The 115,343-nt window shown below is 36.2% G+C and carries 125 protein-coding genes and 4 pseudogenes (1 of these 129 running past the window's edge); 50 read left to right on the top strand and 79 right to left on the bottom strand.

Annotation, left to right across the window (positions count from 1 at the left end):
• The 21 genes from DFO72_RS24055 to DFO72_RS23950 all read right to left on the bottom strand — a co-directional run.
• Positions 1 to 403, bottom strand: partial view of a hypothetical protein gene (locus DFO72_RS24055; RefSeq protein ID WP_113885528.1) — the 5' portion only. 362 nt of this gene lie to the left of the window's left edge; the window shows 403 of its 765 coding nt (coding positions 1-403); it begins with the start codon at positions 401 to 403; its stop codon lies off the left edge, out of view.
• Between the two features lie 12 nt (positions 404 to 415).
• Positions 416 to 1,000 (bottom strand): hypothetical protein, encoded by a 585-nt coding sequence (locus DFO72_RS24050; RefSeq protein ID WP_113885527.1) that lies wholly within the window; start codon positions 998 to 1,000, stop codon positions 416 to 418.
• Positions 1,001 to 1,139: 139 nt separating this feature from the next.
• The gene (gene ltrA / locus DFO72_RS24045) at positions 1,140 to 2,945 is read right to left on the bottom strand and encodes a group II intron reverse transcriptase/maturase (protein ID WP_113885526.1); all 1,806 of its coding nucleotides are present in this window, start codon (positions 2,943 to 2,945) and stop codon (positions 1,140 to 1,142) included.
• A 554-nt stretch (positions 2,946 to 3,499) separates the two neighbouring features.
• Positions 3,500 to 6,223 carry a DEAD/DEAH box helicase gene (locus DFO72_RS24040; protein ID WP_243856265.1) on the bottom strand — a complete coding sequence of 908 codons (2,724 nt, stop codon included), beginning with the start codon at positions 6,221 to 6,223 and terminating at the stop codon, positions 3,500 to 3,502.
• Positions 6,224 to 6,316: 93 nt separating this feature from the next.
• Positions 6,317 to 6,502 carry a hypothetical protein gene (locus DFO72_RS24035; protein ID WP_236888100.1) on the bottom strand — a complete coding sequence of 62 codons (186 nt, stop codon included), beginning with the start codon at positions 6,500 to 6,502 and terminating at the stop codon, positions 6,317 to 6,319.
• Positions 6,492 to 6,731, bottom strand: a complete 240-nt coding sequence (locus tag DFO72_RS24030) for a hypothetical protein (protein ID WP_113885524.1) — start codon at positions 6,729 to 6,731, stop codon at positions 6,492 to 6,494. The genes DFO72_RS24035 and DFO72_RS24030 overlap by 11 nt, the downstream gene beginning before the upstream one ends.
• A 29-nt stretch (positions 6,732 to 6,760) precedes the next feature.
• Positions 6,761 to 7,654 carry an ArdC-like ssDNA-binding domain-containing protein gene (locus tag DFO72_RS24025; protein ID WP_113885523.1) on the bottom strand — a complete coding sequence of 298 codons (894 nt, stop codon included), beginning with the start codon at positions 7,652 to 7,654 and terminating at the stop codon, positions 6,761 to 6,763.
• A 606-nt stretch (positions 7,655 to 8,260) separates the two neighbouring features.
• Entirely contained in the window at positions 8,261 to 9,256 is a 996-nt protein-coding gene (locus DFO72_RS24020) for a DnaA N-terminal domain-containing protein (protein ID WP_243856264.1), read from the bottom strand.
• Positions 9,257 to 9,708: 452 nt separating this feature from the next.
• Entirely contained in the window at positions 9,709 to 10,242 is a 534-nt protein-coding gene (locus DFO72_RS24015; RefSeq protein ID WP_113885521.1) for an RsfA family transcriptional regulator, read from the bottom strand.
• Between the two features lie 238 nt (positions 10,243 to 10,480).
• Positions 10,481 to 11,440, bottom strand: a complete 960-nt coding sequence (locus DFO72_RS24010; protein WP_113885520.1) for a HEPN domain-containing protein — start codon at positions 11,438 to 11,440, stop codon at positions 10,481 to 10,483.
• Positions 11,441 to 12,001: 561 nt separating this feature from the next.
• A complete protein-coding gene (locus DFO72_RS24005; RefSeq protein WP_113885518.1) occupies positions 12,002 to 13,420 on the bottom strand; it encodes a DNA cytosine methyltransferase in 1,419 nt (472 codons plus the stop codon).
• 80 nt (positions 13,421 to 13,500) lie between these two features.
• On the bottom strand, positions 13,501 to 13,815 hold the full coding sequence (locus DFO72_RS24000; RefSeq protein ID WP_113885517.1) for a hypothetical protein: 315 nt from the start codon (positions 13,813 to 13,815) through the stop codon (positions 13,501 to 13,503).
• 26 nt (positions 13,816 to 13,841) lie between these two features.
• A complete protein-coding gene (locus DFO72_RS23995; RefSeq protein ID WP_113885516.1) occupies positions 13,842 to 14,042 on the bottom strand; it encodes a hypothetical protein in 201 nt (66 codons plus the stop codon).
• A 69-nt stretch (positions 14,043 to 14,111) separates the two neighbouring features.
• The gene (locus DFO72_RS23990) at positions 14,112 to 15,188 is read right to left on the bottom strand and encodes a DUF6094 domain-containing protein (RefSeq protein ID WP_220182008.1); all 1,077 of its coding nucleotides are present in this window, start codon (positions 15,186 to 15,188) and stop codon (positions 14,112 to 14,114) included.
• A complete protein-coding gene (locus tag DFO72_RS23980; RefSeq protein WP_113885515.1) occupies positions 15,169 to 15,498 on the bottom strand; it encodes a hypothetical protein in 330 nt (109 codons plus the stop codon). The genes DFO72_RS23990 and DFO72_RS23980 overlap by 20 nt, the downstream gene beginning before the upstream one ends.
• A gap of 68 nt (positions 15,499 to 15,566) precedes the next feature.
• Positions 15,567 to 15,842, bottom strand: coding sequence for a hypothetical protein (locus DFO72_RS23975; RefSeq protein ID WP_113885514.1), 276 nt, complete (start codon positions 15,840 to 15,842; stop codon positions 15,567 to 15,569).
• Between the two features lie 77 nt (positions 15,843 to 15,919).
• Complete coding sequence (locus DFO72_RS23970; protein ID WP_113885513.1) at positions 15,920 to 16,333, bottom strand: single-stranded DNA-binding protein; 414 nt, start codon at positions 16,331 to 16,333, stop codon at positions 15,920 to 15,922.
• Entirely contained in the window at positions 16,333 to 16,977 is a 645-nt protein-coding gene (radC, locus tag DFO72_RS23965; protein WP_395858213.1) for a RadC family protein, read from the bottom strand. Before radC ends, DFO72_RS23970 begins: the two co-directional genes overlap by 1 nt.
• A gap of 56 nt (positions 16,978 to 17,033) precedes the next feature.
• Positions 17,034 to 17,384 (bottom strand): DUF6018 family natural product bioysynthesis protein, encoded by a 351-nt coding sequence (locus DFO72_RS23960; RefSeq protein ID WP_113885511.1) that lies wholly within the window; start codon positions 17,382 to 17,384, stop codon positions 17,034 to 17,036.
• 319 nt (positions 17,385 to 17,703) lie between these two features.
• The gene (locus tag DFO72_RS23955) at positions 17,704 to 18,330 is read right to left on the bottom strand and encodes an endonuclease/exonuclease/phosphatase family protein (RefSeq protein ID WP_243856263.1); all 627 of its coding nucleotides are present in this window, start codon (positions 18,328 to 18,330) and stop codon (positions 17,704 to 17,706) included.
• Positions 18,331 to 18,816: 486 nt separating this feature from the next.
• Entirely contained in the window at positions 18,817 to 19,416 is a 600-nt protein-coding gene (locus DFO72_RS23950; RefSeq protein WP_113885510.1) for a hypothetical protein, read from the bottom strand.
• A gap of 190 nt (positions 19,417 to 19,606) precedes the next feature.
• Here DFO72_RS23950 and DFO72_RS23945 point away from each other — a divergent pair, with 190 nt between their 5' ends.
• Positions 19,607 to 20,146 carry a hypothetical protein gene (locus tag DFO72_RS23945; protein ID WP_113885509.1) on the top strand — a complete coding sequence of 180 codons (540 nt, stop codon included), beginning with the start codon at positions 19,607 to 19,609 and terminating at the stop codon, positions 20,144 to 20,146.
• 68 nt (positions 20,147 to 20,214) lie between these two features.
• Here the strand turns inward: DFO72_RS23945 and DFO72_RS23940 are convergent, their stop codons facing one another.
• The 8 genes from DFO72_RS23940 to DFO72_RS23905 all read right to left on the bottom strand — a co-directional run bounded on the left by DFO72_RS23940 (position 20,215) and on the right by DFO72_RS23905 (position 26,861).
• The gene (locus DFO72_RS23940) at positions 20,215 to 22,518 is read right to left on the bottom strand and encodes a glycoside hydrolase domain-containing protein (protein WP_113885508.1); all 2,304 of its coding nucleotides are present in this window, start codon (positions 22,516 to 22,518) and stop codon (positions 20,215 to 20,217) included.
• 161 nt (positions 22,519 to 22,679) lie between these two features.
• Positions 22,680 to 22,931, bottom strand: a complete 252-nt coding sequence (locus DFO72_RS23935; RefSeq protein ID WP_113885507.1) for a helix-turn-helix domain-containing protein — start codon at positions 22,929 to 22,931, stop codon at positions 22,680 to 22,682.
• Positions 22,928 to 23,536, bottom strand: a complete 609-nt coding sequence (locus tag DFO72_RS23930) for a sigma-70 family RNA polymerase sigma factor (RefSeq protein WP_113885546.1) — start codon at positions 23,534 to 23,536, stop codon at positions 22,928 to 22,930. Before DFO72_RS23930 ends, DFO72_RS23935 begins: the two co-directional genes overlap by 4 nt.
• 149 nt (positions 23,537 to 23,685) lie before the next feature.
• Positions 23,686 to 23,841 (bottom strand): YvrJ family protein, encoded by a 156-nt coding sequence (locus DFO72_RS23925; RefSeq protein WP_113885506.1) that lies wholly within the window; start codon positions 23,839 to 23,841, stop codon positions 23,686 to 23,688.
• 1,043 nt (positions 23,842 to 24,884) lie between these two features.
• A complete protein-coding gene (locus DFO72_RS23920) occupies positions 24,885 to 25,265 on the bottom strand; it encodes a hypothetical protein (RefSeq protein ID WP_113885505.1) in 381 nt (126 codons plus the stop codon).
• Positions 25,266 to 25,282: 17 nt separating this feature from the next.
• Positions 25,283 to 25,702 (bottom strand): hypothetical protein, encoded by a 420-nt coding sequence (locus DFO72_RS23915; RefSeq protein ID WP_113885504.1) that lies wholly within the window; start codon positions 25,700 to 25,702, stop codon positions 25,283 to 25,285.
• Positions 25,702 to 26,232 carry a hypothetical protein gene (locus DFO72_RS23910; RefSeq protein WP_113885503.1) on the bottom strand — a complete coding sequence of 177 codons (531 nt, stop codon included), beginning with the start codon at positions 26,230 to 26,232 and terminating at the stop codon, positions 25,702 to 25,704. The genes DFO72_RS23915 and DFO72_RS23910 overlap by 1 nt, the downstream gene beginning before the upstream one ends.
• A 293-nt stretch (positions 26,233 to 26,525) precedes the next feature.
• Positions 26,526 to 26,861, bottom strand: coding sequence for a hypothetical protein (locus DFO72_RS23905; protein ID WP_243856262.1), 336 nt, complete (start codon positions 26,859 to 26,861; stop codon positions 26,526 to 26,528).
• Between the two features lie 537 nt (positions 26,862 to 27,398).
• Between DFO72_RS23905 and DFO72_RS30165 the strand changes: the two genes are divergently transcribed.
• The 3 genes from DFO72_RS30165 to DFO72_RS23895 all read left to right on the top strand — a co-directional run bounded on the left by DFO72_RS30165 (position 27,399) and on the right by DFO72_RS23895 (position 28,228).
• On the top strand, positions 27,399 to 27,599 hold the full coding sequence (locus DFO72_RS30165) for a helix-turn-helix domain-containing protein (RefSeq protein WP_309472980.1): 201 nt from the start codon (positions 27,399 to 27,401) through the stop codon (positions 27,597 to 27,599).
• On the top strand, positions 27,596 to 27,754 hold the full coding sequence (locus tag DFO72_RS30160) for a hypothetical protein (RefSeq protein ID WP_243856261.1): 159 nt from the start codon (positions 27,596 to 27,598) through the stop codon (positions 27,752 to 27,754). The genes DFO72_RS30165 and DFO72_RS30160 overlap by 4 nt, the downstream gene beginning before the upstream one ends.
• 282 nt (positions 27,755 to 28,036) lie before the next feature.
• Complete coding sequence (locus DFO72_RS23895) at positions 28,037 to 28,228, top strand: hypothetical protein (RefSeq protein ID WP_113885164.1); 192 nt, start codon at positions 28,037 to 28,039, stop codon at positions 28,226 to 28,228.
• A 51-nt stretch (positions 28,229 to 28,279) separates the two neighbouring features.
• Here DFO72_RS23895 and DFO72_RS23890 read toward each other — a convergent pair whose 3' ends face one another.
• The 13 genes from DFO72_RS23890 to DFO72_RS23840 form a co-directional block, all read right to left on the bottom strand.
• On the bottom strand, positions 28,280 to 32,041 hold the full coding sequence (locus DFO72_RS23890) for an Ig-like domain-containing protein (RefSeq protein ID WP_113885163.1): 3,762 nt from the start codon (positions 32,039 to 32,041) through the stop codon (positions 28,280 to 28,282).
• A gap of 2 nt (positions 32,042 to 32,043) precedes the next feature.
• Complete coding sequence (locus DFO72_RS23885) at positions 32,044 to 33,081, bottom strand: hypothetical protein (protein ID WP_113885162.1); 1,038 nt, start codon at positions 33,079 to 33,081, stop codon at positions 32,044 to 32,046.
• Between the two features lie 358 nt (positions 33,082 to 33,439).
• The gene (locus DFO72_RS23880) at positions 33,440 to 33,937 is read right to left on the bottom strand and encodes a peptidase M23 (RefSeq protein WP_113885161.1); all 498 of its coding nucleotides are present in this window, start codon (positions 33,935 to 33,937) and stop codon (positions 33,440 to 33,442) included.
• Positions 33,938 to 33,948: 11 nt separating this feature from the next.
• Complete coding sequence (locus tag DFO72_RS23875) at positions 33,949 to 34,332, bottom strand: hypothetical protein (RefSeq protein ID WP_243856260.1); 384 nt, start codon at positions 34,330 to 34,332, stop codon at positions 33,949 to 33,951.
• Between the two features lie 55 nt (positions 34,333 to 34,387).
• A complete protein-coding gene (locus tag DFO72_RS23870) occupies positions 34,388 to 34,567 on the bottom strand; it encodes a hypothetical protein (protein WP_113885160.1) in 180 nt (59 codons plus the stop codon).
• Positions 34,568 to 34,594: 27 nt separating this feature from the next.
• Entirely contained in the window at positions 34,595 to 34,747 is a 153-nt protein-coding gene (locus DFO72_RS29700) for a hypothetical protein (protein ID WP_166672553.1), read from the bottom strand.
• Between the two features lie 11 nt (positions 34,748 to 34,758).
• Complete coding sequence (locus tag DFO72_RS29695; RefSeq protein WP_166672552.1) at positions 34,759 to 34,902, bottom strand: hypothetical protein; 144 nt, start codon at positions 34,900 to 34,902, stop codon at positions 34,759 to 34,761.
• Positions 34,903 to 34,929: 27 nt separating this feature from the next.
• Positions 34,930 to 35,763, bottom strand: coding sequence for a hypothetical protein (locus DFO72_RS23865; RefSeq protein WP_243856259.1), 834 nt, complete (start codon positions 35,761 to 35,763; stop codon positions 34,930 to 34,932).
• 98 nt (positions 35,764 to 35,861) lie between these two features.
• Positions 35,862 to 36,845, bottom strand: a complete 984-nt coding sequence (locus DFO72_RS23860; protein WP_113885159.1) for a hypothetical protein — start codon at positions 36,843 to 36,845, stop codon at positions 35,862 to 35,864.
• On the bottom strand, positions 36,838 to 38,364 hold the full coding sequence (locus DFO72_RS23855; RefSeq protein ID WP_243856258.1) for an ATPase, T2SS/T4P/T4SS family: 1,527 nt from the start codon (positions 38,362 to 38,364) through the stop codon (positions 36,838 to 36,840). The genes DFO72_RS23860 and DFO72_RS23855 overlap by 8 nt, the downstream gene beginning before the upstream one ends.
• 13 nt (positions 38,365 to 38,377) lie before the next feature.
• A complete protein-coding gene (locus DFO72_RS23850) occupies positions 38,378 to 39,535 on the bottom strand; it encodes a ParA family protein (protein WP_113885158.1) in 1,158 nt (385 codons plus the stop codon).
• A gap of 16 nt (positions 39,536 to 39,551) precedes the next feature.
• Entirely contained in the window at positions 39,552 to 40,316 is a 765-nt protein-coding gene (locus DFO72_RS23845) for a hypothetical protein (RefSeq protein WP_113885157.1), read from the bottom strand.
• Positions 40,313 to 41,839, bottom strand: a complete 1,527-nt coding sequence (locus DFO72_RS23840) for a hypothetical protein (protein WP_113885156.1) — start codon at positions 41,837 to 41,839, stop codon at positions 40,313 to 40,315. The genes DFO72_RS23845 and DFO72_RS23840 overlap by 4 nt, the downstream gene beginning before the upstream one ends.
• A 1,432-nt stretch (positions 41,840 to 43,271) precedes the next feature.
• On the opposite strand from DFO72_RS23840, the gene DFO72_RS23830 reads away from it, so the two are divergent.
• The 3 genes from DFO72_RS23830 to DFO72_RS23820 all read left to right on the top strand — a co-directional run bounded on the left by DFO72_RS23830 (position 43,272) and on the right by DFO72_RS23820 (position 45,625).
• A complete protein-coding gene (locus DFO72_RS23830) occupies positions 43,272 to 43,781 on the top strand; it encodes an Ltp family lipoprotein (protein WP_113885154.1) in 510 nt (169 codons plus the stop codon).
• Between the two features lie 86 nt (positions 43,782 to 43,867).
• Positions 43,868 to 44,071, top strand: a complete 204-nt coding sequence (locus tag DFO72_RS23825) for a helix-turn-helix transcriptional regulator (RefSeq protein WP_113885153.1) — start codon at positions 43,868 to 43,870, stop codon at positions 44,069 to 44,071.
• A gap of 246 nt (positions 44,072 to 44,317) precedes the next feature.
• Complete coding sequence (locus DFO72_RS23820; protein WP_113885152.1) at positions 44,318 to 45,625, top strand: hypothetical protein; 1,308 nt, start codon at positions 44,318 to 44,320, stop codon at positions 45,623 to 45,625.
• Between the two features lie 629 nt (positions 45,626 to 46,254).
• On the opposite strand, the gene DFO72_RS23815 is transcribed toward DFO72_RS23820, so the two are convergent.
• The 14 genes from DFO72_RS23815 to DFO72_RS23755 form a co-directional block, all read right to left on the bottom strand.
• Positions 46,255 to 47,259: a DUF3231 family protein gene (locus tag DFO72_RS23815; protein ID WP_113885151.1), complete on the bottom strand. Its 1,005-nt coding sequence runs from the start codon at positions 47,257 to 47,259 to the stop codon at positions 46,255 to 46,257.
• A gap of 145 nt (positions 47,260 to 47,404) precedes the next feature.
• Complete coding sequence (locus DFO72_RS23810) at positions 47,405 to 47,584, bottom strand: hypothetical protein (RefSeq protein ID WP_113885150.1); 180 nt, start codon at positions 47,582 to 47,584, stop codon at positions 47,405 to 47,407.
• Between the two features lie 149 nt (positions 47,585 to 47,733).
• Positions 47,734 to 48,432: an N-acetylmuramoyl-L-alanine amidase gene (locus DFO72_RS23805; RefSeq protein WP_113885149.1), complete on the bottom strand. Its 699-nt coding sequence runs from the start codon at positions 48,430 to 48,432 to the stop codon at positions 47,734 to 47,736.
• Positions 48,433 to 48,552: 120 nt separating this feature from the next.
• Positions 48,553 to 48,804, bottom strand: coding sequence for a hypothetical protein (locus DFO72_RS23800; RefSeq protein WP_113885148.1), 252 nt, complete (start codon positions 48,802 to 48,804; stop codon positions 48,553 to 48,555).
• A gap of 1 nt (position 48,805) precedes the next feature.
• Positions 48,806 to 49,063 (bottom strand): hemolysin XhlA family protein, encoded by a 258-nt coding sequence (locus DFO72_RS23795; RefSeq protein ID WP_113885169.1) that lies wholly within the window; start codon positions 49,061 to 49,063, stop codon positions 48,806 to 48,808.
• Positions 49,064 to 49,490: 427 nt separating this feature from the next.
• Positions 49,491 to 49,919 (bottom strand): hypothetical protein, encoded by a 429-nt coding sequence (locus tag DFO72_RS23790; protein ID WP_113885147.1) that lies wholly within the window; start codon positions 49,917 to 49,919, stop codon positions 49,491 to 49,493.
• A 243-nt stretch (positions 49,920 to 50,162) separates the two neighbouring features.
• Positions 50,163 to 50,363, bottom strand: coding sequence for a hypothetical protein (locus DFO72_RS23785; protein WP_113885146.1), 201 nt, complete (start codon positions 50,361 to 50,363; stop codon positions 50,163 to 50,165).
• Between the two features lie 163 nt (positions 50,364 to 50,526).
• Positions 50,527 to 50,694, bottom strand: coding sequence for a hypothetical protein (locus DFO72_RS29690; RefSeq protein ID WP_166672551.1), 168 nt, complete (start codon positions 50,692 to 50,694; stop codon positions 50,527 to 50,529).
• 23 nt (positions 50,695 to 50,717) lie between these two features.
• Complete coding sequence (locus DFO72_RS23780) at positions 50,718 to 50,927, bottom strand: hypothetical protein (protein WP_113885145.1); 210 nt, start codon at positions 50,925 to 50,927, stop codon at positions 50,718 to 50,720.
• A gap of 11 nt (positions 50,928 to 50,938) precedes the next feature.
• Positions 50,939 to 51,640 carry a hypothetical protein gene (locus DFO72_RS23775; protein WP_113885144.1) on the bottom strand — a complete coding sequence of 234 codons (702 nt, stop codon included), beginning with the start codon at positions 51,638 to 51,640 and terminating at the stop codon, positions 50,939 to 50,941.
• A complete protein-coding gene (locus DFO72_RS30765; RefSeq protein WP_395858206.1) occupies positions 51,597 to 52,085 on the bottom strand; it encodes a hypothetical protein in 489 nt (162 codons plus the stop codon). The genes DFO72_RS23775 and DFO72_RS30765 overlap by 44 nt, the downstream gene beginning before the upstream one ends.
• Before the next feature lie 51 nt (positions 52,086 to 52,136).
• Positions 52,137 to 52,367, bottom strand: a complete 231-nt coding sequence (locus tag DFO72_RS23765) for a hypothetical protein (protein ID WP_113885143.1) — start codon at positions 52,365 to 52,367, stop codon at positions 52,137 to 52,139.
• Positions 52,368 to 52,471: 104 nt separating this feature from the next.
• Complete coding sequence (locus tag DFO72_RS23760; protein WP_243856257.1) at positions 52,472 to 52,957, bottom strand: sigma-70 family RNA polymerase sigma factor; 486 nt, start codon at positions 52,955 to 52,957, stop codon at positions 52,472 to 52,474.
• Positions 52,958 to 53,015: 58 nt separating this feature from the next.
• Positions 53,016 to 53,195, bottom strand: a complete 180-nt coding sequence (locus tag DFO72_RS23755) for a hypothetical protein (RefSeq protein ID WP_113885142.1) — start codon at positions 53,193 to 53,195, stop codon at positions 53,016 to 53,018.
• A 143-nt stretch (positions 53,196 to 53,338) separates the two neighbouring features.
• On the opposite strand from DFO72_RS23755, the gene DFO72_RS23750 reads away from it, so the two are divergent.
• Positions 53,339 to 53,662 carry a hypothetical protein gene (locus DFO72_RS23750; protein ID WP_113885141.1) on the top strand — a complete coding sequence of 108 codons (324 nt, stop codon included), beginning with the start codon at positions 53,339 to 53,341 and terminating at the stop codon, positions 53,660 to 53,662.
• Between the two features lie 690 nt (positions 53,663 to 54,352).
• The gene (locus tag DFO72_RS29685) at positions 54,353 to 54,511 is read left to right on the top strand and encodes a hypothetical protein (protein ID WP_166672550.1); all 159 of its coding nucleotides are present in this window, start codon (positions 54,353 to 54,355) and stop codon (positions 54,509 to 54,511) included.
• 47 nt (positions 54,512 to 54,558) lie between these two features.
• On the opposite strand, the gene DFO72_RS23745 is transcribed toward DFO72_RS29685, so the two are convergent.
• From DFO72_RS23745 to DFO72_RS23730, 4 genes and pseudogenes are all read right to left on the bottom strand, one after another.
• Positions 54,559 to 54,843, bottom strand: a complete 285-nt coding sequence (locus tag DFO72_RS23745) for a hypothetical protein (RefSeq protein WP_113885140.1) — start codon at positions 54,841 to 54,843, stop codon at positions 54,559 to 54,561.
• A gap of 622 nt (positions 54,844 to 55,465) precedes the next feature.
• Positions 55,466 to 55,660: a hypothetical protein gene (locus DFO72_RS23740; RefSeq protein WP_113885139.1), complete on the bottom strand. Its 195-nt coding sequence runs from the start codon at positions 55,658 to 55,660 to the stop codon at positions 55,466 to 55,468.
• 562 nt (positions 55,661 to 56,222) lie between these two features.
• Positions 56,223 to 56,325, bottom strand: a pseudogene (locus DFO72_RS23735) (recombinase RecT); the annotation flags it as partial.
• A 92-nt stretch (positions 56,326 to 56,417) separates the two neighbouring features.
• Positions 56,418 to 56,741 (bottom strand): annotated as a pseudogene (locus tag DFO72_RS23730) (recombinase RecT); the annotation flags it as partial.
• A gap of 170 nt (positions 56,742 to 56,911) precedes the next feature.
• Between DFO72_RS23730 and DFO72_RS23725 the strand changes: the two are divergent.
• The 3 genes and pseudogenes from DFO72_RS23725 to DFO72_RS23715 form a co-directional block, all read left to right on the top strand.
• Positions 56,912 to 57,130: pseudogene (locus DFO72_RS23725) on the top strand (DUF4352 domain-containing protein); the annotation flags it as partial.
• A 70-nt stretch (positions 57,131 to 57,200) separates the two neighbouring features.
• Positions 57,201 to 57,692 carry an ImmA/IrrE family metallo-endopeptidase gene (locus DFO72_RS23720; RefSeq protein ID WP_113885138.1) on the top strand — a complete coding sequence of 164 codons (492 nt, stop codon included), beginning with the start codon at positions 57,201 to 57,203 and terminating at the stop codon, positions 57,690 to 57,692.
• Positions 57,693 to 57,705: 13 nt separating this feature from the next.
• On the top strand, positions 57,706 to 58,818 hold the full coding sequence (locus DFO72_RS23715) for a site-specific integrase (protein WP_113885137.1): 1,113 nt from the start codon (positions 57,706 to 57,708) through the stop codon (positions 58,816 to 58,818).
• A gap of 52 nt (positions 58,819 to 58,870) precedes the next feature.
• On the opposite strand, the gene DFO72_RS23710 is transcribed toward DFO72_RS23715, so the two are convergent.
• The 5 genes from DFO72_RS23710 to DFO72_RS23690 form a co-directional block, all read right to left on the bottom strand.
• Positions 58,871 to 59,377: an HD-GYP domain-containing protein gene (locus DFO72_RS23710; RefSeq protein ID WP_113885136.1), complete on the bottom strand. Its 507-nt coding sequence runs from the start codon at positions 59,375 to 59,377 to the stop codon at positions 58,871 to 58,873.
• On the bottom strand, positions 59,367 to 60,323 hold the full coding sequence (locus DFO72_RS23705; RefSeq protein WP_113885135.1) for a hypothetical protein: 957 nt from the start codon (positions 60,321 to 60,323) through the stop codon (positions 59,367 to 59,369). Before DFO72_RS23705 ends, DFO72_RS23710 begins: the two co-directional genes overlap by 11 nt.
• The gene (locus DFO72_RS23700) at positions 60,323 to 61,228 is read right to left on the bottom strand and encodes a S1 RNA-binding domain-containing protein (protein ID WP_113885134.1); all 906 of its coding nucleotides are present in this window, start codon (positions 61,226 to 61,228) and stop codon (positions 60,323 to 60,325) included. The genes DFO72_RS23705 and DFO72_RS23700 overlap by 1 nt, the downstream gene beginning before the upstream one ends.
• A 205-nt stretch (positions 61,229 to 61,433) precedes the next feature.
• Positions 61,434 to 64,208 carry a type IV secretory system conjugative DNA transfer family protein gene (locus tag DFO72_RS23695; RefSeq protein ID WP_113885133.1) on the bottom strand — a complete coding sequence of 925 codons (2,775 nt, stop codon included), beginning with the start codon at positions 64,206 to 64,208 and terminating at the stop codon, positions 61,434 to 61,436.
• Positions 64,198 to 65,520: a hypothetical protein gene (locus tag DFO72_RS23690; RefSeq protein WP_243856256.1), complete on the bottom strand. Its 1,323-nt coding sequence runs from the start codon at positions 65,518 to 65,520 to the stop codon at positions 64,198 to 64,200. The genes DFO72_RS23695 and DFO72_RS23690 overlap by 11 nt, the downstream gene beginning before the upstream one ends.
• Before the next feature lie 1,093 nt (positions 65,521 to 66,613).
• Here DFO72_RS23690 and DFO72_RS23685 point away from each other — a divergent pair.
• The 7 genes from DFO72_RS23685 (at position 66,614) to DFO72_RS23655 (ending at position 73,558) form a co-directional block, all read left to right on the top strand.
• Positions 66,614 to 66,955 carry a hypothetical protein gene (locus tag DFO72_RS23685; RefSeq protein ID WP_113885131.1) on the top strand — a complete coding sequence of 114 codons (342 nt, stop codon included), beginning with the start codon at positions 66,614 to 66,616 and terminating at the stop codon, positions 66,953 to 66,955.
• The gene (locus DFO72_RS23680) at positions 66,952 to 68,307 is read left to right on the top strand and encodes a cell division protein FtsZ (RefSeq protein ID WP_113885130.1); all 1,356 of its coding nucleotides are present in this window, start codon (positions 66,952 to 66,954) and stop codon (positions 68,305 to 68,307) included. Before DFO72_RS23685 ends, DFO72_RS23680 begins: the two co-directional genes overlap by 4 nt.
• Positions 68,308 to 69,022: 715 nt before the next feature.
• Positions 69,023 to 69,937 (top strand): hypothetical protein, encoded by a 915-nt coding sequence (locus tag DFO72_RS23675; protein WP_113885129.1) that lies wholly within the window; start codon positions 69,023 to 69,025, stop codon positions 69,935 to 69,937.
• Positions 69,938 to 70,455: 518 nt separating this feature from the next.
• Positions 70,456 to 71,328 carry a tyrosine-type recombinase/integrase gene (locus DFO72_RS23670; protein WP_113885128.1) on the top strand — a complete coding sequence of 291 codons (873 nt, stop codon included), beginning with the start codon at positions 70,456 to 70,458 and terminating at the stop codon, positions 71,326 to 71,328.
• A 23-nt stretch (positions 71,329 to 71,351) separates the two neighbouring features.
• A complete protein-coding gene (locus DFO72_RS23665; protein WP_243856255.1) occupies positions 71,352 to 72,038 on the top strand; it encodes a hypothetical protein in 687 nt (228 codons plus the stop codon).
• Positions 72,035 to 72,685 carry a hypothetical protein gene (locus tag DFO72_RS23660; RefSeq protein WP_113885127.1) on the top strand — a complete coding sequence of 217 codons (651 nt, stop codon included), beginning with the start codon at positions 72,035 to 72,037 and terminating at the stop codon, positions 72,683 to 72,685. The genes DFO72_RS23665 and DFO72_RS23660 overlap by 4 nt, the downstream gene beginning before the upstream one ends.
• Before the next feature lie 21 nt (positions 72,686 to 72,706).
• Complete coding sequence (locus DFO72_RS23655; protein ID WP_113885126.1) at positions 72,707 to 73,558, top strand: hypothetical protein; 852 nt, start codon at positions 72,707 to 72,709, stop codon at positions 73,556 to 73,558.
• A gap of 106 nt (positions 73,559 to 73,664) precedes the next feature.
• On the opposite strand, the gene DFO72_RS23650 is transcribed toward DFO72_RS23655, so the two are convergent.
• From DFO72_RS23650 to DFO72_RS23605, 9 genes are all read right to left on the bottom strand, one after another.
• Positions 73,665 to 74,510, bottom strand: a complete 846-nt coding sequence (locus DFO72_RS23650; RefSeq protein ID WP_113885125.1) for a ThiF family adenylyltransferase — start codon at positions 74,508 to 74,510, stop codon at positions 73,665 to 73,667.
• Position 74,511: 1 nt separating this feature from the next.
• Positions 74,512 to 75,474 (bottom strand): hypothetical protein, encoded by a 963-nt coding sequence (locus DFO72_RS23645; RefSeq protein WP_243856254.1) that lies wholly within the window; start codon positions 75,472 to 75,474, stop codon positions 74,512 to 74,514.
• Between the two features lie 36 nt (positions 75,475 to 75,510).
• Positions 75,511 to 76,239: a hypothetical protein gene (locus tag DFO72_RS23640; RefSeq protein ID WP_113885123.1), complete on the bottom strand. Its 729-nt coding sequence runs from the start codon at positions 76,237 to 76,239 to the stop codon at positions 75,511 to 75,513.
• Entirely contained in the window at positions 76,214 to 76,756 is a 543-nt protein-coding gene (locus DFO72_RS23635) for a hypothetical protein (RefSeq protein WP_113885122.1), read from the bottom strand. The genes DFO72_RS23640 and DFO72_RS23635 overlap by 26 nt, the downstream gene beginning before the upstream one ends.
• A gap of 12 nt (positions 76,757 to 76,768) precedes the next feature.
• Positions 76,769 to 77,113, bottom strand: a complete 345-nt coding sequence (locus DFO72_RS23630) for a hypothetical protein (protein WP_009336113.1) — start codon at positions 77,111 to 77,113, stop codon at positions 76,769 to 76,771.
• 44 nt (positions 77,114 to 77,157) lie between these two features.
• Complete coding sequence (gene dnaN / locus DFO72_RS23625) at positions 77,158 to 78,282, bottom strand: DNA polymerase III subunit beta (RefSeq protein ID WP_113885121.1); 1,125 nt, start codon at positions 78,280 to 78,282, stop codon at positions 77,158 to 77,160.
• 85 nt (positions 78,283 to 78,367) lie between these two features.
• Positions 78,368 to 79,054 carry a hypothetical protein gene (locus tag DFO72_RS23620; protein WP_134177294.1) on the bottom strand — a complete coding sequence of 229 codons (687 nt, stop codon included), beginning with the start codon at positions 79,052 to 79,054 and terminating at the stop codon, positions 78,368 to 78,370.
• A 113-nt stretch (positions 79,055 to 79,167) separates the two neighbouring features.
• The gene (gene ltrA / locus DFO72_RS23615; RefSeq protein ID WP_113885167.1) at positions 79,168 to 81,066 is read right to left on the bottom strand and encodes a group II intron reverse transcriptase/maturase; all 1,899 of its coding nucleotides are present in this window, start codon (positions 81,064 to 81,066) and stop codon (positions 79,168 to 79,170) included.
• Between the two features lie 754 nt (positions 81,067 to 81,820).
• Positions 81,821 to 82,162: a Rad52/Rad22 family DNA repair protein gene (locus DFO72_RS23605; RefSeq protein ID WP_243856253.1), complete on the bottom strand. Its 342-nt coding sequence runs from the start codon at positions 82,160 to 82,162 to the stop codon at positions 81,821 to 81,823.
• 450 nt (positions 82,163 to 82,612) lie between these two features.
• Here DFO72_RS23605 and DFO72_RS23600 point away from each other — a divergent pair, with 450 nt between their 5' ends.
• From DFO72_RS23600 to DFO72_RS29780, 6 genes are all read left to right on the top strand, one after another.
• The gene (locus DFO72_RS23600) at positions 82,613 to 82,858 is read left to right on the top strand and encodes a helix-turn-helix domain-containing protein (protein ID WP_009336117.1); all 246 of its coding nucleotides are present in this window, start codon (positions 82,613 to 82,615) and stop codon (positions 82,856 to 82,858) included.
• Positions 82,830 to 84,311, top strand: coding sequence for a hypothetical protein (locus DFO72_RS23595; protein ID WP_113885119.1), 1,482 nt, complete (start codon positions 82,830 to 82,832; stop codon positions 84,309 to 84,311). Before DFO72_RS23600 ends, DFO72_RS23595 begins: the two co-directional genes overlap by 29 nt.
• Positions 84,312 to 84,493: 182 nt before the next feature.
• The gene (locus tag DFO72_RS23590; protein ID WP_113885118.1) at positions 84,494 to 84,787 is read left to right on the top strand and encodes a DUF4258 domain-containing protein; all 294 of its coding nucleotides are present in this window, start codon (positions 84,494 to 84,496) and stop codon (positions 84,785 to 84,787) included.
• 123 nt (positions 84,788 to 84,910) lie between these two features.
• A complete protein-coding gene (locus tag DFO72_RS23585; protein WP_113885117.1) occupies positions 84,911 to 85,636 on the top strand; it encodes a hypothetical protein in 726 nt (241 codons plus the stop codon).
• A 638-nt stretch (positions 85,637 to 86,274) separates the two neighbouring features.
• Positions 86,275 to 88,152: a group II intron reverse transcriptase/maturase gene (ltrA, locus tag DFO72_RS23580; protein WP_181782411.1), complete on the top strand. Its 1,878-nt coding sequence runs from the start codon at positions 86,275 to 86,277 to the stop codon at positions 88,150 to 88,152.
• Between the two features lie 396 nt (positions 88,153 to 88,548).
• Entirely contained in the window at positions 88,549 to 88,836 is a 288-nt protein-coding gene (locus tag DFO72_RS29780; RefSeq protein WP_208326896.1) for a DUF3854 domain-containing protein, read from the top strand.
• A gap of 88 nt (positions 88,837 to 88,924) precedes the next feature.
• On the opposite strand, the gene DFO72_RS23570 is transcribed toward DFO72_RS29780, so the two are convergent.
• Positions 88,925 to 89,149, bottom strand: coding sequence for a hypothetical protein (locus tag DFO72_RS23570; protein ID WP_113885116.1), 225 nt, complete (start codon positions 89,147 to 89,149; stop codon positions 88,925 to 88,927).
• Between the two features lie 107 nt (positions 89,150 to 89,256).
• Here DFO72_RS23570 and DFO72_RS23565 point away from each other — a divergent pair, with 107 nt between their 5' ends.
• Both DFO72_RS23565 and DFO72_RS23560 read left to right on the top strand, forming a co-directional pair.
• Positions 89,257 to 89,586 carry a YolD-like family protein gene (locus tag DFO72_RS23565; RefSeq protein ID WP_113885115.1) on the top strand — a complete coding sequence of 110 codons (330 nt, stop codon included), beginning with the start codon at positions 89,257 to 89,259 and terminating at the stop codon, positions 89,584 to 89,586.
• A gap of 2 nt (positions 89,587 to 89,588) precedes the next feature.
• On the top strand, positions 89,589 to 89,948 hold the full coding sequence (locus DFO72_RS23560) for a hypothetical protein (RefSeq protein WP_113885114.1): 360 nt from the start codon (positions 89,589 to 89,591) through the stop codon (positions 89,946 to 89,948).
• A gap of 44 nt (positions 89,949 to 89,992) precedes the next feature.
• Here DFO72_RS23560 and DFO72_RS23555 read toward each other — a convergent pair whose 3' ends face one another.
• A complete protein-coding gene (locus DFO72_RS23555; RefSeq protein WP_113885113.1) occupies positions 89,993 to 90,271 on the bottom strand; it encodes an HU family DNA-binding protein in 279 nt (92 codons plus the stop codon).
• A gap of 408 nt (positions 90,272 to 90,679) precedes the next feature.
• Between DFO72_RS23555 and DFO72_RS23550 the strand changes: the two genes are divergently transcribed.
• The 10 genes from DFO72_RS23550 to DFO72_RS23505 all read left to right on the top strand — a co-directional run bounded on the left by DFO72_RS23550 (position 90,680) and on the right by DFO72_RS23505 (position 103,106).
• A complete protein-coding gene (locus tag DFO72_RS23550) occupies positions 90,680 to 91,105 on the top strand; it encodes a hypothetical protein (RefSeq protein WP_019380475.1) in 426 nt (141 codons plus the stop codon).
• Entirely contained in the window at positions 91,102 to 91,701 is a 600-nt protein-coding gene (locus tag DFO72_RS23545) for a hypothetical protein (protein ID WP_113885112.1), read from the top strand. Before DFO72_RS23550 ends, DFO72_RS23545 begins: the two co-directional genes overlap by 4 nt.
• A 215-nt stretch (positions 91,702 to 91,916) precedes the next feature.
• Positions 91,917 to 92,288, top strand: coding sequence for a pilin (locus DFO72_RS23540; protein ID WP_113885111.1), 372 nt, complete (start codon positions 91,917 to 91,919; stop codon positions 92,286 to 92,288).
• A gap of 73 nt (positions 92,289 to 92,361) precedes the next feature.
• Complete coding sequence (locus DFO72_RS23535) at positions 92,362 to 92,703, top strand: PrgI family mobile element protein (RefSeq protein WP_113885110.1); 342 nt, start codon at positions 92,362 to 92,364, stop codon at positions 92,701 to 92,703.
• Positions 92,703 to 93,623, top strand: a complete 921-nt coding sequence (locus tag DFO72_RS23530; protein WP_113885109.1) for a hypothetical protein — start codon at positions 92,703 to 92,705, stop codon at positions 93,621 to 93,623. Before DFO72_RS23535 ends, DFO72_RS23530 begins: the two co-directional genes overlap by 1 nt.
• Positions 93,562 to 95,667, top strand: coding sequence for a VirB4 family type IV secretion system protein (locus tag DFO72_RS23525; RefSeq protein ID WP_113885108.1), 2,106 nt, complete (start codon positions 93,562 to 93,564; stop codon positions 95,665 to 95,667). Before DFO72_RS23530 ends, DFO72_RS23525 begins: the two co-directional genes overlap by 62 nt.
• A 16-nt stretch (positions 95,668 to 95,683) precedes the next feature.
• Complete coding sequence (locus tag DFO72_RS23520; protein ID WP_113885107.1) at positions 95,684 to 99,769, top strand: hypothetical protein; 4,086 nt, start codon at positions 95,684 to 95,686, stop codon at positions 99,767 to 99,769.
• Between the two features lie 4 nt (positions 99,770 to 99,773).
• Positions 99,774 to 101,897: a peptidoglycan DD-metalloendopeptidase family protein gene (locus tag DFO72_RS23515; protein ID WP_113885106.1), complete on the top strand. Its 2,124-nt coding sequence runs from the start codon at positions 99,774 to 99,776 to the stop codon at positions 101,895 to 101,897.
• A 43-nt stretch (positions 101,898 to 101,940) separates the two neighbouring features.
• The gene (locus DFO72_RS23510) at positions 101,941 to 102,471 is read left to right on the top strand and encodes a hypothetical protein (RefSeq protein ID WP_019380456.1); all 531 of its coding nucleotides are present in this window, start codon (positions 101,941 to 101,943) and stop codon (positions 102,469 to 102,471) included.
• A gap of 2 nt (positions 102,472 to 102,473) precedes the next feature.
• On the top strand, positions 102,474 to 103,106 hold the full coding sequence (locus DFO72_RS23505) for a hypothetical protein (protein WP_019380457.1): 633 nt from the start codon (positions 102,474 to 102,476) through the stop codon (positions 103,104 to 103,106).
• A 20-nt stretch (positions 103,107 to 103,126) separates the two neighbouring features.
• Here the strand turns inward: DFO72_RS23505 and DFO72_RS23500 are convergent, their stop codons facing one another.
• A complete protein-coding gene (locus DFO72_RS23500) occupies positions 103,127 to 103,837 on the bottom strand; it encodes a hypothetical protein (protein WP_019380458.1) in 711 nt (236 codons plus the stop codon).
• 11 nt (positions 103,838 to 103,848) lie between these two features.
• Positions 103,849 to 104,883: a hypothetical protein gene (locus DFO72_RS23495; protein ID WP_113885105.1), complete on the bottom strand. Its 1,035-nt coding sequence runs from the start codon at positions 104,881 to 104,883 to the stop codon at positions 103,849 to 103,851.
• 215 nt (positions 104,884 to 105,098) lie between these two features.
• On the opposite strand from DFO72_RS23495, the gene DFO72_RS23490 reads away from it, so the two are divergent.
• A complete protein-coding gene (locus DFO72_RS23490; protein WP_113885104.1) occupies positions 105,099 to 105,947 on the top strand; it encodes an RNA ligase family protein in 849 nt (282 codons plus the stop codon).
• A 177-nt stretch (positions 105,948 to 106,124) separates the two neighbouring features.
• Here DFO72_RS23490 and DFO72_RS23485 read toward each other — a convergent pair whose 3' ends face one another.
• Positions 106,125 to 106,622: a hypothetical protein gene (locus DFO72_RS23485; RefSeq protein ID WP_113885103.1), complete on the bottom strand. Its 498-nt coding sequence runs from the start codon at positions 106,620 to 106,622 to the stop codon at positions 106,125 to 106,127.
• 666 nt (positions 106,623 to 107,288) lie between these two features.
• Between DFO72_RS23485 and DFO72_RS23475 the strand changes: the two genes are divergently transcribed.
• The 12 genes and pseudogenes from DFO72_RS23475 to DFO72_RS23420 form a co-directional block, all read left to right on the top strand.
• Positions 107,289 to 107,474 (top strand): hypothetical protein, encoded by a 186-nt coding sequence (locus DFO72_RS23475; RefSeq protein WP_113885102.1) that lies wholly within the window; start codon positions 107,289 to 107,291, stop codon positions 107,472 to 107,474.
• 425 nt (positions 107,475 to 107,899) lie between these two features.
• Entirely contained in the window at positions 107,900 to 108,103 is a 204-nt protein-coding gene (locus tag DFO72_RS23470; RefSeq protein WP_113885100.1) for a hypothetical protein, read from the top strand.
• 484 nt (positions 108,104 to 108,587) lie between these two features.
• Positions 108,588 to 109,034 (top strand): aminoacyl-tRNA deacylase, encoded by a 447-nt coding sequence (locus tag DFO72_RS23465; RefSeq protein WP_113885099.1) that lies wholly within the window; start codon positions 108,588 to 108,590, stop codon positions 109,032 to 109,034.
• 129 nt (positions 109,035 to 109,163) lie between these two features.
• A complete protein-coding gene (locus DFO72_RS23460; protein ID WP_113885098.1) occupies positions 109,164 to 109,571 on the top strand; it encodes an NUDIX hydrolase in 408 nt (135 codons plus the stop codon).
• Positions 109,572 to 109,748: 177 nt separating this feature from the next.
• Entirely contained in the window at positions 109,749 to 110,564 is an 816-nt protein-coding gene (locus DFO72_RS23455) for a lipid II flippase Amj family protein (protein ID WP_113885097.1), read from the top strand.
• Between the two features lie 131 nt (positions 110,565 to 110,695).
• Positions 110,696 to 111,103 carry a DUF5412 domain-containing protein gene (locus DFO72_RS23450; protein WP_113885096.1) on the top strand — a complete coding sequence of 136 codons (408 nt, stop codon included), beginning with the start codon at positions 110,696 to 110,698 and terminating at the stop codon, positions 111,101 to 111,103.
• Positions 111,104 to 111,392: 289 nt separating this feature from the next.
• Complete coding sequence (locus tag DFO72_RS23445; protein WP_113885095.1) at positions 111,393 to 112,100, top strand: class I SAM-dependent methyltransferase; 708 nt, start codon at positions 111,393 to 111,395, stop codon at positions 112,098 to 112,100.
• 130 nt (positions 112,101 to 112,230) lie between these two features.
• Positions 112,231 to 112,647, top strand: a complete 417-nt coding sequence (locus tag DFO72_RS23440; RefSeq protein ID WP_113885094.1) for an NUDIX hydrolase — start codon at positions 112,231 to 112,233, stop codon at positions 112,645 to 112,647.
• 175 nt (positions 112,648 to 112,822) lie between these two features.
• On the top strand, positions 112,823 to 113,365 hold the full coding sequence (locus DFO72_RS23435) for a group-specific protein (protein WP_181782413.1): 543 nt from the start codon (positions 112,823 to 112,825) through the stop codon (positions 113,363 to 113,365).
• 95 nt (positions 113,366 to 113,460) lie between these two features.
• Positions 113,461 to 114,087, top strand: a complete 627-nt coding sequence (locus tag DFO72_RS23430; protein ID WP_113885092.1) for a nucleotidyltransferase domain-containing protein — start codon at positions 113,461 to 113,463, stop codon at positions 114,085 to 114,087.
• A gap of 440 nt (positions 114,088 to 114,527) precedes the next feature.
• Positions 114,528 to 114,719: pseudogene (locus DFO72_RS23425) on the top strand (NADH-quinone oxidoreductase subunit K); the annotation flags it as partial.
• A gap of 243 nt (positions 114,720 to 114,962) precedes the next feature.
• Positions 114,963 to 115,343: IS110 family transposase (locus tag DFO72_RS23420; protein ID WP_166672549.1), on the top strand; the 381-nt coding region annotated here is incomplete at its 3' end.

Here is a 115,343-nt window from a genome sequence, read left to right as displayed (position 1 = left end):
CATCCTGGTCATCATCCTCTATCCATTCAGAAACGAAAATTTCTTCTTGATCCGATTCTTGGCGGAGACCATCTAATAGTAATTCACCAGTTTTATAACTGTGGTGATAAATATCACCTTCTTCAGCAGCTGTTATCTCTTTTTCAATCTGCATAAATAATTCTTCAGATTCCTCATTTAGTGCTGATTTTAAAATTAATGGTTCCTCTTCCGCATTCACTGTATGCTTCGCAGCTCTTATAGGAATAACTTCTGCAAAGTTTGTACAATCCTCGCCAGAATATGAATAGTCATCATCCACGGGGTAATGTAAAACTTTAATTTCCTCTACCCGTACATAAAAATAACTTTCAAGAAACCAATAAAAATAAACAGCCCAATCCCAAGTTATTAAAATTGTCATAACTGTCTCCTCCTAAAAAAGTTCAAACGCGAGTTGCCCGCTTACCGCTGCTGTTGGCTTCTTCTTTGTTTTTGTAGTCGTATCAACTTCAACTTCGAATATCGATATTTGTTCAGCTGTTACTGCAAATTTTGCTCTTTCATATTCCGTTAAGTAAGCCACGATTTCCCCATCTTGAATACAATCGAATCCAAAAGCTTCTACTAAATCTACTTCCAGGATTTGATTGGTAAACATAAACCCATTGACCTTTCCATCTGCAATATGGCTTGTAATGGTTGCCGCTTTCCGGATAAGGACGTTTTTAGAGGAATCCGCGGAAACTTGCTGATTAACCCAGGCAATAAATTGTTCTTTTGGTGAGTTGCCCATTTTCTTTTTCTTTCCGATACTTGCTAAGATTTCTCTTGCACGATCAGAAGCTTCTGCCGTCCATTCCTCGGTAGATCCCTTAAGCACTTTTCCTTTTTTAATGGACTCAATCAGCATGGACTGCAGGTCTCCTTCATCTCCCAACATTGCATTAAGCCCATCTGAACTTACTTCTCCGTTTATGGCACCGGCAGCTTTATTCTTCTGAGCTATCAAGGTAGCCATTTGTTCTTGGAAAGTTTCTTTATAGTAGGGTAAGCATGGAGCGCCTTATTTGCTTTCGCAAGTAGGTTTCTCCGTACTCCCCTCCGAACCGTACGTACACCTCTCAATGTATACGGCTCTCCATTTACACCTGAATTTGTTAGTGTTTGTGGTTGCCGTGATGATATTTAAGATGGCAATCTTCACAAACTGCAACTGTTTTTCTGTTTCTGGCAATCATCAGAAATTCAATTCGAGTGAGATTTTTCCCCTTCAAATCCTTAAGGCGCTTAGTGTGATGCATTTGTAGAGGCTTATTAGTCGCTCCACATGCTTCACAAACTTTCGCTTTAAGCCTGCTACCAAGGCTATTTATACTGTTAAAGTTAAACGTATCGGCTAATCTATCGATGTTCGAGTTTCCAGCAGATACAAGAGACTTGCTCCGCTTGAACCCTTCATCATAGAATGCTCGCTCTTTTGGTCCCTTTTTAGTTTCATAACGAATGATAAGTCTACCATTGTTCTGATATTTTCTATGTTGCTCAGAGACCTTTGAACGATATTTATTAGCCATAGTTTTTAGGAAGCTCCACTTCATGAAGAAGTAGAATTTATGCATTTCGTACCCCACATTTACTGCAAGTTTGTAGTAATTGTAGAGACCACGAATTTCAGCATTATACGTGCTTACTATTTCGATATCTTCAAGGGGTACAAGATATGTCCTGTGAGTTGACTTCCATCTCTTTTGTGTCATATCGATAGCCTGATATTGTTGAAGTTTTTTAACCCAGCTTTCTCTAGGCATTTCTAGTTTTATAAGTCCGCTGTATTTTTTACTATCAGTAGATGGTTGATAGACGGTTATCACATATCCTAAGAATTTTGCTTCTTTGGTGTTATGTGTGATAAGTGTCTTATCTTGTGAAAGTTCAAGTTTTAGCTCGCTATAAAGGTAGTTTGTTATTTCCTGTTTTACAGATTCCGCATCCGCTTTACTACCAATAACTCCGACTATAAAATCATCAGCATATCGAACATACTGAATTCTTCTGAAGTTAGAATCCATCGGATCCATAGCAGGCATAGATCGCCATTCATTTTCGTAGTGTCTGATTTTCTCTTTGATTTGTATCTTTTCATCATCACTCATCAAGTGAGCTTTCTGTCTTAACTTCTTTTTATTTCTAAGGACATTCTGCTGAGCATTCAAGTATGGACGAAACTTTTTCCTCTCGATACCTGTGTTGAATGAGTTAGCAAATCTAATCATAAATTTGTCTAATTCATTGAGGTAGACGTTAGAAAGAATCGGACTAATGATACCCCCTTGAGGTGCACCACTATATGTCTTATTCCATTTCCAATCCGCCACATACCCTGCTCTAAGGAACTTCCAGATTAGGTCGATGAAACGCTCGTCCCTAACCCTTTTCCTCAGAAGATTAACTAAGATGTGATGATCAATATTATCAAAGAACCCCTTTATATCTCCTTCAACAAACCACTTTGTACCAGTGAAGTTTGCTTTTAGATGAGATAGTGCGGTATGGCAACTACGGTTAGGCCTAAATCCATGTGATGTATCAGTAAAGCTTCCTTCATAGATTGCTTCAAGCATCATTCTGACTGCTTCTTGAACTACCTTGTCATCTGCTGACGGCAATCCTAATGGTCTTTTCCCACCATTTTTCTTCGGAATATGAGTACGTCTAACAGGATTAGGCTGATAAGATGAGTTTTTAAGTCTATCTATTAGCTGTTCTAATCTCTCCAGGCTCATTTCACTGACAGTCTTACCGTCAACACCTGGAGTCATAGCTCCTGCATTTCCACTTATATTCTGATAAGCCAAGAGTAAGAGTTCCCTATTGTAAAGGTTCCTGTATAACTGCTGATACTTATAATTCTCATCACTCGAATGTCTCTTCAGGTTGCCCAATAGTACTTCTGGATTTCTCATGGTTCCTCTCGAACCTCCCCATATTCTTATTGGACTGGTAAACTGCCTTCCTTCGCCATGTAATAGGCTTTCCCTATTTCGGACTACTACGAAGGCTCCGTTACCATGCGGGATATTCAGGTCTATAACCAATAGCCGTTTTAAAGGCATTCCCGTTTAGGTAATCCCCATTTAGTTACATTAATGACATGACATGTTGTAATGTCGGATGGAACTTTCGCCTTTTACTCTCTGATTGAGTTTGCCGGAATGTGGAATCCTACATCGCATGAGTTTAGACTAACCTCATGTGTCACATTCCATAGACGCTCCTTGTAATTGTCTTACGCCTATGCCTTCTATAAGGGCTGCTCAGGCTATTCTTCAAGCAGTCTAGCTTTCATCCTCATTTACAACGTTTCACCAAAGCTCAGTCGCATCTTGACAACTAGATGACTTGCTCTTTAATCACATGCTACAGTCCCCTCATTGGTTTCCCAATGAAAGTAAGTGATCGGTGATAGGAAAGTTGGATTCATTCCTACGGGGTGTCATTCCCGATTCATTAACGCACCTTATGGGCGCACGGCTAAGTAATAAAGACGACACTCTTCCGTTTGTCCGATCCGCCATGCTCTTCTAGCAGCTTGATTAATCGTGAATAAGCTCCAACTAAATTGGTAGAAAATGAGGGTAGGTGTACATAATAGGTCAAGACCTACCTGTACAAGCTCCTGTGACACAATACAAACATCGTATCCCTCTTTTTCTATCTTCTTTTTTAGCCATTCACTACGCTTATTTGTGGCCGTGGTAGAAGTGTCTAAGATACAAACCTTTGCTCCAACCTGCTCAAGAATGTGTTGTAAACGCGGCCTTACATCTCTGCCTTCTACACTGGAACCTGTATCTCGAACATAGACAATACTTTTCCTGCCTTCCTCTATCTCACCCTTAATGATTTCCTGGAGCTTCTTTTCCTTGTTAAGTATTCGCTCTTTAGGAAATTCATCTGGGCTCCAAATTAAATCTCGGTCCCCATCTTCTGTTTTGATAGAGAATGGGGGATAGGTGAAAGGGTTATCTGGATATGCGATGCCTGTTTGAGTCAATGGAAGATAAAGCTTATGCCCGTCATCTCGTCCATCGATAGCTGATTCAAATGTAGATACCATGTTGTTATAATGCTTCTTTAAATCCTCGTCTAAATCTACAAGAATTGTAGGAACATTGATCAACTCCACAGGGTCTGGCCATACATCTGTTAAGCGGACAAGCACACTGTTTTGGACAAGAAACTTTGAGAACACAAATGGTGATATACCGGGAAGAACCTTTTCTGTTCTCCTGGTGCCTCCTCGCGATTGCTTGTTGCTGTACTCGCCTTTATCGTCCTGATTGTAAATAGTCGTTTCAATGTTTCCATACTCTTCATTCCACTTCCGAACTTCATTGAATGCGTAACCGTTCTCAACCATAAGGTGTGGGAATAAGCGCCAAAGTGTATAGTAGATATCCTCGGCCTTGCCTCCAAAAAGGGTTCCTGTACCACCTATAAGCTTTTTTGAAGCAGCTGCAAGGCTCCCTAGTGAATTTCCCTGGGCTGACATGCCAGATTTCAGCATATGGATTTCATCACAGATAGTAATATCAAAAAACCATCTCATTTTCCTTCGGATGTATTCAATAGAAGCGATTCTCCTTGGATTCCCGACTTTCTTAGGAATCTCAGGTTGAGAGAGCTGAATTTGTTGGACCAAAGGCTGATTCTGCTTTAAAGCATGTTCAATCTGCCTTTCGTACTTAAACCAGTCTTTTATTGATTGGTATCTAGTAGGTACCTTCTTGGTCCATAAACTTTCACCGCATTCAGAACAAAAAGCATTGGCTGGATTTTTTGAATTATGAAGTCGCCTGCTTGTTCCAAATTCATCTTCATCCATCGTCCGTTTATTCTGAACCTCTTCTTCCTCTCCATCCTCATTGGTTTCCACTGCAGTAGATTCAATAACCTGGTGTGCATTACCGCAGCTTGGACAATAGTATCCAAAGCGATATGGTAAGGAGTTTGACTCACCTTGAAGTACCGTTTTCTTATAATCAAAACGAACTGCAGGAACCATCGCACAATCGCCCCTCATTGTTGTAAAGGAAATGACAAAGAATGTTGGTTTCAATGGCTTAGGCCTTCCTTGACTGGTCCATTTACGATGAAACTCAATGAGTTGCTCTGTCCGTTCAATAACTCTTACATCAGCATGAGGTAAAATTTCTTTTATTTCCTCCGGCCATTTTTTTGTTAGGCTTGGAGGACACATTAGACAAGCAAAATACCCTTTTTTATTTGACAAAGCAGCAACTACATCAGGAATTGCTGTCATCATGGTTGATTTACCCGTGCTCATTTCACCTTGTATTAAAGCTACCTTCTGCTTTTTCAAAACTTTAGCGATCGCGGTAGTAACATGAGATTGGACAGGAAGAAGTTCCCGCTTATAAGTTGAGATTTGCGGGTGTATAGAGTCTGTCATTGGGTCATGGCCTGGAGTAACTCTATTGCTTACCTTTGTGACCATATCATCCATGAAGGTTGTCATATACTGTGTCAAATCTTCTATGGATTCCACTGCTTGACCAGTTCCTGTCTTAGGAAACTTCAGCATCCCACTTGAAATCATTCCAGAAATAATATCATCCGCTTCCTGCTCTCCAGTTTCCTCACTAAAATTCAGTTTATAGATGGAAAATCCATCAGGAAAAAGGGCGGAGTCATAATAAAACTTGAATTCCTCAATACAACCTCTTCTTAAGAACTCATTTAGAATAATATCTTTCCATTCAGGTAGAATATTAAGCCCATACTTTCCGCCACCTAAAATTTGTCTTAGCCCTTCTCCGGGATCTGCATCGAACGAAAGAATATAATCTCCGTTTCCAAGCAGGTCATCATGAACAATTGCGACTGCTTTTCGGTTTTGATTAATGGTAATTGGGAACTTTGAATACTTCCCTTTATCAGAGTACATACGGAATTCTTGGGAAAATTTATAGTCAGTTAAATCTTTCTTCCCTTGCCCAAAGGACAAACCGCCACTCCCGGTATCAACTGCAGCTTTCATAGCCTGTAAAGTAGAATCATTACCAGCAATAATGGTCATGAGTAATTTAGCTCCTTGCCATTCATGCTTGGGTTCTTCTACCGCTAATGCGTAACAAAAAGCACTTTGCCATGCCTGCTCCAGGTAAATTTCAATCATCTTTGGGTTTTCATCTGTCTCAATCACTTTATTTAATTCCATGCTGCTGACTCCCTGCATCAAATTGAATAAGGTATGCCAGCTGGCGATCCCTATCTCAAATGAGGCAGGGATACACCTCCCTATATAGTTTTCTTAATGAACATACTCTTTAAGCTGTTTGTGGATCTTTAAGAGTGCACGATCAATAGCTCCTCCTACTGTATCCTGAAAAGTCGTTTGGATAGATAGAGGGCTCACAAGAGCTTGAAACTTTCCATTGTGGTCACCTTCGTTGATATAGTAGACTTTTATCGAAAAATCTTCATACTCAGTCTCCAATATGAATATCATCCGCATTAATGCTCCCATCTAAAAATTCTTTAAATGCCGTAATAACTTCTTGCCTTGCCTTTTCAATTGAGTCATAACAGCCGGTAGTCAGATTATGAATTACACCATTACTCATATGGATTCTGAACAAGCTTCCAAGAGGCAGGGAATCAACATACTCCACGAAAAACTTCTGGCCGGCGTACTCCTCTAATTGAAAAGAAGAAACCTGGTGCATTGGTTCTGCACTTCCTTTCTCAGAAAAAACTAAGCTGTTTGAGGATTTTTTTCCTCTTTATTCGCTTCCATTAAAGATCTAAACTCATTAATGATTCTCCCTGAAATATCACAAATCATAGATCCGTAATTTAAAAGTGAATCGGGGTCATGTTTGCTCCATGAGTTAACATATCGGAAGGAATAATCTGATGTGTCTAAGCCGAAGAACGAACAAACAATAAAGGCTGTTCCTTCTGCAACAACTTCCTTCTCCGATGTAGAAGACTTAGTATCATATCGATGCACCTTTGAATGCACCAATTCATGTACTAATGTCTTGCATTTATGATTAACACTTAAAGTGTCACTAACGACGATTTCATGGTTTGCTCGGCTATAATAACCATTGGCTCCTTGTGCGTCTCCATAGGTGATTGGACAATTATCTTCTTCAGCAATCTGTTCAGCATATTCAATAATCTCTCTAGCTGCTTCAGAATCGCCTTCAAGCTTTATAATCACCTTATCAATAGGAAGCGAATCGCCTTCCGTCTGTTCAAGCGCGAAAACTGGAACAGTTATGAAACCACTTAGCTGTGTTTCACCGGTTTCATTTCCATGCTCATCTTTCACCTTTATGAATTTCGGCTTGAAGATTCTAATGGCTTTAGAACCCAATTTGATATTGCGGCCTAACTCATTCCAACGTTTGAAGCTCGCTATATAGCTGGCATTTGGAAATTGAGTTTTAGCAACCATAATGTTTTTAAAAGAGTAATTCGGCATCAGTGCTTTCATTTCTAAAAGAGCTTTGAATTCTTCTGGAGAATATTTAAAGTTTCTTACACCTTCATCCAGGACAGAAACAAGTTCTTTTACTCTTTCTTCAACGCCTGGACCTCCTTTGCTCCATCTCTTGCTCTTACCTTGACGATTTGCCATGTACAACAGCCCCTATCTTTTAGTGTGTATATATAAAAAAGAGAATAGGAAACCCATTCTCTTTGAATACGACCATCTTCAATTGCTTTGAAAACACAAAAAAGCCCTTGAAGTTTCTGAAAAAATAGCAATAAAAAGCTATTTATCCATCAACCTCAAAGGCTGCTATTGATTAAAAATACCCGCTAATCCTCATAGGATTGCCATAAAATGAAAAAATGAAATGAATATATTGGTATTATATCCTTTGTTTTCTATTTAGACAAGAATGATAAGTGACTAATCTCAAATTATTCCACAATACTACCCATCAAGGAATGACACCTACCCATCATAAGATGACAGGCGGACCCATCATAAAATGACCCCTACCCGTCAGGAAATGACGGGCGGACTTATCCACAAGAAATCCCTATTTTGTTAATAAATCCGCCTGTCAGGAGATGACACTCTAGCCCGTCATGAAATGATAGGCGGATTTTCCGGGTGTCATTTCATGACCCACCCCCCCATCATAAGATGATGCCGAATAATATAAATCTTTAAAAAGACTTTAATAAATATATTTATATAGAAAAAGAGTAGAGGAAATGATCCCTCTACTCTTCAATAGGAAATAATTTTGATATCTAAGGAATTAATATTTAAATCATTCAACGCCTGTGTAATTAAATCTATATGTCTATCATTAATCCAGCTAGCCGCAAATTTATTTTGTGCATAGAGTGTAATCACGGAATCACGGTTTTTAAATAAAGAATCTTTAAACCAGGTATCGAAAGATGGTTTCGAAATTTTAGCTTGTATGTATTCCAATACCTGCTTTGTAAGATTCAAGTCATCAGTTGTCATTGATTCTTTGATATCTAGTTTATGTTTTTGTGCCGCGGCATTTCTCTTTTTTACCGGCTTATGGAACGTTTCTCCCTGTTCAATAAAGTCCTCATAAATCCCTTCATAATTAACGACATTTCCAAGGTTGTCTGGGCTATAAACAGACATATACTTTTCCATAAAGTCATCATGCCTTCTCTTTAGTTCCTCCGGAAGCTCTTCATACAATTCCTTCGGAAGAAATGGCACCCGTCTTCTCACTTTATAAATTGGAGTTTCATCCATATTTTTTTTCTTCTCATCTGCAGACATGCAGTTAAATCTGAATACAAATCCGTATTTTTCTAAGAGACTTAACCTACTTTTAACAGTATTCACAGAACCAAAAGAACACTGAAGCTGCAGAGTCTTTAATGCTGGCCAGCAATAGTCTTTCTCAATACAATAGCTTTTAAGTGTGATAAACAGTGCCAAACCATCTGCTTTAAGAAAGTGCTGCCAAAAATGAATAAGGTAGTTATGTATGATTGTAAAATTCCGATCTTCGAATTCAATGTTTTGACCATAACCATCTAAGCTAAATTCTTTAACCTTCTCTTCATTAAAAAGGATTTTATTAACTACAGGGTCATGATAAAAAAATTCTTTAAATTGACCTGTTTTGTCTATTAACCACCTAGATTTTTCAATTTTTAGATCTTCTTTGACAGGACGGTAATAGATAAGGGGATAATTTTCCCCCTTTAGATTAGGACGAGCATCTTTCAAAATTAAAACCTCCAAATCATTTTACCCGTAAGGCTCTGAACGGAGATTCCTACTTGAAATAAGTAATTCAAACTGTTAAAATATGAATTAAATTATCAAGTATGAGAAATCCCGCCTATTGAATTTCATTTAATCTTTCAGCGGCCAAACTGGAAGAGATTAAATGAAAGCCTCTGGTGGGTTTTTTTTGCCATTTTATAGTGAATTAACACTATTATGTCTATAGATGCTATATTTTCTATCATAACAAAACTAGACAGGTAATTCTAATATACTTTGGCCTTTTAACCAGATAAATGTCGAATAGACGACAAAAAGCCCCCTACAAAGAAACCGAGGGTATTTCGGCTTGTTTGATAGGGGGCTTCCCTTTTGGATATCCAATTGTTGTACCTAAATTAAAACATGACTAGTGGAAATATTCAACACCTGGGGAAGAAATTGTTAAGTTTCTATTTAAGGCGGGCTCCCGAGGTTAGTAACCTAGTAGAAGATTCTATTATTTCTTTTAGCTTGTTATATTCTTTTTCGAGTTTATTTTTCTCTGCTGATAGTTTTTGGTTTTCCTCTTTCAAAAATAGAACTTGTTTTTTTAGTTTATTAACTTGGTTATGTGGTTCCACTTCTTCAAAAGCTTTCTTATACAATAGTTCAATATTATTGATAAGTACTTGAAGATCAATAATATCTCCAGATGGTGATTGCTCCTTACTACCACTCTGTCCTATTGTCTTTGTATTATCTTCTGCCTGAGTTGGACCCAGCTCTTTTCGTTGTGTTTTTGCTTGTAAAATCTCCTCTTTATACTGCCTTCTAACACAAGCATTCCACCTAAAGCCACAAGCAGAAGCGGTTCTTGATAGTTGTTTACCTACTTCTTCAAATGCCTTTAATTGTGTTCCCCCGGTTCGAATATTAGAAAGTACTACATTTGCTAATAACTTATCCTCTTCCCCTGTCCAAGCATCTTGTCTTATTTTAGACATGGCATTTTCCTCCCAATAATTTTTTTATATAAATATGTCTTATTAAACAAAAGTAGAATGCCTTTAAGAATGGCATTAGCTATATTAGTTGATCATTCTCATTAATTATTACAATTGAAGTTATATATTAAAGTTCCCAAGCCTACTTTTTTAAACTATTGAAAAAAAAATAAAAAGCGTCCCTGATTAGAACGCTTGAGATTCTTAAGCCCTATTTTAATTTCACCAATAAGTTACATTAATTGAAAATTAATTCAATAAAAAATTCGTCTATTTCTGAATCTGACTTGGTGAAGATTTCATGATTACCAGATAGTAATTGCCTAAGTATGCTGTCTAAACGTATTGATACTGGTGCAAGGGTTTCTTCACTTCCTTTTATATTTGATCCATGCACAATAGTTGATCTATAATCATATGCTTTTTTAATGAACTTAAATAAATCTTTTTTATCCTCCTGAGATGTTCCCAACATAGCAGCTACCCTTTCGGCAATCCGATGGTTTATTTCCGTTTTTGCTGTACTAAATAAACACTCAAGAGCTGTACAATATGATACTATTTTCATTGGGATAGCCGAATTATTACGGGCACCTAATGTGAAGTAATGGGCTTTGTGTATTCTTTGTGCATTACTGCTCTTATAAAAATGGTCAAAATTTGTATATTTAAATCCCATATTATCTAAATTGAAGTCGTCAAGAGAAAATGGTTCGAAATTTTGTTTTGCGGCTTCCACTTCTTTTTTTGTAAATACAAACTCTCCATATTCACCTGAAGCGGCTTTAAAGGTTTCTGTTAAAGAAGCTTTAAACGTTGCACCTTCTTCAATTTTGTTTACATATGTAATTAAGAAGCCATCTCTTACATAAATCCCATTGTCTTTTACAAACCAAAGGTCCGTAACAAATCCTTGTGCTTCTCTTAAGAAATAAAATGTATAGGCGGTTCCTTTTTGGTCCATTTCATCTTTTGTTTTTATTTCTGGAAACTCACCGATTTTGTAATAATAAACAGTATTATCAAATTCATCTACAGAATGAACCCCTGCAGTCCACATCATTAAATCTGTCTTAAGAATATTGCTTCTAACGTCTGGTCCATTTGAAATCCTTGTTCCTGGTGCCAGTTCAAATCCTTTATTTAGAATGGCATTTAATTTCATATTGTGTAGGATAGTTATAAAAATGTATTTCAAGACATTTCCCTCCGATTATCAACTTCATTCAAATATTCGACACAAAAATACAAAAACCTTCCTTATTATGGAATGGATAATTTGTTCTTAAATGAAAATTAGCTTTCCAGGAAGGAAAAACTGATGTTCAGAACGAATATCTAGGAAATCTAAAGGAGGTAAACTTGGTGGAATGCTTTAAGTGCGGTGACACAGTAGAGAAACCTAGTAATTCTCGTACCATTCTTAACATTCAAATTGCACGAAAAAAAATCCAGATTATAGACAAAATTGCGCAGGATTTTAAAATTAATGATAGCCAGAGTCATATTTGCGGGGAGTGTATTGGGGAACTCAGTCAACAAACACCCTATAATATTCATTTCGAATTATTAGACTCCGAGTTAAAAAACAAAATTGAATATGATTATAAAAACAAACTACGCAATTTAGTATGATATAACTGAAAAACAAAAAGGGACCTTAGAGTCCCTTTTATATAAAAATATAGATTATTAATCTAATTAATAAAATAGTGTAAAATTATGATCTTATTTAATCATTAGAATAAACCCAAACATATTAGGAGAGCAAAAGTTCAAGCTGACCACAATTACTAACACTGTAGCTCTGAACATGCTTCTTTAATGTTTCAGTAGCAATTGAAGCTTTAGTTTTAACTTTCATAAAAGTATATGCTAGCCGATTCGCGATAGCTTTAATAACCCTTCCATCAACACTTTGACCAAGCATTTCATACTTTCTTATTTTTTGTATATTTTCCGTGAAACTAAAATGGTCCGGAATCCCCATTATTCTCTTTATTTCATTAATTGAAAGAAACCGGAAATTCTCACCATTGTCACTTAAAACATGACTATTTGAAGCACACTGACTTGTATACCGTTTCGGAATGCATTGTATCCTTTCTGCATCCTTACCAACAAAAGTTAGTTCCAAACTTCTATCCTTCCAGGCTTCACGACTGTTAAAAGAATCCATAAATTTTCTTACACTCTTCCATTCATGCTGCACACTTGAGCGATCAAGAAAATCTTTTAGTTTTTTCCTTCTGAGTTTAGGAGCAGCTGGAAAGTCAAAGGATAGGAATCTCTCTTCATTCCTAAAACCGACAGCACACGTCCTTTTCCTTGTGGCAAGAGATCCAAAATCCCATGCCTCCAGTTCTTTTTGACCCCAGAATGGATAATCATCCTTTAATAGGTTTTTTAGCGATTCCCAGGCATTACTTTTATAGTATTGAGGAACATTTTCAAAGAATAAAACTTCAGCTTTTGAGGATTGAATAATCTTTGCAGTTGCAAGGACTAAATCATTCATTACATTACCTTCTTGGAAGCCTAAACTACTATGTTCGCTACATGGCGCTGTAATGAATGCCATATCAACTTCAGCTACATCTTGACAATCCCTTAAATCCCCACAGAAAACCGTCGAATTAGGGAAATTATGAAGTAATACTTCAGCGGAATCATCCTCTAATTCTATCTCCTGAACAGCGGAAAAATATCCTGTATCCTCCAAAACGCTAGTTCCCACACCAGCCCCTGCACAAATAGATAATAATTTGATCCGCTCGTTTCTCGGAGTTGGTATAGTGCTGTTTTCAAATAACTTATATTCAAGAGGACGTATAATTACCTGTCCTTTATTGCCTCGTTTATAAACATTAACTTCTATTTTTTGATTAATATCAAGAAAAGAACAATATTTATCTCCGGCAGTATCAACTAGAGGCCGCTCTTTTCCGCTTATCTTGCTCTTTCTACAAGCCACATGAACAGTATGAACATCTTCTCCATCTTCAAACGGAAAATTTTGCAATACTACCTCTTCAGTTAACTCATTTATTTTAATATACACTTCACCTTTCACCTTAAAACCGGCAGCTTCACATACAAGATGTTGAAGGAAAAGTCGAGGTTTCTCTGGCTTCCCTTTTTTTGATACAGTATATACTTTCTTTAACTTTAAATTCATTTGTTATTCCTCCAGTTTAAATTATCCCTGTAATAAAAAAGCAAGGTTCCAACAAAAGAACCTTGCCTTTCTCCCTGTATTTAGATGATAGAGTCAATATCCTCTTGATAAAAAACTCTACGTTTTTCAGAATAATAACCAGGGTTTAATTTTTCCAATGCATCTCCATATGGTTCAATAACATACAAAGGAGATACCTTAATTTCTGACTTAACTATACTATCCATAGAGTTTATAAATTTCTGTATGGTTTGGGGTATAGGTAAGTTGGCAGCGGCCTCAATAGTTTCATCAATCACTTGAGAGTTATAGATATCTGACCAGTAAATATCTATTAATTCTTTTACAACTTTTTCTGTGTTAAAAGGTAATTGGTTAGCACTATTTTTTAACATAGTTTTTCCCCCTAATTTAAAGATTACTACTTGGAGGCTTTACGATATTCTTCCTCCATGATCGGATCATCAAGTACATAGCCATAAAATATGATTTTTAATGCATCTTTCCTTGAATGATTCCTACTGATTGTCATATCTTTATACACTAATTTTAGTAGTGCATCATTTGCTACGAGCTTCTTCATTTGCTCTTCCATGAATACTATTTCGTTATGGGTATCCATATTCTTTCCTCCAATAAAAAAGGTTGATCTTTAGGTTCAGTCTTTCAGAAGGTTTTTGGTTCAGTGTCTCTAAACAAGCTTCAAAATTTTCCCCTGAGGCGTGATTACCTTAACGCTGACTTCACGTCGCGTACGAATTTTTGTAATCGTCGTTACACTGCCATTATCATGCACTTTCTTTTCCTCACTCGGAATTTTTTTCACAAGCTCCAGTCCCTGTACAAGATGATAATTATCTCCCTCTCCAATTTCTCCATTAACGGCTCCAGAAGCTAACAAGAGAGCCAGTTGGCCAACATTTAAGGGGAGAATAGGGTTACCGCCAATTTCTAGCTGGCGTGGCTTAGAACGATTTTTAAAGGCCTGAAAACCTTTACTGTTTCGGATCCCTTCAACAAAGTCTGATTTATTTGCTAACTTGGTATAGAATGTCCTTAACTTTTCTTCTCCTGCAGGAACACTCCACTTTTTATTAGCAGCTACAAAACGGTCTACCGGTGTAACTTTCTCCATCACAAATTCATCAGATTCCATTTGAATAAGGAAGTCAAACAGCTTTTGATTAAATTCCTTATGCTTTCCTGTCTTTTTATTTCCGATGAATATACATTGACGAAAATCATCATAATCATCATCCGAAAATCTCATCATACCTACATTATAAAAATGAGTGGCCAAAAACCTAGCGATCCGCTTATCGGAATAACGATAAGAAGGAATCACATACATTATGAGACCTTGCTCCTTAAGATATTTGGTGTTTCTGTAAAGCTCAGTCCACTCTTTTCTGTCAGCTGATTCATCATCCATCCCTTTCATTGTGAAATCGTATGGGGGATTTAAGTATAAAAATGATACAGCTTCATTTTGAATGACTATTGATTCAATAGGTGCATTAATTGTATGGTCTAATACAGATTTTGCTTTATCTGCTCTCCCCTTATCCAACTCCACACCATATGTAGTAATCCTACAATCCTCTTTCTGAAAGGCAGCTGACAGTTGTTTAAGGATATCACCTTCACCGCATGTGGGATCTAGCCACACTCCGCTTCCTTCAACGTCTAATAACTGAGTGAAATATTCACCTTGTCGTTCAGGAGTGGCAAAGAAACCAGCCCTAATTTTATTTCCTACATGACTCATTTAATAATCCTCCTAAAATATTATTCTTAGTATCTGTCCAAGTCCGAAATCCAGCCTTTTCATAAAAGTCCTGGTAAGGATCGCGAAAAGTATCTAAGTATTCTATAAGCTCATTGAGTTGCTCCCTTGATATCTCACCTTTTTTGTAATGATTCCTTAGGTGTGTCAAAGCAACCACTTTGAACATTTTATCTTTCTCCGCAAACGCACTTTGAATAGCAAAGTAAGCTAAAAAGGGAATGTACTCCTTTGCCTTTTTAAAAAACGGTTCTGTCACTGTTGAGTCGAGATAACAATCTGGCAGATCCAATAAAATTCCTCCTTCATAATTAAAAAAGAAAGGGAAACATATACCCCTTTCTGCATTTAAGATGTCCTTTAATTTTCAATTTGAAGCTCTAAGATAGAACAAATGGCTCTTAAGGAGTCAGACTCCGTGATATCCATTTCTTCGAGTTTAGTAAGCTCCTGTTCCTCCAAAATTACATAAGTATCAGTATGGAGGTAAATTTCTAAATAACCTTCATCTTCTGATTCTTGAAACATAGGAAGAAATCCAAACTTTTCTCCAAAACTTACTTCTAGGTACTCTCGTATCTCCTCAGCACTAGCAGAAAATATACTAGACTCATCTAGTACACGATATTTTTTCATTCTATTCCTCCAAAATTCTTTTTTAAAAAGGAAAAGCGCTCATTCACAAAGGAACGAACGCTTTATTTTCACCAACCTTAAAATGGCCATTCTTCATCGGTTTCAACGCTACCAGGGAACGGGTCGTCATCATGGGATTGGTTATTTTGATTATGATCTCCATTACTATTTTCATTGATACTTTTCTTTGTATCAAGAAAACGTACATCTTCTGCTACAACTTCCATAGTATAAATCTTCTTAGTGTCTTTCATATAAGATCCAGTACGAATAGAAGCAGTAACACTAACTAAACTACCCTTGTCCAGGTATTTATAACAATTGTTAGCAGTCTTTTTAAACGTTTTTATCTGAATAAAATCAGCTTCACGTTCACCGTTTTGGTTTGTATAATTACGATTAACAGCTAATGTGAATAGGCAAACTTTCTGTTCATCACCTTTAATTATAGGCTTTTTTGTAAGTCGCCCCACTAAGTTTAGACTATTCATTAACAATACCCCTTTTCTTTTAAGGAAGTAAAATTACCTTGATGACCAATAATAATGTGATCTAATAAGTCAATCCCTACTAGCTTCCCTGCCTCAGATAATCTTTTTGTGACTTCGATATCTTCCCTTGAAGGATACGGGTCTCCGCTGGGATGGTTATGACCAGCTATTATTGATGCTGCGCTGAGTTTTACTGCCTCACGAAAGATTTCTCTAGGGTGTACAATACTTGCATTTAAAGAGCCTTTAAATATTGTCTTACGCCCAATAACCACATTTTTTGAGTTAAGAAAAAGTACCTCAAAATGTTCTTGATCTAGTGTAGACATATCAGCCATATATTTAGCAGCGTCTTCTGGACTTCTGACAATATAGCATTCCTCAAACTTAAATTTGTTGAGTAGACCAGCAAGTCCAATACAGGCAATAATTCGATCCGCAGTTGATTCGCCAATACCTTCATATTGGAGTAACTCTTCTTTAGATAAGGAAGAGAGCCTTTTAACTCCTAATGAAGACAACTGGCCGGTTACGACTGGATTTGCTTTCGGTCCAATTAATACTGCTAACAAATTTTGTAGAGAAGTATTTTCAAAACCATAAAAGCCTAACTCCTCTTTCGCAATTGCAAAATGATTTTTCATTGTTTCCAACAACCTTTCTTAAAGTCTCTTAAATGCTCTCATAAATTAATAGCCTCTTACTCTTCGATGTCGAAGAAGTACCTTAGAATAGCTTTTTTAGTGCGCTGAATAAAAGAAGGGCTTACCTCATAATTAGTGCTCATATGATAAGTTTTCTCTCCTTTTAATCTCCACATTACAGTTTCTCCAGTTGCATTCTCGACAGCTGCAATAAACAAAAGTATCTCTTGTGTAGCAGACTTCCTATCAATAGACTTTGCGCGAAAATATCGACGCTCCCCATTTCTAAGAAGTATCTCTGCAGAAATTCGATACCTGTCATTTGAGGGTAAAAGCCTGATTTCCTTTCTACAATCCTCAATAACATCTCCTGGTTTTCCTAATAACTGTGACATTGTAACAGCCATTTTCTTTTCCACCTTTCTGGTATATTTTTTTATTAAAACGCAAAAAAGCGCCCTCCAGAATGACTCTAATAAGCACATAAAAAAATGTGTAAAAGAATCGTTCCAAAGAACGCATACGTTTAATAAACATAGCCCGCTAACCAAAGATTGGTTGCTAAAAAATAATAAAATAATAAGATGTTACAAATTTATTTTACTATTATTTGGATTTATAGGCAATATTTATTTATAGAGCCCATATGAGTCTATTGGCTATTGGATACCGTTAAAATCCGTTAACAAAGGCACCAATTTTCATGTTTCCCTACTTCCATTTTATTTAGCGATGAAGTTTATCTGTAGAAGTAAAAATATAGTCGATATGAAATGGTCTTGCATATTTTTTTCGAAAATAGTGGGTAGGCTGTGACTCATCACCATGCTCTTCTTTATAAAAATGATGGTATGTACTAATTATACCCTTGTTTTTTAATAGATTGACCACATCCGTATGAGTACCAACCCTCTTGATATGATCAAAGTTCTTATTGCTATTCCAATCCCCAGCAATAACGCAGGGTTCCTTCAACAAACTGTCATAATATTTTAGGGCTAAATATATTTGACCAATGTAACTTTCAAATTTTGCTTTTGTATTTTGTGACGATACCGCAAAGAGAATAAAATTTCGTTTTCCAGTTACCAACAACGGAATAATATAGCGAAAATCCTTGTTATATAAAGGGTGAAGTTCAATTTTATAATGTTCATTTAATGTAAATATACCAATCCCCTTATTAACTTTCTCACCAAACCAAAGGAATTGATTAACGTCTTGGAGTTTAGTTTGTCCCCATTTTTCCGGAGATTCGGATTCTGGAATAATTAAAATAGCTGCTTGATAGGGTTTTAAGTGTTCCAATTTATCTCTAAAACGCATTGCAGCATTCCAAACAATTAGTTTCATCTAGATACTCCTATATAAGTTTTATAGTATTTAAGGGTTGTCAGAGCTACTGCAAAAACCAACACCGAAATCATTTGTTTTTCCATATACTCATCTCCTCCTTTTTCCTATTAATTAACACAATTTTAAAATATACCGTGAAATTTGTAGATACATAGGCCTGTATTGATAGATATTCTCATTTTCGACAAAAACATAACCCAACCTCAGCCTGGTTTTAACGTACACTTTTTTTATGAAACCAATGAGAAATAAGTTTTCAGCGTGGCTCAACTCTATTTACAGGTCAAGTGACTCACAAAAAAACATCAAACACGTATTTAAGTCAGAAGGAGAATACCAGGCATACAGTCGGTCGCTATGGTCATACAGGTGTACGAAAACCGGTACAGAAACTCTGTCCGGTTCTTTTGTAACTTTCAAAGATAAATAGTGATTCGACTAACGGCGAAAAGAAAACACCTCTCCAAAGAAAGGTGTTTTTTATCAGCTGTCCTGTTTTATAAACGACTCCAGTTCATTCACCTTGTCACCATTCGTTAAGTGTGACACTCCAAAAGAATTCCCTTTGCCGCCCTTATTGATGGCAACGTCCAAATCGTTGAGTAATTGTCCCATGTATTGATACGCCGTCTCCATGCTTGCCGGTACGGGTTTCCAATCCTCAGCATGTTCAAGGTTGTCCTTTTCTTTCCCCGTATCATCGATATGGGCGGTCCGTTCAAATTGATCATGGCTTATTCCAGCTGCAAGCATTCGCAAGTTGGCAAAGTCCTCATCGAAACTTTCATTTTTGTCATCAATATAGTGCTGCATATTTTCATAGAGATCATTGGCTTTTGTATAATAAACAAATCCAACATCTTCTTGCTTTAATTCATCAAAACTTTCCTCCGGTGCCCGATTGAACTCCGCCGCCATTTCAGCAATCCATTCTTTTGCTTCCGGAGAAAATTCAACCGTATCATTTTCAACCGCGGCTGGCTGATCGTCCGTTTTCGCAACCGATTTAGCGTCATTTCCATTACATGCCGTCAACAATCCGGCTACTAACATACCGACCAATCCGATTTTAATGATTTTCAAAAACAGTCCTCCCTTTAACAGAAACCATGACCCGCATTCTTCTAAAATGGATGATGGCAATCTTCTAATATTTCACATATCCATTATATTCGTCTTTCCAACCATCTACAAGAGTTCTCGCAATGTTTTGAACTTAATTATGATATACTTTGTGCGATAGGTTCTCAAAGGTAAGGGAGGGTTAAATCAAATGATCAAACGTAATAAGATGGCCATCATTGGCCTTGGTGTCAGTGTATTCCTTCTGCTCATACAATTGGTGATGAATACAAAGGGTGTTTACTTTCAACTAGGGCCGCCATCCAAAGGCATCGGGCATCATACCATAAGCGCCTTGCTCATTATTGCAGCCGTCATTTCAGCGGTATATATGTTAACGGATAAAGGGATGAAATGGATGGCGATAGGGGTTGGGATCTTTTTCATCTTAGTGACTAGCGCACCGAATCTGCTCATGGAAACCAAATACACCACGTTCTCGTCACCCGATCAAAGCGAAAAATTTGTGGTAATCGAAAAAGGGTATGTCAAACTTTACCAGATTTCCAATTCAGGCTTATTCATGACCGCTTTGACCAAGACCAGGCTCGATGTCGATCGGGAATACAAACCATTTTCGGAAGGGGCCTATGAATTGGAATGGGAGTCACCCAATACATTAATCGTCCATTATGCTTTTAATTATAAGCACCAGTTTAAAACGATTGAATTGCAATACCAAAACGATTAACTCGACGCCAAATTCAAAGAAGAAAGGCTAACCGCCATATGGTGGTTAGCCTTTTTGATTCGAGAACTCTATTCTTCGTTTGATAGCCGAACAAGGATGTCCTTGAAGGCCCTAGCCACTTCTTCTCCTTGCTCAATCGAATAACCAGGAGTCTCGAATGCAAACATGAAAAGCCTTCGAATCTCCAACATACCCGCCTCATCCGATGTCAGTACGTACGTGCTTTGAGATTGTACTACATTAGGGTCTCCCGAGAATCGGCTTTCAAAGAACAGACTGAACCGTACTTTATATCTATCTTCATAGTAATGTCGCAATAAACTATTTATTGGCTGCGGGATATTGAGGAGCATATTTCCGATGTTCACCGCATCCACATCCCCTATAAAATCGGTCATTGAAAACCTACTCTTGGTTTCATCGAGATGCCCAATTAGGTGTAATGCTGCGTCATAAGCTGAGTCGAAACCCTCTGCAACCGCAGATGTCCCAGCAGCGTCAACCAAATCCCCGGCCCAACCAGCAAAATCCACAATGGCCTTATTGATCGTTCCATGATGTAAAACACTATTCAGGGTGGCTGCTAAATGATAAACACCTATATCGACCTTAAATTTTGGATCGTAGATTTCATTAATGGGTGGGTTATTTAATTGACTATCTACCTTAGCCATAAATTCGTCATCCAAAAAACCAGCTGCCATATTCCAAAGAGATCCAAAATAACGCTTTCCTCTCAGATATTGGCATACGAGTATATTTGCCTCTGGAATATCCCCACCCGTGTGATCAAACGCAATATCATAGATTTTATCCACTAAATCAAAGAATACGTGGTTCGACATGTCTGGATTGTCAGGGTATTGAGCTTGAGGGTCTACTTTGCTTTCCCCATTGTATCTGCCAGACTTGATATTGTTGTCAATTTCGATTTGGCCTGTACCAGAACCGATCGAAATAGTGGAAATTTGGTCAAAAGCCCAGTTCCCAGGGAGGGGGTAACCAAGGTTACCACTATATCCAGTGGACATGCCGCTCACAAAACTTGTTGTGGCCAACCCTTGCGCAGAAACTCGGATACAAACCGCTCTTGGTCCGTAAACCCCGATTTTATAAATACCCCCAAGATTACTCATTCTCTCGTTCACCCCAATAAAATAAGGGATGATATTCTCTGTTATTTCGTGACCAAGGACGTCAAAATCCACAGCAAAATAAATGGTTGTACCCTTCAAGAAGCCATACTCCCTGGCGGCATTCAACGCCGCCTGAGCGTCAATGCGACCTTGTTCAAGACTGAAATAGTCCAAATAACTCCCTATAGTTTGATAAATCGGGAAGACTGTCAATCCAGCATTGAAAATGTTCTGCAGCTCACCCGGTTGAATTTTTTTATTTAACGAGGAATTAGGCACATTCGTTAAGTAACGCCCCACTGTCTGATACCCCGCCGCTTTTAGTGCTTCTGCCCGCGCAGGGGTAATCATGGTTACACAATCACAAGCGGTGCCTTTTCTGGTTGAATCCCCGGTACTCACTAAAGCGGAAAGCCATGTTTGCTTTCCAGTGACACCATCAGCAGGCAACATGCAAAAACTTTGAAAACTCAGTACGGCTTGTCTGACGGCACTGTCGTAAATCCCGCTAAAGGCTCCAGGGTCAAACCCGTTCACATAGAGGGCATATTGGAGCAACTTAACAAAGTTGCCACTGCTACCTAAACTTAATGTCGGCAATCGGTCCCTGGTCGTCGGACCCACGCTGCCTGTTTGAAGGCTTGGCTCAATCCCTTCTTCTGTTTGAATGCCATAGATCAACGCTCTATTCGTTCCTCTTTGATAATGGCCGTCACATGGCTGCACGCCGGACGTTGTATAATATTTGTTATTCAATTCCTGCTGCATTTGCCGAATTCTAGGATCGCCGCCGATTGTCAGAACATAGGCATCCATGGTCAGGAACGCTTTAAACACGTAATCATATACTTTTCCGTTACGAACGGGCAATCCCGCATCGGTTTGCAGTCGAATCACGGCATTCTTTAAGTTCTCATCAAAAATTCCATGGAAGCGGCCTGGATCATAACCTTTGCAATAACAAGCCCCCTGTAGGATTTGAACGATATTTTTCCCTTTCGTCGTTTCGGGTACTTTCCCTAATTCCATTTCACCCCAAGCCTTATAAGCGGAACTTGTACCAGGTCCAAAATTGTCGGCCGGGGTTCCAATCCCCAATTCAATCTGCAGGGCACGCGTGAGGGCATATACCGTTGACCACCCTGTTTTTCCGTTTTCCGGAGCTGGCACATAACCGTTTCGTCCTCCATATGTGCTGTTGACCCATTCTTGAACCATTAAGACCATTAAATCCATATCCAAACACTCCTTCGTTTTAGTTTGTACTTACTCATAGGAACTTCGGGGAAGCGTTCCCCACGTTCCTATGAACAGCTACTTAATAGAGAAAGACTCCCATGGATAAATACAACCCGTTTAAACAATTTTTTTCCCGTCCCCCAAATCTCATGTATGATTCATCGCTGCGTAACGTCTCGTTCTTTGAGTTGCTCCATCACTTGAAAATAGCCTGGAGTGTTTTCCACATCAAAATTTTTTATACAAAGCAACAATTTCATTTTGATCTCTTGCGATAAATCTTCCCTATCCTGATGGTTGGTTTGGTTCAGGGAAGATAGGATTTTCGGGGAAAACATCTCGATAACCCTATTCATTGATTGAACATCCGTCTTGGATCGTTTTACAAGCGTGTATAAACTATCTCTCATATATGTTCCTCCCTCTTACTTGCCGTTTCGAGAAAATCTCTCATTTTCTTCAAAGCCCTCGCATGACTTTTTGAAACCGCCTGCTGGGATCGGTTTAATTTATGGGCTATCTCTGAGTCGGTCAAACCATGAAGATAGGCCAAACTTATAATTTGGCGCTGATTTTCCGTCAATTGCCGATACCCCTCGTATAGCCAATAATTCGTAAGCTGATCCTCGATCCCGAATGACATCTCAATCTCACTAAGTTCGTTCTTGAACTCTGTTGTCGCCAGCACATCGAGGAATGATGTTTCTGTTTCGCTGCTCAAAGGTTTATCCAAGATCAATCTAAACCTATCGGCATTTTGCCTATGCCTCTTATCAAAGTTGATGGAGTGAAAATGAATGGTCTTAGATAGATAGCTAGTAAACCTGATCCGAAAGTAAAATTCCTTAAACGATTCATCTAATTGATGGATTAAATGATCGGTTGGGTCTTCAATTAACTGTTTTAATAGCTCCATATTTTCCGGAATGGCCAAAAATGAATGAATGATAGAGTTTTTCAATTGATCTTCGTTCGCCTTCAAATACCCTGTCAAATCCGTCGATAAATTGCGCATTTTCAAACGCCCCCCCCCTGTCCGGAACGTATGTTCGTATTAAAGACCAAAAAAAATAGGTCTTTCCTATTTGACTAGCTTTACCTCTCTTAAATTGTACCAAAATTTTGTATAATTTTGGAGAATTTACGCAGACGATTTCATTTTTCCTAATTTTTGTTTATGACCTCCGCTAATTTCAGTATGACTTCTTCTAACTTTTCCAATTTCCTCTCAAACCTCAAAAAGAGGTAGATCGTAATCACAATAGGGAATCCAAAGTTGCCCAGAATAGTAGTCCATAAAGGAATATCGATTGTACTCATAAAAAATCCTCTCTTTATGCTTATTTTTTTCCTACCTAGTAGATAAAGAACGTTCGGCACTAGATTTTACAACCCTTAACACGATTTTTTTTATATAAAAAACCTCCCAGGCAAAAAATCACATGAGAGGTTCCTTTTCATATTCTTGTGTCGTCACTCAGCTGGGAATAGCAGGCGCTTAGTGTCTAAACACTGGCGAATAGCAAACGCGAGCACCAGACGCATTTGGCTCTACTTTTAGGCGATAGTCAAAATTGTTCCTAGATAAATTGAATGTTTGGGAGATCCCATCGTTACTGTATCCGGTGCGTGATCCTGAATCAAACCACTGCCCGATATTATGATCCCATCGTTGCAATGTCATCGTGTATTTGAATGTACATGGGGTATTCACACGGACACTGCCAGAGATGGCACTTGCTGAGTAAGATGAACCGCAGACGGTCACCCTTGTTTCACTTGAACAGATACCTGGATACGTTTCTTTACATGCCATTTTGTTCCACACTCCTTAATTGTTTTGGTTACGTAATCATAAAGAGCCATGGCGGTTCCTTTTCACAACCGTTCGGCAAAACTTTTTTATGATCGGTATTTTGTACTTGGGTAATAACAAAAGAGAAGCCAAATTGAACCCTGTATAATTAAAGAAAGCAAAAAAGAACCAAGGAACTCTTCTCAGTTCTTTGCTCTGCCAAATTAATTTCATCATGGATTTTTTTCTATTTTTCGGAAAATATATTGATGAGGTGATTAGATGGAATTTAATTTTGAAATTATCAAACAATCATATAATGTTTTAAAGGTGGATTACCGCCAAGACGAAGGTAAAAGGTATTTTGTATATGGATATCGAAATGATGAGGCAGAATACGTCCCCTCAGTTTTTTTAAACTCTGGGTAGTGTCCATCCTCAATGAACTTTTCCATTAATCTTGCAGCTGGTATTCTACTCATTTCTTTCACTCCATTAGGTTCCCTTATCTAGTATTGGGAACCTGAGAATAAGTTCCCCACTAGAAAGGGAGTATGGAGTTCTAAGATTAAGCCACTAAAACAATGACCTCTGGTTCAAAAATTGACCAAGTTAAGAAAACTTTCTTGGCTTGTTCCTGGTTTTCTGCATATAAGTAAACGGTTTCATGAAGTATACAATAGTAAGAGATTTGGTACAGAGATAAAGGTCTCCAGTTTCCCGCTTGTTCTGCATGTTCAATCTCCTGCAGTTGGTTTTTGATCTTTTCGTCTCCAATAATGTTTCCATGTTCTATGCGTAGAGATATAGTATTTTCAGGTCCCATAACTACAACTAATGGACAATTTCGTATCGTATGAAGAAAGCTACACAGATTATCCTCATTCACAATTACATCCTTAGCAAACTTATGGCCGCTTAGTAAAACTCTATAAATAATTGATTCCATTTTTAATCCCCTCCAGGTTAATAAGTAATTGAAAGTTCAGTTTTAGATTGTAAAAGCTCAGAAGAAACTGAACGAATATCTCTACCATGTTTAGCCTTTAAAATTTGGCGAACATGCATATCATTAACAGCTGATAATACTTCCTTTTTCATGACCCAACCCTCTGTTTTATGAACATAGAAGGAAACCTGGTAAGCATTCCGATGGCACCTATCCCCGTTAAAGAATTCCTGGCTAGGTAATACAGCCGATACTTTATCAAGTTTAAGAAAAATGGGTGGTTTATCTTCTCCTTGCTGAACATCAATCCACGCTGGCTCATTTAATATGAGATGATGAATATGAATATTGCCCTGAATTACGACTTCACCATTTCGATAGATCTTTTCAGAAGTAACAATAAACTGCGTTGCATCTTTAGTGTAAAACTCAACCATTATGCGATATCATCCCTTTGAAACGAAAACAGATTGAAATCATTCGGCTGCAGTTCTTCCCGAATAAGATCAATCTGTTTTATACAATCCGCCAATATTAGTTTTTTATTTTTTCTGCTATGAATTTTAATTGTCACTGAGTCATTTACTAGAACAATGTTAATTCCATCTTTGAAAAATAGCCCTCTGGCATCTATCATTTTAAATGATGGCCTTTTACGCATCTCTTTCATCCAATTAGCATGGAACATTGATGGATGTTCAAGTATAAATTCAATCCCTGTTACATATGCACCGAGGCATCCTAAAGATAGATCAAATAAATACAACCCTCCAGATAAATCACAATTAAATGTAATTCGATACCCTTCCAGCGAAGTTCTAGGCTGGTTTTCAAATGACTCAATACGAAAAGTTGAACCATCAATAGCCCATTCAAATCCATTTCTCACCTGTTTGAAGTGGATACCCTTTAAAGCTTTTCCTAACTGTTCAGGCTCAATCGGAGCAAAGCATGTTAACTTAAACATAACAATCTCCTCCATTTCGCCAGAAAAAATTAGCCTTTGTTGTAAACATTAACAACACAACCCTTCCATAAAGTTTTTACTTTATAGTTTTAATGATTCTAATGGGCCCCCTCTAAAACACAAAAAACGCCCTTTAGAATGTTCTAAAATAAACACAAAAATAGTGCTTTCTAGATCATCCCAAAGGACGCATATGTTTTATATAAGGACCCGCTAACCTAAAAATGGTTGCAATAAAATGACAAAATCAATAAAAACTATAGTTTGATTTTACCATTTCTCACCATCCTAGTTCAAGCTTTTAAAATGTTATGACAAGCTTCCACAAACTTTTGTTCATCTGCAGAAATCTCCAGTAAGTACTCAGCTTCTTCTTTTGTAATGTATACTTGTTGGTCTACCCCTTCCTCATAAGACAAATTTAACCCTGTTAGATTTTGTTCATTAAATTCATTAATATAAGATGTCAAAATTTCAGGAGTAGTAAGAGAAATACCGTTCTTTATTTCTTTTTCCTCTTTTGTTATATAAATGAGTTCAATAAGGTTATTATTTTCTTCATTTCTAAAAATTGTTCTCTTTATATAAAACAGTACATTTAAAATGACTTCTTGTTTCAATTCTATCATCCCTTTAACTATAGATTTTCTTAGTTTTAATTTACAAGATGAATGCAGGTTTAATTGTATTTTTCCACAATAAATTAGAGTACAAATTTAAAAACAGTTGCTATCAGTGGTTATTTTCCAATTGATTTATCTGGATTTTTAAATGATCAGTAGGATAAACCTGATGATACTCTACTTTATCTTAAGCTAATTATTCCCCCTAATAATATAAGGTTCCATAAAATTTAAGATACTTTTGTTTAATAAAGTATACTAAAAAATTCCTTTTCTTAATAGCGAACACAAGTTCGTGATATACATAAAATGTTAAACTAGAATGGCTAATTTATAATACATTTATCCTTGTCTAGAGTAAATATTTTCTTGTAACAAATTTCTTAGGATTTTATGCACATTTGATACTTACCCTCTAATTTTTTTAACAATATCAGTTCCCGTTCAATATACCTACTGCATTTTCATAGATATTTCAATTAGTTATTCAATAAAAGTGGAAAACAACTAAAAAAATTTGAGAAGTTTACCTTTGGCCAACAGATTAAATATGTACGAACAATAAAGAAAATAAACCAAAATGAACTAGCAAAGGGAAATTGTTCGATTTCATATCTATCTAAGATAGAAAACGGAGTCATTTACCCGAGTGAAGAAATTAAAAATTTATTAATTAAGAAATTAGGTATTGAGGATAGCACTCTTAACAATGAATTTGGAGAAAGAGAGATTCAAGAATTTTGATAGATAAAGCAATTGATCTTTTTCAAGAAATTTTAAGTAAGGAAGATCAATTGACCCCTTATGTTCACGTTCAAACTATCCTTTCTTTAGTTAAGGAACTACAAAAAAGAAATAACAATAAAGAGGCATTTCAGCTAGTTCAAAAAGGCTTTTAATTGTTGATTAAACACCCTGACTTAAAAAATCAGTTTTATTTAGAATTTAACTTTTATAATCTATTATTGCTTGATAAATATGAAGAATTACAGAAATTATTGTTCTCTAAAGTAGTTCCAGCGTTGGAAATGGAAAAAAATATTTTTCCTTATCTAATTACTGTCTGTTTCTGGGGGAGCACTATTATGCTAATGAATAATATAAAAATGCTGCTAAATATTTTGCGTATTCAAGAGAATTTCTTAATAAATCAAACCTAACCAAAAAAAAGGAGTGTCACCATGAATAGGAAATTGCTTGTAACCTTTTCTATTACTATCGGATTGCTAATGAGCGGCTGCTCAACTGAAGCGAATTACTCTATAGATATTCTTAATAATTCTGAGAACATTACAACTGCTAAGGACGATGAAATTCTCCCACCTCTGATTGTTACACCAAAGCCTAAACTTGAAAAGAAAAATTATGTATAAAAAGAAAAAACTCCATTGCTACATTTGGTAGCTGTGGAGTTTCTTTATTGATTAATACTTTCTATGAAGCTTAAACGCTTTATAAGAATCTGCAAGAATTTCTATTGGTACACTGTCTTTTTTGATAACCCCGTTTGTATACTTTACTTCAAATTCAAAGATAGCCGGCCCTGGCTTTATATTTGTTGGGTATTCTATAAAAGCAGGGTCATACAACTCTCCTTTATAAAGAATTGAGGTAGTTTTTCCTAGTCTGACTGTTCTGTTAATTGATACAGAATTAGCCTGTGTTGCCTTTAGTGTACTTTTAACATATTCGATTGGGTATGGTGAAACATCAGCTTCTAACAAGAATTTTTCTCCGCTATAGAACTGATTATCTTTGTGACCTAATGACTGGTGTTTATTGTGCCAATCTGGGGTGTGTTTGACGTAACCTTTTAGGGTTAGAGGTTTTACATTCACCCAGGTTGTAACCTCAGTCTCATCATATCCGTCATCGGAGGTTGCCCGGAATATATATTTCTTATGTTTGGAAACAAAGCTGTAGCAATGTTCGGTATCGGAGACTACTTTTGTTTTAGTAAGTACAGTCTTTTCCGCTGTTCCCTCTTCTGTAATAAAGATTTTCACATCCATCTTATGACCATCAGAATCATGAACCCTCATGCAGACATTAATTGCATCTCCTTCATAAGGATCACTTGGGTCATACGTCAATGTAATTGTTGAAGGTCTGTTAACCACTTCGATTGTTTTAGTGATGGTGTCTGTAGCGTTATAAGTATCTTTAACAGTTTGTTTTATGGTATAAACACCAATTAATTGCAAACCATTAAACGTCGGATTAGCAGCGGAAGAAATAACTTTACTGCCATCAGGCTTCGTTAACTCATAAACGTATGTTAATTTATCACCATCAATATCAGAAGCAGTAGATGTAATTTTAATTGATTCATTGGTAAAATATTTTGCTTTATCGGTTTTGAATCCTGCAGTAGGCGGTCTATTCACGACTTCTACCGATTTTGTAATGCTATCTGTTGCCCCTTCAGGATCCTTTACGGTTTGAGTAATAGTAAAGGTACCAGGCTTATCTAATCCAGTAAAAGAAGGATTAACGGAAGTACTGGTTACCTTAGTGCCATCTGCTTTTACAAGCACATAATGGTAAGTCAGTGGGTCTCCATCCGGGTCAGTGGCAGTCGAAGTAACCTTAATGGTTCCATCACGACAATAGGTTGTTTTATCTGTATTAAACCCAGCTACTGGAGGGTTATTGAACTTATAAGCTCCTTTATACGTAGTGGACACGTTACCAACATAATCTTCAGATTGTACATGAAGGTACCATTGCCCTTTTCCTGATTTCGTTACTACATAATTTGAGTTGGTTGACCAGGAAGACCACTGCGATTCAGTTGGAGTACTAGAGGATTGTGTCCAGACATATCGGGATCTTTTATAACCAGAATGAGCATCGTTAAATTTGAGTCGAACCTTAATGCTCTCCTTGCTCCAATCTCTATTAGAAAAATCAGCTGTATCTTCATTATTTCGGTATTGAATAACTGGACCTGCATCATCAACGCCAAGTTTCATATTTGTAGATTGGTAACCTTTAGCCGCTTCATCGATTACAACATTGCTAATATTGTCGACGTTATCTTGATAATAATATTGGATATCATAAAGGTGGCCGTGTGTTTTGGGTACCACAGTCCAATTCACTTTTCCATAACCTGTTTGTTCTTGTCTGTTAGCCGCTTCAATAACTGCGTGTGAACTTTTAAAGAACGAGTCCTGGTGATTAGTACTTTCACTAAAATAGTGGCTGGAACGCACATCGATATTGTTGCCTGCCAAACGTAAATATTGTCGCTTATTTCCAGAATCACCGTCATGCTGCCTCAATTGTACTGTGACTTTATCATCAGAGTTTACCCAATAAACATTATTGTTAACGTATTTGGCACCGGTTAAGCTATGCGATATATGAGAAGGAGAAACGCTATCAACACGTAAATTCATACCTGTGTCTCCTTCACCGGTATCGTATCCTCTACCATTGTTTACATTATCAAAATAGTGATATTGGATATCGTAATTATGTCCATGTGTTTTTGGGGTAACACTCCATTTCACAGTACCATAATCAGTATTTTCGGTCCTATTAGCTTCATCGATAACAAGGTGGTTACTTTTAATCCAATGGTTGTTATAATCTGAAGCAGCGGCGAAATCATGGCGAGATCTAACCTCAACCCCACTTCCTAATAATCTAAGATATTGGTATTTGTTTCCGGAATGAGGGTCCCTCTGTCTTAATGTAATGGTTACTGATTCATTTTCTCTTACCCAATAATCATTTCCGTTAATATATCTTGCCCCTGTAAGACTGTTTGTTATATTAGTCGGAGCGACGCCATCAACACTTAATTTAAGACCGGTATTTCCTGAGCCAGTATCATATCCTACAGCATTTCCCACATTATCAGTGTAATGGTACTGGACGTCATATGTATGGCCATGTGTTTTAGGAGTGACACTCCATTCGACTTTTCCATACTTGGTATTTTCAGTCCTTTTTGCTGCTTCAATTACTAAATGATTACTTTTGACCCAATGGTAGTTATGGTTAGTGGCATCAAAGAAATCATGTCGTGCTCGAACCTCAACCCCACTTCCAAGTATTCTTAAGAACTGCTTTTTATTTCCTGATTCTTTATCGTATTGGCGGAGCATTACAGTCACCGTATCATTAGGTTGAACCCAATGATTACTGCCATCTCGATAACGATGATTAGTGATACTATCGGCAATATGTTCAGGTGGATCGTTTTCAGTAATATATGATATTCTGGCCTGATCTCCTGAAAAGCGCCAATAAGAAGTGGCAGCCCATTTGGTTTTATTGCTATCTTTAGGGCTCCTTACTCCATACCATACAGCTGTTTGAGATTCCTCCGAATCAACACGAGTATAAGTCGTATTGTTTGTAAAGTAACGATCAGACCCTAACTCATCCCGTACACTTGCAGCTGCTTCACGTGGTTTGGAACGCCTTAAAACTTCATCGGTATTCATCGTCAGTTTATTGGTGTTTTGTCCGCTAGATAAAGAAATGCTCCCATATTTAAAATCTCTATTTGAAAAATCAAAAGGAACTATTAGAGGTGTATAGACAATATGAGAGTCTACCTTTTTTATTAGATAGAGGGACCAAACAGCATCTTTACTGTCGTCAGGGAATAATTCATTAAGAGGTAAATAAGCATCAAATCCTACACTTTCATAACGCATATTACAATCATAGTTTGGAGTATTCGTTGTTGAAGCGGAACATTCGTTATAGATACCAGATCCTTGGTTATTGTACTCAAGATCTTCGGTAGCATATAATCCTCGTTGCTGTGCTTTAAATATTTTTATTGCCCCGGCTCCACTACCAGCAACTTTTTGAGCTGCGATGTAGGTTTCGTTATTAGAACTTAAATGCCGTTTATGTCCAAAAATTACTGACCAGCCTCTAAATTCTAAATAAGGTTGTGTTCCCGTGCCGTTAAAATTCTTGTTAACGATACGTTGTCCGCCAGATATATATTTGTTGTAATATACATCGTAAATGAGCATTCTCCCGGTGTTCTCTTTGTAATATTTCCCACCAGGCGTTTTATTCCACCCACTTCTTACTGTACTTGGAACATCAAATGGAGAATATTCAGCGGAACTTGCAGAGGGGAGGAAGAAAATACTTCCCCCTACAAGTAAAAAGAATAGAAATGCTATTAATTTGAATTTGATACGATTCAAATCTATCTCACCTTTCTAAATTTGAAAAACCAAATAACTCCTCCAATCGCCATTAAGATTAATAAGGAAAAGCCAACCCAAATTTTATTGTTACTAGAATTTGTGTTGCTATCACTGGAAACATCTTTTAAAGCAGATTGACTATTAATTTTTTCTTCTGTTTGAAGTGATTTTTCTTCTCCATCACCACCGTTATCCTCATCTTGATTTATAGAATCTTCAGATGACTTTTCATCTTCAGATTTGCTATCAACTTTTTCTTTTGCTTCTTCATCATTGGAGTTTTCTTTATCTCCAGAAGGTTTGGTTGAGGCATTCGCCACCTCTTTTACTTGATTTTCAGTGACTGATTTAGAATTTTCCTCATTGCCTTTTGCCTTTGTTGTTGTTGCGGTATTTGTTGAAGTGTTTTTACTGCTTCCACCGCTATTAGATGAAGTTGATGTCTTATTTGTTTGACTTTGAGTTTCTGTAGGTTTAGACACCGGCTTCGTTGTCGGTTTTGACTCTGGCTTAGGCTGTGGCTTAGGCTCAGGTTTAGACTGAGGTTTCGGTTCTGGCTTTGGTTGTGGTTGTGGTTTTGGCTCAGGCTTAGGCTGTGGCTGTGGCTTTGGTTCTGGTTTAGGCTCAGGCTTAGGCTCTGGTTTCGGTTTCGCCTTCAAGATAGTTGTTACAGTTAGTTCCGCTTGAAAAGGCTCCTCGAAGATAGATATTGTGAACTTTTGGCCGCTTCTTGTTACTTCAGTAGTAACGTGGCCAACAACATGAAAGTTATTAGCGCTTGCAGAATAAAAGCCGTTAACCAACCCATTGCAGGGACCGGTTGCATTTGCCCAGTTGTTTTCTGTATGAATATCCGATTGAATTGTCATACTGCAACTAGCCTTTGAACTTGCTTCTACGGAATTACTTTGAAAGATCCCTCCTATATTTGCAGCTAATAGTGTTGCTAACGTTGCCTTCATAAATTTTCTCATTCGTCTTCCCCTTCTTCCTCGAGATTTTTCCTCAATTTTAGTTGAATTCTTTTGTCTCAACATGTGTCTTCCCCCTATATTTTTTTTCACAAAAACAAAAACGGCTCTTTGGTAGAGGTTTTTAGGCAATAGTAAATAAATACTATTATCCTTGTAAACCTTAAGTCCCAAAGAACCGCTCTTTTTGTGAATCCGCTAACTCCAAAGTAGGAGATGCAATAAAATAGTAAAAGCTAACATTTGAGACTATTATATTAAATTTTGGAAGACTTTTCAAACATTGATTTGATATGAATACAAAAAAACCCGAACAAACGATTGAATAAGTTCAATCATTCATTCGGGTTTTTCCCGTTAGCCATATATTAATTTAATCATAATACATATGGGTATTATGGGTCAATTAAATAAGAGCCATTATTTATTTTTTATATTCATAAACCGCTGCCTGCCTTATAAAGCTCGAATCTCCGACAAACCAGCGGGGGCTTTCAGTACTAATAACTGCTATGACACTAGGACCATCAACCGTTTCCATAATCTTGAATTGGTCATTAACGTAAGTAAAAGGATAGGTCCTTGGATAACTATCATCTATAAATTCAAGATGCAAAAGAAATATATCATTCTTATAAAAAGAATTTTTATTTGGTGTATAAACAAATCCGGAACCACTTTTAATATCTAAATTTTTTTCCAAGCTGGATTTAAGATTGTCTATGGCCTTATCCTGATCAAAAACAATTCTCCCATTTCCCAGCTGCTCAGGATTGACAGCTAAGGCAGCATCATGAACAGCTAACTCTAGGGCGTTTTTAAGTTGCCTTGTAGCTGTTTTGTCAGCATCGAGATTAAATTGGATTTGAGTTATAAATGCGAATAAGAGAATAAATAGAATGGTTCTAAGTGTAGTGGCCATACAAATAACTCCTAATTAATATATTCACTTAAGATTTTCGTTTCCTTTTTAAAAGTACTTGGACCTTGATTAAAAATATCTAGGATAAAAATAAAACTTCTTGGGGCTTCGATACTTGCTTCTATATATTGGTTACGGGGTGTTAAAGATTGTGTGGCTGTTACCCTTATTTTTGATTCATCAAAGTTATACCTATCTACTAAAGTATCTTTCATTTCGTCAATAATAGCGGGAGTGAAGCGGCCTTCTATCGAGGCTTTCTTTGCACCTTCAGTGAGAACTACTTCTACTGCCTCTCTATGCAGGCTATCCAAGTAAGCCAGGATTGGAGCAAACATAATATTAATGACAATAAAAAGTGTCATCCATTCTCCTAATGTTTTGGACAATTTCATAACCTCCATTTGGACAAGAGGGAGGTTAATCTCCCCCTGCCCATAATTTTTGATGTCAAGGAGTATTAGTTGTATTACCAGCTCCGCTTGGGAGATTGCTATTTGCTCCAGTAATATCGTTTGAATAATTGGTTGTTTCGGATCCAATCATGTTATAGCCGATAAAGAATAGGAAAGCGCTGATAGATACTACCGTTACTGCAATTTTTAAGAAGGTGGATAAAGTTTGATTCATGTTTAAATTCCTCCAATAATAACTAATTTATTTAAATTTTATTTGGTGCTCAGTTTTCAGCATTTCTTCGTGATACTCATTTTTTTGCTTCAAAGAATCATAGGCAACTCCAAAGAGAAGTCCTGTGATAAGAATTACGATAGCTGCCATTAACATAAAAGTGGCTAATGATTTATTCATGCCTTTTCTCCCTATCCACTATTTGTTATGTAATCAGCAATGGAGTCTGAAAGGATGCTCATATCAGTAAACATGGCTCCGAAAATAAAAGCGCTTATCACTACTGCAGTGATGGCAATTTTCATAAATGTGCTTAGAGAAGTATTTATCGACATCACCTCCTTAAAGGATTTTTAGGTATATTACATTCGGGAAGATTTCAAAATAACTGATACCATTGTTACGATTACTACAAGGAAATTAAGGATTATCAGAAAATGAGTTATTTTAATGGGAATTCCTAATAGATCAGTAGTAATTTTTCTCTTTCTTCGATAGTTTTCAATTTGCGAACGAACAAACATATTATGCATTCCTCGTAAATGTCCCAAAGCGGTTTTTCTGTCTAAGTCATCTAAATTTTTAATAACACCTATTAACGCCTGGGACTCTTTTGAATTAAGCTCTTTTTCAAACTGCTCTAACGCTGCTTTTGGTCCTTCATCGTTACTCCAGGAAGTAAGAAGTTTTGTGAGTGGTTTGTCCAAAACAACGAAGTAGGGTTTAATATTTCGCAAGATATTATAGGTATTGATCCTGCTGATGTTCATCATTTCAATCTCGTTAATTAGTAAGTCATATAACATAAAAACTTCCGCGTGCTTTTTTGCTTGGTGGTATTCGATAACTCTCTTCATCAAATAAACAAACAAAGAATATGGGTTGCTTGGTGCAGCCAGGAGAGCAAGTAATAAGATGATAACAGCTGCTACCATTGTTAATTTTTGCGCTCCCCCATTAATGAGAATCGGGAGAATTACGTAGTATGTAGTTAGGAAAAGGATGAGTCCAAAAGTAACAAGATAGTATTTCAAACCATTAATACCTAAAGGATACTGAGCAAGCTTAAGCCATTCCTCTGCTTTAGTTTCTTTTGAACTATAAATAAGCTTCTCTTTATTCTTTATTAAGCTACTTCTGAAACGGATTCGGGTTTGTACTCTTTCTGCTTGTGAACTTAATCCTGTATAAACCAATACACCGGCTAAACATGATAAAAGAAAAGAGAGTGTATACATTACATACGGAAGATATTTAAAGAACATTGTCTCAGCCAGGGGTAACACTCCTCTTCTTATAAGTCATTTTTCGGCCTTTTCAGGAATGCCGAAATAATAATGGAGAAAACAACTCCTAATAAACAAACTGAAAATAGTAGGATTGTCCATTGGCTACCAAACTGCAGTTTCCACCAATCCTGGGCACCAGAAGAATAGTACCCAAGGATAAGCGAACCAATAAAAACCGGAATGGTTAAATATCCATTGTAAACAGAATCCATTGTTTGAGATTTTTCTTCTTCTAACATTTCTTCTGTTTCTTCCATCTGCTTTGTTAATACCATTAAGGCATTAAGAACCTTTTCGTTATATAGGTAAGCCTTTAAAATAATACTTCCTAAGCGTTTGGACCAGTTTGTCCCTGCTGTATAAGTAAATACCTGAACACTTTCACGCAATTCATACTCATTTCTTGAGACCTGAAGATCAGAAATTAACTTAACGATTACTTTCCTTAATTCTGGACTCCTAATATCTTTTTGAGTTTCAGATAAAGCATGATACATATCGTTATGCATTGTATTGTAATTTTGAGTAAGTTTTTGTACAATGTTCAGAAATTCCAAACTCATGAGATACCGTATTTTATTAAGTTTTAACCTTAAGAATAAATAAGGGATTAAAAGTAATAGAAAGCCAAACATCACTGATACAAAAATATCTCCAAAAACGAATAGGATAAAAACTCCTGATAAAACCCCTAATAGTGTTGAAAGAATAAGGAAAATTTCTACACTGTTTTCATTCCTTTCTTCACTATTTGTTTTTATTAATAGGTTAAGATGTTTTAAAAGGGGATTTTTATATTCGTGAGTTCTAGACAAAACAGCTTTTGTTTTAACCTTCCGGATCCTATATTTGTAATTCCACTCATTTACCTTCGTTTTTATTGATGACTGCATAATTGTTTTAGCAGTCCATAATGACAGGCAGAGAAGAATTGCATATAGAAAGTAATTTACGCCAATTTGCCATATCCAGTGTAAGATGCTATCCATCTAGATTCTCTCCCAAAAGAGTATCTATAATTTGATCCTTTATTTTTAAGTAATCCTTCATTGGTGATTTTTTTTCTTTATCTTTTAAATGCTTAATGAGAATTTTTGTATCTTCTAGACTTTCAGCTGCCATAAGAGTCAATAAATCTTTTGTGATATTAGAAGAGTAGTAATATTTATCTGTTACAGGACTATATCGAACTAAATCTTGTGTCCGGTGAGCCCTTTTATCTTCATCCCAAATGATTTCGGTGACTCCAATAACTCGCTTTCTTCTCCTATCTCGATCCGCGCTCATGGTTACAATAATGTCAATATTACGCGCTACACGTTCCAATTCATTTGCAAAGTTCCGATTCGGAAACTCATCTAAAATATGTCGGGTAATCTGCGGTGCCACATTTTCTACAGATGTAAGGTGATAGGTCGAAAATGCTCCCCTTTCCCCACGTTCACAAGCTTGGAGATAGCCTTCAGTTTCAAGACTTCGTATTTCTCCAACAATGATATAGTCGTGCTCCATTCTTAGCAGTCTTGGGACAGCATGGTGGAGATCGCCTTCTTTGGCTTGAATTTCAAAGATAAGCCGGTCTTTAAATTGCTTGGATAAATCCAACTCAAAGTGCTTCTCCATAACAGCAGCAACATAGCTGGAATCCCGTTCTCTCAACATAGATTTCATAAAAGTCGATTTAGCGGACCGGACACGGCCGGCAAAGATGGTGTTTGCCATTACCCTGGATAATGCACGAAACAAGGGAATATCATCTTCAAGAATAGTTCCTAAATTAGCTTGTTCCTCAAGACTCATATTTTTTACAACAAAGCGGCGGAACATGATGTAATTTTCTTTCCCTCTTGGTCTTTGGATCATAGTGATACGGCTTCCGTCTTCTCTTTCTATTTCAAGTTCCGGTGTTTGCTCATTAATAACCGCATCTTTGACCCTCATAGTAAAAGCCCTTTTTATTCGTTCAACAGCCTCTACATTTTCAAATTCCTCTATTTGTTTTTTAAATTGACCATCAATATCAAGCCAAAGTTCTTTTCCACGTATGACGGCCGCTTCACTATTCGGAAGCTTGTCCCATTTGTGAAGGATACTGACTCCCCATACTTCATGAAAGATAGCTTCAGCAAGGGAATCATAAAAGCGAGGATACTCATTAGTGGTGATATTCTCGGTTTGTAAAACTTCATTGATCTTCGTAATAAAGTAAGACATGGCTTGTGCATCACCAATTACTGCTTTATGCTGCCGTTCCAACCAAATATTTTCATTGTAGTGTACTTCATCGAGGTCTTTTCCTTTTTCTCTGTTAAATTCTGAAACGGATTCATCTACAATAATGTCATTAAGTTGCTCCCGAACCTTTTGGCAGATATCCTTAAAGGACCTCTTTCTCGCAAAGGTTGTAATGTAATTCACTTTTAACCCTTTTTTTTGAACGGTCTCTGCCAACCAATCAGAAGAACTAAATTCTTTTTCGACTCCCAATTCCATTTCAATTTGCTTCAACGATAACCACCTCCTATTTCAAGAAAGAAAAGAATCTCTTTTTCTCATTCCGTTCTTCTATAAGCTGCTCTTTTTCGGTTAGCCTACATTCAGAAATAATTAAATTCGATAGCAGGTCTAAGTTTTTTGTATAATAAGAATCCGATACATCATATAGGAGCCTCTTTTGATATGCGGCCATCGCTCCTAGGTCCCCCATATCAGGCAGTGTGGCTACCTTGGTCATTCCGAGCTCTTCTTCTAATGCCTTTTCATTAATTAGCGTGTTGGCCGGTTGAAAACGATTAATAATCAACATAAAGTCGTCTGACGCACCACCTGTAGGCTCAATAAGTTGTTGGAAAACGTAAGGGAAGTAACCTCTATAACCTTTTTCTTCTTGGTTTGTTACCAAAAAGCGTAAATTGCTAGATATATAGGATTGAACCGTTGGAGCGGTATCAAAATGAGTACCGGCATCGATTAAAATCACATCGAATAGTTGCTGAGCGACTTTAATAAGATGTTCTATTTCATTTGGTTGGTAAAACCGTTGCATCTTAATATCCCGGTTTCCAGCAAGGTGATAAAACCCATTTTGATGAGAAACCGCTTCAGAAAGCCTTGCAGGTGTTAAGTTTTGGGTCTTCAGATCAACTTTTAAGTCATTTAAATAATGTCCGTTATAGTGATAAAAGTAATCAGAAGGATCCCAGCTGTTTAAACTTAATACCAGGACCTTCTCTTCTATCTTATTTGAGAGTGATCGGGCAAGATTCAGGGTAGTAGTTGAAACACCCGCCCCGCTATGGGTACCGAAAAAACTGACAAGTCTTTTTGAAAGGTAATCGTCCTTGTTTGTAATCTGATTAATAATTTCATCTACAACTTGATCCACTGTGGAATATTCGCTTAAGACCTTGACCTTATAGGCAGCACATAAGCGGGTAATATTCCGCATGATGATATCGCTGTTTACTCCACGTGGTTTATAAAAGACTAGACTCTCCGGATATAGATCTCTTACTTGTTGCAAGCTGTCTAAATCAAAATTCTCACCATCTAATAAAATGGCACTGATTTCAACATTCGTTTTTGTTGCTTCGTCCATAATGATTACTGTCGTGATTTCCTCATTTTTTTCAAATCGTTCTTTATATATAGAGTTTTTTGATATCACTAATAGATTCATGGGATAATACTCTCCTTTAATGGTAAGTAATATATAAGCGGGCTCCCTTACCAAGTACCTCACCCATTAATTTAGTAAAGTCTTCTTCATTTAATATCACTTCCAGATCACTGATGGTAGAGGTAGCATCTAAGCGCTTATCGCCTTTATTTCCTTCAGCAGCCGATACGACTTCTTTATTGCCGGAATCTTTTACGTACACCACTCTTACATCCTTAATGAATGGCTTAGTACTGACTGAAGTATTGTTTTCAACTTTTTCTTTAGACTCTGCCTCTTTTGAATCTGTTTCTTCCTTTGTTTCAGAGGTAACTTCGGGAGCACCGTTGGTAATAAGATTCGTTGTTCCATCCTGATTGACAAGATATATATCAATAGAGTCTTTCCTTCGCAATGAACCTGGTTGAGCATAAATCATTTCCTTTGTAATAGGGCGAATAGCTTCTCCTTCGGTTTCATCGGGAATCAATTGTTCAAAATCAATCATTTTACTTGATATCATTGAGTTTCCTACGATATTGACGGATGAGTCCTGCCCCACTATTTGGTCTATATCTTGTGCAAGTACCACATCGTCAATTAATGCCTCTTTTGGCCTTCTTTCTATAGCTAACTTATTTTTGGTTATACTTTCAGACTTAAGAATTTCTTCCCCAGCCTTCACAACGACTACTTCTGCTGAATCAATACGATCTTTTATATAAAAATCGTATACAAAAATAAATCCTGCAGTAGCCACGGATGTGAATATTCCTAAAGCTATTTTGACTCCCGGCTTCATACAGTTGTCTCCTCTCCTTTGGATTCCGCTTTTTCAACACTAATCTTCTTATTAAAGAGCCCCTTAAATACTCCAGAAGCTTTCTTTTGTTTCTTAAGAAAATCACCAGGAAGGATATCTTCCAAAAGCGGCCGCAAACTTGATTCCAATTGTTTTTCGTAATCTTTTGTATCATTCAAGAATAATCCCTGGAACTGTGCTTGAAACACATCTGTTACTGGAAAAGAAGGTAAATGGGTTATCATTTTCTCCAGGTAAAGATCCTTAAGCAATTCGTTTTTCATTAGAGCTTTATCAAATCGATTTCCTACCAATGAAGATTTATCAGACTGAAGCTGCTTTTGTAGAAACTCAATTGATTTTTCACTTGATTCCTCAAAATGCTGGATAAAAGGAATATCAGGTTCAAGAATGAAGTAAGCATGATCAGCAATGTCAAATACATCTTGATAGAGTTCGTATTGCCAGTCAGTACCAACATCCATTATGGTTACTGTCGAGTTAGAAGAGAACAATACTTTGATAAGTGCATCAAATGAAACGTCCTCCTCCTGATAAAGCGGCTCTTTAGTGGGGTGTTTGCAAATAATATCTACTTCTGATTTGCTCCAGTCATATATGCTTTTAATCTTTGGATCTATGTACTTGCTGAATTGATAGAATTTACTTTTGTACTCATCCGAATATAAATGTCCGAAAAATCGATCATAGGTATATGATTTTGAGAATGGAGACTCTACATAGGTAGTGGAAACGCCCATTTTCGCTAAGCACCTTGCCAAAAGATGTGAGATGAATGTGCTGCCACTTCGTTCAATCGGACTACCAATCATCACTAACTTCTTCTTTACGGGAATACCTACAATCTTTTCAGTATGGTTATGTACATGAAAAGTGTAGTCCCTCTTTATAGTGGTTTTGTTAACGACTTTTTGAACGACTTTCTTTTCTATTACCTTTTGGACAACTTGCTTTTGTTTTTCTGGGTTGAGGTACTCATCAGCTTCACTTTCATTTTCGTTTATTTCTTCTTCATTGGTCTGGTGGTCAACTTCATTGACTTTAGAGGTATCTGAAAAAATATTTGATGAAAGGAACTTAGCAACTTTAGAGAATTGTGGTTTGGCTTTTAGCTGTTCAACAAAAACACTCAAATCAAATGAATTTGTATTGAAAATATCCATAATCCCTAAACTGACTATTGTTGAAAGGATAGGATCACCTTTTGGCCTTTCGCATAAATAAACGATACGTAAAGAGTCTTCAAACTGGATACGCATATCTTTGAGGAATGATATGAGCTCTTTGTCTTTCAATTCCTGTCGGTTATAATCACTTTCAAGGTAATAATCGTGTATGATTAAGATTTCTGGGGTTTCAATTTCAACAATTTCTTGAAGGAAACGTCTATGCAGCACTTCTTGGGAGGATAAGGTGAAATCCTCTGTATGTTGCTGAAACGTATTAATCAGTATGTCTGTATAGGATTTATCCCCCACAGCGATAAGCACTTTTCTAGGCATTTAAAAATCACTCCTGGAAAAAACAAAAAACCCGAAACGTAATCACCAACAATACCATGTAGTATTGATTGGAAATTAGGTTTCGGGTTTTTCCCGTTTTATTATAGTTTTTTTCAGGCCTCCTAATCTCTTAGAAGGCCCACACTAAAAAACTTTAAGAAAGGCTGTTGCTTCAAGGCTATAAAGCAACTGCGTTGTTGTAGTCCCATTGTATCACTCCGATTTGCTAAATTCAACCATTATATTCGAGCAGCTTGCAGTGTAAATCGCTTAGAAAGAAATTGTATAAATCGATCAACTATATCTGGATCGTATAGTATCCCCTTATTAGATAACAATTCGTCAACTACTACATCATTACATTTAGTAAGTGGAGTAATCGGACAAGATAATATGGTGAAATGAAGGAAAATGAATGTACATTTATTAGATTTTTTTAAGTCCATTTATAATATTTAAAAATGGAAATATGGGCAAATATGGGCAAAAAGTGGGCACCCGTTTTAATACACATTATCGACCTGTTTTAGCAAAATGATGAATAAATAAAAACCGTCTAATTATGAGGCGGTTTTCTTTGTTCGTACTACATTACCAGAAGTAAACCACCCTTATAGGTTAGTGAGGAAAACATGAGCAAATTAAAAATTAATGTGCTTTTTTGAGAAGCTTTTACTCCTCAATCTTCCAAAGTAGATCTTTATCAATAATACAAAAAAGGACTTGGCAATTTGTTTGTACCAAAACTGTCAGTGCTTTTTTGTTATATTACTTCAATACATTAACGTATATTATTTTGTATGTTGCACTTCACTTAATTACTATAATTAATAATTAGGGTATCTTCTTGGACTCCATCTTTTTCAGATACAACGAAAGTAAACCCCTTTGTAGATAGGGACCCTAATTCAACTAATTTCCCATTTTGTAATTTGTAATAATTACCTTTTAGAGAAATTGGTTCATATTTCCCTGTGCTAGTAAGTACTGAAAATAATTTAAAATAGTTAAAGCCCCTAACCTATAAACAATTATCTATAAACCTGTATCAGCTAGTGTAGAAGTGTTAAGTGTGATATTTCCGTTTGAACAGCGATTTTGGTTTACATCTTGAACAATACGAAGGTTGTCTGGAATTTTGGCTAATAGAGGTCTGGTTACTGTTAGAGTTGTTCTAAGAACTACCTTAAACATTTCATTGAAAGATATGCACTTTTACAGAGAGTCAATTACTGTAAGATCCTTGATTTAATGGGCTTTAATGAAATAAGATTATTCATAAATAATCATTAACTATCTATAAATTTCTTAATCAGTCACTTTTTGGTCGCTTTTTGGTCACTTGTTTTTTTTAAAATTGGAGTATACATTCCATTTTTCATATAATATTGCTAAACTATTAAGTGTAAAAAAAATTAAGGGGGAAGAAAGTATGAAAGAAAAAGTAAAGAAGCCATTTTATAAAAAATGGTGGGTTTATGTTGTAGCATTTATCATTATAGGGGCATTAGCCTCAGGAGGAGAAGAATCTGCAGAACCTGCAAACACTGAAGTAAAACAAGAAACTGCTGCAAAAGAAGCATCTTCAGAAGTAAAGGAAACAAAAGAGGAAGAACCGGTTAAAGAAGAAAAAAAGATCCCAACTGAATTTAAATCAGCATTAAACCAAGCGGAAACTTATTCGGATACTTTTCATTTGTCTAAAGCTGGATTATTTGACCAATTAACTTCTGAATATGGTGGACAATTTAGCCAAGAAGCTGCTCAATATGCAATTGATAATATTAAAGCTGATTGGAATAAAAATGCTTTGGAGCAAGCTAAAACTTATCAAGAAGAAATGAGCATGTCACCAGAAGCGATCAGAGATCAATTAACTTCAGAACATGGTGGACAATTCACTCAAGAAGAAGCGGATTATGCAGTTGAGAGTTTAGAATAAACTTGTAATTTAGTTGCCAAGACATAAAAGAGCCCCTATCGATAAAAATTATGTTTAGGCATCCAAAATAACGATTGGGTGATTATATGAACGGAAACATAGGGAAGAACTTAAAATTACTTAGACTGAAGAAAAGGTTGAGACAAAAGCATGTAGCTGAAGCTATAGGGGTTTCTCGAATTACTATCAGTAATTATGAGCGAAATTCTTATGTTCCTAAGTGGGGTAATTTAGAAAAGCTAGCCGAATTTTACGGGGTATCTGTTGAAGAAATAACTAAAAAACAATAATTAAGAAAGCCCCTCTCCATTGAGAAGGTTTTCATAAAAATGGCTTCAGATAGAAACACATGCTACAATACATGGATTTCGTATCTTATTTATTTGCTTGATAGTATACCTTTTTCAGATATACATATATATTTAATTTTAAAAATACACTAAAAATTTAGGTATTAAGACTCGGGATCTAATATACTAATTTTGATAATGTAATTTATGTTATAAATGTAAATTTATTTATAAGGAGGAAAAAAGATGAAAAAGAAAACATTGGCAAAGGGGATAACAGGACTAGCGCTTGCTGCTCTACTGGTACAGCCATTGGCACTTAATGGCTCTGCAAAACAGACAGATCCGGTTGAACTTAAAATCTATTCAGAGAAGGCACCTTCTATTCAAAAGACTCTAGATGCTTTCAGTAAGGATGAAACTTTAAAAAAGGTAAAAGCCCAGCTTGATAGGGGCGCTCTTAGAGCTGAGAAAATAGGATTATCCAATAAAGGAGAAGGACAGGAGCTTGCAGCCGATGTAAGAACTGTACGAGAAGATAAAAATTTGCAAAAACAGTTAGCTAATCGGTTAAAATCTGGGGCCAAGGTTTATCTTTATGGCGGGGTTACAATAGATGAATACAAAGACCTGATGGAAATATCAGAAGTTTCAGTTAAAGTAAAAGATGAAAAAGCTAAAGACTTGAACCTGACTTTTGGCGGTGAAAAAGAAAAAGCTGAAAAAGAAGGTAAGAAGTTAAAACAGAATCCTTATTCATTAGCAGCAGAGGATGAAAATTCATATGATATCGTTGGCTATTCCATAGTTGAAGCCAATGAGAACAAATTTGCGGTGACTAATATATCTGTATTCGATGATGCCGGAAATGAAATCGAACCTACCGAAGAGTATTACATTCGTGAGATCCTCGAAATTTCTGCTGATACAGCTGCAAAGATAGAAGTCCAAACGTTCTCCTTGGGAAGTATTTTTGGATTAAATCGTGTACATGCTGACTCCGAGCCAGTGACAAGCAGTCCTACCCGTATAACAGCAACTGCTTATTATAACGGGGTTATAGCAGGACGAACCTATACAGATTGGGTACTAGAAAAAGCTGGCGATTCCGACTCAAGTTTCGACTACTTCTTAGTCAATGACAAAACAACAATTTCAGGTGCAAATGGTTTTGTAGCGAAATACTTAAAATCCGACCATGATATTCCTTACGATTCAGATTACATTATTGACTGGGATCCAGATGATGATACTTCTTCACCTTACAACTTGAGTTTCGGTGTTCCGTTTTCTGCAGCTTGGAGTTTCGATATGTCAAATAGCCCTAAGGTGAATAATATTGGTAGCCAACCATATGATTATGGAAGATGGGAAGTAACTCCTGGCGGATTATCGAGCTCTATAAATGGTGTTCGCTTTGAGCCGGCAACAACTTGGAAATCTGCAGGAACCTATGCTTCTATGGACATTCGTGAATACGGCACGTTCAGAAATGCTAAAAATATAGCAGCTTATTCCTCTGTAAAAATAGACGTAAACTACGATTATAATTAAAGGTGTTTCTCCTTAACATGCATTGTGTTAGGGAGATTTTTTACAGTATAATATTAATTAACTTCCCATGAAAGGAAACTAAGACCTATGAACGAAATTATTAAAACAGGGTGTCTAATTGTTATTACTCTAAGTTTGCTTTACATATCATACAATATTGGAAAAATCTCAAACTATTTACTTGATTTAGTTAGACTCGGAGGTTTATAAATAGTTTTTTTGGAGCAAGCTAGTGCCTGCTCTTTTTTTATTGGAAAGGATATAACTTAAAAATGAAGTTCATCAATTATCGGATGCATTAATTCAAAAATTTTATTATTCCCTTCCAATCAGCAAGGCTTTTTCATGATTAAAGATTCTGTTCATATATCCGAAATATCTATTGGGTGATAATATGTATGGAAGTATAGGAATGAACTTAAGGATGCTTAGACTAAAGAATAGATTGACACAAAAGCATGTAGCTGAACCCTACAGGGATATCCCAACACTCTATCATTAATTATGAAGGGAACATCACTATACCCAGGAGAAGTAATATAGAGAAGTTTGCTGAATTTTACAGGGTATCTGTTGAAGAAATAACTAAAAAACAATAAAGCCCCTCTCATTGAGAAGGGCTTTTGTATTTATACTTCTTTTGATAATTCACTTCTATTAGGAGCAAGTGGCGGCTGTTCTAGCCATTTATTTTTAACCATAAGATTAAACCATTTCTTAGTAACAATAAGGTTTTTTAGAATAGTCCCTTCATAAGCAGTTACAAGGTCTGTTCTCATGGCTGATGCCAGACCAGCTCCATGATAATTCTGAGCAGCTTGATACAGGAATCCAATATGATACAACATTAACTTATCGGAGAAAGGAGAGTCCGTTGAAGTTGTCACTTCTGTTTCCCAAGATTTCGGAACTGGTAAATTATCTCCCTGCATAATCTTAGAAAATGTTTTAATTTGGGAATCAGCTGTTTTCTCTGAATCGGTTAAAAACTTCCTAACATCTTTCGATTGAGCAACTTGACTGAAAGCGATAGAAAGTGTTTTAGCCATAATGCTTTTTTTAAGATTGAATGAAATGCTAATGATTTCTGTAGAGGCTAATGTTCTACCCTTTCCGAAGTATCCATCATTAAAATCTTGGCTGGTTACATATTCAGGGTTTTTAGCAGGATAAAACAAAGGATCTCTTTGGAAGTTTCCTTTCTCAAGCAATAACTCAATTGTTCGATGATACATTATTTTTGCGTCAGTATCACAAGAATCATAAAAGTCCCTTAAGTCTTTTCTAACGGAAACACCTAATGCTGTAGTATGACCTAGCATGCCGTGTAACGTCATGATATGTAAATAATTCAAGCAAAAAATATCCGTGAACAATCTTTGTTTGCCTTTATAGAGGTCAGTTTCAGTAAAGCCTATTGGAATTGGGAACCCCTCTTTCTCCAAAAAAGATACGATTTGATTCTTTTGTTTTTCAAATGTACTAATAGCTTCCTTAAAAATGTTTTTTATTGCTTCGTCATCAATAATAGTGACCATATATCGATTTACGACGTCTACCAAAGTTCCATTCACATATTCTCCCCATAGTGTACCTATCTCGGAAGATGTAAGTTTTAAATTATTCTCTTTCACAAAATCACCTCTTGAATTATTATTCACCAATTCAGAGGTTTTATAAAACTAAAAATTAATAAAGGAAAGGCATTGCTGAAGTTAACAAATAATTAAAGCCCTTCTCGATTGAATGAGTTTTTAATTTTGAGTACAAACAAGCGAACTATCGTTTCCCCTTTTTTTCCCCTTCAACCAGGGTCAAGAAGACAATAATAATGGTAAACCATATAAGAGAAATTACAGCCGCAACACCCTTCTCTTCTAATGAGATCAAATCCCAAACCAAGACTCCAAAAAACACTGTAACCGCCAAGCTAGAAACTGTATATAAAAGATTTAACATCTGCTACTCCACCTTTATAACCCCTAATATGATAAAAGTACCATAAAGTTTTCTTGAAGTATTCAAATGTTCCAAATTAACACCATCTTCTTATTTATGCAAAAAAATAAAGCCCCGGATTGTACATCCAAGGCTGATTTTTCTATAGATCATTCTGATTTAATATATACGTCGAAGCCAGCCTTCTTAGCTTTAGCAGCCAATTTTTCTGCATTGTCATAATCTGAGAAGGCTCCAATTTGCACATAGTGCATTCTTCCATCAGGTTTAGGCGTTGAGATTGGTTTTGGATCAGGCTTCTTTTTCAGGCCGAGGAATTCCGCTACCCCTTCTACATGACCAGCAGCAATTTCAATTAATTTCTTCCGATCTTTTAAAATAGCAGCATCCGTTTTATTGTCAATGAATCCATTCTCAGTAAGCATGGCATCCATTTTTGTTTCTCTGAGTACATGGAAGTCAGCCTGCTTCTTTCCTCTGTCTTTACCAAACACTTTCTTGCTTATAATCTTAGCATGAACTGCATTTTGAAAAGCTTGTGTTTTGGAGCCTGCTCCCGGATAGATATATGATTCAAACCCGGTTCCCCCGCCTGCATTGATATGAATAGAAAGGTAAAGATCCGCACCCCAGGCATTCGCTTCATTTGTGCGCTGTGTTAATGAGAAATTCTTATCTCCTAATCTGGAAAATTTAATTTCTACATTTTCATATTCTGCAAACATATCTTTTATATATTTGCCGATTTCTAACACAACATTTGCTTCTTTTAATCCATTCGCAACGGCTCCTGGATCCATTCCCTTTACATCACCTTCATGCCCAAGATCAATATATACTTTTACCATGTCTAATCACCTCTGGATTATTTTTATTCCCGTTTAAATTTAACTGATTGTACTCCAGCCCTCCGTCCCTATTATCAATCACCCATTTATTGCATAAGAAAAGCTTCCCAGAAGGGAAGCTTATTTTTTCATTAATCCTTGTGCCTGCAATACTTTTTTCTGTAGCTGCGCCTTTTTACTAACGTGAGTGTTTTTCCAAACAGTCCAGGCATTAACAGAGATGAAAATAGTTAGTAAAATAAAATTAGCAATATCTCCAGCAAACGGTGTTATATCCACATTTAATACAGCCTTTAATCCTAGAGCGAATAAAGAAAGCCACCCGCTTAAAAGGATGGCCCAGTCTTTCCAAGTTTTCGGTTGTTCGTACATTTTAACTTTCTCCTTTGAATACGGTAAATATAATCGCTATGCTGCCACCAATTATCCCGGTGCACATTGCAGTTATGATAGCTCCGGTAATAGTCCTCTTTATCCAAGTTGTGTTTTCGTCGATCTTATTAAGTTTCTCATTAATAGAGAATATCTGGTGATCGTGTTTATCCGTGGTTCTTTCCAAGTTATTTACTCGGGTTTCCAGATTAAAGACTCTACTTTCCATCTTTTTTAATTCTTTGTCTTGGTCGTTCATTGTTGCCGCCTCTTGTGTCACTCACAATCCCCCTTTGAAGGCAAAAATAAAAAGGACCTTCTTAAGATCCTTTTAAAAAAATTATTATTCAATGTAAACCAACAAGTCCATTCCTATTTGAGTTAACTGACACCTTGTTACATTATTTGCGACTTTATGAGCTTCCATTAAACCAAGGTTTTGTAGTTCTATTATCGAATGAGAAATTCTACTCAATTTATTTGTATCCGTAATGTTTTTAGAATTACCATATGCTGTTGTGAATTCTGTATAGAAGTCCGAGGTAACTTTCGTTCCGAATGCAACAGCTGTATTTAGCCTTATTGGAGGCCAATTATTATAATCTGCAATAATCGTGAGTGCTTGTGGAGTTAACCTTTCTATCTGACTTAAAGCAAATCTATGCTTGTCAAAAAGACTTTCGAAGTTAAACAGTAGCTAGGTGTTGAGTCAATTCAGGATCAGGTGGAGAATCATCAACTATTCTTAAAATTTTATTAAATAATGTATTTCCTAGTGGATTGGTTAAAAAATGTGTTAACTTTTCAATTTCTTGCTCCATGGAATCAGATTTATTAAAATATTCCTCGAGCAAAACCATCTTTTTTGCGTCACTAATATCTTTGCTAACCTCTTCATTCCAGTTTATTACTGTATTTGCAATTTCGCCAATAGGTCCAAATAGTGCAAGTCCTTTTTCTCTTAACATCTTTCCTCCCTGTTCTTTTTTGATTTCTCCTATATCTTTCTTACTTAATTGAATTTGAGATAAACGAGCCTCTAATGTTTTACCGGTTGTTTGAAGGTATTGATCAGGATTGGTTGCAATAAATACTAATTCATCTTTCTTATCCATTAAATACAACTCCTAAGCTTTTAAATTTATAATCATATATTACTATAGGAGTGACAGTAATTTACTTATTTTTTTATTTTTTCCGTATGCTTTTCAGTAAGACTTCTTTTTTCTTCCTGTCAATTTCTGCTTTTTTTTCTTTATTTAATTCTAGTAATTTGCGAATCCCCTTTGTATCCATAAAATAAAAGCCTCCTATTTTCCAAAATGAAAAGTCCTATCCGACTTCTGTTGTTTGTTACTTTAATTTTTGGGTTTAGCTTTTTTGTTTTCTTTGGATTCAATTAATTTTTCTTCAAGTTCCTGGACTTTCTGAAGAAGTTCCTGATTCTGTTTAACAGCATGATCAAGCCGGGCTTTTAATATGATGTTTTCATAATTAAGCCTGCCCATTTCACTTTGGACATAAGGATCTATATTAATTTGTTGGTTCATTTGTTCCATTTGAATCCATCCCTTCAATAATGGTTTTATAATAGCCTTACCTTATTTAAGAATCGGAGGGTTATTTTTTCGTTATTCGCTTGCTGAAGTGTTTAATTTCGCTTCTAGTTCTTTAACCTTGGATTCCAATTCATTTACTCTTTCTTGCAAGTTCTTTGAATCCTCAAAGGGTTCTGGATTCCGGATTAATGGTATCAGCTTCATAATCATTAACCTCCATCGGAATAAATTTCTCTATGAAAACGAAATCCCCGTTGTAAGTTCCGTCAGGACTTGTTTTGATTGTCATTAATCTATGAAAAGGAGTTCCATCCTGATCATAATATGCCAATGTATTTCCATCTAAATAAGTGACTAATATCTATAATCATAGCCGTCTTGTAATTGCACGATATATAAATCATGCAAAACTTCTTGTTCGTCATCGAAAATCAAATCAAATTCTATTTCTCCAAAGGTGAAATTATCTAAAGTTCCAGCTCCGATTTTTATATTTGATTCACTTTCCGTCAATTCAAAACCTGACATGAAACGTCTATTTTTGGCTATTTTCTTTTCGATCATCTTAATGCTCCTTATGGTTCAAAAATTATTAATAAACGTACAGTTATAGTGACATTCTGTCCCAGAGTTCCAGGAATGTATTTCATCCAAACTCTAAAGCCAGTACTAGATTGACTATAAACTGCCGTATGAAAAGAAACTGCATTTGAATTATAGGGAACTGCGATTACATGAAATATATTTTCTGCTCCAGTAAAACTATAATCTCTAAAAAACTGATTTTCCCCTGAATTCATAGTTATTGTCATCTGATCCACATAAAAAACATTCGGCCCATTTTGCACTCCATGAATCGCTTCTATATCCGGATCTATATCAATCATTGAAGCCCAAAAAAGATTACCATTATCTCCTCTTATTTTGGCTTTTGGTAAATAAGCCAAATCTGTATACATACCTACATAAGAGCCTTCACTTGATTTATCAATTTTCATCATTTGCTTATTTGAACCATCGCTTGTGCCTTGATATTGCCATACTTCAAATCCGAACCGCCTATCTGCTGCAGGCGTTCTGTTATCTCTTCCTGTTTGTACTACTACTCCAGACCATGGAATACCATTGCTATCTGTGAAATTTTGAATAACTGCACTCGGAATTAATCCGTTTGCTGTTCCTCCTTTTTTAGTGGAATTAAGAAATAATCGTCCATCATCCCTATCATGAATATTAGTTCCGAAAAGAAATGTTTGGATCCATCGTGAGCCATCCATCAGAAGTATTACCATCAGAACGCATAAATCCTAAATGTAATCCATCACGATAACTATGCAATCCCATTCGCATCTGATTGTTTATGGTATCTCTTTCATCCCTTAATTGACCTACAGTTTCGCCACTCTGATCATCAAATACGAAAAAACCTTCTTTATTTATAGCAGCGATTTTATTGTTATTTCTGTAAGCTTCTATTTCCCCATTATCAATGATAACTTTACTACCAAATCCGTCATCGGTAGTAATTGAAACACCTGTCACAGGTTCCAGGGTTGCAACCTTTTGCTTTTTGGTTGCATCCTTTTTCGTTGGATCCCTTGACCACCCTTCACGGCTTTTTCTGCTTTTTAAAGTACCGATTTTGATATCGTGTTTTTCAGCAAGTGCCTTTAATGTGACGTTGGAGGTCTCAAATTCTTTTCTAATTTCATCCCAGTTCATTACATGGCACCTACCTCCTGTCTAATTTTATTGCATAATAAAAAGCACCCATCACTGAGCGCTTTGAATACCTGGAATATAGCCATTTACGAATGAATAGTACATAACTACTAAAAGAACTGCTGTTGAAATATAATGAGCCAGTTGTCCTGGAATCTTTATTAATCTTAAAACAATGAATGCTCCTATATACGCTAGTGCGCACATAGCCATTAGCGTTATCAGCTGAACTGCTATTTTATCCAGTGTATCTTTCACAGGACTAAAATCTACTATTTCCATATCACACCTCCACCTAATGTATCGGTTAAATATGGAAAATTTCAATTCACCGCAAGGTGGATCATCGAACAAAAATAGAGGAAGTAGCTTGTTATCCGCCTCCCCTACCTGCCTTCCATTTTACACAGCACATTTCTCACCATGCAAAAGTTTGGAAAAGTTGTATTAGTGCCGATTTGCGCCTTAATGTCGGAACGAAGTTTGTCTACTGAGTCACGGGACATTTCTAAATGAACCGCAATTTCTTGTCTTGTCATCCCATCAAGCATACAATCATAAACAACCTTTAATAACTCTCTGTCAAGGCAGTCACCAGCAATTTCAATTGCATATACACGACGTTGATATTCCTCTAAACGTGCAATTTGCTTCTGCCCCCTTATATCCATATCCTTTAACTCAGCCTGGCTTTTCCCTGCAGAACCTTTTGGCAGAGTCGCTTCTATTCCCCATTGAGCAACACCCCAGGAGCGCATAGGAACTGACCGGCCATATAAAATATTTTGGAGGCGATCTATCTCTCTTTTCATCATTCGGTAATCTCGAATAAGTTCTGTAATGTTTATTGTAAGCCTGGCAGCTTCTTTCATCAGGACCCCTCCCATGATAAAATAAATGTAGGTTTGGCCGGGAGAAGTCCTGGCTTTTTTATTTACCGTAACGCTCTTCTGTGCCCTTCTTACTCCTCCATCGATAATCCGTACCAAGGTTAGCAAAAGTAGTATCAGACTTTTTCACGTTTTTGGCTGGCCGGATAGGATGCTTTTTGATGTATGCCAGACGCTCTTCCTCAGTCATATACCATACTTTCACTTCTCCATGCGCCATATTAACAACTCCCTCTATCTTGTGTTTCATAAAATCTTCGTTCGGATTATCCTTTTAACAACAAGATTTACTTTTATCCTAGTTATATTAATCAGTGGACAAACATATTTTTAATTGTAACTTCCATAAAGGGGTAGATAATCTTGAAACAAATATTTGGATTAGGTCTAATGATAATCTGTATGTTTTTGGTATATACCAACTATCCAAGTTCTCAACAAAACCCTAACAGTGAATATTTAGAGACAGATGCCAATGTTCAAAATGAATCAGAAACAACCGATGACAATTTAGAGTCCATCATACCTGAGTTAGAATACTTACATGAGATAGACGAAGATAAAGAAGTGGACGGATATATCATTGAAACCTATAGAGAGTATGAAATTTATAAGGATGAGGAAGGCAACGTAATAAAACAAGTTCCCACCTCAAATTTTAATTACCTAAAATACAAAAAGTACTAAACAGTGTCTATATACATAGGTGTTCTATTATTGGACAAAGCCGAAATACTTAACCCATTTCTTATTTCATTTAATATGTCAAAAACGCATAAAGCAATTTATCCTGGCCATACTATCAGTGCGAGCAAGGATTTAAAACTCCCAAGATCAGGTCCTTGCTCGAAACTGTATAGGTTCGTGTATTGCAGAGTAAGGGCAATTCCATATCCTTTCACCTTGAAAAAGTTTCCGCCCTTACTCGCAACATAATGCTTATTTTGTTTTCCAAAAGCCCCGCACCATTAAGTATTTATTTTTTGAACAGCCCTCCTAATCCATGTGGTATAATTATCCAAAAAACATGAGGAGAATTATACTTAATGACTGCTACTCTTGTGACAATCCTTCCACTTTTATTATCCATAGCCCCTATTTTGTTTATTGTTTGGTTCCTAATTAAAATTCTAAAAATACAACAGGAGAAGAATATTATTCTTAAATCTATCTCGAACAAGCTTGATAAACTAAAGAATTAGACGGGGAAACTCGTCTTTTTTACTTCGTAGTTTGTGTCTGTTTCGAAACACTTTTACTCTCTAGTATAGTTGTCATATAAAGACTTATTTTGTATAGTTTTGACGAAGTTATTGTAATACCACTGTACTGATACATAATAGAAAGTATCCTATTATTTCTGAAAGGAGCTTTTCATTGGATGAACTTTCACTCTCTTTTTCAATAGAGCTTGTGAAATTAATTGATGAATACCAAAGATGCAATGATGTTAAGATACAAGTTCAAATCCAATCAGATATTTTGCTTTTAAAAGAAGCCCTTATGCTAATTAATCATGTAAACATTCACCAATAATTCTGATAAGAATATAAATACAATATCTCCGAATATTATATTTCTCTCTAAACAGAGCCCTTTATGGGCTCTGTTTCATTCCAGCCCCGCCCACCCAGCCACCGTTCAATTTTTGCTACAAAGATATCTAATCCACCGAGCATACCTTTTTGATCAATGTGAAGGGCATATCCAGAGAATCCTGGCCCCTGATAAAAGCAAACACCCTTAAACTTTCCATGCTTCCGGATCAGCAGCCGTTCTTTCCCTCTGAAAAACTCCATCTCCTCACCCTGTCTTAGATCTATAATCTGATCTTCCAGGCCGAAGGAGAATAGATCTAATTGCTTCATTTCTTCACCATCCGGGAAACTTAATAATTCTTTTGTTTCTGCATAATTAACTTCTGTTGGTCATAAAATTAAATCGTTGGGCAAGACACAAAACATTAGATACACACCTAATCATCATGTCTTGCACCAACACCAGCCTATACCATTCCAAATCATTAACATACACTGTAGTGAAATCAGTTTTTCGCCATGCTATGAGCCTGAAAGGCTCTTTTTTTTATTGAACTTAATACAAATTTTCATTATTAATCTTCAGACAAATCCGGATCATTTTTGAGTATCTCAAGCTTTTTTCACAAACAGGACCTTCCCCTTCGCAATTGCTTTTCGTGCTCCTCTCTCGTATCTTGCTAAGTAAAGCAACTGACCCAAGGTTGCAGCTTTAAGAATTCATATGGCGTTGAGTTTTAGTGAATAACATTTCACGCATGGCCCCTCCACAAAATAACCATTTGGCTTTCCGCATTCCTTGCAAGTTTTTGAATAGGTCTTCCAGCGAAAATTGCAGGGGTCACATTCCAGAACCAGTAATTTATCCTCTTTGCGACGTATATCACCTAAAGCACCGCAGTGTGGGCAATTGATTGCTGATTTCACGTTATTCATTTACTCATTTCCCCTTTCAGTACCAGTTGTTTTCTGTAGCTTCTGTATCAATTTCTCGAAAAGATGCGATAACAAGTTCATATTTTAGTTCTTCGTAATCGCAGTCATGGATGCTCTTGCCAGATTGGGCATTAGAAATATTCAATTCTTCTAATCTCTTGATGAGGATATTTCTTTTTTGCTGCATAACGGAATCATAAAGGATCCCCATGGTTTCAGCTCCCCGACCTCAATTTTTTTAGTTTTTCATTCAACTCAGCCTTTTTCCGAGCAAGATCATCTTCAGTCTTCGGTGGTTTATCCAGTGTAGGCTGATTAGATTCGTCAAACCAATCAGCCAGCATTTCCGTACGTATAGGTTTTGACCGCTTCCCTTTAGGCTGATAAGAATTATTGCTTTTAAAGGGCTTAACGTTTTGTGCTAATTTCTGAGATTCTAATTGCTGATGGTGTCGGTCTAATATCGGACCCACGCAATATGACAAACTATTAATCTGATCTCTCGAATGCTTAGGTTTATAGTCATCAAAACATTCTTTGAGGTATATTAAGGCGTCTTTAAGGGATACTCCACCTGCAAGAATTTCTTTTGCAGCCATTTCGTCCACAGGTGAAAAGTGAAATCCTTTAGCTCTAAGCTGGATAAAACGATCAATAATAGCCTTTTCAGCTTGTTGAGAAGTTTGTGATATTATGATCGTGCTGAAAAAGATAAAGAAATTGTTCTTCCGTCTGTTTATAAAGAGAAAGATTGGGATGCGATGGCTAAGAAGATAGCCCAGGTTCTTATCAATAGGCAAATCAAGAGATGCTGCCACCATTGCGCTTGATTGGCTCAGCTTTTTGCAAACCTGGTTCCCCGTTGTATAGATTTAACGATTACCTTCTCTCACAAACAGCAAATCCATTTTTAACGCCTTTTATCGTATAATCCGGATAACGCTGCATATACTGTTGGTCAAGCTTTTTCAAATGTTCCTTATCTTTAGCCTCCTCCCAGATCCACTCTGGAAGGAGGACATTTGTTTTGTTAAAAGGCTATATAGCTGTCCTCCTGGGCGGAAACAATACCCGCAATAACCAATCACCTTATCACTAGTTGCTGCATCAAGATCAAGCTCAATTTTTTCTGTAAGTCGATTCCACTTGATTAGTTCTCCCTCACGAACTTCAATAACGTTTATGGCTTTATATTGACCTGTGCGAAGGGCTAACTGAATATATCCTTTGTACCCAAGTTGGAATGTAGCCTTCCCTTTATAAGGAACAATCCATGCATAGCCCAGGTTCTGCGCGGACATCCTCTTATTATTCTTGTTATTCTTTTTCTTCTTAGGGTCTGCATCGATGATCTCAGGTTCATCATTGGCTGCAGGCTCCTCTTGCTCTTGGGAATCGAACGGGGCAGGCTCTTCAAATTCATTCGCCTCATCCGTATTATCCTTAATTCTTCAAGCTAAAAGTTGGTGACGTGGAGTATGAAGCCGACGCGACTGCAGATATTTATGCAAATGAAGCCGGTGGAGGATTCTTCTTGCAAAAGATCAATCCAGGATTAGAATTCAAAGGAAAAATTGTATTTGATGTTCCTGCTGATGTAGTATCTAGCAAAGAATTATTGTTGAATGTACAAACAGGATTCTTCGGCACAGAACAAGGACAAATCAAACTCGCTAAATAAAAGAGAGCCCTTTCTAGGGCTTTTCTTTTCCATATAAAATAGAACGTACATTCCCTTTAGGGGGCGGCACATGAAATATCAAACTACTTTACTAGAAGATTGGATTAAAAATTTCTATTATCGGATTGGGATATTCCGGCCGCAGCAACTTGATATGCTTGAAATCATTTATCGCTTGGGAATGTCTGTGAAATATATGGATATATCAAGTCGATTCTATCAAAATGTTGTAATCATTGATGAAAGGCTCAGTCCACAAGAACAATGGGAAGAATTCGGACACGAACTTTGCCACTACCAACGTCATGAAGGAAATCAATTAATCCTTTCTGTCTCTTTTTTAAAACTACAAGAGTCTCAAGCTGCATTATTTTCTTATCATTTCTGTGTTCCAACCTTTATGTTATTAAAAATAAAATTCCCTCCCTTTCGGGGACAAGCTGTTGAACTCATTTCTGATACTTTCAATGTTACTTTAGAATTCGCTAATAACAGATTGGCAATGTTTGAGAATCGAATCAACTCAACTTTATTTTTTGAAAGGTTATATCAAACTATATAGAGGTGATTATATTATGGCCAGCTTCAGAAAAAGAGGTTACTCCTGGCAATACAGAATAAAATACATCGATCCTGCTACCGGAAAACCGAAAGAAAAAAGTAAAAGTGGATTTAGAACAAAAAAAGAGGCACAAGTCGAAGCTTCCGAAGTAGAGAAAATGTTTTACCTTCAGCAACATTCAGTTATTGCGAATAAAGAAACAATCTTGAAAGATTGGCTCAATGAATGGTTAGAAATTTACGGATCACAATGTTCTGAAAGAACATTGTTTAATCGAGAGTTTTATATCAATAATCATATAATCCCGACCCTGGGAAATTATAAATTGAATCAATTAACCCGGCTTGAATATCAAAAATTTATTAATTACTTAATTGGAAAGGGATATGCTAAGAAAACCGTACAGACTATTCATTCTATTTTTTGTACTTCCATTAATAAAGCTGTTGAATTAGAAATGATTTCCCACAATAAATATCAAGGGATTTCAATAAAGGTGGAAGAAGAGGAAAAAATTAATTATTTATCAAGAGATGAAGTAGGAATATTCATAACTGCAGCTAAAAAATCTCCCTATCATCATTATATGATTGCCTCCATTTTGCTCCGCACCGGAATGAGGAAGGGTGAAATGTTAGCTTTGAAATGGGATGACATAAATTTTGAAAATAATGAGATTTCCATCACGAAAACGAGAAGTGATCAAGGAGTGAAAAAACCCAAAACTAAATCGAGCATCCGTACAATAGGTATCGATAACACTCTGACTTCTGATTTAAAACAATATCAACTATGGCAGAAGAAAAATAAAATGAAATATGGGGCCGATTATTTTAGTTCCGATTTTTTAGTTTGCGGTCCGAACGGAAAAGAAATGGGTGAGTTTGGAGTAAACAAAACCATCGAAGCTATTTTAAAAAAGTCAAAAAAAGACCTCCCCCACATTTCCCCTCATGGATTGCGACACACTCATGCAATTATGCTTTTGGAAAGTGGGGCAGATATAAAATTTGTAAGTGAACCATTGGGACACTCAACCGTAAATATGACCGCAGATGTTTATGTGCATATTACAAAAAAATATGAGACTCAAAATCTGCTAAATTTAGAGTCATACTTAAGTTAGATGGTCAAAAAGTGGTCAAGGAGCATCACTCCTTGCCACAAACCCCGCTACATCACACGTTTAAACATCTTTTCCATCTCATATGCTGATAAATTCTTCCATTTAGCATAGTATCGTAACTGTCTATGACTCTTATCATCCGAGCAAGAAGTGGAATCTCTTTGCCCGCAATTCCAAAATACCCGCTGCCATCAAAGTTTTCATGATGATATTTAATACACATTGCATAATCTGGAGGAAAGACATCAAGCTTATAAAGTATTTTTTTACCGTAGTCGGCATGGTTTCTTATCTCTGCAAATTCACTTTCAGTCAAAGGTGTAGTTTTATTCAGCAAGGAGTAAGGAATTTTAAGCTTACCTATATCATGGAGAAGCCCCAGCACAAAAATCTCTTGAGCATTACTAAATCCTAAGAAGTTGGAGAAAGCATATAATTCATCTCCTACCCTGAATGAGTGCATATACGTATCGAGACAGTGATGAAATAAGGCTGTAACAAGAGTGTGAGTTTCTTCTAAAAGCTCCTCGTTAATTTTCTCCACCTCCTTAAAAATCAAGTCTAATTCGTTTTAGGTCTTGCTTGTTCGGAATGTAAAAAGAAGTATTAAATCCACTTTCAAGAACATCCTCTTCGACACATACCCATATATTAAATGGGAAGGTATCCAGCATTAGTTCTTGATGTATATGATTCGCAATGCTAAGGGTGGAAGCAAATATTATGATATAGGAAGTATTATCAGGAAACTCACTTACTGGAATTCTTCCATAGTGTTCATAAATGTTTTTCCAATTGAATAGTCTTTCCTTGAAATACCCAATATAGTTTTGAGTCCCTTGAACTCGATCAATAAGGAAATTCATTTGACCCTGGGGAAACTCTATGATTGCCGCTCCTAATGGTCGGTTATTTTGATGGTTAGTGGCAATGATCGGATTCCACTTCCATTTTTTTAAGATGTTCATTTCCGCCATTAAACAGCGAAGTTCATTCATGGATACATATCGTTTGATTCCGCCAACACCTAAGGAATCCCAACGATTCGAGTCCATAAAGAAATCAGAATTATAATAGTGCTTTAAAAGCTTAAATCCCGCCATTCCCAAAGTAAAGGGAGCGGGTGGTTTTACTATATCCTCTTCTCCGTGAATTCGTATTTTCCAGCGTTCAACAAACCCATTTCGGCGCAAGCGGTCTAGCCTTAAAGATGTTTGAGAAGAACTCATAATAGGCAATAGATACCTTCGTAATTGGTTTTCGTTTGCACAAATGGCATCACCTAGAACTTTTAAGAGTGTGAAATCCTTCTCGTCTAACCTACCCCTCGTAAAATGTTCTACAACACTTTCTAAATTAGTGTAAGGGTAGTATTTCTTCGGCAAGACCTTAGTGCCTTTAAGGAAGGGGTGATCCCATAAAGGCACTTCACCTTTCTTTGTTGTGAGTAATGGATACTCCTGTGTTACTCCTGGGTTAGGCTGGTCTTGAATAAGAGCTTCCATTATTCAAACAAGAACGCTCCAACGTCCCTGCGTTTCTTTTTACCCCTTGGATATCCAGTAATGACAACTTTGGCTTTCCGATTCTCTTTATCGATGCTTCGAATGGCGCAGCTTACCACATCTCCGACCACTGGCTCCTCCAGATAATTAGGTTTAACGCCTTTTACTTCTAATCCAACATCCAGTTGAATGAAGATGCCGTGAACAGCGTCTACACCTGAAACTTTACCAGCGATTGCATTTCTGGATTGTAACGATTCTAGTTTTTCATATGGATCTTCCATTGTATGACGACGGCTGACACGTATGGTATTGCGCTCTTTGTTAAATCGGATAATCTTTACTTTGATATTTTCTCCACGGTGAATTTGTTCTTCAATACGTCTTCCCCGCTCCCAGCTGTAATCGTCTGGGTACATAGTGCAATCAACACCATTTACACGAACGAAAATTCTTCTAGTTCTTCTATCAAAGCCAGTAATCGTTCCATCAAACACAAATTCATGCAATTGGTCAGTTTCTTCTAAAACCTCAAGCTGGCTTAAAAATTTTGCCCGTTTAATCTCATCTGCCTTTTTTATGCTGACAAGTAAAATTTCTTGTTCTAAATCCAGATGGTCGATGAGGAACTCCTGCATCGTACCTGCAAATCCATTTAGGCTGCGGAACTCATGTGATGAGAATTCATTTGCCGGGCAATAAGCTGTTACCCCGTTTTCAAGCATTAGATAAGCAATTTCAGTCTCTTTATTTGCATACTCTTGAGAGTCAGCGTCCAGGACCCTTGCTTTAATTACTCCTACAGAGGTAACAACCCCTTTAACAATCTCTTTATTTCTTTTATATCTTGCAAGATCATCTAGCTGCTCTTCAGATTTCCAAGATTTTGTTGTGAGTTCTTCCATTTGTATCCCTCCTGATTTTAAAAAGGCAGGTAAGCAAACAAAAAAAGTCCCCCAAAAACGAGAGTAGTGTAGTACTACTCTGGTTCTTGGGGGACTCCCATTTTAGAATAATTTAATTTTCGCTCTTGCTACCTTACCAAAAGTGTATACTAAGCGTTATAGATTTGGCAATAATTAATTTACTATAATTAACTATATTACTACTTTATTCCTCGAATACACTGAATAGAATTTCAGCCTTTTTAGAATTGTTCTTTGCTTCTTTGTCTGTTTCAGAAGCTACAACAACCTCTGACTTTTCGGGTATTTCACTTAACTCTTTTAGTAATTCGTTTTGAAGCTGTTCCTGCTTTTCGCCTAATTGAGACAGTACTGGTCGCTGCACCTCTTTATTTGATATATTACTGTCTGACTCATGAGTTATGTTTATGCGCTCCTTTGGTAAACCCTGTGGCATTTCTTTGGACAAAACATTGACAGTGGGTTCACCATCATCGCTACTTAGAATAACACTATTAGAAGGTGGTTCAGTTTTGATATCTTCTGAATTAGCGGGACTTAAAGGAACAATCGGCTCTATTGCGTCAGTATTCTTTTTTAAATCTTCCGGAACAGCTTCTAATTTGTCACTTGAAACTTCAGCTGGTATTTCAGCCTCTGGGTCCGAGTCTTTTTTATTAAAAATTGGTAGTGTAATAGGATGATCATTACCGGGATTTAGTAGAAGCGGTTCTGCCTGCTCAATGTCCGATTTCTCTAATTCTTTAATAACCTCTTCTTCATCTAACACTTCAAATTCTTCGAGAGTTTGATTCTTGGTTAACAAAACTATGCCCTTTCTAGACTCTAGCCATGTTTTAGCAGCTTCTTCATTTACCTGGATCACGGCTTCATTAAATTCTTCCTTTGGAACAAAGTTTGCATCAATTTGCATAACCGGCACCGGCTTATTATTAGCAACAATTTTAACTGCACATTGGAATGGATTCTGGAAAATGATATCACTTGGAGATAGGATAGCCTCCTTTTTCTTCTGATAGGAATTCCCAACCCGTAACATAGGCTTTTCTTGCAGCGGGCTGACTGCTTGTTCATTTACTCCTTCTTCAAATCTTTCAACCTCCCCGAATATTTTTGAGAAAAGTTGAGCATCAAAATCAGGAATATCTCCATAAACCATTTTGTGTCGTAAGGTACCTAGCAAAGTATGCATATAAGTTTCTCCATACTTATCCGCTAGCTGGGCAACAGTTTGTGCTACAACGGTAACAATAACTTTATATTTACGTGACTGAGCTGGAAACTCTTTGAATGGTTGATAAATGTAATCTGGAAATTCATCTACTAAAATATGATGAAAGTTTGATATATTAGGTTTCCTTCTGAAAACTGCATTCTGAAGACTCAACAATACGAGTTTACCTAATACGTTGGATAGGCCGCCGAGTTCTCCCTTGGCCGAGTTCACTAGTAAAACACCGCCTGATTCTAGATGGCGGTCAAATGAAAAATCAGATTTCCCAAATAATACTCTACGTATTAACGGGCTTGCCCCTATGTCGTTAAGAATGTTTCTTAAACCCTGTACATACTCCGCTTTAGCATCGTAATATTCTTGCTGCCCACGAAACTCCCCTTCTTGGACAAGTTTTGGTACGTTTCCTTGACCTGCTCTTTCTGTTTTCGGAAGAAGGTTTGTGTCAAACCATTCATCTATCTGTTTTACGATAGCCCAATGATTCCGCTCATCACGATCTTCCATCAGGTCCACATTTTCTGGGAAGGTCTTTTTAAGTTTCTCATGCATTACCCGAACAAGGTTAGGATTATCGTACATTTTTAACAACATGTCGAAAGTAACTTCTTGTTCATGCTCATGTAGTTTTAGTAAATAGATATAGTGCTTTAAATGGTTCCTTTCACTCTGTTGGAAAAAGAAGTTTGCCTGACCGCCTTCTGCTAGACCCTCGATAACCATAGCGAAAGCTTCAGCCACTTTATCAACCGGTCCTTCCATAGGATTTATAGATGGTGTATTCGGATTTGTAGGGTCGATGTAAAATACTGACTCCTCTGGGACGCCATGTGCTTTTACTAACTGAAATGCCTTTTGGCAAAGATCGTTTGAAGGCTCTATTATGCTTACTCCATTTAGGTACATACCCTTAACATCTTCCGTATGGAAGTCCTCCCTCTGATACAGAGAAGGATATTCATTTATGTAGCGGCTCATCCAATGTAAATCCTGATTAATTATAGGTAGAACCAAAGCAGCGGTTTTACCTGTACCGATACTACCAATTATGACATTGTTGAGAGTACGGTCCTTACCTGGTTGGACAACCATTTCTTTTGTGTCTGAGTCTGGCCCCAATACCACATCTGGCCATAGTTCCTTTATGCTCATCTTAAAGAATTTTTGCAGATGAACATTCTTGTATTCAAATTCCCAAAATGCTTGATTAAGTTCCTTTGAATATTGTGAGTACTGTCCAAATAGCCATAGCATACTTAAGCAAGTAATTGTAGTAGGAACGAACATAACTGTTAGAAGCAATGTTTGGGTGTCACCCACCGCAATTTCTAACCATATACTTTGAACATCCATTTGATTTATGCGATTTCCTAAATACGGGATCAGGGTGTTATATACTGGTGCACTAATCAACCAAAGGAAGTGAAAAAACATTCCTAAAGCCATATTTCCAAACCAAGCAATTCTCCACCTTTTCGTTTGAAATGCTTTAAACTTTGTACTGATTAGCCATCCCACTATAAGACAGATTGCTGATAACCAGAAACCGATTCGGCCAGGTTCTGTAGAGTCACCAAATAAAATAAATGATGGTACCACACCTTTAAATTGAGCAGACATTAAAAAGAAATAATTTATGGTTGCCCGGATTGTTAGATACAAAGAGAGAACACCCAGTATTGAAACGGCAATGCCCGGCAATTTTAACAGCAGTTTATCCCTCATAAAGCAACACCTTCTTCCTCTTAAATTTAGAGGTTTGCTGATAAAATGTTGATCCGTCAATACTATTTCTTTGTAGCCTTTCTAAAGAACTGAAATAGACATGATTTAACTCCCAAAGGTCACCCAGATTATCATGCAATCTCTCCTCTTCTGTTTGATAGATAGCAAGGATTCCATTGACATGACTTTTATAACGGTCTTTTTCTAAAAGCCAGTTTAAATAAGCAAGTTGGTCCAAGGACTTTACGCAGCCTTCATCCATTACTTTGATTAAAAATGTTTTTACCTTCTCTCCTTCTCTTTTCATGTCAAAATGGCCGTCAGCAAAATATGAATTTAATACGTTTCCGGTATAAAACTCTTCAGGTAGCCTTTTTACCATTGAAACATTGAGGTGTTTATTAGTTTCTAAAGCTCCAATACTTTCATTTAGTACATAGGAATGTTCCTTAGTCTTTCCTGTTAGTATGTTATAAGCTACTTTCCCTGCTCTGCTAGAAGTGACCACATGGAAATGAAGGTTAGGAATGATATGAGCGCTTGCCCTAATAATATATTCTTTTATTTGGCTTACACGCTTTTTACGTTCTTTTGGCCGATCTTCTACATAGCATAGGATGTCATCATCTGCAGAATCTATAGGGGCAATCAATATATGATGGTCTTTATGTTCTAAATTCTGAGCATTATATTCTACATACCTTTTAACTTTGTCGATGATAGTATTTGCTCTTTCATGCCCGGTATCCGATTCAATATTCAGTATTGATGAATCACTGTACAAAATCCAATCCGGTTCTACTAGAGTTGGTATTTTTAAGAGATTTTTTCCCTGTTCTTTATAAGCCTTCTTCACTTTAGAGTCATAGTATGGAGTTTCTAATGGAGGAATTGAAGTAAACCTACCGCCCTTTTTATAAAACTCTAAATACGTTCTTATTACTATTTCTCTTGTTAAAAAGAAGTGATCAGCCGTTTTAGGATTTGGCAGCTCTACCAAAGGATAAGTTGAATTATGGATAACCCCTTCATTTACTAAAATATCAATTCCATTCTTATTCATCTGTACACACCTTAATTGGACCTTCTTCCTCCCGCTATAAACTTGTGTTTTGGTAATCTTAAGTTCGTTCCATTTCTGAAGCTTCTTGTAGACAGCACTCTTTTTCATACCATATGCCTTTAAAAGAAAAAACCTTACTTGTGAGACAGTTACTGATTTATGTAACCATATTAGCTTTAATAATTCTTTATCCTTTTCAGTTATCCATGCCCTACCATTATTGTAAGTATAGATAGACTTCTCACTCACCACTTATAGCCTCCTTTCTATGAGATAAAAAAAGACCCCGAACAAACCAAGCCTAAGCTTAGTGAGTCCAGGGTCGTCCCTTTAGATATGAAATTTCGACCTGAGTATACCATTTTATATAAGAGCTGGCAATAAAATATCGTGATATCTAGCGAATGATTATACAGGGATATACAAAGAATGGTGACCTTCATACTTAATAAGTTTTGTTATGAAATAGCTATATTTTAGGGTACAATCGATGTTGTAAAATCAATAGAATTCAGTATCAATCCTTTTACTTAAACGGGGTGAAAACACGGTAAGAACTCACACTTGCTTTGGAACCCGTATTTACTATAATACCAAGACTTCAAAGTACTTTTATTGGTGTACCATGATGGAAAACTTTTGGTGGAACGATAATCTTTCCACCGCAACCTTTCCACTGGTAAGCGGAACTTTACTGATTTTGTTATATCTTGAGGACTAAATATAAAATCATGAATTGAATGAAAAAGTGAATACCCCTATGTAAAAGATGGTTAGGAATCCTTTCGAGACCTCCCCACTACAGACAATTTCCTACAATCATTTTCCTTCTGGCAATGTCTCCCCGGCATTTAATACTCCGTATTCCAGTAATCGTATAAAACAATTTGCTGTTTTTACTTAAAAAAATTTATTTTAATGATAATGCTAGTACATGAGCTTGAATGAACCTGAATGATTGCTAGACAACGGTAAATTTGTAAGTTGAATGAAACTGAATTGTGATCGAAGATGATCTGTCTTACCTTTTTAAACAGAACTAAAATGAATTTAATGATACGAAAATGAAATATGGGGGACTTTATTATGTAAATTTCAAGGTTCATAATTAAGGTACACAATTTCGGTACGCAACGAGCGTCATTGGAGGGTACGTTTTTTCAGGAATCAAGCTGTCTGAGATTTATATTGTGTACCACAATTAAGGTACACAAGGAAGTAAGGAAATTACATTTATTTGAGATAATAAAGTATATATATTGCATTTATTTGGCTTGTTTTCTATAATGTTCCTTAAAGGTACACAAAAGAGGTCTTTTAAGGTTCATAAGGTGGTGAAGGTATGAGTGAACTTGAAACTAAGAGTTTCAGAGACTTAGATGAACTGGAATACGATAATGACACACTGCGATTCCTTAGAAAAAAGCTAGATGACTTTACTATTGACGTATTTAGACAGGTCGTGAAAGAAAACAAGATACATAGAGGCCTTGTTAAGACTAGGTTAGATGCCTTTCATAGCAAACGAAAGAAGTATGATTCCGCTTTTTTGACTCTTGAAGCTCAAGGGTTCGTTGAGAAAAAAGAAGATGGAACAGCGACTCCCTATTTTGTTACAGTAAGAGGCAAACAATTAGCCCAACTACTTTATGAAGAAAAGTTAAGGAAGGAGCAACACATATGATGATTAAGGCTTTTGGAGAAAATGAAAAGTTAGGTGCAATTAAAGCGCTGCTATCCCCACATTTACTATCTGATGAACTAAAATCTGAAATGGATCGTTATCCTTCACAAGCAATTATTGGTCTTGGACAAGGTGGTGGCCGAATCGCTGCTGAATTATCAAGGTTTGGTTATCCAACTTTCTTACTCAATTCATCAAAATCAGATATGGAAGAACATAAAAATTTAATACCGGAAACTCATAGGATTGTAACTTCCAGTAAAGACTTTCCTGAACTTGAAGGTACAGATAAAAATGCACAGCTTGGATTTGAAATCGCTAAAGAAAATGCAGACTTATATAAAAAGGTCGCACTTGACGATGCAGTACAGGACTCAGAGTTCGTTTGGGTATGTGTTAGTTTAGGCGGCGGGACTGGTAATGGAGCGCTAAAAGTAGCACTAGCTTACCTGTCAAAAGTTAGAGAAAACAGAGCCCTACCAGGCGGGAAAATTCCTTTAGGTGTTATTTGCTCCCTACCTTCTTCTGACGAAAGAGGTTCTGCATTTAGAAGGAACGCTCTTGCTGGTATTAGTGTAATTCAGCAGCTTATGAATGAAAACAAAATGGGCGCTGCTGTAGTTATTGATAATGAAAAAATGAAAGACTATTACGCAAATAGCCCTCTTAAAACTTACGGAGGCCTTGAAATTGATGCTAAATCCTATAGCAATATGGTGATCGCAAGTGCTTTGGCAGAGATTTCATCTCTACCTCTTTTAGATGGACGGTCCGTATTTGATAAAACGGAACTACTTACTACCTTATCAACTCCAGGCTGGCTATCTATATCGAAGCACAAGGAACTGAGAAACGATGAAAATATCGAATCTGTTATAGGAAATCTATTTAATAACAATGAAGTACTGGCTACTTATAAAGTTCAAAATGCAGTGGCTGGTGCTGTAGCAGTTCTATATCCTTCTTCGAAGAATATTTCACCTAAGATTGCAGATGATGTTTTCAGATATACTTCTGACTTGCTTGATACCAAAGTAAACTTATCAATATCTAAAAATAGCAAATTGGAAAACCTTACTTTATATGGCCTTGCCGTTTACCCTTCTCCCTCTGTAAGAATTCAACAGTTAAGAGAAGAATTATCACAGTGGGAACAGTTAGAAAAAGAACAAGAGGAAGCTAAGAAACAAGCTTCTTCAGCACTAGGGTTAGATGAATTTGATGACTTCTTTTCTTCTGGAAACACTACAGTCCGACGGAAAAAGATGACTTTAGATGATCTAGAATTTGAGGATAATGAGAATAAGCCAAAGAAAGCTAAAGTTGCCGATTTGAATGATATTGATTTTTAAAAAAACAAGCCTTCTAGGCTTGTTTTTTTGTATTTATTCCTCCAAACTTTGTGTACCCCTTTTATGTACCTAAAAGGTCCATAAATCATCAATCCCTTGTGTATCAACGTTTTATTTGTGTACCATAATTAGCAACCTTAAATGCGGTACATATAAAATCATTTTTACCTACTAATACGGTTATTACTATAAGTTAAAATCAAAGAATGCCCTTAAGTTATGTTAGGTTCGCTTAGAACTTCAAATAAAAGACTTGTGCTGGATCCAAGACGCAAAAAAAGGCTCTTAACCTGGATAAAAGCACAGTAATTCACAAAATTCATCTTCACTCAATATAACACGGACGATGATCCATCATTCATTTTCAATCAAACGCAAACATCAAAACAAGAACGCTTATAAATCAATCGCTATTAAGCACAAACGATGTGTAGCGTTATCGTTCTTATAACGTTAAATAACGCTCTTTATAATTCAATTACGAAAATGATAGATTCATACATATGCGTTTGATTCAATTACGTTAGTGATTTATTAAATTTCGCAAGGTAGCGTTCGCGCTGATGTTCGTTTGTGGCAAATATCGCAAGCGCTGCGAATCGTTCGGAGGTTGCTAACGCCTAATATATCAACGTTTTGAGTTGATTTATAAATCTATTAAGTGTAATATTTTTTATAAATGATTGTAGAAGCCTACAGTACTGGAGGTGAGAATGTGGAAAGCTTAGATATGAAAGAACTGCTTATGGAAGAATTTGAAAATGATCCTATATTCAGAATGGCTGTTTTGAATGGATTAGAGGACAGCGTGTTCACAACCGGTATTCAATCAATGCATAAAGATATGACATATAGCACTGTTGAGGCAGGTCGTATTATTGAACGGTCAGACTCTACAATTAGAAATCATTTTCGTTCAGATCTAATCGAGTACATTCAACCTGAAAAGTTCGGGAAGTTTTACAGGTTAAATTATAAAAGTGTATTTCGCTTACATTTAATATTTGTATTAATGGACAAGGCCTCTAAAACTTCTGTGGATCTTCTTGCTGAGCTAGGAATGCAACCTGGTGTTTCAATGGGAGGTAATGTAAAGAGGGTTCAACGTGAAAGTACCGATCTTCAAGAGTATAGCGATCAGCTGCAGAATAATTATGAAGAACGTTTATCAACTATGGAGCGAAATCTAGGATTCCAGAGTAAAATGCTGAACATACTTAAGTACGAAAAAGATATTTCTGATATTGAGAGAAAACTAGAGAGAAAAGAAGTTGAGATAGACCAAATCAAGACAGATGCTTATATGAAGTACTTAGAAGAAAAACAAACGCAGCTCTTATCAACCTCATTGAAGAAAAGTATTCAAAAACCTTCTTTTTTAGGGCTTTTTAAGAAACCTGATATTATTGATGTTGAGCAAATTAACAAGGATGTGGAAACAAAGCTAAAAGAAAAAATGGATCAAGAAATTAAAGAGAAGATCAATATAGCAAGAAAAGAAATAGAAACACTTCAAGAGGAAAAGAGGAAAGTAAATACGTTATTACAGCAAGAGCGTGAATCTTTTTCGAATATGCAGCTTGATACTGATGTAGATGACAAAAAACTATTAAGTGCAAATATGAAATAGATTGAAATTTCCGAACATGTGTTTTATAATGGGTTTACTAAAGTTGTTCATAAGGGGTGGGGCAGAGTGTTAACATATTATTTTAAAGAGAAAACAGTTAGAACAATTGATAAAGTGGTGGTGGCTGCAACCGCAGTAACTCTGCTAGCAGCTATCGCCAGGACAATCATTAATTGGTAAGTTCAATATCTCCTAAAGCTATTAAAGCTCATTCAGTAAAATATTTACTGAATGAGCTTTTTTTTAGTCATTATTATTGTATTTCTAATGGGTTTTTGTTAAACCTTAGCTGCGTTCTTGGTTTGAAATATAAATAAAATACAGGGTACAACTGAACTCTAAAAAAAATAGGTTTCAAAACCGCTGAGTAGTTAAGGTGAGTCTAAAACTTGCGGTAGTAAATTACAACAAAAAATCACTTAAAATTGGCAGTTTTTTAGTTTTTAAGGGAAGATACGAACATATAATCTAGTATAATATAGGAAATATAAAGGTCTGATATTAGGAGGGGAGAATGAATGCCTTACGGATTTATTAAGCATATCGAAAATAAAGGGTATAGTGAGGAAACAGTAAATAGCTACGAAAAGGTTATAAACCAATTTTTTGCCTTTATTAAAGATAAATATCCGGACAATAAGGAACCTTTTCAAATTACCTCTTCAGACATAATCAAATACTTAGAGTATCAACGTGATATAAGAGAAAAAAGTATCTCGACAATAAATAAAGAACTTGCCATTTTAAAGACTATGTTTAACTATTTTTGGGAAACTGACAAAGTACCTTTAAGTGTTGATCCTGCAGTCAAAATCAAGAGGTTTGTTGTAAAAGAAAAGCCAACTGTGCACATTCAATTTCACGAAATTCTAAAAGTGCTTGATCTAGTTCTGCTTAATGATGAATATTCGCCGCTTAGAAAAGTATTGTTTTTATTGGCCACTAAAGGCTTAAAGATGGCTGAGTTTGGATTTACCAAGGATAAAGTTAAAGATAACGCAAATAAAGATATAGTTGAAATTCAATTGAAAAATAGAACCATTACCCTCCAGGGATCTGAAGTGGCGTACTTCCATGAGTACTTTTACTCCACTTTTTTTAATGGCAGCGAGTATGTATTTACGACAAAACATCACGGAGAGAACGTAACTGGACCTATACAGGTAATGTCCATGCAAAGTCATTTAAGAGCAATATCTCGTGATTACCTCCCTGAAGGATCTCCAGCTTTAACTCTTACTATAATTCGAAGAGCTATCGCATTTGATCTTTATTCTAAAAAAGTACCAATCCAGCTCATAGCCGCCGAATTAGGAATTGAAGAAAATACTGCATCATACTATCTGAAACAGATAGTCGAAGGAACCTATACCCAAAAAGAACTTGAATAGGCTTCAAAATTAAGTGTATAATTGTGGAAACAAAAACAACAATGGGAAGCACCCAGAAAAACTATCTTTTATTGGAGATGGTTTTATTCTGGAGTGCTTTTTTTTATGGGAAAGGAGCTGTAGCGTTGGAAGATAAGCAAGTTGCTAGAAACCTATTAGATTTCTCCAAAGCAGTCTTAATAGGAGAAGGAGATTTTAATTTCAATAATTCCAATGATGTATTATCTATACCTTTTAACAAACAAAAATCTTTATACTTATCGGAAGTTCTTAAGAATGAGCAGATTAGTAACTATATTGAAATTAATAGTAAAAAAGAACAGCTTAGTATACATTCACATCCAATTTTAAAAACTTTGAAGGACCAATGGTACAAAGATAATTCGAAGATATTTAGCTTAACCTTAGATCCAGGCTTGATTACTATAAAATCGATTATTGTCTGCATCAACTTATTTGGAATTAGAAAATTAGAAAGCATATCACTACCAACCAGTATTGATAGAGATCATCTTAAAACTCTTTCATATTGTTTAGAAAAGCATTTAAAAGTACCAGTAACACCTAGCAATAACCAAATGAAAATAACAGATATACCTAAACTTGTCACATCTGCAGTGAGTGACCTCTCTGCTTTACATAGCGCAGAACTAATAAATTATCTTACTACTAAAGAAAAGAAGCTTTTGACAGAAGGGATCTTAAGATGAAAGTTAAAGCTATTTCTCTAATTCTATCTAGTTCTTTGCTGTTAACTGGATGCGGTGGTTTATTCGATAAAGAATCAAAAAGAATTGAAGCTCTAAAAGAAGAAAAGAAGCAAGGTGAACTTGAGGATAGCAAAGAAAAAGAAGAACAAGAGAAAATATACAAAGATATGGAGAGACCAGTTAATGAGGTAGTATATGAAAATGAGTTAGATACCTTAAAAGAAGTTGAAAATCTAGACTACAAAAATTTAGAAGAGTATCAGGATGCTGCAGAGTTTTCAAAATTTGTTGCAGACGCATTGTATAAATTCTACACAGTGCAACTTTCTCCGGAAAACTATTATGAATTCCTTTTACAATATGGAACTGAGTCAGTAAAGGAATCTTTACCTTCTAAGGATGATGCTGTAACAGTATTTTCTTCATTACAGGACCTGTATCTAAAACAAAATATTAATGGCGAAAGCTACACATTAACAAATGTTACTTTTAACCGGCTTAAAAATGAGGGGAGTTTTTATCGTAAGGTTTTAACAACAAACGGGGAGGAGTATTTTATATCCATAATTCAAAAGGAAAATGGAGTCTGGAAATATGCTGATGATAGTCCTTCACCTCCATATGAAGTCCAGGATAATGCTTCATAATACTTACAAAGGAGAATTTATATGACACAAACCACTGAGATTAATATTTATGAATACACACAAAAGAAATTAAAAGCCCACCAACAGAATAATCAAGAGTTCAATATTGATTTAGCAACAATCTATGAGTTCTATAAAAATAGATTATTACAATACGTGCAGCAGGACAAAGTAGAGAAGATGGAGAACATGCTATTTGCAGGAATTCAATCACAAATATTTAATGGTTACTTTATGGCAATGGAATTAATGCAAAACAGCGAATCGAACTTTGAGGATGATTGGTTCAAACAAGCAGAAGGGGTAATAGCGCAACAAATCCCCGATATGCTTCGAGTCGGCTCAAATAATAACCTAGAAGAAGTAATAACCATGGATAGCCTTAGAGAGATGATCAAATGGATGGTAATTGAATATGAGGGTGTTTACCCTACCCTGATGGCTATATCCTTAAATACGGCTTGTTTAGGGGCATTATGGGCTTTTAAAGACGAGGCTAATAAAAGAGGTATACATTTTTATAAGTCTCGACACAAAGGCATTATGGCTTCTCTAGATGACATTACCTTTATTAATCCTCAGAACTATCTTAGTTTAACTGCAGTAAATAGTTTAAGTGAAGTTTGGGAGATTATAAATTCAGATTATAGAGGATTAGACAAAATAGGAGAAGTAACAGTTTTGGCTGTTGATATCGGGGATAGCGAAAAAGGTCTTTTCCTGAATATCTCAATAAAAACTAGCCTAACTGATTTAGAGCAGGACAATCTTTTAGATCAGATAGTTACTAGAGCAGTTGTTATGAATACTCTTGATAGAGAAAAACTTACAGTTAACTTAGCTCAAGTAGACAGTTTCTTTCAATACAACTAATAAATAAGACCAAGCAGATTGCCTCTGCTTGGTCTTTACATATCTTCTTTTCGAAGTACAAAAAAGACCATCTAAAAAATGATGGTCTTATAAAAATTAATTTATTTTATTGAGTTATCGGCTCACTTCTCATATACCCTTTCTTAGAATGATAAAATATCTTATGGGTAGATAATGTTCCTAATTCGAATATTTCATTCAATATTGTGGATGCTGCTAAGGCTGAGTAACGATTAGTTATTACTCTCTGAGGATTAGAAGCAGCAAGTTCAGTACATGAAAGTTCGGACGGGGCAATTTCATCCTGGTCTTCTAAAATATCAGGAAATACAGAAGCAACTGGCTCAGAAATTACATTCCCATTAATTTTAAGGCCACATACCAATTGACCCGTAAAGCCTGATCGTTCATAAGTTTCCAACTCTTCTTCTGTCCAGGCATCTTTTGACCGGATACGGAAGTCATTGGGAACCTGGACTTCCTCATTCCCAATATCGATATATAATAGGTTATCTACTTTTTCAAAGTATTCATGGAATACCCTTCTAGAGAAATTGTTATCAACACAAGAGATTAAGATTGGTACATATGATGTACTCCAGCCATGACAACCTTCATAGTCTGTATTAAATAAATTGTCTAAGGCTTCAACATTCTCAATATAACTAGCGCTATATGTTTCAATGTTTACCTGGTAAGCTGAGCGATAACGTTTAGCTAATACTTCCGCTTTGTTCCTTCCTAAATCTTGGCGTAAACAAAGCTGGTTAGCTAGGTTCTTTTCTTCATAATGGTCATAATCAGCAATCACCATTTTGCCCCACACATCAAAAATATTGAGCATTTGAGCTACTTGCTGAATAACATAACCTCCATTTCCTCCCGCTCCAACTAACACAATATGAGTGAAAAGACGTTTTCCTTTTGTAAAGTCCACAGATATTTTTGGCATATTACTCTACCTCCACATTTGAAATATCACTAAGATAAGTCGCATAATCATCAAATACCGGGTTTTCAAAAACATTAGAGGGATTAATATTAAAATGTTTTTGTGTCTCCTTGTTAAATGTTCTTACGATTAAATCCGGAAAAAATTTATCCAAGCGGCCAACAATGGCATAAAGGATAGGGGACCTTTCGTTAGCATCATCCACTGGAGAGGGGATAGCCGGCATTACATGATGAGAGTGGATCTCCATAATTTTCATTAAGTTTCTATCACCGTATTTCTCAACATAAAGCCACGCATTATCATCATCGATTGAGCAAAGCACAGCATTAACCACTTGCTTGGGAAAATCTAAGATAAATGTTCCTTTGTCTCTGTCAAGGTAGATGTCGGCATGAACCTCCGTTCCAAACTTACTAGAAAAATCTTTGGCTACTACGATAAAATCAGCCAATATGTGAAAGGGAATTTTCTTTTTCTTTGAACAGGAAGAAACCTCTGCAGATGCAGAGGTCTCCTTACAATCCACCATACCTTTCTTCTTTGCAGAAAGTACGGGTACAATAATGTTTTTCTTCTCAATGTATACAAGTTGAGTAAAGTTGGCCACAAGCTCAGGAAAGTCATCTTCTAATTTCTTTCTGAGAGCATTTTCAGAAATCGGCTCAAATGCTGATTCTTCTCCATCATCATCTTTTTTCTTCTTTTTAGTCGGAAGTCCATTTTCTAGCTCTTCTATTGAGAAATAGTTGGTAACTGGCAAGTCCATACCCGCATAGCGAACAATGGTATCAACCAGGACTTTAAATGGATCCTTTTTTGGAGCAGCTGGTGTAGAAGCTTTGGCCTCTTTCTTTTCCTCATTTGATTTCCTTAATTTTTCGATTTGTTCTTCTCGCTTTTTTACGGCGGCTGCTTTTGCAGCTTCAAGCTTAATTACTGCCTCATCCTCAATATCAAACATGCTAAAAATATCAGTTTGTTCTACCTTTGTCATTGTTTATTTCCTCCAATTAGTTTTTTTAAAATTTCCAAGTATAGACTCTTTTAAAGGAACAAGCCATTCATCGTTAAAATCGTTGTCCTTAAGTACAGTAAAAAGCTCTCGTATTGTTTTTCCATTAGACGTCTTTGACCCATAGTCATCCCCGAACGGTGCCGCAAAAAAGATATTATGAAAAGTACTTAACTGAGATAGAGTTTTAATAGGAGGGAGTTCATTTCCACCCATACATACCTTTGTATCTGTGTTCACATTTGAAAAAGGAAACAGAAATAAAGGGGTTTCATCAGTTAGTATCCCTTGCTCTTGCACTGCTACAATGTTAGATAGGATTACTTTAGTGTCAGACACTGAGTATTTAAAAATCATCCTTGGGAATCCCACCTTCTCAAAAGCCTGAGAATGATAGGTAATATCCCACCGCCTTTTCGGTATCTCAATGTATACTTCATGCTGTTTAGCAGCTCGATTCACCCATACATGCTTTATGTAACTTTGCGGTAAAATAGGAGTTGAAATGTTTTCTCCACCTGCACTAGATTCCGATAAGATCCGGATTAAATCTGATAGAGTCATTTTATATAAATCCTGGATGAGACGGTTTTCTATTTTCACCATCTTGTCCAAGCTTTCTGTCTTTCCATCAAAACGGTCAGATAATCGCAGAACCTCTACATAACCTTCATAGTCATCAATTTTGTCAGATAGCTTGATAACATAATCCATTATCTGTCACACCCTCAATTTGTATATATAAATCCTCTACTAATCTAGTAATTCTAGCCACTGCCTCAGCCGCTTCAAAAAATACACTTGTAAAATAAATTGCCAAGACCAATCCATATTCCTTATGGAAACTCATATCAAATTCAGTAAGATCTCCGTAAAGTTTGGATAATGGCTTTTTTAGCTTATCTATCTCACCCGTATCTAGTAGCTTTTGAACTTTATCATTGTTTAATAAATATAGCCGCTCAGGAGTAGAAGAAATATTAGATTCTTTAGCAATGGTTTCTAGTTTGTGTTCATCTTCATAATCCAGCTGTCTGAATGTTGGATAAAGTGCTTTTAATCCAGCTTCTAGAATCTCTAAAGATGAACCATCATAACCACCTGGATACACAATGTAATCCGGAAATTCTTTCACATTAACCCCTAAATCGTGCCAAATCTTTAATGTAAGAAAATTGCTTATTGATTCATCGTAAGCGTATTTTTCTTCTGCATCTAATAACATTCTCATGCCAATTCCTCCTTAAATGAAATCATCTTCATTCTCATAAACCTTGTTATTACATTTGGTTAATGAATAGATCAAGTCATCCCAGGCAGCGTTAATCTCCCATAGATTGTCTTTAATAGCGACTAAATCTGCCTGTGTCATTTCATCATCGTAGTGGGGGAGGAAATAAAACTCATAAAAAGCTCTAAGACCTCCGTTTAGATTAAAAGAATCAAAATCCACCTTTTTGGTAGGAGTATGATTCCATACATATTGAATGACTTTGGCTACTCCTTCCTCTTTCTTTTCAGAGGTTTGCTTTTTAATTTGCTTATAAGGCTCCAAAAGTTTTTCTACTTTATGAAAGTCAATCTTCAAATTAATTCCCCCATTAGAAAAGGAGGGAGATAACTCTCCGCTCCTTATTGTGTTCTAACTGGTAAGACCAGCTGAAGCTCTTCATACTCAGATTCACATGGAGTTAACAAGAAAGGTCTCATTTCTCCGTTGAACTTGAAACTTATGAATTCGTCATCGATGGCTTTTAAAGCATCAACAATGTATTTTCCCGAAAAGCTAATCGTGAAATTATCTTCGCCTTCTAAAGACTCATAATCTACAACCGATTCACCTTTGCCTGTTTGAGCGGTATAAGAAGAAATAGTTGCTGCTCCGTTTACATGAAGTTTAATTACTCCTCCTTGTCCATTGTCTGCATTATTAGCAATCCCGCGGATTATTTCAATTTCATCCAGGAACACTTTCCGATTAATCTTCATTTCCGCTTTAAAATCTTGCGGAATGAGACGGGAAGTATCAGGGTAGGTGCCTTCTAACAAACGACAATAGAACACCAAGGAACCACTTCTAAAGATGAGCTGGTTTTCTGATTCACAATAGATATGGACATCCTCCTGTAAATCAAATGTTTTATTCAGCTTATCAAGCGATTTCGCAGGAATAACAAACTTTAAATCCCTATCTGAAGTGTTTCTCACCTGGACTTTACCCAACCGGTGAGAATCGGTACAAACCATTTGCATACAATCTCCAGAAAGGTCTAGGCATACACCGGTTAATATAGGGCGTATTTCAGAATCAGCCGCAGCAAATCCCGTTTTCTTGATTAGATTGCTAAGATCAGTGCCCTTTAAGAACAGGGTAGATTCTTCAATAGCAAAGTCGGGTAACTTTGGAAACTCTTCAGGGGCAAACGTATTCAAATTAAACCTAGACCGGCCTGATTGCAGAAGGAGAGTAAAACCATCAAGCTTTAAGGTAATGTCCTTCTTGAATCTTTTTACGGTTTCGGTCACTTGTTTAGGCAATACCGTTTTCCCTGGCTCATATACCTCAACGTTTTCACCATCAACAGGTACGTGAAAGCGGAATGATTCATTACTGTCAGAACCTATAAAAATAAGTTCTTCATTAGTAGCTTCCATGTAGATTCCTTGTAATATAGGTATATTGTGTTTGGCGTTTACTACCTTCTCTACCTTTTTTAAAGCATCAGACAACACAGAATGGTTAATTTTAATATGCATTGTTATTCCTCCATGAGTTGTTTTTTTATAAATAAAAAAGCACCAAAAGAAAGATAGAAAAATCTTCTTTAGTGCCACTCCTCAATTAAGCGATTTTTGTTAAATTTCCATTTTGAAGGTCCTCTTTAATAAATGTAGCGACTTCTTTAACATGATCCTTCGTTAGATGTATAAAGCAACTAAACAAACTCTCAATCTTCACATTAGGAAGAAGAATTTGTACATATCTTAAAGAATCACTTAAAGCAACTTTATAATTATTTGTGATAAGAACCAGGTCATTAACCGGCCTCAAAACACCATAAAATGCTCTAAGTTCCTCTTCTGTTGCTTTATCAAAAATATTTTGTAGTGACTTGCAAGTAGAATTTTGGGTCACCTTTTTGAACAGCGGAACGATAAATTGCGGTTGTTCCTTCAGGCCCGTAGTTTCTAAATACTCACCAATTACCTTTAAACAACGAGAGCGGTCAAATTCGCCCTTTTGATTCATTTGTTTAGTTCCTTTCGGAGGTTGTTTCCCAGTTTTTTTCAGTACAGAGTCATTTTGATTACTCTGCTGAGCTTGGCTATTTTCTCTTTGGTATTGCTTTTCAGGCTTATTTTGAGGATCTTGAGAAGCATTTCTACAATTTCCTTTCTCATCAGCAGGCAAAGCCCAATCTGGAAGCTTTGGTGGCATCCAATAACCCTTAACATTAGTTTTCTTGTCGTTTATATAGTTGGATCCATCACGTTTATTATCAAAAACTTGTACGTAATTCTCTTCCAATCTATAATACCGATAGGTAAGCCAATTCTTCAGCACTACCTGTTAAGATTGACTTTTCCCCCGGTCCACACCGTACGTGAGACTTTCACCTCATACGGCGCTCCATCTACTTATCAGCTTGTGCGAATTTTCTTCCTGAACCGTTCCAGTTTCTTAAGTTCCTTATTATTCAAGATGCTGCTCATATCTACTACGTTGTGTATTGCCTTGTGGATTTCCTTATGAACACAAGCCAAGTTTGGCAGTTTGTTAACTTCTTCTAGTGGAAGTTTAGGGTCAATATGGTGAACATGCAGGTTATGCTTCCCGAGCGGGACTCCTGTAATTCTACATTTACCTTTATCTCTGTTGAACGCATATGCTCTGTTCATAAAATATTCAAAATTGTATCGTGGCGAAGTAACAAGTTCTTTCCTAATTTTCTCAAGAAGGGATAAGCTTGTTATTTCATCATGCCTGATACCGATTTCCCTAGTTCCTTTTCTTTTTTCGATTAATGCTCGACCGGAAGGGGAATAGGGGGTTTCGTCTTGAACTTTTTGTTTGAACAGGTTTTCATTCATTTTTGCTAGGTTGAGAAGCATTATGCCGACAAATCCAACTTCGGTTTCGATAGCCAAAGTTTTCTGTGTCCGTTCGGGATATTTTACCGCAAGGTTGACACATTTATTGGTAGATTGTAAGACTCCTCCACGTTTGGCAAGAATGTTATAAGTTTTTATTCTTAATTTATAACCTTCTTTATCCATTATGGAAGTATCTGTTGCATATGAATAATAATTTACTAGACCTCTAACCTTTGAGTTGTAGGCTAATATTAGCTGTGCGTTACTCAGTTTGTCATGATTTAACTTTTTGCTAAGAGAGGTGAGTTCGGCTCTGAGTTCCTTTACTTTGCTCTTAATCTTCTTATCGGAAGGGGTAACATGACTGATGTATCTAGTCTTTTTATCTTTCTTCCTTTTCCCTTTTATACCTTTTAGAACTACCTTGTATTTAAATCCAAGAAATTCAATTGGACTCGTTCTGATGTTGGTGATTTTCGTCTTTTCTTCAGAGAGTTCTAGTTTCAGTTCCTTCTGGAGAAAATTTTTAATAACAGTTTTCCATTTATGTGCGTTGGATTTGTTATTTGTGACCAAAACCCAGTCATCAGCATATCTGATTAGATAGCCTGGTTTGAGTTTAGAAGATTTTAGAGCTCGTAATTTATGGTCGTGTTTTGAATATTTGTGTTTAGTGGTGAACTCTTCAAATTGCTTAGCAACCCATTTGTCAAAGTAATGCAAATATACATTAGCTAGGAGGGGGCTTAAAATGCCTCCTTGTGGGGTTCCAATGTCATTTCTGACAATATTTTTGAAGATACCAGCTTTGAGAAATTCAGTGATTAGGCATAATATTCGTCTATCTCTGATACCCATATTCCATAATTTCTTTATTAGGATTCTATGGTTTACTTTGTCAAAGAACTGACGAATGTCACCCTCCACGATCCAGTGGTACCCAGTACGGTGAACAAGGACTTTAATTCTTTCCAGAGCATGATAAGTAGTTCTTTCAGGTCTAAACCCGAAACTATATTTAAAGAATTGTGCCTCTAATATAGGTTCCAGAACTTGTTTCATCATTTGCTGGATTATTCGGTCCTCTAATGTTGGAATACCCAGAGGTCGTTGTCCGCCGTTAGCCTTTGGAATAAACACACGTTTTATGATATGTGCCTTGAAATTCTTAATTCTATTGTGGATTAACTCAATGAGTTTTTCCTCGGATAGTTTTAAGTAGTCGCGGATTGTTTTTCCGTCGACTCCTGGTGTCATAGAGCCCCTATTGCTTTTCAGTGAATGTATCGCTGTAACAATATTGGGTTTTGACATCATTATTTCAAGGAGAGATGTATGTTTTACCTTGATATTGTTTTCCATTAGCTCTCTTGTTCTTGAGTACAGCTTGTCTAATGTGCCTCTTAATTCTGATTCTGATTCAAGAGTGTATTCTAGTTTTCGCACCAAATTGCATCACCTCATAATGAGATTTTTGCTCTAAGGTTTAGTCGGTTACTGTTACACATTCCTAGAATAATTCCGCTTTTGCTTGATTGTAGACTCGGGCCCTTCCCTCCGGTTACATTACATAACTTTCATCAGTACTATGACCCTACTGCCATTGGTGTAAAGGAATTTCAGTATTGTTTCAATACCTTATATCCACGAACCGGTAATTAACCACCGTATTGCGTTCTCACCAACTTCAACTGTTCCGCATGTTCTAGCCTTGCATATAACCTTAGGATTCACCTTTATGCCGTCAGTTACTAATGAATTAATCGTAATATAGTTCATTAGATGAATAGGGGATAGTCCCTATCCGTAGATTTGATATATTTGATTATCATTTCCACAACTGAAAAGGTAGGGGTTTACCTCCTCCATATTTCTATGGAACGGATAGTATCGACATGTACATTCGGTGATTCGTCAGAATCTATGATTCATTCTATCCATAGTTATTTTATGGCATCCCGATTACTTCTCTTACCATGTTCCCACAGGAATTTAGGCTCGATTTTCACCGACTTCAACGGGCTTATAACAATAATAGGGTTATCTATTATTGCTATCCGTAGGATTAGACCTTTTCAAGAATTTACGATATTCTTGCAAGACTCACTTCCAAGTCTTGTTAGTCAAACATGCAGTTGGATCATTTTTGTTCCCTCGCTTTTATATAGTGTGTTTCCACAACTTTTTGTGCGAGAACAGTTCACACCAAATATCTTCCAATGCCCCACTGAACTGCAGCTCTTTTCATTGCACTTGAAAGGCCACCTTTCAATGATTCAAACTGAGTTTGCTTTGCTCCATCTGATTTTTTTATCCATTCGCCATCTACATAACATGAGATTGTACAAAGGACTCCTTGCATAAAATCAGAAAAATCATTTTGCCATCCAGCCGGTCCGAATACTTCATCTAATCGATTTTGAATTGCTCGATTTGTGACATAAGCTAAGACAAAGGCATATTTTTTACCATTGCTTTGACCACTTCGACTGACACGCCATTCGATATCCTTTGAAGGAAAAGGCGCTTGCAGCTTTTGCATAACTTCCTCCATGCTACAATCTTTCTTCACAACAACAGCCCCTTAAAGTTTCTTAGAACTTTTCCACCACTTATTTTTTGCTCCATTAATGCAAAAAAACCTCTGAGTTTGATAGTTACAAATAAGCACAAAATGCTTACTTGAATTCCATCAACCCAAAGGTTGTAAGTTTAATAGAGTATCCGCTAACCAAATTATGGCTGCCAAAAAATAAAAAAATAAAAAAAGTTCCTGAAAAAATTATACAATTTTATCATTTAATTAACAATAATAAACTTCCAGGATTGTGCTATTGGGGTGTTTTTACCCTTTAAAATGCTTCCCGATGTGCTATAATATTTCTATAATTTAATTTACTTAAAGCGATGACCGCTCAACAGCCTTTTGTTAAAGGTGTGTTTAGCGGTCTTTTTTATTTGAATCTATAAAGAGGGGAGAACAGTTAAATAAATGCTAACAGTTGATACATTTAATGAAATTGAAATAGAAGATGACGTAGAACGATTGTTAATTCTCCGAAAACGAATGGCCTTATCCCAATATCAGTTTGCAAAGGGGATGGGAATTAGTACAAGTTATCTTGGACAGATTGAAAGGGGCGAGGTACCATTCTCTCCCCAACTTAGAGTTCGGATTAACGATTATCTGAAGCGGGAGAAAGAGATTCATGAAAAAGATATATTTAGCAGTTTCTGATAAAGAAGATGGAGAAATCAGAAGTACAATTAAAGGATTGCTTCCCTTTGTAGATGTACATAAGCTATCTTCCAAGGAGGAAGTTTTAGAGGCAATAAGCAACCCATTTTTAGCATGTATCACTCTAAGTGACTTTCTGGATCAACATATTTTAGAATCCATTAAATTAGAGGGTCAACTCATTGTAATCGACTATGATAAAAGTATAAACGTTACAAATAAAAACATAGTTCTATGCAGAAGTACAAATGATACAAGAATGGCCATCTATGATTCACCTATTGGCCACTTAGGAATAGATAGAACAGTAATGGAACCATCCAATGATAAGCCGATAAAGAAAGAAATTGCTAATGAAACAGCTGAAAATGACGTTAAGAAGAGTGATAATCAGGAAAAAGCCATAGACAAATCACCTCCAGAATTCTCGAAGGAAAAGGATAATACAAACTCTAAAATTCCTCCAAAAGAAAACGATCTAGAAAAAAACTCAGAAAAGATCAATAGTAAATCCCTAAGTAAAACGCCAAGTCCGGAATCTAAAAAGGCAGCACCTAATCAAAAACATGACAACTCATCAGCTTCACAAAAAAAGAGGAAGAAAGTATACATTTCTTCACCTACAAAGGCTCATGATTTCGGTAGAAAATTAAATGGTGTAAATCTCAGTACAGAAAAGACTGTGGGTATTTGGGCACCTTTAACAGCAGGGGCCACAACCTTCATTGTGGATTATGCCATATTCCTTCAGCAACATGGTGTTCCTATATCAGTTGTGGAGATCCCAAAAGAGAATCCTCACTTGTTTAAGATGTTACACCGGTTTGGTTCAAAGCCAGACAATTGGATTTCACTAACGGAAAACCTTTACTCCAATGACAATGGCAATAATAACTCTTTATGGATTTATAAAGGCGTCAAATGGTTCCCGGTAGGATTAAATGATTTTGATATTGATCGAAACCAGGATCTAATTTTAGATTTTTTTATTTCAGTTAAAGAAAATGCTTATGTATTAGTGGATTTGCCTACCGGAAAGATGGATGATTCCACTTTAAATACACTTCCATACCTCGACGAGATTTGGGTAATTGCTGATGACCAGTTTGACCGAACTAAAGAATGGAAAAATTTCATACACAATACACTCATTAAGGAGTATAAAAAGCCAGTTAAAATGATACATAGCCGCACTGGTACTCATAGCCGGCCAAGGGACGTAGCAGAATTATTAGACTTGGAGCTCATCACAGCTTTACCTTCCATGTTTGACAGGGTAATGGCAAACAACCATGAGAGAAAACCATTGATTGCTGACATAATTGCAGCTCAAAAGCTCATACCGCCTTTTATTAAAATAGCTAGAGTGTTTGTGGGGAAAGAATTTGATAAAATATACCGACCAACCTTCTGGATGAAATTAAGAAGAAAGTTATTAGATGCTGTTGATTGATTCTTCATGTAGGTGCTAAACTGATAGTAATCTATTTTCTTTTATTATTTCTTGGCTATCTTTTATGAGATAAGCGGTAATTTATCAATTTAGCGGTCTTTGGATCGAAGCAAGAGCTTTCTTTTTGATGCTCTCTCTTCTTTCCATTGGCCGCTTTTTTTTATTCAATGGAGGTGGAAAAAATGAATTTAAAGGAAATTAAAAAAGGCTTAATGACTGAGAACGGAAAAATTTTTATAGGGACACACACTAAGAAAAGGCTTAAAAAGCGTGGGTACTCTAAAGGAGACATTGTTTCAGCTTTATTTAATGGAGAAATCGTTGAAAGACAAGGGCCATCTAAGGTTGTAATAGCTGGCAGAGATATGGATGATAACCCGATTGTGGTGGTCATTGCTAAACATTCGCATTTTATTTTTAAGCTTGTAACAGTCATGCCGCCAATTGATCATTTCCGATTTAAGGATTGTGTGTAAAGAGCTTAAGAACTATAAGAAAGGTTGTTATGAATTATGAAATTAATGAGGCAAACTAGAGTCAAAGATTGGTATGAATACTATCGGACCCCATGTGTAATTTGTGGTAAGACAGGTGGTTGTATGGCTCACGTGGATGGTTCAGCGGTAGCTTGTATCCGAACTGAAAGTGACACTTATTTTTCGAAAAATTCGGCTTTACCTAGCTACCTTCACCTACTTAAAGGGAATAATAAGCGAAAGATTAACAAAGAGGAAATCGAAGAAATTCATGTAGGACATCCCAAGCAAAAAGATAAAGTCCTTAATACTGTTTATAGTGCATTAATAGAATGCTTAGAACTTGATGATGTACATTACAAACACTTAACTTCTCCTTCAAGACAGCTAGCTGATAAGCAAGTTATGCTAAGGCAATACCGCAGCTTTCCAGATAAGCCTTGGGAGGTAGCGAGAATGTTGAAAGAAGGTTTGGAAATCAAACATTTTAAAGGTATCCCTGGTTTTTTTCTACAAGAAGAAAAGTACTGGACCATTGCCGGCAGCAAGGGCATTTTAATACCTTTTCGTAATCACTATAATGAAATTGTCGGTTTCCAGTACCGAATAGATAATCCTCAAAATGTGGTTGAAGTAAAAGTTAATCGCCCTGGTCTTAAAGCTCGGATTATAGAGCAACCAGATCTTGTGCAGGTCTCTTTTGATGGTGAAATCATCTTAGAGGAAGAGATTAAATCTAACAAAACATGGACAACCATTGTACATGAAAATGAAGTTAAAGGATGGGTTCGAGTAGTAAAAGGAAACCGTTATTTCTGGCGTGCGAGACGTTTCTCAACAAGTGCTTAAAGCATGAAATGAGAGGAATTAAGTTATTTAATTCTAACTGGAACATTGATGATAGGAATGATAGCCGTCATGTTGGCTTGAAACTACACCCTAATACTCCTACATGCGCCTCAACTTTACAGAGTTGATGGGGTCTGAAGCTAGGTGAAGTCGGCTGAAACTAAGCTAAGTCCAAGAGTGGATATGGTTAGTGATAGGCCGGGGGGCTGAAAAAGCGTTTTATGATGAGAATGTGCTAAAGATGCACTGACAAAGTGGCGAATGTACGGGTCTAAAAATAGATGCACAGGAAACTGTGTAGCTTCCAAGTGGAAGGTGAATTACCGAAAAGTAAGATTGCCAGATATGAAATTCGGGATATCCAACAATGAGGATATATAATTTACAGGCTCAAAGTCACCATCTAAGGAACGATATGATAGCTAAATGTTTCGGAACGTCGAAAGCAATGAACTTCTATTAAACGTCTGTAAGCGGGAAGGTTGCTATAAGGTTATCTTAATAACCGAAGTGCATTTATCGTTGTGAGAGTAGGGGCACAGTACCGTTGAAGCTATGGAAACATAGTAGAGGGATAGCCCCGAGTCGGAATACTAATTACTAAAGAGGACAATATATCAAATTTATTGGGTTCGAGTATGACTAAGGAGAAGCAAAACTCCACTAAGGGGGATGCTGACCAATTGGCACTAAATCTCAAAAAGAAGAGGCTCAGGCACAATGAGTTTTATGATATGCAAGCTACGCTTGACCAACTTTACCAAGACAGCCTAAACAATCGTGAAACAAGCGATATAATGTCTTTGATAACGTCAAGGGAAAATGTCAGGCTTGCTTATAGAAACATAAAACGTAATGGTGGAAGCCTTACTAAAGGAGTCAATAAAACTAACATCATCAATATAGCTGATAAAAACATTGATGAACTGGTATCTTATGTTAGAAAAAGACTTCAAAACTTCCAACCGCACTCTATAAAGAGGGTTTATATACCTAAAGACTTCAGTGAAGAACGCAGACCTTTGGGTATCCCTACAATTGAAGACAGAATCATCCAGCAATGTATCCTGCAAATTCTCGAACCAATATGCGAAGCTAAATTCCACAAACACAGTTATGGATTTAGGCCCACTCGCTCAGCTCACCATGCAATCGCCAGAACACAACATCTTATGAATACAAATGGTCTGCACTACGTAGTTGATATCGACATTAAGGGTTTCTTTGATAACATCAATCATGGAAAATTACTTAGACAGATATGGAACATAGGGATTAGGGACAAAAACCTTATTTCAGTAATAAGCAAAATGTTAAAAGCCAATATTATTGGCGAAGGGAGAATGGATAAAGGAACCCCGCAAGGTGGAATCATTTCTCCGCTCCTATCCAACATTGTGCTGAATGAATTAGATTGGTGGATCAGCTCCCAATGGGAAACATTTCAATCTAAGAAAACCTACTCAAATAAGGGCAAACAGGATAGAGAATTAAAGAAAACTAGGTTAAAAGAAGTTTTCATTGTAAGGTACGCTGATGATTTTAAAATCTTCTGTAGAGACATTAATGTTGCAAAGCGAATGTTTTCTGCAACCAAAATGTGGTTGAAAGAAAGGTTAGGACTTGAGGTAAGTAATAAGAAATCTAAAATTACTAATCTTCGTAAGAACTATACTGAATTCCTTGGATTTAAACTCAAGGTAACTCCTAGAGCAAATACAAGGCATGGATACGCATCTATCAGTGACGTATCGGATAAGGCAGTTCGGAAAATGAAGATAAACCTTAAAAAGTCCATCAAAACAATCCAATACTCAAAAGAGCATAAGAAATTAGAAGTAGACAGAATGAATTCGAAAATAAGGGGATATCACAATTACTACAAAGCAGCAACAAGAGTAAACATCACCTTTGTAAGAATGAATTTTGTGCTCTCTAAGGTCATACACAATAGATTAAAAAGCCAAAGCTCTAATGTTGGGACTGAAAGCAAAACGTACAATAAGTTATACGGACAATATAAATTCAAGAAGATATTTATTGATGGTAAGCCTATCTTTCCAATTGCAGGTATTAAATTAGAAATACCTAAAAACTTTAAAAAAGATATCAATAACTTTACTAAAGAGGGAAGAGCAGCTATCCATAACAGTCTGAAAGCAGTGGATAGTGAAATGCTTGTCTATCTTCTGAAAAATCCTGTAATAAATGAGTCAGTTGAATTTAACGATAACCGTATATCACTGTTCGTAGCGCAAAATGGTAAATGTGCAATTAGCGGTCAACCTCTAACTATCGGTAGGATGCATACTCATCACAAGAAGCCTAGAAACTCAGGTGGAACTGATAAATATAGCAACCTTATTATTGTATCCAACTTCGTTCACACTTTGATTCACGCAACAAAGGAGGAAACGATAAAACGATATATAAACTTAGAGAACCTTTCCTTAAAACAAATTGATAAAATCAATGTTTTGAGAAAACTGCTGAAACTACAACCCATAGTCGCCTAACAAATAAAGCCTTTAATGGATTTTGAGAGTGAGTAGCTTTGATGCATTAGTCCATATTAGAAGTATTTCGATGGAACGCGGTATGCGGTGAAAGTCGCACGTACCGTGTGAGACGGGGGAAAAGCCAGAGATTACTTCAAAGGTTTACCTATCGTACCCGAAATGGGCAGTGGCTACCTCAATCGTTACGGATTGAGATGCCACACATTTAGTTCAGCAAAGAAACCAGAAGGAACAGGTTCAGGTAATCCAGCCCCCATTCATGTTGCAGTACCTACTTCTAAGTTAAAGGAATGGAAAGAAGGGGTTAGTCTAAAAGCAAGAACTGTATGGTTATCTGAAGGTCCTTTAAAATGCGACATAGCATCAGATTGTATTGGGAAACTATATGATCCAATGGAAATTGAGGATATAGGTGATATCTTCTTAGCCCTTCCAGGAGCCGGAGCATGGCGCCTAGCCCTTCCTGTATTAAAGGAAATGGGTGCGGAACAAGTAAATATTTGCTTTGATGCTGATGCTGTTTCCAATGTGTATGTAAAGAAACACTTGATGGAATGTGCGAAAGGTCTAAAAGAAGAAGGCTATAGAGCAAACCTTGTTTTATGGAATGAAGATGAAGCCAAGGGGATTGATGATTTGTTTATCAAAAACCGCTTACCACACATTAAAAAATTATTCTAAGATAATATAATTTTAGTGTTATGAAAGTCCTTTGAGTAGAGTTCTCAAGGGACTTTTCTTTTTTACATCACATAATAAACAAGCAAGATTAGATGTCATTGGCGACTTTCCATCCCCCTCGTTGTTTGGCAGCAGATAAAATATTTGCACGTTTAAAAGTCCGAAATTGCTGTTTCCCAACATCCAATGTAAGAACTACTTCGCTAGTAAAACTCCTTACAACTGCCCTATGTGTGAGTTTCCCTGCATCGTTTATATAAATTAGATCAATCGGAATTTTATTTTCCCTTGAGAAATTAAACAAGCATTTCATGTATTATCAGCTCCTTTTTACATAAAAATAAGGGAACTAATGTTCGTTTTCAAGTTGATTTAAGAACAAATGTTTGTATAATTATTGATATAAGGAGATGAGAATAGATGATCCGCGACAGAGGAAAAATTAAATGGCAGCCAGCTCATTTTATGCCAGAGCATAGGGCCATGCTTAATCGAATAACAATCGACGACAAAAAGCAAAAAAAGCCTCAGTTGGATGAACATGAATTTGAGGAAATTGGATATATTGTCATGGAATCTTTAAAGTGTACCATCCCAATTAAAGTGACGATTTGGAAAGACGGGTTTTTTATGTTTAGAACCGGAATCGTCGATAAAGTGGATTTGCTAATGAAATATTTACTCTTAGAATCAAATGGTGAGTTATTAAGGATATCTATTCACGAAATTACGGCTGTTGAGAGGTTATAAAAATGACCAGGATTCCAGAAAAAGACCGGGATATTTTAGAGCAAGCTATGTATCTCCCGATGCTCCTTACCATTCTCGAAATGGATCGAATATTATTTGATAAAGGTTCCTTCAAACTTAAACAACCATACTTGGAACTTATTGATGAGACGATAACGGCCGTTCAATATGATCTAAAAAAAACTAAAGATGCAATGAGGAAAGGTCAAATGAAGGTTGAAGAAATCACCTGGGATGAGGCTTTCACGATGTTTTTATTTATTTACAAAGGCTATGAGGAAAAACATAATTATTTTAATCCAAGAATTCGAAATAGGGTCCAAGAACTAATGGAGTTTTACCTGTATAAGCGATTTAAATAGTAAAAGCCCTTAAGAAGGGCTTTACTACATATAGAACCAGTTATTTAACTGTTTTTCACTGCATCTTTCAGTGCTTTACCTGGAGAAAATGCTGGTACTTTACTCGCAGCAATTTCAATTTCTTCACCAGTTTGCGGATTACGCCCTTTACGAGCGGCTCTTTCACGAACCTCAAAGTTGCCAAAACCTAAAAATTGGGCTTTTTTCCCTTCTTTTAATACATTAGTAACTGATTCAAATACTGCATCAACAACTTTTGAAGCATCCTTTTTGGAAAGCTCACTACGTTCAGCAACTGCATTTACAAGTTCTGTTTTATTCATTTTGGTCACCTCTAGAAAAATTTGGAATCATCAATTTGTGTTGCATTATAAGTAATAGCATATAAGCTTGTTTATATTCAAGAAAAATAATCTCTTCATATTTTACTACTTTCCCAGCTTGGGTTTAAAATCTGCTAAAATCACTTCACTTTTACTTTCGTCACAGCTTTAGATTTTTTTGCTGCCTTCCCTAATTCCTTCAGCAATGTTTTTTTATCCTTTTTAGAAGCCATATATTCCCCACCTGCCCTCTTATTTCGTTCGTTAATTTTTAGTTTGTCCAAATTAATAAATTCTAAACGTACTATACTCTCCACTAGATGAATAGATTAACAATATAACTATTTAACATTTTGACACTGGGATAAAAGAGGAGAGAGGGGCTCTTTTAGAAGAGGGGGGAGTATATTGAAAGCAATCAATCCAATTTTTGATAACAAAAATAAAAACAAGCTATCCGTAACTCATACACCTAATGTTCGGAAAAAGCCTGTAACGAAGGCTGAGGGCAGAAAAGAAAGATGCGATAAAAAGAAAGATGTGAAGATACCATTCAATGACGAAGAGAGGGTATTAATTAAAAGGCTTGCTAAAATGCGTGGCCTGGAACCGACTCCTTATTGCACTTTGTTAATCAAGAAGGCACTCAAGGAAGAGCATCATTTTCCTCCCTGTTATTACAATCCAAAAGGGAAACCTTATCCTGCAAAACTTGAAGTTCATTACCATGATCAGCTTTTTGATTATAAAGTTAAATGGGATTGTAGTCTAAAAGAGGCGGCCTACAGGATTATAAGTTTCATGCTAACCATTGAAAGAAGGTTATTGTTATGAATAAAACCAGATATGGTCAATTTGAAATATATGAAGAAGAACTTGACGATTTAACTTATCAACCAAGTGGATTGATTGATAAGTTAATTTTTAATCTGGGTAGAAGCTTATATAAATCTCAAGAGCTTCAATACTCTTTTTCCGTGCCTGCATCTGAATACTTAAGGGGAGAACTATTTTGCAATGATGTATCTGAAGCCATGGAGTGTAAATTCACGCAAAGAGATCTAATAAGTTTACTACTTGACGATTTTTTGTATCAAGCAAAACAACGAAACAATCCATATGATCTTTATCATGAATTAGATATAAGGAGTGAACATTCGTTAAAGGTGAATAGCTATGAAGGTGGGAATAAAACATATAACCGTAATACATCTAAAGGAAAAGAGCGTATATTTGAATGTACGATCAGAAGAAAAGAAGCCTTACGACTGGAAGTAATGTTAAGTGATATAGCAGAATTAGGGGAAAACAAATCATTTACAGTTAACCAAGTGCTAAGAATTCTTTATAGCGACTTTATACAGAAATATAGAACTGGAAATTTAACCAACGTAATAGAAAATATTGTTGCTCGTTATAGAAACTTATAATCCTTATTAAAGTTGGTACCATAATTTAGGAATTTATGGAGCTATAGACCCTTCAAAAAACAGGAATAAAGGGTTGACCATATCCAATATTTACATTATTATGATGATATACAAATTTAAACCAACGGGAAAGCCCCGAAGAACTAAGAGTAGATACGTATCTGCAGCTCTTAGCTTCTTCGGGGCTTTTTTTGTTCCTCGAAGGAGGTGGAACCATGAAAAAGTCTATGAAAAAATTATTTCCATTTGTAGCGTTAACTGCAGTATTTGCCTTTTCTTTACTTCTTTTCTCTCCTGAGGAAGCCTTAGCAGCATGGAAGAAATCCGGTATTTCTCCTCAAGGAGATTTGAAAAACAGTAAAATTTATACCGATCTTGCTAACATTGTTTACTTTATTACAGCTGTAGGTGGCTTCTGGGTTATTGGATGCCTATTATTCGCGGGTATGAGACTATCATCTGCTCAGGGCGGAAATCCACAGGCCCGAACGCAGGGCTTTATAGGAATCTTAATGGCTGGACTTGGAATTTTCATTATTGTTAAAGCAACGACTATTGCTGGTTGGTTTGCTGGATTCGGATCTTAATTAGAAATTCAAATAGAAAAACTCATACCCCTCTAAATTATTAGAGGGGTAGATTTTTAAAGAAGGTGCTCATTTGAGAAAAGAAACTGTTCCAATTGATATGTCCTCTGAACAAAAAACAATATTAGGCTTTATCTCTATAAGGCAACTTATCTACCTCATCATTGGCGGGGCCATTTTATATACCTATATCCCCATAGTCTTTAACATATTCCCGCACTTTATCGTCGGTGGGATAGCTGCTCTTATTTCAGCAATTCCCACACTGGTGTTTATTTTCATATTTGGTTTTTGGAAAAAAACAAAACTTCATCTAAATTTTGACCACTATTTTCTAATTAAGCTTAATTACGGAAAACAGATAGGCATTTGGCGGAAAGGCAGCCGTTCTATAAATTGGAAGGTGACTAATTAATGATTGAACTTATCGTAATGGCAATCTTCGGGGTTGTTGCTTATGTATTTTACAAAATGATGTTGAAGGAGCCCATTCTCCCTTGGAAAGAGAAAAAAGTTTATGAATCTGAGACCCCCTCAAATAAAAAGAAACAAAAAAAGAAAAAGCATGAGGTTTCAATTGAAGATGAGCCAAAGCTTTTTCAAGAGTTGTTTGATGAAGTAAAGGACATATCAAACCATATGATTAGGTTCAATGATAATTCCTTTACCATGATAGCTGAAGTTGAGCCGGTCAATTACTTCCTTAAGAGCCAAGATGAACAAGAAGCGATCGATATGGTTTTTGAAAGTTGGTTAGCTGCCATTAATTACCCTGTACAGTTTTACCTGCAAAATCGCTTTATAGATATTTCTGAACCGGTCCAGCAAATGAAAGAGAGCATGAGAAATTCAGAAGACCTTAATGAAGCAGCATTAAGTTTTGGCCAATCAATGATTGATGACTTACAAAATTGGCAATCACAAACACCACGTTATGAAACAAAGAGATATCTCATCTTTACTCATAAAATCAACGCAAAGGACATTTCAGCTGATTCAGCTGAAGAATTAGAAGAAAAACTTGTTGAGAAATCATTTGCTGAATTAATGAGGAGATTGAATGCCGCTAAATCACAATTAAGGAGAGCGGAAATGAGTGTTTCTCTTCTTCCTACAGAAGGGATTTATGAATTGCTTTATCACACTTTTAATCGTCGAAAAGCTGTAAAAAATCGTTTCAAAGATTTAGTAGAAACAGAAAAAAATGCATTGTACGTAACAGCTGAGCAGTCTGATGAACATATTGAAGCGGTTAAGGAGGCTATTGAAGAGAATGAAATTAACCAAGAAGAACAGCGAAAAGAAGAGCGAACAGAAGAAAGCCAAGCAAGTTAAAGAAAGTAAGGTTAAAAAGAAAAAACAGTCCGGTAAGGATGAAGCGATCTCAGATCATCAAATGGAGACTAAGCCTACAATGTGGGACATTATTTCCCCTGAAGGCTTAAAAATTAATAGTGAAGACTTTGGAATAATAAAGCAATCACTAGGAACCAAAACGTATTTTCGTCCAATTTATATTCCAAGAGACGGCTATCCCAGAAAAATGCAGACTAATTGGCTCTACAATCTTTCTTCAAGTGGAGAAGTAGACGTTCTAATTGATGTACATAAAGTAGGAAAATCAGATGCCATTAGAACCTTGCAGCGGCAAATTACAATGCTCCAGTCGAACTTAACCTTTCAGACTAAAAGAGGAAACATTGATCAAATTAATGATTTGGAATCTAAAATTCGAGACACAGACTTACTTATGAGCGAAATACAGTTCTCCGAGAATGACATGTATAACGTTAGTTCGTTAGGGGTTTTATATGGCCAAAGCGAGAAGGAACTAAATAGGTACAGTGAAGCCATCGAGGATGAAATGAGCAGTCAATTCTTCTCTTTAGTCTCGACCTGGGGCAGAGTCAAAAAAGGTTTTAAAAGTGTTATTCCTTTTGGGAAAAATGAGATTCCGGATTCATTTCGTAATATTGACCGCCGTGCTTTATCTACCTTCGCTCCCTTCATTAGTGGCAGCGGTAAATACATGGGAGGTATTCCATTAGGAATAAATAAAATTACTGGCCAATTAGAGTTTATCAATAGTTTTGGGAATGAAGAGTACCGTCCACAAAACTATAACATGTTTGTAGTTGGTATATCTGGTTCAGGAAAATCAGTAACTCTTAAACTCTTAATTGCTCGGGAATTAACTGGTGCAAATATCTATAGCAGATTAATAGACCCAGAAGGTGAATTCGTTCGAATCACCAGGCGATTAGGTGGTATCAATTTAAACATTAGCGAAGAAGAAGATATTTGTATTAATCCGCTCGCTATTAACTTTACTGACGTCCCAATGGATGAGCAAGACGAAGAGTTAGATTTATTAGAGGATACGGATGAACGAGAAGTTATTGAAAAAGAGGGGAAGAAATTTATTCGCTTTGTCCCTCTTAGAGAAAAAATGAACGACATTCTGGACTTTTTCGATATTATTTGCCGCGGTAAGAATTCGGAATATCGAGGCCTTGATGTTTTTGAGAGAAACTATTTAGAAGAAGCTGTTCAATACATCTTTAATGAAAAGTTAAAGCTTACATCTCATCCGGACTCCTTATTCAGCAACGAGGTAGTTCAAGTTGATAACCAATTGATCCAATCAAAAGTAAGGAAACCGGAACCGACTATATCTGATGTGTTCGAATACTTAAAAGATCATTATGAGGAAGAGCCAAAAGCTCTAAGATTAATAGCCGCCATTCGCCCCTTCTTAAGGGATGGCTCAAAGCCTATCTTCGATGGACAAACATATCTTGGCAAGGGAGTTACCCAATCATTGCAAGATGCAAGGTTGGTTAATTTTAATATTAGCCAAATGGAGGAAGGCTTTTTACGCCCAATTGCTTATCATGTAATCCTGAATTATTTATGGGAGCATTTTGTGAAAAATCTAGATAACGCAACAAAAAAGAAATTTGTTTATGCCGATGAAGCTTGGACATTAATCGATTCTGAGCAAACAGTCAGTTTCCTTGAAAAAATGGCACGAAGAGCCCGTAAACGAAACACAGGTCTTCGATTGGCAAGTCAGGACTTTGTACGCTTTGTTACTAATAACAAAGCTAGAGGGATTCTACAAAATACACATGCTTATCTATTCCTTCAGCAAAACAAAATTGATTTGAAAGTTATTAAGGAAAACTTTGACCTTAGCGCTGGTGAAATAAATATCTTATTCGGGAATCCGGATAAAGGTGAGGGAATTCTTCGGATGGGAAAAAGCTCCGTGTGGTTACAAACAAATCCTAGTGAGGAAGAATTATTCTTCATTGAATCAAACCAAGCAGTTTATGAAGAACAAATGAAGCGAAAACAACTCATGGAACAGCGTTAGAAGGGGGTGGTGGTCCTTGCAAGATAAAATTATGGATATATTTGAGTCCCTATTTGAGAAGATGCTCGAATGGATATTGGGTCCCTTTAAGGATCTAGACACTCTTAAGGGGCTCATTTATGACACAGGAAAAGAAGAATACTATTATGGTGTTTTTAATGAGGATCAATTTGGTGTTATAGCTCAAGGTATGGCTGTTATGCAGTCCTTATCTGTAGGGTTCATTTTAGTTTCTATTATATTAGCGGGTATGAGAATATCCTCTTCCGGTATAAATCCTTCTAACAGGACCTATACATTTGAATATTTTAAAGACTTTATTCTTGTAGCTATATTGTTTTTTAACTTGAGCACAATTTTTGAAATTATGTACTCCGTAAATGAAATGTTTGTTTCGACATTCTCAAGTGCAAAAGAAGTCATGGATGGAGATATTGCTAAACAGGCTACTACATTTCTAAAGCAAGGTGTTCTAGGGGGATTAATAATAGGATTGGTACTTCTTGGACTTTCACTATGGGCAAACTTCTATTATATGATGCGTACCCTTACACTAATGATTTTAACCATAATGTCGCCTTTGGCAGTGGCTCTTTACCTTATTCCGCAAACGAAAGGTATTACCGCTGGATTGTTTAAAGAATATGCAGGAACTGTATTTATTCAATCCGTTCATGCCGGGGTATATTGGGTAATTGCTGCAATTGCTGGTGCTAATCCTGGTATCGGAAGTATTTTACTTTACATCATCTTTATTCCTGTTACGGAATCAATCAGATCTCTTTTAGGTTTAGGAGGACAGATGAATGACCGGTTAAGTAAAACGGCAGCCATGATGGGTGGTTCTGCACTAATGGGTGTTGCTGGTGCAGTTAAAGGGGCATTAAGTGGACAATCTGTCGCTCAATCATTAAGAAGTGCTGCTGGCCGGGTAGCTAAAAATGCTAAAGGCGGAAAAGATGGTGCTGAAGAAGACGGTGCAAAAGGTCTCCTTGCAGGAGCTGGAACAGACATAGGTTCTACCTCAAGAGCAGAAAGAATGCTAAAAGCTGGAGAAATTTTTTCAAAAGGCGGTAAAGCTGTCTTTGGAGCCGCCGGAGCTATTGCTGGTTCACCGATGGGTCCTATCGGTTCAATTGCTGGCTCAACTTTAGGTTTTAGTGCTGGTGGTGCAATCGGTGGAGTAGCGGGAAGAGCGGGTATGGCAGGTGCAGAATTATTGGCAGACAGAGCTAAAGCTGGTTTTAAGGCGGGGAAAAACAAGTTTGATGGTTTAAAAAATGCTGAAGCTCATGCAGATGAAAAATTAGCTAATACCCTTGCTGATAAAGAAACCTCTCAATGGGCTGGTGAAAATAAAGATGCATTTCTAAAAGATATTAAAGAGCGTTTCCCTGATGCCACTGATCGCGAAATCAATCAAATGTGGGATAAACAAGTTGCGTCTAAGCAAAGTGAATTTCTCGAAAAAGCAAGGTCCACAGTAAAAGGACTTAAAGCACATAATGGGAAACTTGCAAAAGCTTCAGACTTAGTAGATTCCACCGTAAATAATCTGACTAATGATTGGGCAATAAACAATGAAGATACCTTTAAACAAAATTATGATGCCGCTCATCCGTTGCCAGCAAATGCTACAGAAGCTGAAAAAATTAAACATAATCAGAATAAAAATGAAGCCTGGAATCAGAAGATATCTGAAAAGAGAAATGCCATAAATGGTGTAGCCTTGGCAGCAGCTTCTAAACTCGGATTTGGGAAGTTAGATGGCCAATCTTACATTAATAAGGATGACTTTATTAGTGAGGTAGGTAATCAAGTAGGTACCGTTCTTGGCATGAATGGTAAACAAGAAAGTTTAGGTGCCGTTAAGGATGCAATCAATAGCGTTAACTTAAATCGTGCAAAAGCTACAGATTTGATAAACACTTCTGTTGGTGGCCTAACAAAAGAGTGGGCCAGTAAAAATAAAGAAGCATTTATGAGTAATTATGATAAAGAAAATCCTATGCCAGCAAATGCATCAGCAGAAGAAAGAACACTTCATCAACAATCAAAGGAAGCAGCTTGGAATCAAGCACTTGGGCAAAAGCAAAATGCTATTAAAAATGCTGCCATTTCGGTTGCCTCCAAACTGGGGAATGGATCTCCAGTTGATTCATCCTCTATTAATAAAGAAGAGTTTGTAAATCAGCTTGGAAATAAAGTCAGTTCCATTACCGGTTTTAATAATCCTGAAAGTATTCAAGCAGTCAAAGCTGCGACTAATGGAGTTAAAGTGGGACAAGCTCAGGGTTCTGAATTAATCGGTGCAACTGTAAGCAATTTGACAAGCAAGTGGGCTAAAAATAATCGTGAATCCTTTATGAAGAACTATGATATGTCCAACCCATTGCCTGCAGATGCAAGTTCAGATACTATTCAAACCCATAACCAAAATCGGGAAGTTGCTTGGCAAAATGCGGTTGCTGGTAAAAGAAGCACAATTAGTCAGATTGCTAGTAAGGCAGCTTCTAAATTAGGATATGTCCCTTCTAGTACCAATTCTTACATTAATAAGGACGACTTTGTTAATGAGGTTGGGAATGAAGTGGGTTCCGTGATTGGAGCGGGTCAAAGCGCTAGTGTCCTCGCTGTTCGTGGAGCTACAAGTGCCGTAAGAAATGCTTCACTGTATTCAGGTAAGTCGGTAAATACACCATTCTTGCGTAATCAATTAGCTTCAATGCAAACAAACAAGCAAAGGGACGCTTTTGTTGAACAGCATATTAGTAGTAACCCTGAGACCACTAGACAAGAAGCTGTTCAAGAATGGAACGCATCACATGCACCATCTCAATTTCAAAAGAACTTAAACGCGTTAGCCAATCCTGTAAGCGGACTCCCTAGACATATACCTTTAGACCATCGGTTAATCGGAGGAGGTAGTTTCGTTAGAGGAGCATCTGCTTTAGGTGCAGGTGTTGCTAGTGGAGTCATTGAAAGTACGGGTATTATTTCTGGTCCGAAAGCTGTTGGCCAATTTCTGAATGATACTAAGATGGGGGCATTCGGAACAGCATTAGTAACAGATACAAAAACGGCATGGGAAAATAGAAATCCTGTACAAAATCCAGTCACTGCAGCAGCAGATTCTGTGGGAATTGGATTAAAGAATGCTTGGAGTGCAGCAGATAATCATGTTGCTCAAAATGTGGTCGGTAAACAAGCCGGTTTTAGAAACACTGTTGCTTATTCAGTAGGTATCTTGGGAGGAGTAAAGGGTTATAAAGCCGGAGCGAATTATGCAGCTGGAGGAACACAAGTAACTAAAGCATTTAGCTTAAAAGGATGGAATCCATATAACAACGCTGTTAATCAAATATCTCCGGATGTTGCTGAAATATCTGAGATAGAACAAATGGCTCAAACTATAATTGGGGATGATGGCCAAAAAACACTTGCATCTGGAGCAGTTCGAATGGTTACTACTAAGGGTCAAACAGTCCTTCAAGTAAGAACGAAATCGGGACAGCTTCAAACAGTTTCTCGTATTGGCTCGGGTGATTCTTCTTTAAAAAAGGGAGAAACCCTTTATCAAGATTTATCAATTCAAGATGGCCAACTCACTCCAACTTCTAATGTCTACCAAGAAGACAGTGGAGGAGGGAGGGTTAATTTAAACCGCACAATAAATGTTAACCCTAATAGACTGGTAGCTAATAGGAACACACCTAAAACTCCAAGGGTTGTAAAAGAAGTACAAAGCTATAACCAATTGGTAGATAGCGGACAGTATTATTTAAAGAATGCAATGAGTGAAATGTCCAACATTGAAATGATTGTTGACAGAAATCGAAGCTACCTTCAAGGAGTAAAGAATGGACAAACCTACCGCATTTCTCCTTATGGACCGGGTGATACAAGAATTAGCCCAGATGAAACTCAAAAGATCACCTGTGAGATGAGAAATAATAAGCTGATTCCAAATAATCCTGATGGTTATACTACTTCATTAAAACCAGAGGATTTAGTCGCTTATCGTCCAGCTAACAAACGAAATATGATGAGAAAACAGAATGACAAGTTCAGAAATAAAGCATTTGTGGAAGGCTTGAGGTGATCGCATGCTGCCTTCACCTCAAGAAAAAGAACGTGATCCATCCGTATTAAGAAAATATGCTGAACATAAGGCCAAACAGCAGGGCAGGAAAGTAGCTAAAAAGCTAGCTAAAAAAGGAGCTAAACTTGCAGTTAAATTAGCTAAATTCGCGGCAAAAAAGTTTGTCTTGCTACTTGGAAAAGTACTAGCTTGGCTAGTTGGAGCTGTTGGCCTCCCTGTTATAGGGATAGCTTTAGCGGTAATTGTTGCTCTTATTGTTATCTCATTAGCCTGGAGCTTCATGTTCGGTACAGGCGATGGACTAGAGGGTGAAGATAAGAAGATTCATGAATATATCGTGCAACAGGCAAATGGCACAGTAAATATGAATAGTTCACTTGAAAGACCCTATCGCGTACCCGAAAAACTAATAGCTGCCACTATACAATTAGATGCTTTCCAAAAAAATGATGATATTAAAAGCGTCATTAAAAAAATGGCCAATGCTCTTGCTCCTACATTTGATTACGGTCAATATGATGAATGGAAAGAAAAACAGGTCACGGTATGTGAAGATGGAAAATGTAATGCTGGACCTGTAAAAAGAACCTCTAATATGGTTACAAAATTAAACCATGTAGAGTATTGGAATGGAACAACAACTTTTACGTACACACCTAAAGTCACTCCTTGGAAAACTAGTGAGAAGATCACATACCGGGAAGAAAAATATAAAGAAAAAGTAAAAGAAACATACACCGTTACTGTAGTGGAGTACTATATCGAATATGAGACACGGCCCTATACAGTTACCGAATACGTTCCTTACGAAGAAAAAATTGCTGTTGTAAAACTTGATGAAAATGGTAGAAGGTACGTAGAGTATATAACTGTTACAAAGTATAAAAAGGTAACTAAAACAGAGTATAAAAAAGTTCCTGTAAAAAAAGCTAAATCAAGGGAAGAAGAAAGGGTTAGAGAAGTAGAAATCGAGAAAGTTCGAAAAATAGAAGTAAAAACAATTACGAAAACACGTCAACAATATTTCGAGTCCTCTAAATCTACTATTACTGATTATGCTACTTTTGATAGCATCCTCAATTCTTATGGGCTTGGTCTAACCGATAAAAGTATAGTAGAAGCAAACTATATGTTTATGGGAGGAACTATTGCTTATACAGATTGGCTTCAAACGATGGGAACCGGCGGTAGCTTCGGTGGTTCTCCTGGCTTTGACGGAACTATAATACCTGGTGCAGGTGTACCTCCACAATACATGCCTTTCTATCGATCTGCAGAAAAGAAGTATGGTGTTGATTGGTATGTATTAGCAGCTGTACATTTTGTTGAAACTGGATTCAGTTCACATAAAACTATGGTTTCATCTGTTGGCGCTGTTGGACACATGCAGTTCATGCCCGCAACATGGGTTGGCTGGAAGTACAATATCGGCGGAGGACTAGTTTCGTCAAGTCTAGATATCACCAGTCCAGCAGTCATTGCTGCTGGAAATGGATACGGAAGAGATGCCCAAAATGACGGCAAAGCAGACCCTTGGGACATGGAAGATGCCATTCATACCGCAGCATATTACTTATCAAAAAATGGATATGCAAAAGATGCAAGAAAAGCCATTTGGCAATACAATCACGCAGATTGGTATGTTAATAAGGTACTTTCAAACGCAGAGAAATTTAAGACTGCAGCAACCTATGAAGGTGGTGGAGATACTCCTCCATTAAAACCTGGTAGCTTTATGAGGCCAGCTATTGGTCCTGTGTCTTCTCCTTTTGGAGCAAGATGGGGAACGGTACATTATGGAACTGATATCGCTTCTGGGGGTAAATCCAAAGTTCCTATCGTTGCTTCTGCAGATGGGACAGTTAGCCGATCATATTTTTCTTCATCTTATGGAAACGTTGTTTTTATTAAGCACAACATTAATGGGCAAGCTTATGAAACAGTTTATGCTCATATGACCAATAGATCAGTGAGTCAAGGTGCAAAAGTCAAGCAAGGGCAATTTTTAGGCTATATGGGTACGACCGGGAATTCAACTGGAGTACACTTACACTTTGAAGTGCACAAAAACCAGTGGACACCCAATAAAGGGAATGCGATGAATCCGGCATTAGTTGTTCAATTTTAATAAATGAGGGGGATTCCCCCTCTAAAAAGGAGAATCAGTATTTGTGAAAAAGCTAGGGATTGCAACTATTATCATTACTAGTATCTTTATTTTAATGGGATGTTCCTCAAAACAAAATGCTACAGCAAGTTTAAAGGTAACTGAAGAAAATAAATCCTATCTAGAAGAATATGATAAGTCCTTACAAGTATATTTTGATCAAATGACATCAATTTTTAAGTCCTTTAATAATTCATTAGATGGCTTATATACTGAACAATACAGCCGTGAACAATTCGCAAAATCTATGAAAGACAATATAGAAATATCAAATACACTAGTTTCTGATGTTGAAAGTTTAGATGTAGAGCCCGAATTATTTGAGAACCATCAAAATCTTATTGCGCTAATTAATCGTTCTCACGGACTTTTGTTAACTGCTATTGATATGGCCAACACTGAAGAAAATGAAATTGATAAAAACTATCTAAGAACTGAGTACCAAGAAATTAAAACGAATCAAGCATCTATCAATAATGAATGGAAAATACTAAGAAAGAGTCTTGAAACCTCAGACGGAGAGACACCTCAATAATCATGAATAAAAAATCTGCCGCTTTAATATCAATAATGGCCATTTTAGGTGTTTCTTTGTTTATCTATCTAGATATCAATTCAGACAAACAAAGGATTGAGTTAGACGCTACTAAAGAAGAGGTACTGAAGGAAATAAAAGATTCAAAAGAATACACTGAGAAAACAATTCAATTAGCGGAAGGTAACGACCAAGACATCGGTTATTTCCATCCAGAACATGCTGAGCATGAGGGAAAAGAAGATCCCAAAAAAGATGCCATAAAATATTTTATTGCTGGGCTTCTTAGCAACAATACCGACATCTTTTTATCTAGTTTTTATGTAGAGTCTATCTCTCAAGATTTATTTAAGAGTAAAAATCCCGATAAAGATGCTGTTACTAAAGAAATAATGGATAAAATTTCTCGCAATGGTACTCTAAAAGAGATTTTGTATAAAGTAAATAAAGGGTTCTTAAATGCAGATAGCAACACAATCTCACTAACCATTAAATACGACGATCAAAAAGAAGCCACAGTAAATTTTGATCTTTTAACTTTATCAGACTCTCACCATGAGGATGAAATAGGCACTTACGTAATAACTACTTCTGCATGGGATATCATTAAACAGATAGAAGCCAGCCTCCAATAACAGGAGAGCTGGCTTTTAAATTACATTGGCTTTATCACATTTTTAGCTGTGTTCCAGGAGCCAAAATGTTTATGGAAGGTGGTACTTCTAGGCAAGTTATTCTCAGAAGCATATATATCCCATCTTGCCATGCTTGATGTTAAAAATATATCCTTATGCTTAAGTGCTATGCGTATTAGATCATCTTTTGATAAATTAATCTTTTTTTCCTTGTTAAGAATTTTTGTAATTTCCTCGTAATCAAAATATTTCTTTATAGTCTTGTAAGTCGGAAGTTTATTCTCTTTTGCATAAACATCCCATTGTGTACGATTTTGGAAATTGGGAGCATGGTTTTTGAGTATATCTTTAATGTCTTTCTTTGTATATGTCGGTTTTCTTTCACGTTTATTCCCAACATATTTCCTTACTTCACTCCATGTTTCAAAACTCTTTATAAGCGTCTTAGAAGAGGGTAAAGAATGTTCCCTCGCATATAGATCCCATACAGATTGGGTCCTAACATGATTCTTATGCTTTTTGACTATTGTTCGTATCTCGCTCGGAGTATATGATGTATTTGTTACCGGAAGCCCTAGCTTACGTTTTAATTCATTCCATGACCCATAATTAGCGATCAACTTATTTGAATCTGGTAAACCAACACTTTTTGCATATGAGTTCCAATGTGCAGCAGTTGTTATTTCCGATTTGTGTTGTTCTAATTGATTTATTAATTCCTCGTTATCCATAGATTGCCTCTCTATTGTACTCTTCCTTCAGATTGTATCATCATCCTTACTATCTCTTCATTGGAAGCATTGAAATTTACTATTTCTTGGACTGCTTCATTGAATCTTTCTTTATTTGGAGTAATAGAAATGGTTTTTTCTAAATTATCCTTTTTTTGAAAGTATGTTGACTGTATTTCATCAATGTAATTTCTATATTCATCCCGGTAACTAAATTGCTGAGATTTCGCTTTAATATCCTTATGGCTATTTTCAGAATGATAGAAAGTAATCCGATCAATTGGGACTGGCTGAATACTTTTACCTGGGTAAATCTCTTCTGGCTTAATATCTATCTGAAATGGCCCAATACCAAATTCTGAGCCATGGCACCGTTTCATAATGGATTTTATTCCCCATAGGCCAGCACTGAAATTCTCAGCATTTAAATAATATGGTTTTGGAAAAACAAAAAATACTTCGTTTTCCTCTGTTACCCCTAATAAGAATAAATGGTCTCCCTTAGTAGGAATTCGGTTCAAATACCTTATTGCCTCATTCTCAGTTATTTCATTATAATTCTCTTTTATGATATCAATTGGAGTACTATTAGCCTCTTTATATTTTCTCATTCGTTCTCTTTTACGTTCTTCCCGGACTTCTTTCGAAGTGAATATAGTCTCGAAAAGTATCCAGACAAGATAAAACGGTAAGGCAATAATACTGATAAGAAGACCCAATATTAAAATACCGATATCACTAGAGCCAACCATTGATACAATAATTCCTAATACTAATAATATAAACCCGAGTACTACAAACAAAATGCAGATTCTAAATACAACCATAAAGATGCTGAATCCAGTCATATAAGATTCACCTTCATATATGAGACCCCATTTATCAAGAAAACTTATCAAACCGATTGCTTCGAAAATAGGGACGATATGATCCCATTGATAAGCAGCAAGTAATACAATTCCTATAAAAACTAAACCCGCTAACCCTGTTTGTTTTCCTCTGTTATATTGCAATGCTGCATTAGCCGCACTAAATAAAGTGTTCATCCTATTCACCACCAGTAATTAAATAAAAAAATAAATTCGTTTTAAATTACACCAATTTATAGTGTTTATTATATTACCTAATTATGGCAGGGTCAAGAGAATTCAGACTTCAAATCCTCCAAAATGGTTACTTTACAAGCATTTGGATAACTTGCCACCAATTTTATAAGGATACTATTGAAGGTATCTGTTAATGTTGAAATGAGGTGGTATGGATGTTTGTTTCACCAATGTTATTGCATAAATTCACTCCTCCATTCGATGAGCTTCCATTTGATGAAAATGAATATATCTCCGAATTAAAAATAGATGGGATTAGGTTACTTCTAGCTAAATGGGATAACGTTATAAAACTATATACTCGACATGGAAATGAAATAACAGGGAAGTTTCCTGAGCTCCTGAATATAGATATCCCAAATGGAACGATCCTGGATGGAGAAGTAGTTGTGCCTGGTCCTGGAGGTAAACCTGATTTCGAGGAAACAATGAGCAGATTTCAAGCGGGGAGAAATGGAATACAACCCATACAGTATTGTGTATTCGATATTATCTATCTTGAGGAGAAAAGAATTACGCATTTACCTCTGCTCAAGAGAAAAGAACTATTAAAATCTTTAATCAAACCTTCTCAATATATAGCACCTGTCGAATGGACAACCGGAAATGCGGAAGCATATTTTAATTTAACCAAAGAGCATGGACTAGAAGGGATTGTTATAAAAAAAGCAGACTCCTTATATAAAATGAAAAATAGGTCTCATAATTGGCTTAAAGTCATCAATTACTCTTTCGCTGATGTTTACATTACAGGATTGAGAAAAAACGAATTTGGGCTTCTTCTAACCTTGGAAGAGGGGAACAAAATGAGACCTGTTGGATTAATGGAGTTCATGGTTCCTGCAGCGAGGAAAAAGTTTTATCAAGAGTACCGTAATTATGTAGTTGATGAAAACAAGGACTTTATTTTCCTAGAACCAAAAATAAAGGCAAAGGTAAAATATCGTAACCTGACAAAAGAAAATAAATTACGTATCCCTTCCTTTGTAGAATTTATCTCATAATGAAAAAAGTTTCGTTTTGAAGTGCATATCAAATAAATGACAGTAAAAATGGCTTGCTAACTATAAATAGTTTTGGCAAGCCATTTTTAAGTTTATAGAGTTCTTCGCGTCACAAGTCCCTTTTTAACTAGTATAGAGAACAAAGATTTAGCAACGATTTAGTCAGTTGTTAAGAAACTAATATGAAAACGACATGCTTCCAAATACACCTGTGATCCATGAAGTGGCTGGTCCTGATAACGTGTATCTTCCTGAAAAGACATAGCCTGCAGGACTTACAAAAACAGGTGCTGAAGCTAAAATGTATTTTCCAGGACCATTTGGCCTTTCACCAGAATTAAAATAGTTATAGTAAGTAGTTAATGTCATAAGGCAACCGGAACATTGATACAAATTCCCAATCCATGTACTTCCATTGGTTAGAGTATGCTTTCCAGTCCCGCGAGCCTTCATTTGATGTTTTGTTCCTGTCTCTGGACAGGGAACGTATAAGACTCCAAAATCCCCATCTTGCTTTTTCTTACTCTTACTAGTATCAGAGAAGCTTTCGTGCGCATGATTGTGATGTTCTATATCATGGTTATGATTATCTGTATGATTTGTAGAGGCACTAGTTGGAGAAGAAATAGATATTAATAGTAGAAGCGAGAATACCAAACTAATAAACTTTTTCAAATAAAACACTCCCCTTTAATTGATTTGCCCTAAGAAAACCACTATTTTTGATTTCCTTACCCCATAAATTACCAAACACCTCCTGTTCATAAGAAATTCTATCTTTAATAGAAACACCCTTTTTTTGGAAAATAAAATAAGATAAACAACCCATAAACTTATTAATTATGCTTTTCTTAAGGATCTATTGTCATAGCTTAAAAGGCCCTGTTTTTTTAAAAGGTACATATTTTTTATACTTGTGATTCTTCAATAAACATGAATTACTTTTTCTTATCCAAGTAACAAAGCAGATTAGATAATCAAAGAAATTATTATTTTAAAGCTCTCTATATGATAGAATGGGGAACAAATGTAAAATTCAGGGTATTAAATGAGGTGAATTGATGGGAAATGAACAAAAAAATGGTAAAGGTATACTCCTAACAATTGGGTGGTTATCTGTCATCTTATTAACTTTTAACTTAATGCCGCCTATGCTATTGTTTTTCCCTATATGCATAGGAGTTGTAATAAGGCGAGATTACCAGAGGAGTAAGCAAGGGTCAGCAATGATTTATTTAGGAATTATAGGCGGAATCATTGGTTGGCTTTTAGGATGGTACGTCAGTAATAACTTAATGTAGTTATAGCACTCTCGTCACTAAATTATTGGAGTGTAATAATTTGAATGATGTAAAACCTTCAAGAATACAAAGACTGCGAGCAAAATATGCAGCATTAATTACTGCATTGGGTTGTTTATATAGTGTAGTTGTAAGTTGGGGAGAGAATTGGTTTTTTACTGTTTTTTTTGGATTAGGAGTTTTAGTATGTGGTTTGATGAGTTATTTCGATATAAAAAGACATTAAAGGAAAGTCATTAAGGAGCCTTCTTTCAATGTAAAGGGCACAAACGGGGTAAGTTAGCACAAGAGGGAATTGAAAGTGGTGACAATTTGCTTAAAAAAAGCATTAGATATCCGTTAATATTTTTTGTAGTATCAAATGTTTGGCAGTTTATTGTTAATAAAGAGGTTAAGTGGGTTGATAATATAGGGATATCTTTTATGATATTCTTATTTATTCTTTTATATAATTGGTCAAGTAAACCTTATAAATGGAAGAAAGACAGAAGTAAATGAGTACTATTATATCAATTTTTACTAACACTTGAAGTGATCGTGAAAGGATAAACGCTTTTATTCTTGAATTCCTTATTAAGCTAAGGGATAGTTTAGCTTAATAAGGAATAATAAGAATTAAGAAACAAATAAAAATATTATGAGGTATCGGTAGTGACTAATACTGAAAAAATACAAAAATTCTTAAAAAGTACAAGTGATATTTATTGTGATGATTGCCTGTCTGAAGTTTTAAATATTCAACCAAGGCAGCAGGTTAATCAGATTTGTAATAAATTTAAGAGACAAGGCGAAATCAAAAGAGAAGTTAAGCAATGTAGTTATTGTTCTAAGGATAAATTGGTCAACTTTATATAGTTTTGATTATCACTTTCTTATTGAACAAACGGGGCAGCATTCCTGTAATAAGGAAAATGAAGTTTGAACAAAAAAATAACCTCTTGGCATGGACCCTGTGGGGCAGCATGGCCGACATCCACCTCATGGAAAGGTTGGACGAAGGAATTTGAGAGCGAAGACTCTGTGAGGCATGGGAGGGTAGACCTCCATGAGAAATGTGGACATCCACCAGTGCGATCATATTTTGACTCATCCACCAATTTCTGTAATTGGTTGGTTAGTGGGTTATAGTTCTTTTTTCTTTAAGAGTCCAAATATATCCTTTCAAGTGATAAGTGTCCAACAATAAAGGACTTACCGGCAGGTAATTAACTATGAAAATCTAAGAAAACTAGAGTAAACAGCCGTTTTCGCTTCTTTTATTGAGGGAGGTTAGTTAAAAAGAACTTTTTAAATATAATCCAAATAATGGTATATTTAAGTCGATGTTGGAGGTGTTCTTGTGAATAAATTACAAGGAATTTTAGAGAGATGCGAATATAAATATGAAATTATTCAGCATGAAAAACCAATACTTTCAAGAGAAGAAGGTTCAAAGTATTTTAGGATTGAGGTTGGGCAAACTGCACCTACGTTGATACTAAAAACCGATAAAGGATACTTTGTTTTAATCGTATCGGGTGATCGTGACAAACTTGATTATGAAAAAATAGCAATTATTTTAGGTTGTAGTAAAGTAAAATTAGCTTCTCCGAAGGAAGTTCAAAAGGTTACAGGGTTTGAGGTTGGCAGCGTTCCTATGGTCGGTCTTGATATATCTTGTGTACTTGATAAAAGAATTTTCGAATATGATTTTATTTACGGAGGTACAGGAAAATCAACATTCACCCTAAAAATTGAACCCCAAGCCTTAAATGAATTAAATCAAGTGGTAGCAACATTAGACTAATAGGAAATATTTCGTATCTTTTAATGGCGGCTTTTTTTCTTACTTAACTAACGGGGCAGTATTGTTGAAGAAGGTGAAAGATAAAAAGTATCGAATTAATTAAGTATTCTATTAAGGTGAGGTCAGAATATGTTACCACCAAAACATATTGTTTCAGCAGCAACTATCGTACTTAATGAGCAAAAAGAGATTTTATTAATTAAAGGTCCTCGTAGAGGATGGGAAATGCCTGGGGGACAGGTTGAAGAAGGAGAATCATTAAAGGACGCTGCAATCAGGGAAACAAAAGAAGAAACTGGTATAGATATTGAAGTTTTAAAATTTTGTGGAGTATATCAAAATGTAAGTGATTCTATATGTAACACATTGTTGTTGGGAAAACCAATCGGAGGAGAACTGACAACATCTCCAGAGAGTTTAGAGGTAGGTTTCTTTCCAGTTAAAAAAGCCTTGGAAATGGTCACTTGGAAAAATTTTAGGCAAAGAATTGAGTTTTGTTTAAACGAAAAACTTCATCCTTTTTATATCGAATTTTGATTTAAGATACATTGAGCTAAACAAACGGGTGCATTAATTGATATACGGCTGCCAAATTGGGTGGCCTTTTCTTATTATACAAAAGGGGCAGGTTAGTTTAATAAGGATTTACACCACTTCAAAACAATCCCATAGAATAGTATAGTTTAATGAGAATACCTTTTAAGGAGTTTGTATATGGAGTTAGTTACAAGTAAAGTAGTTGCCATTTCCTTTTTCTTATTAATCATAACGATGATTGAGACTTTAGCTTATTCGACAAGGATTTCCGGAACCAGGGTGAGATTGATTGCTACTGCCATATCATTGTTTAGTACTTTAGTGATTGTTTCAAGACTCTCAACTATGTTTCAACAACCTTTAACAGCTAATCTTATTGCTGAGGCGCCTGATTTAAACAAATTAAGCTTCATAGAAGGTCAGTATAGGGTGTTAATTGGGGTAACATCTCTTGGAGTATTATTAGGAATATTTTTATTCCCCACCTTTATTAACATTTTTTCAAGAGCCATTATTCAATTATCTACTGAACGAGGCTCGATAGTTTCTACATTATTTAAGCAATTAAATCGAAATGGAATTAAAAAGGTACTAAGATGTTTCCAAGTACCAAGATTTACATACTTGCAAGGAATTACATTTAAAACAATTCCAAAACGGCTTTTTGTAATTAATATTATTGTCTCTGCTGTATTTACAATTGGAGTTTTATCTTCTTTATATGCTACTATGCTTGTTCCAGAAGATTATGCACCGACAGCGTTAATGTCTTCTGGAATTATTAATGGTGTAGCAACTATCTTATTAACACTATTCATTGATCCAAAAGCATCAGTATTGGCCGATAGAGTAATGAATAATCAATGCGATTATGTCTATTTAAAAAGCTATTCCTTAACTATGATTAGCTCTAAATTTGTGGGAACGATCGTGGCTCAGTTACTTTTTATTCCTGCTGCATATTACGTTGCTTGGTTTGCTGAGTGGATATAGTTAGTGAATTCAAATCCTTTGGGAACTGTCTGCTGTAAATGGTGGAATTTTCGATTGGGTGACTAGGAGTAAGTATCACATTAACCAATAGTTTAATAAAGTTATTCCCAATATATAAGGAGCAATATTAATTGAAGCCTAAAAAACTTGAGTTTAAGAATGAAAAAAAGAAATCTTATAAAAAAATATTAAAGGTAATTATAATAATCGGTGTATTATTTTTTTCATTGATCGGGTATGGAGTTTATTGGGCTTTCTATGATATGAATAGATTGCCAAAAGGAAAATATTTAACGGAAAAGATATCTCCTGATGGTAAATACACTCTGAAAGCATATATCACCAACGGAGGTGCTACTACAACATATGCTATCCGAGGTGAGTTGGTTTTTAATGAAAAAAATAATAAGACCAAAAATATTTACTGGAATTCGGGTGAAGATATTGCAAAAATAACTTGGACAGACTTTGATACAGTTGTGATTAATGATCATTCATTAAATGTACCAAACGATAAATATGATTATAGAAATCAATAATATATCTCATCTATAGGGCAAAGGCAGAAAATCCAATGATGATTGCTAAACTTTCTCTTCTTTGGTCAAAGGGGAAAGGTCTATTGGAATAAAAAGTTTAAAAGCTACAACGGATTCTGTTCCTTATGGTGCGTTTCTAAAGACGCATTTCTTATTCCACAAACGGGCAGTTTAATTCAATAAGTATACTTAAGGATTGGCTTAACTTAGAAGGAGTTGAGCTCTTTTTTGTTGAATTCAAATGTAATAAAACGGAACCTTATTTATTAATGCTGTAAGGATGTGTGATATGTCTAGCTATAGAGTTAGAGAAGCATACGATAAACTTGCAAGTGATTATGAACACAATGTTGACACTAAAAATGCATTTAACATATTTTATGAAAGACCAGCAATGTTAAACATTCTCCCATCAAATATGAAAAACCTCAAGGTACTTGATGCAGGATGTGCAGCAGGCTGGTATACAGATAAGTTATTAAAGCTTGGTGCAGAAGTCACTGCAACTGATATCAGTTCTGAAATGGTAGCAGCTACTAAAAGGCGTGTAGGTAACAAAGCGTCGGTTCTTAATCTAGATCTTGAAAAAGAACTGCCTTTCCAAAATGATTATTTCGATCTCATAATTAGTTCACTAGTAGTGCATTATATTCAAGATTGGAATAGGTTATTTAGTGAATTTCAAAGGGTTCTGAAACCAGGAGGGATACTACAATTTTCAACCCATCACCCATTTATGGATATTAAACTTTCTAAAGATAAGGAGTACTTCTGTACCGAGCTTATTATTGATCAATGGGAAAGACAAGGTAAGTTGATAGATGTCCCATTTTACCGTCGGCCTTTGAATGAAATATTGAACAAGATTCTTCAGTATTTCTCTATCGAAAACATAATCGAACCTCAACCAACAATAGAATTTAAATCATTAGATCTGGGTAGGTATGAAAGACTTATGAAAAACCCCCATTTTTTAATTATTAAAGCAAAACGATAAAGCTATAGAAGGAATTTACTTAAAGTAAAAGGTGCGTTACTTTTAGATTCAGCTGCCATACCAGGTGGCTTTTTTATTGAAAAAAGAGGCAGGTTAGAAAATATTTGACTAATAGAAAGAGGAGTTAATTGTGAAGAGAGTAGATGTTGTATATTCGTTTATCTATGACGAAATAACAGAGAAGGTTTTAATGGTTAATAATCGACATTCAACTTGGTCTCTACCAGGTGGGGCGGTTGAAAAAGGTGAAACGTTAGAACAGGCAGTTATCCGAGAAACAAAAGAAGAAACTGGTTTAGTAGTTGAAATAAAAAATATTATTGCAGTTAATGAAGCGTTCTTTTCTAAACAAGGTCATCACGGATTAATGATTACATTTGGGGCAAAAGTTATTGACGGAGAAATTACAATTAAAGATAAGAACGAAATTGCAGAAATAAAATGGGTAGACATAAATACTGCTAATAACTTAATGCCTTACCATCCAGGTGGAGTAGGGGACTTATTAAAATCCTCTACACCTTACATTTTTCAAGGTGAGTGTTAATAAATTTTATTCAGCTAACAGGTGCATATATTCAAGTTCAACTGCCAAGTCAGGTGGCTTTTTCTTTTGTTACAAAAGGGGCAGTTTATTGAAACAAGACCTTGCAGGAAAATAAGGGGGGTTAATTGAATAATTAAAACCTGGAGGTGCTACGGTGGAGAGTTTTGTATATCATATGGTTCCAAAAGAGATAAAGGGAGACAAACTAATTCCTCTGAATTCTTTAAAGGGAGCTCATCCTAATTTGTATATCAAGTATTCGAAAAAGTATTTCGACCATCCAGAGAGAAAAAAATTACTTACAAGAAAGATTCCTAAACTTAATTGTTTATGGAATGATGTTCTTCATTTTTTACCCCTACATCCATATTACGTCTATGAAGCATTAAGCCATATAGGCATAAAAACAAAAGAGGACCAACTCTTTTTCAAAATCCCCATTCAAAAACTCAAAAATAATAAAAATGCTTGTTACCTTTACACAAAAGAAAAGTACAGAGGTCCTGCTGAAGATATAGAGGAGGACGAAATTAAGCCATTGGATATTGAGGATTATAAAGAACTTAAAGGAATACCAATAGAAACATATGAATCTTACAAAATTCACAATGAAAAAGGAAGCAGGTTTGGTTTGTTCCCTTTCATTCCACATTTATTTAGTTATGGTGAAGTTGAGATAAGAAGTGTAGAAACAATAACTTGGAACCGATTGGAATAAGTTTGGAGCTGCCATTAAAGGCAGTTATCCTTATAGTGCTAATAAGGGGCGTTTTTGTTGAAGAACACTAACTAAATACATTCTTGAGGTGGAAAATGAGTGATAATAAAGAAGTTTGGAAACCTCTATCAGTGACCGAAATACAAATGATATTTAAAAAAATTCCTATTCTATGGTGGATTGCTGGTGGATGGGCTTTAGACTTGTTTTTAGAAAGAACTACACGTGTTCACAGTGATATAGACACTGTGATACTAAGGTGTGATCACATAATCTTACAAGAACATTTGCAAGATGATTGGGAAATGTGTAAAGCTTACAAAGGTAAATTAATACCATGGAATCAGGAAGAACAGCTAGCTCCCCAATTCGATAATATTTGGGCAAAGAAAAAAGGTGAAACATCCTGGGCGTTCCAAGTTATGATATTTGATACAGTGGATAAACATTGGATTTATAGACGAAACGGTGCAATAAGAAAGTTGTTAGAGGATATCGGATTAGAATCCCTTTCCGGAATACCTTATTTAAGACCAGAAATACAGCTTCTTTATAAAGGTGGAAGTTCAGTCATTAGAGATAAAGATGTCATTGATTTAAATAATGTACTACCGAAATTAAGTGATAAAGAATTTCATTGGTTAAAAAAGTCTTTAAGTATCCAGTTTCCCAATGGACATCCATGGATTAATGTTTTAGATTCATATACAAAAATCACTTAAACATAAGCTACCAAATTTCAAAGAAATTATGGCTTGTAGGTGGCTTTTTCTTGTTTAACAAACGGGGCAGGTTAGTTTAAGTTTAAGGAACTTTTTCTATGTTAATTCGTACAGTTACTAAAGCATTGAAAATGGGAGGGGGAGCAGTTTGCAAACAAATACACAAACTTCTCAAAATATTTAAATTTTTACAAAAAAGGAAATTACAATAAGAAAGGTTCTCAATATATACGGGGTTTTCACTGTTATAGGATTATTCCTATCAATTATTACAACTCCTATTTCTATAAATGAAAATATGCAATTTTATTTTAATGAAGAAATAATGATGGGAACAAAAGAGATAAAGGAATTTTTGCTATTCATTTTTGTAAGTTCTTCTATCTTTTTCTTTTTAGTGAATATTTACTTTAAAGGGGGAGTTACCAAAGGGAGAAGAAGCACCGCCTCTACTGGGTGAGAATTCAGCTAATGGATATGTAGACCCTCTACCTCAAGCTTTGATTTTAACTGCAATTGTAATCAGTTTTGGAGTAACTGCATTTTTCTTAGTGTTAGCGTACAGAGCGTATCAGGAACTTGGAACAGATGATATGGAGAACTTGAGAGAAAACGACGATCATCGGGTATAACAAGAGCAATTTTGTTTCAGTAATATGTGGGTAGGTTTAGAGTAGTCAGAATATAAAGTTTTTCACTAACTGGTGCTTAGATTAAACATCAGCTGCTGAATCAGGCATCTTTTTCTTATTAAACAAAAGGGGCAGGTTAGCATTCCTGTAGATCGTTATTTTTGAGCTTTGAAAAAAATAGGGCTCCTCAGTAAGATATGAGTAAGACACGACTCTAACTCAAACTTAGGAGGAACCCTTACTATGAAGTTTAAAATGCAGGACAAACAAAATCAACTAATAGAAAGAATTACTGAAAAACATCTTGTGGTTGGTGTGGATATTGCTCAACAATTTCACGTAGCCAGAGCAGTGAATTTCCGTGGGATTGTAGTAGGAGATCCAATCACTTTTCCAAACAACGAAGAGGGATTTTCGTCCCTGTTAATCTGGATTAATAGCATTAAAAGATTACATAAACTTGAGGCTGCCATAGTTGGTATGGAACCTACCGGTCATTATTGGATTAATCTTTCTAAATGGCTGATGAAACAAGATATTGAGGTAGTGACAGTTAACCCTCATTTGGTGAAAAGAAATAAAGAAAACCGTGATAATACCCAATCAAAGAGTGATAAAAAAGAC

This window comes from Cytobacillus oceanisediminis (assembly GCF_004366035.1).
GTDB lineage: Bacteria > Bacillota > Bacilli > Bacillales > Cytobacillaceae > Cytobacillus > Cytobacillus oceanisediminis_C.
Note: the sequence above shows the minus strand (reverse complement) of the source record. Positions and strands in the feature narration are given on the sequence as shown.

What these genes read in the sequence shown, in the direction of transcription:
- DFO72_RS23785 (WP_113885146.1), bottom strand. Translation starts at nt 50,363, where the DNA reads ATGGAACAAATGAACCAACAAATTAATATAGATCCTTATGTCCAAAGT.
- DFO72_RS29780 (WP_208326896.1), top strand. Translation starts at nt 88,549, where the DNA reads ATGGAAATTGAGGATATAGGTGATATCTTCTTAGCCCTTCCAGGAGCC.
- DFO72_RS23875 (WP_243856260.1), bottom strand. Translation starts at nt 34,332, where the DNA reads ATGAAATTGTCCAAAACATTAGGAGAATGGATGACACTTTTTATTGTC.
- DFO72_RS23500 (WP_019380458.1), bottom strand. Translation starts at nt 103,837, where the DNA reads ATGGATAACGAGGAATTAATAAATCAATTAGAACAACACAAATCGGAA.
- DFO72_RS23795 (WP_113885169.1), bottom strand. Translation starts at nt 49,063, where the DNA reads ATGAACGACCAAGACAAAGAATTAAAAAAGATGGAAAGTAGAGTCTTT.
- DFO72_RS23585 (WP_113885117.1), top strand. Translation starts at nt 84,911, where the DNA reads ATGGCTCACGTGGATGGTTCAGCGGTAGCTTGTATCCGAACTGAAAGT.
- DFO72_RS23945 (WP_113885509.1), top strand. Translation starts at nt 19,607, where the DNA reads ATGATCAAACGTAATAAGATGGCCATCATTGGCCTTGGTGTCAGTGTA.
- DFO72_RS24030 (WP_113885524.1), bottom strand. Translation starts at nt 6,731, where the DNA reads ATGCACCAGGTTTCTTCTTTTCAATTAGAGGAGTACGCCGGCCAGAAG.
- DFO72_RS23975 (WP_113885514.1), bottom strand. Translation starts at nt 15,842, where the DNA reads ATGAAAAAATATCGTGTACTAGATGAGTCTAGTATATTTTCTGCTAGT.
- DFO72_RS29695 (WP_166672552.1), bottom strand. Translation starts at nt 34,902, where the DNA reads ATGTCGATAAATACTTCTCTAAGCACATTTATGAAAATTGCCATCACT.
- DFO72_RS24005 (WP_113885518.1), bottom strand. Translation starts at nt 13,420, where the DNA reads ATGAATTTAAAGTTAAAGAAAGTATATACTGTATCAAAAAAAGGGAAG.
- DFO72_RS23685 (WP_113885131.1), top strand. Translation starts at nt 66,614, where the DNA reads ATGAGTGAACTTGAAACTAAGAGTTTCAGAGACTTAGATGAACTGGAA.
- DFO72_RS23820 (WP_113885152.1), top strand. Translation starts at nt 44,318, where the DNA reads ATGAAAAAGAAAACATTGGCAAAGGGGATAACAGGACTAGCGCTTGCT.
- dnaN (WP_113885121.1), bottom strand. Translation starts at nt 78,282, where the DNA reads ATGCATATTAAAATTAACCATTCTGTGTTGTCTGATGCTTTAAAAAAG.
- DFO72_RS23825 (WP_113885153.1), top strand. Translation starts at nt 43,868, where the DNA reads ATGAACGGAAACATAGGGAAGAACTTAAAATTACTTAGACTGAAGAAA.
- DFO72_RS23805 (WP_113885149.1), bottom strand. Translation starts at nt 48,432, where the DNA reads ATGGTAAAAGTATATATTGATCTTGGGCATGAAGGTGATGTAAAGGGA.
- DFO72_RS23445 (WP_113885095.1), top strand. Translation starts at nt 111,393, where the DNA reads ATGTCTAGCTATAGAGTTAGAGAAGCATACGATAAACTTGCAAGTGAT.
- DFO72_RS23540 (WP_113885111.1), top strand. Translation starts at nt 91,917, where the DNA reads ATGAAAAAGTCTATGAAAAAATTATTTCCATTTGTAGCGTTAACTGCA.
- DFO72_RS23850 (WP_113885158.1), bottom strand. Translation starts at nt 39,535, where the DNA reads ATGAATCTATTAGTGATATCAAAAAACTCTATATATAAAGAACGATTT.
- DFO72_RS23490 (WP_113885104.1), top strand. Translation starts at nt 105,099, where the DNA reads ATGTTTGTTTCACCAATGTTATTGCATAAATTCACTCCTCCATTCGAT.
- DFO72_RS23840 (WP_113885156.1), bottom strand. Translation starts at nt 41,839, where the DNA reads ATGCCTAGAAAAGTGCTTATCGCTGTGGGGGATAAATCCTATACAGAC.
- DFO72_RS23570 (WP_113885116.1), bottom strand. Translation starts at nt 89,149, where the DNA reads ATGAAATGCTTGTTTAATTTCTCAAGGGAAAATAAAATTCCGATTGAT.
- DFO72_RS23650 (WP_113885125.1), bottom strand. Translation starts at nt 74,510, where the DNA reads ATGCCAAAAATATCTGTGGACTTTACAAAAGGAAAACGTCTTTTCACT.
- DFO72_RS23910 (WP_113885503.1), bottom strand. Translation starts at nt 26,232, where the DNA reads ATGTTTAAGTTAACATGCTTTGCTCCGATTGAGCCTGAACAGTTAGGA.
- DFO72_RS23905 (WP_243856262.1), bottom strand. Translation starts at nt 26,861, where the DNA reads ATGATAGAATTGAAACAAGAAGTCATTTTAAATGTACTGTTTTATATA.
- ltrA (WP_181782411.1), top strand. Translation starts at nt 86,275, where the DNA reads ATGACTAAGGAGAAGCAAAACTCCACTAAGGGGGATGCTGACCAATTG.
- DFO72_RS23870 (WP_113885160.1), bottom strand. Translation starts at nt 34,567, where the DNA reads ATGAATCAAACTTTATCCACCTTCTTAAAAATTGCAGTAACGGTAGTA.
- DFO72_RS23460 (WP_113885098.1), top strand. Translation starts at nt 109,164, where the DNA reads ATGTTACCACCAAAACATATTGTTTCAGCAGCAACTATCGTACTTAAT.
- DFO72_RS23645 (WP_243856254.1), bottom strand. Translation starts at nt 75,474, where the DNA reads ATGTTTGATATTGAGGATGAGGCAGTAATTAAGCTTGAAGCTGCAAAA.
- DFO72_RS23885 (WP_113885162.1), bottom strand. Translation starts at nt 33,081, where the DNA reads ATGTTGAGACAAAAGAATTCAACTAAAATTGAGGAAAAATCTCGAGGA.
- DFO72_RS23935 (WP_113885507.1), bottom strand. Translation starts at nt 22,931, where the DNA reads ATGAGAGATAGTTTATACACGCTTGTAAAACGATCCAAGACGGATGTT.
- DFO72_RS23745 (WP_113885140.1), bottom strand. Translation starts at nt 54,843, where the DNA reads ATGAAGCAATTAGATCTATTCTCCTTCGGCCTGGAAGATCAGATTATA.
- DFO72_RS23740 (WP_113885139.1), bottom strand. Translation starts at nt 55,660, where the DNA reads ATGGGGATCCTTTATGATTCCGTTATGCAGCAAAAAAGAAATATCCTC.
- DFO72_RS23555 (WP_113885113.1), bottom strand. Translation starts at nt 90,271, where the DNA reads ATGAATAAAACAGAACTTGTAAATGCAGTTGCTGAACGTAGTGAGCTT.
- DFO72_RS23640 (WP_113885123.1), bottom strand. Translation starts at nt 76,239, where the DNA reads ATGGATTATGTTATCAAGCTATCTGACAAAATTGATGACTATGAAGGT.
- DFO72_RS23780 (WP_113885145.1), bottom strand. Translation starts at nt 50,927, where the DNA reads ATGATCGAAAAGAAAATAGCCAAAAATAGACGTTTCATGTCAGGTTTT.
- radC (WP_395858213.1), bottom strand. Translation starts at nt 16,977, where the DNA reads ATGAAAAATCATTTTGCAATTGCGAAAGAGGAGTTAGGCTTTTATGGT.
- DFO72_RS23695 (WP_113885133.1), bottom strand. Translation starts at nt 64,208, where the DNA reads ATGAGGGATAAACTGCTGTTAAAATTGCCGGGCATTGCCGTTTCAATA.
- DFO72_RS23545 (WP_113885112.1), top strand. Translation starts at nt 91,102, where the DNA reads ATGAATAAAACCAGATATGGTCAATTTGAAATATATGAAGAAGAACTT.
- DFO72_RS23845 (WP_113885157.1), bottom strand. Translation starts at nt 40,316, where the DNA reads ATGAAGCCGGGAGTCAAAATAGCTTTAGGAATATTCACATCCGTGGCT.
- DFO72_RS23830 (WP_113885154.1), top strand. Translation starts at nt 43,272, where the DNA reads ATGAAAGAAAAAGTAAAGAAGCCATTTTATAAAAAATGGTGGGTTTAT.
- ltrA (WP_113885526.1), bottom strand. Translation starts at nt 2,945, where the DNA reads ATGAGAAATCCAGAAGTACTATTGGGCAACCTGAAGAGACATTCGAGT.
- DFO72_RS23435 (WP_181782413.1), top strand. Translation starts at nt 112,823, where the DNA reads ATGGTTCCAAAAGAGATAAAGGGAGACAAACTAATTCCTCTGAATTCT.
- DFO72_RS24000 (WP_113885517.1), bottom strand. Translation starts at nt 13,815, where the DNA reads ATGTTAAAAAATAGTGCTAACCAATTACCTTTTAACACAGAAAAAGTT.
- DFO72_RS23655 (WP_113885126.1), top strand. Translation starts at nt 72,707, where the DNA reads ATGACACAAACCACTGAGATTAATATTTATGAATACACACAAAAGAAA.
- DFO72_RS23430 (WP_113885092.1), top strand. Translation starts at nt 113,461, where the DNA reads ATGAGTGATAATAAAGAAGTTTGGAAACCTCTATCAGTGACCGAAATA.
- DFO72_RS23605 (WP_243856253.1), bottom strand. Translation starts at nt 82,162, where the DNA reads ATGCAAAAGCTGCAAGCGCCTTTTCCTTCAAAGGATATCGAATGGCGT.
- DFO72_RS23715 (WP_113885137.1), top strand. Translation starts at nt 57,706, where the DNA reads ATGGCCAGCTTCAGAAAAAGAGGTTACTCCTGGCAATACAGAATAAAA.
- DFO72_RS24040 (WP_243856265.1), bottom strand. Translation starts at nt 6,223, where the DNA reads ATGGAATTAAATAAAGTGATTGAGACAGATGAAAACCCAAAGATGATT.
- DFO72_RS23680 (WP_113885130.1), top strand. Translation starts at nt 66,952, where the DNA reads ATGATGATTAAGGCTTTTGGAGAAAATGAAAAGTTAGGTGCAATTAAA.
- DFO72_RS23600 (WP_009336117.1), top strand. Translation starts at nt 82,613, where the DNA reads ATGCTAACAGTTGATACATTTAATGAAATTGAAATAGAAGATGACGTA.
- DFO72_RS23670 (WP_113885128.1), top strand. Translation starts at nt 70,456, where the DNA reads ATGCCTTACGGATTTATTAAGCATATCGAAAATAAAGGGTATAGTGAG.
- DFO72_RS30765 (WP_395858206.1), bottom strand. Translation starts at nt 52,085, where the DNA reads ATGAACTGGGATGAAATTAGAAAAGAATTTGAGACCTCCAACGTCACA.
- DFO72_RS23660 (WP_113885127.1), top strand. Translation starts at nt 72,035, where the DNA reads ATGAAAGTTAAAGCTATTTCTCTAATTCTATCTAGTTCTTTGCTGTTA.
- DFO72_RS23515 (WP_113885106.1), top strand. Translation starts at nt 99,774, where the DNA reads ATGCTGCCTTCACCTCAAGAAAAAGAACGTGATCCATCCGTATTAAGA.
- DFO72_RS23505 (WP_019380457.1), top strand. Translation starts at nt 102,474, where the DNA reads ATGAATAAAAAATCTGCCGCTTTAATATCAATAATGGCCATTTTAGGT.
- DFO72_RS23960 (WP_113885511.1), bottom strand. Translation starts at nt 17,384, where the DNA reads ATGGCTGTTACAATGTCACAGTTATTAGGAAAACCAGGAGATGTTATT.
- DFO72_RS24015 (WP_113885521.1), bottom strand. Translation starts at nt 10,242, where the DNA reads ATGTCTAAAATAAGACAAGATGCTTGGACAGGGGAAGAGGATAAGTTA.
- DFO72_RS23880 (WP_113885161.1), bottom strand. Translation starts at nt 33,937, where the DNA reads ATGGCCACTACACTTAGAACCATTCTATTTATTCTCTTATTCGCATTT.
- DFO72_RS23775 (WP_113885144.1), bottom strand. Translation starts at nt 51,640, where the DNA reads ATGGATGGCTCACGATGGATCCAAACATTTCTTTTCGGAACTAATATT.
- DFO72_RS24025 (WP_113885523.1), bottom strand. Translation starts at nt 7,654, where the DNA reads ATGGCAAATCGTCAAGGTAAGAGCAAGAGATGGAGCAAAGGAGGTCCA.
- DFO72_RS23895 (WP_113885164.1), top strand. Translation starts at nt 28,037, where the DNA reads ATGAATAGGAAATTGCTTGTAACCTTTTCTATTACTATCGGATTGCTA.
- DFO72_RS23810 (WP_113885150.1), bottom strand. Translation starts at nt 47,584, where the DNA reads ATGTTAAATCTTTTATATACAGTTTCTAGCTTGGCGGTTACAGTGTTT.
- DFO72_RS23455 (WP_113885097.1), top strand. Translation starts at nt 109,749, where the DNA reads ATGGAGTTAGTTACAAGTAAAGTAGTTGCCATTTCCTTTTTCTTATTA.
- DFO72_RS23940 (WP_113885508.1), bottom strand. Translation starts at nt 22,518, where the DNA reads ATGGATTTAATGGTCTTAATGGTTCAAGAATGGGTCAACAGCACATAT.
- DFO72_RS23955 (WP_243856263.1), bottom strand. Translation starts at nt 18,330, where the DNA reads ATGAAACTAATTGTTTGGAATGCTGCAATGCGTTTTAGAGATAAATTG.
- DFO72_RS23590 (WP_113885118.1), top strand. Translation starts at nt 84,494, where the DNA reads ATGAATTTAAAGGAAATTAAAAAAGGCTTAATGACTGAGAACGGAAAA.
- DFO72_RS23560 (WP_113885114.1), top strand. Translation starts at nt 89,589, where the DNA reads ATGACCAGGATTCCAGAAAAAGACCGGGATATTTTAGAGCAAGCTATG.
- DFO72_RS23525 (WP_113885108.1), top strand. Translation starts at nt 93,562, where the DNA reads ATGAAATTAACCAAGAAGAACAGCGAAAAGAAGAGCGAACAGAAGAAA.
- DFO72_RS23930 (WP_113885546.1), bottom strand. Translation starts at nt 23,536, where the DNA reads ATGCGCAATTTATCGACGGATTTGACAGGGTATTTGAAGGCGAACGAA.
- DFO72_RS23990 (WP_220182008.1), bottom strand. Translation starts at nt 15,188, where the DNA reads ATGAGTCATGTAGGAAATAAAATTAGGGCTGGTTTCTTTGCCACTCCT.
- DFO72_RS23970 (WP_113885513.1), bottom strand. Translation starts at nt 16,333, where the DNA reads ATGAATAGTCTAAACTTAGTGGGGCGACTTACAAAAAAGCCTATAATT.
- DFO72_RS23495 (WP_113885105.1), bottom strand. Translation starts at nt 104,883, where the DNA reads ATGAACACTTTATTTAGTGCGGCTAATGCAGCATTGCAATATAACAGA.
- DFO72_RS23760 (WP_243856257.1), bottom strand. Translation starts at nt 52,957, where the DNA reads ATGAAAGAAGCTGCCAGGCTTACAATAAACATTACAGAACTTATTCGA.
- DFO72_RS23595 (WP_113885119.1), top strand. Translation starts at nt 82,830, where the DNA reads ATGAAAAAGATATATTTAGCAGTTTCTGATAAAGAAGATGGAGAAATC.
- DFO72_RS23635 (WP_113885122.1), bottom strand. Translation starts at nt 76,756, where the DNA reads ATGAGAATGTTATTAGATGCAGAAGAAAAATACGCTTACGATGAATCA.
- DFO72_RS23800 (WP_113885148.1), bottom strand. Translation starts at nt 48,804, where the DNA reads ATGTACGAACAACCGAAAACTTGGAAAGACTGGGCCATCCTTTTAAGC.
- DFO72_RS23705 (WP_113885135.1), bottom strand. Translation starts at nt 60,323, where the DNA reads ATGGAAGCTCTTATTCAAGACCAGCCTAACCCAGGAGTAACACAGGAG.
- DFO72_RS23765 (WP_113885143.1), bottom strand. Translation starts at nt 52,367, where the DNA reads ATGGAAATAGTAGATTTTAGTCCTGTGAAAGATACACTGGATAAAATA.
- DFO72_RS23755 (WP_113885142.1), bottom strand. Translation starts at nt 53,195, where the DNA reads ATGGCGCATGGAGAAGTGAAAGTATGGTATATGACTGAGGAAGAGCGT.
- DFO72_RS29700 (WP_166672553.1), bottom strand. Translation starts at nt 34,747, where the DNA reads ATGAATAAATCATTAGCCACTTTTATGTTAATGGCAGCTATCGTAATT.
- DFO72_RS23920 (WP_113885505.1), bottom strand. Translation starts at nt 25,265, where the DNA reads ATGGAATCAATTATTTATAGAGTTTTACTAAGCGGCCATAAGTTTGCT.
- DFO72_RS23720 (WP_113885138.1), top strand. Translation starts at nt 57,201, where the DNA reads ATGAAATATCAAACTACTTTACTAGAAGATTGGATTAAAAATTTCTAT.
- DFO72_RS23530 (WP_113885109.1), top strand. Translation starts at nt 92,703, where the DNA reads ATGATTGAACTTATCGTAATGGCAATCTTCGGGGTTGTTGCTTATGTA.
- DFO72_RS23915 (WP_113885504.1), bottom strand. Translation starts at nt 25,702, where the DNA reads ATGGTTGAGTTTTACACTAAAGATGCAACGCAGTTTATTGTTACTTCT.
- DFO72_RS23995 (WP_113885516.1), bottom strand. Translation starts at nt 14,042, where the DNA reads ATGGATACCCATAACGAAATAGTATTCATGGAAGAGCAAATGAAGAAG.
- DFO72_RS23565 (WP_113885115.1), top strand. Translation starts at nt 89,257, where the DNA reads ATGATCCGCGACAGAGGAAAAATTAAATGGCAGCCAGCTCATTTTATG.
- DFO72_RS23700 (WP_113885134.1), bottom strand. Translation starts at nt 61,228, where the DNA reads ATGGAAGAACTCACAACAAAATCTTGGAAATCTGAAGAGCAGCTAGAT.
- DFO72_RS23860 (WP_113885159.1), bottom strand. Translation starts at nt 36,845, where the DNA reads ATGGATAGCATCTTACACTGGATATGGCAAATTGGCGTAAATTACTTT.
- DFO72_RS23925 (WP_113885506.1), bottom strand. Translation starts at nt 23,841, where the DNA reads ATGAGTACAATCGATATTCCTTTATGGACTACTATTCTGGGCAACTTT.
- DFO72_RS24050 (WP_113885527.1), bottom strand. Translation starts at nt 1,000, where the DNA reads ATGGCTACCTTGATAGCTCAGAAGAATAAAGCTGCCGGTGCCATAAAC.
- DFO72_RS23790 (WP_113885147.1), bottom strand. Translation starts at nt 49,919, where the DNA reads ATGGATAAGAAAGATGAATTAGTATTTATTGCAACCAATCCTGATCAA.